Annotated in this window: 102 protein-coding genes and 3 tRNA genes (2 of these 105 cut by a window edge); 56 read left to right on the forward strand and 49 right to left on the reverse strand. The window is 70.7% G+C overall.

From position 1 onward, the window contains the following. From dpdF to BJ981_RS14500, 4 genes are all read right to left on the reverse strand, one after another. Window positions 1–1411: the 5' portion of a protein DpdF gene (gene dpdF / locus BJ981_RS14485; RefSeq protein ID WP_307837849.1), read on the reverse strand. Its footprint begins 1178 nt before the window's first position; only the first 1411 of its 2589 coding nucleotides appear in the window; it begins with the start codon at window positions 1409–1411; its stop codon lies beyond the left edge, outside the window. Continuing rightward, window positions 1408–4851 carry a protein DpdE gene (gene dpdE, locus BJ981_RS14490; protein WP_307837850.1) on the reverse strand — a complete coding sequence of 1148 codons (3444 nt, stop codon included), beginning with the start codon at window positions 4849–4851 and terminating at the stop codon, window positions 1408–1410. Before dpdE ends, dpdF begins: the two co-directional genes overlap by 4 nt. 131 nt (window positions 4852–4982) lie before the next feature. After that, on the reverse strand, window positions 4983–5201 hold the full coding sequence (locus tag BJ981_RS14495; RefSeq protein ID WP_184611678.1) for a hypothetical protein: 219 nt from the start codon (window positions 5199–5201) through the stop codon (window positions 4983–4985). A 787-nt stretch (window positions 5202–5988) separates the two neighbouring features. Continuing rightward, window positions 5989–6061, reverse strand: a tRNA-Arg gene (locus BJ981_RS14500). Window positions 6062–7260: 1199 nt separating this feature from the next. On the opposite strand from BJ981_RS14500, the gene BJ981_RS14505 reads away from it, so the two are divergent. Further along, window positions 7261–8349, forward strand: coding sequence for a D-alanyl-D-alanine carboxypeptidase family protein (locus BJ981_RS14505; protein WP_239139594.1), 1089 nt, complete (start codon window positions 7261–7263; stop codon window positions 8347–8349). 189 nt (window positions 8350–8538) lie between these two features. Here BJ981_RS14505 and BJ981_RS14510 read toward each other — a convergent pair whose 3' ends face one another. From BJ981_RS14510 to BJ981_RS14525, 4 genes are all read right to left on the reverse strand, one after another. Beyond that, window positions 8539–9147 carry an RcpC/CpaB family pilus assembly protein gene (locus BJ981_RS14510; protein ID WP_239139595.1) on the reverse strand — a complete coding sequence of 203 codons (609 nt, stop codon included), beginning with the start codon at window positions 9145–9147 and terminating at the stop codon, window positions 8539–8541. A 621-nt stretch (window positions 9148–9768) separates the two neighbouring features. After that, window positions 9769–10575 carry an S-methyl-5'-thioadenosine phosphorylase gene (locus tag BJ981_RS14515; RefSeq protein ID WP_184611682.1) on the reverse strand — a complete coding sequence of 269 codons (807 nt, stop codon included), beginning with the start codon at window positions 10573–10575 and terminating at the stop codon, window positions 9769–9771. 140 nt (window positions 10576–10715) lie between these two features. Then, window positions 10716–11063 (reverse strand): FmdB family zinc ribbon protein, encoded by a 348-nt coding sequence (locus tag BJ981_RS14520; RefSeq protein ID WP_184611684.1) that lies wholly within the window; start codon window positions 11061–11063, stop codon window positions 10716–10718. Between the two features lie 290 nt (window positions 11064–11353). Then, entirely contained in the window at window positions 11354–12856 is a 1503-nt protein-coding gene (locus tag BJ981_RS14525) for a potassium/proton antiporter (protein WP_184611686.1), read from the reverse strand. Window positions 12857–12985: 129 nt separating this feature from the next. Here BJ981_RS14525 and BJ981_RS14530 point away from each other — a divergent pair, with 129 nt between their 5' ends. Further along, window positions 12986–14071, forward strand: coding sequence for an LCP family protein (locus tag BJ981_RS14530; protein WP_184611688.1), 1086 nt, complete (start codon window positions 12986–12988; stop codon window positions 14069–14071). A gap of 19 nt (window positions 14072–14090) precedes the next feature. Here the strand turns inward: BJ981_RS14530 and BJ981_RS14535 are convergent, their stop codons facing one another. Next, entirely contained in the window at window positions 14091–14660 is a 570-nt protein-coding gene (locus BJ981_RS14535; protein WP_239139596.1) for a 5-formyltetrahydrofolate cyclo-ligase, read from the reverse strand. Window positions 14661–14684: 24 nt separating this feature from the next. On the opposite strand from BJ981_RS14535, the gene galU reads away from it, so the two are divergent. From galU to BJ981_RS14570, 7 genes are all read left to right on the forward strand, one after another. Further along, complete coding sequence (gene galU / locus BJ981_RS14540; protein WP_184611692.1) at window positions 14685–15590, forward strand: UTP--glucose-1-phosphate uridylyltransferase GalU; 906 nt, start codon at window positions 14685–14687, stop codon at window positions 15588–15590. Between the two features lie 19 nt (window positions 15591–15609). Next, the gene (gene glp, locus BJ981_RS14545; RefSeq protein ID WP_184611695.1) at window positions 15610–16809 is read left to right on the forward strand and encodes a molybdotransferase-like divisome protein Glp; all 1200 of its coding nucleotides are present in this window, start codon (window positions 15610–15612) and stop codon (window positions 16807–16809) included. Beyond that, window positions 16806–17276, forward strand: a complete 471-nt coding sequence (gene moaC, locus BJ981_RS14550) for a cyclic pyranopterin monophosphate synthase MoaC (RefSeq protein ID WP_184611697.1) — start codon at window positions 16806–16808, stop codon at window positions 17274–17276. Before glp ends, moaC begins: the two co-directional genes overlap by 4 nt. After that, a complete protein-coding gene (locus BJ981_RS14555; protein ID WP_184611699.1) occupies window positions 17273–17752 on the forward strand; it encodes a MogA/MoaB family molybdenum cofactor biosynthesis protein in 480 nt (159 codons plus the stop codon). Before moaC ends, BJ981_RS14555 begins: the two co-directional genes overlap by 4 nt. A gap of 52 nt (window positions 17753–17804) precedes the next feature. After that, window positions 17805–18428: a GNAT family N-acetyltransferase gene (locus BJ981_RS14560; protein WP_184611701.1), complete on the forward strand. Its 624-nt coding sequence runs from the start codon at window positions 17805–17807 to the stop codon at window positions 18426–18428. Window positions 18429–18612: 184 nt separating this feature from the next. After that, complete coding sequence (gene sepX, locus BJ981_RS14565; protein WP_184611703.1) at window positions 18613–19404, forward strand: divisome protein SepX/GlpR; 792 nt, start codon at window positions 18613–18615, stop codon at window positions 19402–19404. Window positions 19405–19475: 71 nt separating this feature from the next. Next, window positions 19476–19549: transfer RNA gene (locus BJ981_RS14570), tRNA-Ala, on the forward strand. 104 nt (window positions 19550–19653) lie between these two features. Here BJ981_RS14570 and BJ981_RS39640 read toward each other — a convergent pair. After that, entirely contained in the window at window positions 19654–20028 is a 375-nt protein-coding gene (locus BJ981_RS39640) for a tyrosine-type recombinase/integrase (RefSeq protein WP_184611705.1), read from the reverse strand. 1955 nt (window positions 20029–21983) lie between these two features. Between BJ981_RS39640 and BJ981_RS14580 the strand changes: the two genes are divergently transcribed. Continuing rightward, the gene (locus BJ981_RS14580) at window positions 21984–23123 is read left to right on the forward strand and encodes an NAD(P)/FAD-dependent oxidoreductase (RefSeq protein WP_184611707.1); all 1140 of its coding nucleotides are present in this window, start codon (window positions 21984–21986) and stop codon (window positions 23121–23123) included. Window positions 23124–23333: 210 nt separating this feature from the next. On the opposite strand, the gene BJ981_RS14585 is transcribed toward BJ981_RS14580, so the two are convergent. The 7 genes from BJ981_RS14585 to BJ981_RS14610 form a co-directional block, all read right to left on the reverse strand. After that, window positions 23334–24422 carry a phosphotransferase gene (locus BJ981_RS14585; RefSeq protein ID WP_184611709.1) on the reverse strand — a complete coding sequence of 363 codons (1089 nt, stop codon included), beginning with the start codon at window positions 24420–24422 and terminating at the stop codon, window positions 23334–23336. 47 nt (window positions 24423–24469) lie between these two features. After that, window positions 24470–24673 carry a hypothetical protein gene (locus BJ981_RS14590; RefSeq protein ID WP_184611711.1) on the reverse strand — a complete coding sequence of 68 codons (204 nt, stop codon included), beginning with the start codon at window positions 24671–24673 and terminating at the stop codon, window positions 24470–24472. A gap of 113 nt (window positions 24674–24786) precedes the next feature. Then, a complete protein-coding gene (locus BJ981_RS14595) occupies window positions 24787–25254 on the reverse strand; it encodes a hypothetical protein (protein ID WP_184611713.1) in 468 nt (155 codons plus the stop codon). After that, window positions 25238–25699 (reverse strand): Panacea domain-containing protein, encoded by a 462-nt coding sequence (locus BJ981_RS14600; protein WP_184611715.1) that lies wholly within the window; start codon window positions 25697–25699, stop codon window positions 25238–25240. The genes BJ981_RS14595 and BJ981_RS14600 overlap by 17 nt, the downstream gene beginning before the upstream one ends. 144 nt (window positions 25700–25843) lie before the next feature. Then, window positions 25844–26038, reverse strand: a complete 195-nt coding sequence (locus BJ981_RS14605) for a hypothetical protein (protein ID WP_184611718.1) — start codon at window positions 26036–26038, stop codon at window positions 25844–25846. Between the two features lie 37 nt (window positions 26039–26075). Next, a complete protein-coding gene (locus BJ981_RS39765) occupies window positions 26076–26264 on the reverse strand; it encodes a BP74-related protein (RefSeq protein ID WP_443729019.1) in 189 nt (62 codons plus the stop codon). Between the two features lie 65 nt (window positions 26265–26329). Beyond that, window positions 26330–27091 (reverse strand): TetR/AcrR family transcriptional regulator, encoded by a 762-nt coding sequence (locus tag BJ981_RS14610; RefSeq protein WP_184611720.1) that lies wholly within the window; start codon window positions 27089–27091, stop codon window positions 26330–26332. Window positions 27092–27167: 76 nt separating this feature from the next. Between BJ981_RS14610 and BJ981_RS14615 the strand changes: the two genes are divergently transcribed. The 4 genes from BJ981_RS14615 to BJ981_RS14630 all read left to right on the forward strand — a co-directional run bounded on the left by BJ981_RS14615 (window position 27168) and on the right by BJ981_RS14630 (window position 34239). Beyond that, window positions 27168–28709 carry an FAD-dependent monooxygenase gene (locus BJ981_RS14615; RefSeq protein ID WP_184611722.1) on the forward strand — a complete coding sequence of 514 codons (1542 nt, stop codon included), beginning with the start codon at window positions 27168–27170 and terminating at the stop codon, window positions 28707–28709. 206 nt (window positions 28710–28915) lie between these two features. After that, entirely contained in the window at window positions 28916–29749 is an 834-nt protein-coding gene (locus tag BJ981_RS14620; RefSeq protein ID WP_239139597.1) for an NPP1 family protein, read from the forward strand. Between the two features lie 689 nt (window positions 29750–30438). Then, complete coding sequence (locus BJ981_RS14625) at window positions 30439–33171, forward strand: amidohydrolase family protein (RefSeq protein WP_221314705.1); 2733 nt, start codon at window positions 30439–30441, stop codon at window positions 33169–33171. Between the two features lie 156 nt (window positions 33172–33327). After that, the gene (locus BJ981_RS14630) at window positions 33328–34239 is read left to right on the forward strand and encodes a TIGR03619 family F420-dependent LLM class oxidoreductase (protein ID WP_184611726.1); all 912 of its coding nucleotides are present in this window, start codon (window positions 33328–33330) and stop codon (window positions 34237–34239) included. A 515-nt stretch (window positions 34240–34754) separates the two neighbouring features. On the opposite strand, the gene BJ981_RS14635 is transcribed toward BJ981_RS14630, so the two are convergent. The 4 genes from BJ981_RS14635 to BJ981_RS14650 all read right to left on the reverse strand — a co-directional run bounded on the left by BJ981_RS14635 (window position 34755) and on the right by BJ981_RS14650 (window position 38494). Continuing rightward, entirely contained in the window at window positions 34755–35930 is a 1176-nt protein-coding gene (locus BJ981_RS14635) for an endonuclease Q family protein (RefSeq protein ID WP_239139598.1), read from the reverse strand. A 178-nt stretch (window positions 35931–36108) separates the two neighbouring features. Continuing rightward, a complete protein-coding gene (locus BJ981_RS14640; protein WP_184611730.1) occupies window positions 36109–36996 on the reverse strand; it encodes an HTTM domain-containing protein in 888 nt (295 codons plus the stop codon). Next, entirely contained in the window at window positions 36981–37418 is a 438-nt protein-coding gene (locus tag BJ981_RS14645; protein ID WP_184611732.1) for a hypothetical protein, read from the reverse strand. Before BJ981_RS14645 ends, BJ981_RS14640 begins: the two co-directional genes overlap by 16 nt. A gap of 470 nt (window positions 37419–37888) precedes the next feature. Next, window positions 37889–38494, reverse strand: a complete 606-nt coding sequence (locus BJ981_RS14650; RefSeq protein WP_184611733.1) for a hypothetical protein — start codon at window positions 38492–38494, stop codon at window positions 37889–37891. Between the two features lie 417 nt (window positions 38495–38911). Here BJ981_RS14650 and BJ981_RS14655 point away from each other — a divergent pair, with 417 nt between their 5' ends. Beyond that, entirely contained in the window at window positions 38912–39196 is a 285-nt protein-coding gene (locus BJ981_RS14655; protein ID WP_239139599.1) for a hypothetical protein, read from the forward strand. A 56-nt stretch (window positions 39197–39252) separates the two neighbouring features. Here the strand turns inward: BJ981_RS14655 and BJ981_RS14660 are convergent, their stop codons facing one another. Then, entirely contained in the window at window positions 39253–40620 is a 1368-nt protein-coding gene (locus tag BJ981_RS14660) for a hypothetical protein (RefSeq protein WP_184611735.1), read from the reverse strand. A 145-nt stretch (window positions 40621–40765) separates the two neighbouring features. Continuing rightward, complete coding sequence (locus BJ981_RS14665; protein ID WP_184611737.1) at window positions 40766–42373, reverse strand: dolichyl-phosphate-mannose--protein mannosyltransferase; 1608 nt, start codon at window positions 42371–42373, stop codon at window positions 40766–40768. Window positions 42374–42482: 109 nt separating this feature from the next. On the opposite strand from BJ981_RS14665, the gene rsmI reads away from it, so the two are divergent. Both rsmI and BJ981_RS14675 read left to right on the forward strand, forming a co-directional pair. Next, a complete protein-coding gene (gene rsmI, locus BJ981_RS14670; protein ID WP_184611739.1) occupies window positions 42483–43334 on the forward strand; it encodes a 16S rRNA (cytidine(1402)-2'-O)-methyltransferase in 852 nt (283 codons plus the stop codon). A gap of 208 nt (window positions 43335–43542) precedes the next feature. Next, window positions 43543–45081, forward strand: a complete 1539-nt coding sequence (locus tag BJ981_RS14675; protein WP_311745479.1) for a dolichyl-phosphate-mannose--protein mannosyltransferase — start codon at window positions 43543–43545, stop codon at window positions 45079–45081. Here the strand turns inward: BJ981_RS14675 and BJ981_RS14680 are convergent. Next, window positions 45068–46483 carry a hypothetical protein gene (locus BJ981_RS14680; protein ID WP_239139520.1) on the reverse strand — a complete coding sequence of 472 codons (1416 nt, stop codon included), beginning with the start codon at window positions 46481–46483 and terminating at the stop codon, window positions 45068–45070. The genes BJ981_RS14675 and BJ981_RS14680 overlap by 14 nt on opposite strands. 204 nt (window positions 46484–46687) lie before the next feature. Between BJ981_RS14680 and BJ981_RS14685 the strand changes: the two genes are divergently transcribed. From BJ981_RS14685 to BJ981_RS14715, 7 genes are all read left to right on the forward strand, one after another. Beyond that, complete coding sequence (locus tag BJ981_RS14685; protein ID WP_204070496.1) at window positions 46688–47929, forward strand: glycosyltransferase family 2 protein; 1242 nt, start codon at window positions 46688–46690, stop codon at window positions 47927–47929. A gap of 83 nt (window positions 47930–48012) precedes the next feature. After that, the gene (metG, locus tag BJ981_RS14690) at window positions 48013–49803 is read left to right on the forward strand and encodes a methionine--tRNA ligase (protein WP_184611743.1); all 1791 of its coding nucleotides are present in this window, start codon (window positions 48013–48015) and stop codon (window positions 49801–49803) included. A 7-nt stretch (window positions 49804–49810) separates the two neighbouring features. Then, complete coding sequence (locus tag BJ981_RS14695) at window positions 49811–50668, forward strand: TatD family hydrolase (RefSeq protein ID WP_184611745.1); 858 nt, start codon at window positions 49811–49813, stop codon at window positions 50666–50668. 124 nt (window positions 50669–50792) lie between these two features. Continuing rightward, a complete protein-coding gene (locus tag BJ981_RS14700) occupies window positions 50793–51764 on the forward strand; it encodes a resuscitation-promoting factor (RefSeq protein ID WP_184611747.1) in 972 nt (323 codons plus the stop codon). 52 nt (window positions 51765–51816) lie between these two features. Further along, complete coding sequence (gene rsmA / locus BJ981_RS14705; protein WP_184611749.1) at window positions 51817–52680, forward strand: 16S rRNA (adenine(1518)-N(6)/adenine(1519)-N(6))-dimethyltransferase RsmA; 864 nt, start codon at window positions 51817–51819, stop codon at window positions 52678–52680. A 108-nt stretch (window positions 52681–52788) separates the two neighbouring features. Continuing rightward, window positions 52789–53721 (forward strand): 4-(cytidine 5'-diphospho)-2-C-methyl-D-erythritol kinase, encoded by a 933-nt coding sequence (locus tag BJ981_RS14710; protein ID WP_275422323.1) that lies wholly within the window; start codon window positions 52789–52791, stop codon window positions 53719–53721. Window positions 53722–53800: 79 nt separating this feature from the next. Further along, entirely contained in the window at window positions 53801–55600 is a 1800-nt protein-coding gene (locus BJ981_RS14715; RefSeq protein WP_184611752.1) for an ABC-F family ATP-binding cassette domain-containing protein, read from the forward strand. Between the two features lie 22 nt (window positions 55601–55622). On the opposite strand, the gene BJ981_RS14720 is transcribed toward BJ981_RS14715, so the two are convergent. Then, on the reverse strand, window positions 55623–56252 hold the full coding sequence (locus BJ981_RS14720) for a MarR family winged helix-turn-helix transcriptional regulator (protein ID WP_239139519.1): 630 nt from the start codon (window positions 56250–56252) through the stop codon (window positions 55623–55625). A gap of 69 nt (window positions 56253–56321) precedes the next feature. On the opposite strand from BJ981_RS14720, the gene BJ981_RS14725 reads away from it, so the two are divergent. Further along, window positions 56322–57095 carry a trans-aconitate 2-methyltransferase gene (locus BJ981_RS14725; protein ID WP_184611754.1) on the forward strand — a complete coding sequence of 258 codons (774 nt, stop codon included), beginning with the start codon at window positions 56322–56324 and terminating at the stop codon, window positions 57093–57095. A gap of 215 nt (window positions 57096–57310) precedes the next feature. Beyond that, window positions 57311–58789, forward strand: a complete 1479-nt coding sequence (locus BJ981_RS14730; protein WP_184611756.1) for a CYTH and CHAD domain-containing protein — start codon at window positions 57311–57313, stop codon at window positions 58787–58789. Window positions 58790–58802: 13 nt separating this feature from the next. On the opposite strand, the gene BJ981_RS14735 is transcribed toward BJ981_RS14730, so the two are convergent. From BJ981_RS14735 to BJ981_RS14755, 5 genes are all read right to left on the reverse strand, one after another. Then, complete coding sequence (locus BJ981_RS14735; RefSeq protein ID WP_239139518.1) at window positions 58803–59678, reverse strand: NUDIX hydrolase; 876 nt, start codon at window positions 59676–59678, stop codon at window positions 58803–58805. Further along, window positions 59671–61764 carry an RNA degradosome polyphosphate kinase gene (locus BJ981_RS14740; RefSeq protein WP_184611758.1) on the reverse strand — a complete coding sequence of 698 codons (2094 nt, stop codon included), beginning with the start codon at window positions 61762–61764 and terminating at the stop codon, window positions 59671–59673. Before BJ981_RS14740 ends, BJ981_RS14735 begins: the two co-directional genes overlap by 8 nt. Window positions 61765–61851: 87 nt before the next feature. Beyond that, window positions 61852–62922, reverse strand: coding sequence for a TetR/AcrR family transcriptional regulator (locus BJ981_RS14745; protein ID WP_239139517.1), 1071 nt, complete (start codon window positions 62920–62922; stop codon window positions 61852–61854). 130 nt (window positions 62923–63052) lie between these two features. Then, window positions 63053–63994, reverse strand: a complete 942-nt coding sequence (locus tag BJ981_RS14750) for an acyl-CoA desaturase (protein ID WP_184611760.1) — start codon at window positions 63992–63994, stop codon at window positions 63053–63055. A gap of 322 nt (window positions 63995–64316) precedes the next feature. After that, window positions 64317–64958: a DNA alkylation repair protein gene (locus BJ981_RS14755; RefSeq protein ID WP_184616074.1), complete on the reverse strand. Its 642-nt coding sequence runs from the start codon at window positions 64956–64958 to the stop codon at window positions 64317–64319. Between the two features lie 211 nt (window positions 64959–65169). Between BJ981_RS14755 and BJ981_RS14760 the strand changes: the two genes are divergently transcribed. From BJ981_RS14760 to pth, 11 genes are all read left to right on the forward strand, one after another. Then, complete coding sequence (locus BJ981_RS14760; RefSeq protein ID WP_184611762.1) at window positions 65170–65316, forward strand: hypothetical protein; 147 nt, start codon at window positions 65170–65172, stop codon at window positions 65314–65316. A gap of 41 nt (window positions 65317–65357) precedes the next feature. After that, window positions 65358–66047: a DUF998 domain-containing protein gene (locus BJ981_RS14765; protein ID WP_184611764.1), complete on the forward strand. Its 690-nt coding sequence runs from the start codon at window positions 65358–65360 to the stop codon at window positions 66045–66047. Window positions 66048–66211: 164 nt separating this feature from the next. After that, window positions 66212–66284 (forward strand) — tRNA-Gln (locus BJ981_RS14770). A 203-nt stretch (window positions 66285–66487) separates the two neighbouring features. After that, the gene (gene glmU, locus BJ981_RS14775; protein WP_184611765.1) at window positions 66488–68002 is read left to right on the forward strand and encodes a bifunctional UDP-N-acetylglucosamine diphosphorylase/glucosamine-1-phosphate N-acetyltransferase GlmU; all 1515 of its coding nucleotides are present in this window, start codon (window positions 66488–66490) and stop codon (window positions 68000–68002) included. A 79-nt stretch (window positions 68003–68081) separates the two neighbouring features. Next, entirely contained in the window at window positions 68082–69059 is a 978-nt protein-coding gene (locus BJ981_RS14780) for a ribose-phosphate diphosphokinase (RefSeq protein WP_184611768.1), read from the forward strand. A gap of 201 nt (window positions 69060–69260) precedes the next feature. Next, complete coding sequence (locus BJ981_RS14785; protein WP_184611770.1) at window positions 69261–69536, forward strand: Scr1 family TA system antitoxin-like transcriptional regulator; 276 nt, start codon at window positions 69261–69263, stop codon at window positions 69534–69536. A gap of 7 nt (window positions 69537–69543) precedes the next feature. Next, on the forward strand, window positions 69544–69747 hold the full coding sequence (locus BJ981_RS14790; protein ID WP_184611772.1) for a DUF397 domain-containing protein: 204 nt from the start codon (window positions 69544–69546) through the stop codon (window positions 69745–69747). 197 nt (window positions 69748–69944) lie between these two features. Next, a complete protein-coding gene (locus BJ981_RS14795) occupies window positions 69945–70433 on the forward strand; it encodes a hypothetical protein (protein ID WP_184611774.1) in 489 nt (162 codons plus the stop codon). Next, the gene (locus BJ981_RS14800; RefSeq protein WP_184611776.1) at window positions 70411–71244 is read left to right on the forward strand and encodes an alpha/beta fold hydrolase; all 834 of its coding nucleotides are present in this window, start codon (window positions 70411–70413) and stop codon (window positions 71242–71244) included. Before BJ981_RS14795 ends, BJ981_RS14800 begins: the two co-directional genes overlap by 23 nt. Before the next feature lie 244 nt (window positions 71245–71488). Beyond that, entirely contained in the window at window positions 71489–72097 is a 609-nt protein-coding gene (locus BJ981_RS14805) for a 50S ribosomal protein L25/general stress protein Ctc (protein WP_184611778.1), read from the forward strand. 125 nt (window positions 72098–72222) lie between these two features. Further along, window positions 72223–72837: an aminoacyl-tRNA hydrolase gene (pth, locus tag BJ981_RS14810; protein WP_239139515.1), complete on the forward strand. Its 615-nt coding sequence runs from the start codon at window positions 72223–72225 to the stop codon at window positions 72835–72837. Window positions 72838–72931: 94 nt separating this feature from the next. Here the strand turns inward: pth and BJ981_RS39195 are convergent, their stop codons facing one another. After that, the gene (locus BJ981_RS39195; RefSeq protein ID WP_184611779.1) at window positions 72932–74956 is read right to left on the reverse strand and encodes an outer membrane protein assembly factor BamB family protein; all 2025 of its coding nucleotides are present in this window, start codon (window positions 74954–74956) and stop codon (window positions 72932–72934) included. A gap of 409 nt (window positions 74957–75365) precedes the next feature. On the opposite strand from BJ981_RS39195, the gene BJ981_RS14820 reads away from it, so the two are divergent. Both BJ981_RS14820 and BJ981_RS14825 read left to right on the forward strand, forming a co-directional pair. Beyond that, a complete protein-coding gene (locus BJ981_RS14820) occupies window positions 75366–76007 on the forward strand; it encodes a hypothetical protein (protein ID WP_184611781.1) in 642 nt (213 codons plus the stop codon). Window positions 76008–76382: 375 nt separating this feature from the next. Beyond that, window positions 76383–77006 (forward strand): hypothetical protein, encoded by a 624-nt coding sequence (locus BJ981_RS14825; protein ID WP_184611783.1) that lies wholly within the window; start codon window positions 76383–76385, stop codon window positions 77004–77006. 91 nt (window positions 77007–77097) lie between these two features. Here the strand turns inward: BJ981_RS14825 and BJ981_RS14830 are convergent, their stop codons facing one another. Then, window positions 77098–79191: an AfsR/SARP family transcriptional regulator gene (locus BJ981_RS14830; RefSeq protein WP_184611785.1), complete on the reverse strand. Its 2094-nt coding sequence runs from the start codon at window positions 79189–79191 to the stop codon at window positions 77098–77100. A 260-nt stretch (window positions 79192–79451) separates the two neighbouring features. Here BJ981_RS14830 and BJ981_RS14835 point away from each other — a divergent pair, with 260 nt between their 5' ends. The 8 genes from BJ981_RS14835 (at window position 79452) to BJ981_RS14870 (ending at window position 87355) form a co-directional block, all read left to right on the forward strand. Beyond that, window positions 79452–80942, forward strand: a complete 1491-nt coding sequence (locus tag BJ981_RS14835) for a sugar transferase (protein WP_184611787.1) — start codon at window positions 79452–79454, stop codon at window positions 80940–80942. Between the two features lie 86 nt (window positions 80943–81028). Further along, window positions 81029–81817 carry a 3'(2'),5'-bisphosphate nucleotidase CysQ gene (locus BJ981_RS14840; RefSeq protein ID WP_239139524.1) on the forward strand — a complete coding sequence of 263 codons (789 nt, stop codon included), beginning with the start codon at window positions 81029–81031 and terminating at the stop codon, window positions 81815–81817. Window positions 81818–81835: 18 nt separating this feature from the next. After that, window positions 81836–82750 carry a sulfate adenylyltransferase subunit CysD gene (gene cysD, locus BJ981_RS14845; protein ID WP_184611791.1) on the forward strand — a complete coding sequence of 305 codons (915 nt, stop codon included), beginning with the start codon at window positions 81836–81838 and terminating at the stop codon, window positions 82748–82750. Between the two features lie 91 nt (window positions 82751–82841). Further along, window positions 82842–84104 carry a sulfate adenylyltransferase subunit CysN gene (cysN, locus tag BJ981_RS14850; RefSeq protein WP_184611793.1) on the forward strand — a complete coding sequence of 421 codons (1263 nt, stop codon included), beginning with the start codon at window positions 82842–82844 and terminating at the stop codon, window positions 84102–84104. Window positions 84105–84391: 287 nt separating this feature from the next. After that, a complete protein-coding gene (locus BJ981_RS14855) occupies window positions 84392–85063 on the forward strand; it encodes a class I SAM-dependent methyltransferase (protein WP_184611794.1) in 672 nt (223 codons plus the stop codon). A gap of 143 nt (window positions 85064–85206) precedes the next feature. Further along, window positions 85207–85788 (forward strand): RNA polymerase sigma factor, encoded by a 582-nt coding sequence (locus BJ981_RS14860; RefSeq protein WP_184611796.1) that lies wholly within the window; start codon window positions 85207–85209, stop codon window positions 85786–85788. A 2-nt stretch (window positions 85789–85790) separates the two neighbouring features. Beyond that, window positions 85791–86813 (forward strand): LCP family protein, encoded by a 1023-nt coding sequence (locus BJ981_RS14865; RefSeq protein ID WP_184611798.1) that lies wholly within the window; start codon window positions 85791–85793, stop codon window positions 86811–86813. Window positions 86814–86845: 32 nt separating this feature from the next. Beyond that, on the forward strand, window positions 86846–87355 hold the full coding sequence (locus tag BJ981_RS14870) for a hypothetical protein (protein ID WP_184611800.1): 510 nt from the start codon (window positions 86846–86848) through the stop codon (window positions 87353–87355). On the opposite strand, the gene BJ981_RS39200 is transcribed toward BJ981_RS14870, so the two are convergent. After that, window positions 87337–87966 carry a TetR/AcrR family transcriptional regulator gene (locus BJ981_RS39200; protein ID WP_184611802.1) on the reverse strand — a complete coding sequence of 210 codons (630 nt, stop codon included), beginning with the start codon at window positions 87964–87966 and terminating at the stop codon, window positions 87337–87339. The genes BJ981_RS14870 and BJ981_RS39200 overlap by 19 nt on opposite strands. 66 nt (window positions 87967–88032) lie before the next feature. Between BJ981_RS39200 and BJ981_RS14880 the strand changes: the two genes are divergently transcribed. After that, window positions 88033–88557: a DUF1453 family protein gene (locus BJ981_RS14880; protein ID WP_184611804.1), complete on the forward strand. Its 525-nt coding sequence runs from the start codon at window positions 88033–88035 to the stop codon at window positions 88555–88557. A gap of 65 nt (window positions 88558–88622) precedes the next feature. Here the strand turns inward: BJ981_RS14880 and BJ981_RS14885 are convergent, their stop codons facing one another. The 6 genes from BJ981_RS14885 to BJ981_RS14910 all read right to left on the reverse strand — a co-directional run bounded on the left by BJ981_RS14885 (window position 88623) and on the right by BJ981_RS14910 (window position 94059). Then, window positions 88623–89315 (reverse strand): PASTA domain-containing protein, encoded by a 693-nt coding sequence (locus BJ981_RS14885; RefSeq protein WP_184611805.1) that lies wholly within the window; start codon window positions 89313–89315, stop codon window positions 88623–88625. 93 nt (window positions 89316–89408) lie between these two features. Next, on the reverse strand, window positions 89409–90230 hold the full coding sequence (locus tag BJ981_RS38155; protein WP_184611806.1) for an ABC transporter ATP-binding protein: 822 nt from the start codon (window positions 90228–90230) through the stop codon (window positions 89409–89411). Further along, on the reverse strand, window positions 90227–91246 hold the full coding sequence (locus tag BJ981_RS38160) for a FecCD family ABC transporter permease (RefSeq protein WP_184611807.1): 1020 nt from the start codon (window positions 91244–91246) through the stop codon (window positions 90227–90229). Before BJ981_RS38160 ends, BJ981_RS38155 begins: the two co-directional genes overlap by 4 nt. Further along, entirely contained in the window at window positions 91243–92232 is a 990-nt protein-coding gene (locus BJ981_RS14900) for a FecCD family ABC transporter permease (RefSeq protein ID WP_184611808.1), read from the reverse strand. The genes BJ981_RS38160 and BJ981_RS14900 overlap by 4 nt, the downstream gene beginning before the upstream one ends. After that, on the reverse strand, window positions 92222–92974 hold the full coding sequence (locus BJ981_RS14905; protein ID WP_239139514.1) for a siderophore-interacting protein: 753 nt from the start codon (window positions 92972–92974) through the stop codon (window positions 92222–92224). Before BJ981_RS14905 ends, BJ981_RS14900 begins: the two co-directional genes overlap by 11 nt. A 59-nt stretch (window positions 92975–93033) precedes the next feature. Next, window positions 93034–94059 carry an ABC transporter substrate-binding protein gene (locus BJ981_RS14910; protein ID WP_184611812.1) on the reverse strand — a complete coding sequence of 342 codons (1026 nt, stop codon included), beginning with the start codon at window positions 94057–94059 and terminating at the stop codon, window positions 93034–93036. A gap of 142 nt (window positions 94060–94201) precedes the next feature. Here BJ981_RS14910 and BJ981_RS14915 point away from each other — a divergent pair, with 142 nt between their 5' ends. The 6 genes from BJ981_RS14915 (at window position 94202) to BJ981_RS14940 (ending at window position 100716) form a co-directional block, all read left to right on the forward strand. Beyond that, entirely contained in the window at window positions 94202–95008 is an 807-nt protein-coding gene (locus BJ981_RS14915) for a helix-turn-helix transcriptional regulator (RefSeq protein WP_204070494.1), read from the forward strand. Between the two features lie 206 nt (window positions 95009–95214). After that, on the forward strand, window positions 95215–96639 hold the full coding sequence (rox, locus tag BJ981_RS14920) for a rifampin monooxygenase (RefSeq protein ID WP_184611814.1): 1425 nt from the start codon (window positions 95215–95217) through the stop codon (window positions 96637–96639). Window positions 96640–96835: 196 nt separating this feature from the next. Further along, the gene (locus tag BJ981_RS14925) at window positions 96836–97798 is read left to right on the forward strand and encodes a sulfotransferase (protein WP_239139513.1); all 963 of its coding nucleotides are present in this window, start codon (window positions 96836–96838) and stop codon (window positions 97796–97798) included. Beyond that, window positions 97795–98775 carry a glycosyltransferase gene (locus tag BJ981_RS14930; protein ID WP_239139512.1) on the forward strand — a complete coding sequence of 327 codons (981 nt, stop codon included), beginning with the start codon at window positions 97795–97797 and terminating at the stop codon, window positions 98773–98775. The genes BJ981_RS14925 and BJ981_RS14930 overlap by 4 nt, the downstream gene beginning before the upstream one ends. Continuing rightward, window positions 98775–99572 (forward strand): WecB/TagA/CpsF family glycosyltransferase, encoded by a 798-nt coding sequence (locus tag BJ981_RS14935; RefSeq protein ID WP_184611818.1) that lies wholly within the window; start codon window positions 98775–98777, stop codon window positions 99570–99572. Before BJ981_RS14930 ends, BJ981_RS14935 begins: the two co-directional genes overlap by 1 nt. A 517-nt stretch (window positions 99573–100089) precedes the next feature. Next, entirely contained in the window at window positions 100090–100716 is a 627-nt protein-coding gene (locus BJ981_RS14940) for a DUF2306 domain-containing protein (protein ID WP_239139511.1), read from the forward strand. Here the strand turns inward: BJ981_RS14940 and BJ981_RS14945 are convergent. From BJ981_RS14945 to BJ981_RS14955, 3 genes are all read right to left on the reverse strand, one after another. Then, complete coding sequence (locus BJ981_RS14945) at window positions 100689–101345, reverse strand: response regulator (RefSeq protein WP_184611820.1); 657 nt, start codon at window positions 101343–101345, stop codon at window positions 100689–100691. The genes BJ981_RS14940 and BJ981_RS14945 overlap by 28 nt on opposite strands. Beyond that, window positions 101342–102481 carry a sensor histidine kinase gene (locus tag BJ981_RS39205; RefSeq protein ID WP_239139510.1) on the reverse strand — a complete coding sequence of 380 codons (1140 nt, stop codon included), beginning with the start codon at window positions 102479–102481 and terminating at the stop codon, window positions 101342–101344. The genes BJ981_RS14945 and BJ981_RS39205 overlap by 4 nt, the downstream gene beginning before the upstream one ends. 142 nt (window positions 102482–102623) lie before the next feature. Continuing rightward, entirely contained in the window at window positions 102624–103502 is an 879-nt protein-coding gene (locus tag BJ981_RS14955; protein WP_184611822.1) for an alpha/beta fold hydrolase, read from the reverse strand. Window positions 103503–103733: 231 nt separating this feature from the next. Here BJ981_RS14955 and BJ981_RS14960 point away from each other — a divergent pair, with 231 nt between their 5' ends. Then, on the forward strand, window positions 103734–105878 hold the full coding sequence (locus BJ981_RS14960; RefSeq protein ID WP_184611824.1) for an AfsR/SARP family transcriptional regulator: 2145 nt from the start codon (window positions 103734–103736) through the stop codon (window positions 105876–105878). Window positions 105879–105901: 23 nt separating this feature from the next. On the opposite strand, the gene BJ981_RS14965 is transcribed toward BJ981_RS14960, so the two are convergent. Genes BJ981_RS14965 through BJ981_RS14990 form a run of 6 tightly spaced genes read right to left on the reverse strand, consistent with a single transcriptional unit; the run spans window position 105902 to window position 113096 of the window. Then, on the reverse strand, window positions 105902–106849 hold the full coding sequence (locus tag BJ981_RS14965) for a sulfotransferase (RefSeq protein WP_239139509.1): 948 nt from the start codon (window positions 106847–106849) through the stop codon (window positions 105902–105904). Next, window positions 106846–108300, reverse strand: a complete 1455-nt coding sequence (locus BJ981_RS14970) for a lipopolysaccharide biosynthesis protein (RefSeq protein WP_184611826.1) — start codon at window positions 108298–108300, stop codon at window positions 106846–106848. The genes BJ981_RS14965 and BJ981_RS14970 overlap by 4 nt, the downstream gene beginning before the upstream one ends. Before the next feature lie 36 nt (window positions 108301–108336). Then, entirely contained in the window at window positions 108337–109194 is an 858-nt protein-coding gene (locus tag BJ981_RS14975; RefSeq protein ID WP_184611827.1) for a sulfotransferase domain-containing protein, read from the reverse strand. Next, entirely contained in the window at window positions 109191–110324 is a 1134-nt protein-coding gene (locus BJ981_RS14980; RefSeq protein WP_184611829.1) for a hypothetical protein, read from the reverse strand. Before BJ981_RS14980 ends, BJ981_RS14975 begins: the two co-directional genes overlap by 4 nt. Next, entirely contained in the window at window positions 110321–111769 is a 1449-nt protein-coding gene (locus tag BJ981_RS14985; protein WP_239139508.1) for an O-antigen ligase family protein, read from the reverse strand. The genes BJ981_RS14980 and BJ981_RS14985 overlap by 4 nt, the downstream gene beginning before the upstream one ends. A gap of 7 nt (window positions 111770–111776) precedes the next feature. After that, window positions 111777–113096, reverse strand: coding sequence for a YveK family protein (locus BJ981_RS14990; protein WP_184611831.1), 1320 nt, complete (start codon window positions 113094–113096; stop codon window positions 111777–111779). Between the two features lie 328 nt (window positions 113097–113424). Between BJ981_RS14990 and BJ981_RS14995 the strand changes: the two genes are divergently transcribed. Beyond that, on the forward strand, window positions 113425–114492 hold the full coding sequence (locus BJ981_RS14995; RefSeq protein WP_239139507.1) for a glycoside hydrolase family 26 protein: 1068 nt from the start codon (window positions 113425–113427) through the stop codon (window positions 114490–114492). 21 nt (window positions 114493–114513) lie between these two features. Here BJ981_RS14995 and cysC read toward each other — a convergent pair whose 3' ends face one another. Continuing rightward, on the reverse strand, window positions 114514–115343 hold the 3' portion of the coding sequence (gene cysC, locus BJ981_RS15000; RefSeq protein ID WP_239139506.1) for an adenylyl-sulfate kinase. The gene runs 424 nt beyond the window's last position; the window shows 830 of its 1254 coding nt (coding positions 425–1254); the start codon falls outside the window, past its right edge; the stop codon is at window positions 114514–114516.

Raw genomic sequence — 115343 nt, forward strand, 5'->3', positions numbered from 1 at the left:
TCACATCTGCCAGGTCGATCCCCAAGCCAAAGGCGGACGTACCGACGATCACGTCGTAGCGTGTGGGGAGCGGACCGGATGCTCCGTCACCGCTCCATCCCTCCATCCGTTCACGCCGTTCGTCGGCGCTGGAGTCGCCCGTGATGGACGTCGTGCGGAGGAACCCTTCCTTCTTAATCCGCCCCTCCCAGTTGTGGGCATCCTCGACCGTGGACACGTACAAGATCAGCGGTCGCGGCAACTTCGCCACCGCTTCCAGCACAACCTCCGTCCGTTCGTGCTCTGGTAAGGACTCGATGTAGTAACTTGGTTCACTCCTCAACTCGGAGGCCCAGACGACCTGGGTTGTCTCTGATTCACCGTAGAGATCCTTAATCGCGTCGACCTGCTGTGCCGTAAGGGTGGCACTCATCGCGATCGTTCGCGGCTCCCGCCCCTTTGGTGAGCGACGTATCCATGCACGGCGCTGGCCTGCCATCGCCTGGAAGTCCGGACGGAATTCATTGCCCCATTGCTCGATGAGATGCGCCTCGTCGATGACGAAATAGCGCAAGAACCCTGCTTCGGCGGCCTCGTCCAACGCCTTTTGGAGGCCGGTGGTAACTGACTCCGGAGCAGCATAGATGACCGGTTGCCGGCCAGTGCGGATGTCATCGCGAAGTTCACGCTTCAAATCAGCTGGGAGTTCCCCTATGTAGGCGTAACGCCCGCTCGGTGCGGCACGCCTACTCTCACCCAGGAGTTGCTTCGTCCGCCGTTCCATGTCTAGTGCCAGTACGACAGTGGGCACGACGACGACTGATACGCCAACTCCCTCCGCGTTGAGCAGGATTGGGGCAAGTGCGACAGGGGTCTTACCGTGCCCTGTCGGGAGGCACAGGATTGTTGTGCTTCCCGAAGGTGCCATTGCGATTGAGCGGGCGACCTGACGCTGGCCTACTGAGTAGTAAGTGTCGTATCCAAGGGACGCGGCCCAGAACGGGTCAGCCGGTAGACCATCGAGAGTACGCCGTTGCAGCGAATCCTGACCTCGGTAGACTTCGCGAAGGTCGGCTTCGGCCGCCTCTTTCGCCAGGCCGTCAGGAGTGGACGGGTGCCAAGGCGCCGCGCTCACCACCAGCTGCTTCGGGCCTGTCTGCACAGCCTGGCATGCGCTTTCCCACCACTGGTCGAAGGTCGGAAGAAGCGGATCAATCGGCACGGTGAGGGGCGAGCGATTCTCACGCGCGACGGACTCCAGGAGTATTTGACGGGTGAGGGCAGCCACGTCACGACTACCTGCGACTCCGAGGGGCAAGGCTACTAGTGCGTCCGCAAGTCGACGTACAGTTCCACTGGCCCTGTCAGGAACCATGACATTCGGCCATTCGGCATACATTTGTTTAGCCTGAACCCAGCTACTCGAGTTCATCGCATGCCTATCTGCTGGCCGAATCGGACGATGCAGGTCGCTGCAACAACCCTGACCGTTGGGCGCGTAAGGCTGTCGATGAGCGTCTGTGTTACGGTCACGTTCGTGAGCAAACTCTCGGCGTCGCCCACCAGGTGCCCTGCTAGTTGGCGCGTGTGCGCCTGCGCCACGGTGACAGCGACGCGCTGCCTTGCCTCATCTTGAGATCGCGCACACCGCTCGGACAGCTCTTTCGTTTCAATCAAATGGGTTCTTGCGGCCGACTCCGAGGAGGACCCCGAGGCCTGGTAACCCTCCCATCCGTTGAAGATCTCGAGTAAACCCGGTAGGCGTGTCGCGTTGAAGTTCTGGTCCGTCTTCTTGTCGTAGGGTTGGTCCAGCCACGCCCGGGCTCTCCCATCGGTGACTGGCTTACCGGTTCCCGCGTCAACCCAGACCTTGAGCGTGAACGGAGCCAGAAGTCTGTCGGCCTGGCGCCGCAGTGCGCGAATCGCGTCGGAATGATCGCCCACAAGGCTGAGAGCATCCGTGAGATCTGCCTCGACCAGGTAGTCGAAGCCGAAGTACGCACGCGAGTCCCCTCGGTATCCCCTGTCGAGTCGCCGGAACGCTGCTGCCTGGCCACGGTCCTCCCGGTACACGGCCTCGGCCAGAACATCGACAAGAGGGTTACCGATGCGGAGGAGTCGTGTGCCTGGGTTCCTGAGGGCGACGTTGCGGTTGAGTGTTCCTCGCGAAACCTCGGGCGTGAGCCACGGGCGCACGGCACGCCACAGACGTGGCTCAACCTTCGGCGTCGGGCCGGATACGTCAAAGATCATATTCAGGGAACCGCCGACGGTCCTCTCCTCGTAGCGGAGTCCGATTCCGCCAGAGGTGTCGACATAGCCGCATAGGGCCTGGCTGGTGTCGCGCCAACCGGCTTCCATTTCCAACAGGGAAGTGGCGATGTCACGGCCCTCAATTGAGGTCTCGTGGATGGATTCGAGTATGTCCATCTTGTCGATCTCTCGTCGGGCCTCGGCGAGGTTGGCCTTGACCCGTGAGGCCATGGCCGGTAAGCCTTCGAGGCCATGCTCAAGTCCTGAAGCCCAGACGTCGTTCAGTCCTTCAGTGATGGCATCTTGAAGCGTCGAGACGGACACCGAGAACAACTCGTACCCATTCACCAACAGTTCAGCCCATGCCTCGAGGTAGGAGGCACCGGTGCCCTCATCGGCCAATCGGTACTGCGGAGCGGGGGTCCGCTGGTCGGCTGATCCGGGGTACCTGTCCACGCGGCCGAGTCGCTGCTCGAGTTGGTTCGGCGACCAGGGCAACCGTAGATGGATTACCGCGTCCGCCTCCTGGAGGTTGAGCCCTTCCTCTGCGGTGTCGTCTGCGATTAGTACGCGAGTCTGGGGGCGCTCCTTGGCAGACCACTTCACCAACGAGCGCTCTGACGTCTCGGTTCCCACCCTCTCTGAGTGTTCAAGAGCGGCGATGTTTGGGAAGCGTCTGCTGATGCAGTCTGTGATCGCCCCTGCAAGCATCCCTGGTCCGCAGAAGATCACCGTCCGGCGACTCTTCTTCAGCGCCGGCAGCAGATCAGTCACGAGTGCGTTGACAATCTGAGACGGGTCGGTTTCCTGCCCCGCCGCCTGCCAATTGGTAAGCAAGGGGCGTTCCACCTCGAGGACTTCAGGCTCGGCCAGTAGAGCGCGCTCTTGGGCACTCAGCCCTGCCCGAACGGCTGCTTCTTCGTCTTGGTTGACACGCCAGGCAAGCGCGTCGCTCAGGTCGTTGGTCCAACCGCTCGCCCGGGTAGAGAGGACGGCGAGCACCATTGCGTACTTCGCCTTCTGGTCCTCTAGGTCATGATCGAGAAGGTAATCCCAGATCATGGATCGCCAGTTCATGAGCATGGTTTGGGCGGCCTCGAGCGCATTGTTCGTCGTCGGCAAACTGACGGGGGATTGCCGTCCCCGGACCTCGTAGGGGAGGTACATGGCTTCGGGATCATCGACGGTGACGCTTAACCTACGGTGTCTGATAACGCGGCGGTGGAGTCTGTAAGCCTCGCTGATGTGCGCCCGAAGCGCCTCGGTTCGCGCCTTGAGGTCGGCTTCGTCGACGCCTTCGCGGAGTTCGTCCTCCTCATCCAGCAGGGTGAGGACCTCTTGGCTCAGTTCACGGAATCGCTCGTCGGAGTCGGGGATGAGCTTTTCGATGTCTGCGATTGCGTCGGGAAGCAGGTAGGTGAACTCGCTGTCCAGGGCGTGAACGTAGTTCGCGAGTTCGGAGCGCAGTTGGTACTTGTGTTCGAACGCAGCGAGATCGGACCATTTGTAGAGGTTTGGGTCGAGGAGATGTAGCAGCGCAAACTGGGTCAGGTGGTTCGACATGACGGGAGTCGCGGTCATAAGGAGAACACGCGTCGAGGTGTGGACGATGTGCGCGAGTTGCCTATAGGGACTGGCCTCCGCAGTTGTGACCTGGACAAGGCGGTGCGCCTCGTCCACAACGACCAGGTCGCTACCCTCCCAATCGGACCATCGTTCAGGGGATTCGTGAGAGAGGATCTGGATTTTCGCGCAGGGGAAGTCCTCGATGAAGAACTTGTCGACAAGTTCCCGTCGCCACTGGCGTCGTAGGACGTCAGGAGCGATGACGCTGACTTTGGCACGGGGATTATCGATCAAAGTCTGGCGGACCACATAGCCAGCCTCGATCGTCTTACCTAAGCCGACCTCGTCGGCGAGTAGGTAGCGCTGCACGGGGTCGGACAGCACGGTAAGTGCCGCGTGCACCTGATGCGGGAAGAACTCGACGGCTGAAGACAGCAGCGCCGAGGTGCTGGCGGAGGCTGCGCGCTGGGCGACGATGTTCCGGAGGAACGGCAAGCGAGCGTTGTGGAAGTAGCCAGATTCGTTGCCAGCCGAAGTCAGGACCTGGACGGGGTCTGCGACGGGCCGGTCCCACCGTACCCGCAGTTCGTCCTCCCGGACAGGGAAGTCGAAGTCGACGTTCGGAAACCGAACGAAGTACTCGCCGGGATCAGTCTGGTCCTTGACCCTGCCAGCCATCCACACCCCGGTGTCCGGGTTGCGCCGATACACCCGCGTCTCGGGGGCAAGGGCCACGTGCTTGCATTCAGTTTCCGGAACAGTCACGGAGTGAGCTACGGGCTCGGCCACAGATTCGAAGAAGTCGATTTGCACCTGCAAGTTGGAGACGTGGCTAACTCGTCCGACGCCGGGGGAACCGGCGTACTCGACCAGTTGACCGACGACAAATCGTTTCGACAAGTGGGCGAGCCTCCCTTCGCTTGCGCAGAGGACCATCGAGGTGGAACGGTCCCGTGTCTCTACTGGTGCAAAGTTAGCGGGTTGGACTGACAAAATGCCGCAACCAGCCAGGATTTCACGCAAGGACGGACGTCTATCACAATCCGTATGCATTGTATTACGTGCCGTTACCAACGGCAAACTCCTTGTTGATCTCCAGACTCTGTCGCATCTCCTGCTCGTGACAATGGGGTCTGGTCAGCCAAGTTGGCACAACTCGACCTTGACAACGCCGATGTTGCTCATCAGGCACAGGCGAGGACGCGATGGTTGGATAGGTGGGTGAGGACGGCGTAGTTGGCTTGCCGGCCGTCGGGGAAGTTGACGGGCATGTTGAACTGGACGCGTCCCGTGGATGGATGGTTGTCGAGCGACTCGGCAATCCCCGCGCGGGCGACCACGATGCAGGCGTGGCGGTGGCGCGCGTCGTCCGGACGGCGGGCACCCTCGTTCCGGACGACCACCGGTCTCCACAGTTCGAGCCGGTCGCAGTTCAGGAAGTGCTGGCTGCGATGCGGTACCAGTCGGGTGCGGCGGTCTGCATGCTTCCGCCGGGGGCCAGGACCGCACCTGGGAGCAGGCTAGCCTCCCCGGACGGCTGCCTCCACCTCTGAAGCCTCTGTATACGTCCTTGCCGGTGTTATCGACCCAGATGAGCGACTTCTGCTCGGCGGTGAGCCAGCGTTCGAGCCACTCTGCGTCGCTGAGGAGTTCGTTCTGCCCAACGTTGACCGCGTGCCTCGGTGACGGACCATCCGCCTTACTTAGAGGAGGTTGCCGCCCGCGCCGAACGAGCACGACGCTGTGGCGTGGTTCGAGACATCCGACCTTGCCAGCCTGCGTCTCGCCCACGAGCCGTATCTCTCGATGCTCACTACCGTGCTCGTCACCTGACGTCGCTCCGAAACCAGGAGTGCGCGTCCATCGGCAGATCCGGACGCCAGAGAGGTCGCCAAGCGCGCCGGCCACAGCGTCGACGTCCTGCTACGCGTCTACGCGAAGTGCATGGAGGAGGCAGCAGTCTCGCGCCAATAGCAAGATCGGCGAAGCTTTTGGACGAGTGATCCACATTGCGGCGAGTGGACCCCGAGTCATCCCCCTGGGGTCCTTTCATTTACAGGGAGAACTGGGCGATGCCCATCCCGCGTATATCCCGCACTAGCTGACATACGGCTGCACACGGTGGCCTACGGCTGCTCAAGAGGGCTAAGCAAAAGCCCAGATAGGGCCTGGTTAGGGCTGGTGGATAGGTGCCCCCGGCAGGATTCGAACCTGCGGCACCCGCTTTAGGAGAGCGGTGCTCTATCCCCTGAGCTACGGAGGCGGGATCTGGTGTAAGCGTACCGAAAGGTGGGGGGGTTGTGTGACGTGGTGGGGCTTGGGTCTTGGTGGGGGAGGCCATGGGTGGGCTGAGCTGCGGTAAAGGGGGGACATGGGGGGGTTGGTGGTTGCGGGGCGTGACTATGGTCGCGGAGCGTGAGTGTGAGCTGTGTGGGTGGTGCTGGGCGCACGAGGGGTGGGTGTAGCGGTGGTCTTGGGGTGGGGGGCGTCTGCGTGGACGTGATGCGTGGAGGACGTGTTGGGCGAGCAAGCTCCTGGGGGCATGAGCTGGGTTGTGGGTTGCGGCCGGGGCGCTTGCAGGGGCGGAGGGTTCGGCTTGGGGTGTTGATAGGGGCTTTGGTCGTGCCTGTGGTGATCGCGGTGGGGCTTATGGTCGCGGCGCTTAGTGGGTGAGGGGAGTGGTGGCTCGGGCGGGGAGGGGGAGCGGGTGCGGTCGGCGTTGGCGTCGTCGTAAGCGGCGGTGGTCAAGGCCGCCGCTCTCAAGAGCCGGATCGGAGTCTGTGGCACCGCACAAAGCAGCATCACCGCCGGTGGTGACCGCCCGAAGCGGCAGCGCCGCCGGTGGTGACCGCATAAAGCAGCATCACCGCCGGTGGTGACCGCCCCGAAGCGGCAGCACCATCGATGGTGGCAGTATCGCCTGGCGCTGTGCCAATGCCGGCATCGGCTCCATCGCCGATCCTGTCCCTGAGTTCCGTCGCCGATCCCGGCACTGGTTCCGTTGTCGATCCCGTCATTGGTTCCGTTGCCTGTCCCCATCGTCGGCTCCATGGCTGGTGCCCTTGCCGGCGCCGTTACTGGTGACGGCGGTGGCCTCTGCGGTGACGGCTGGACCTTGCGAGGAGAGCTGGCGGGTGTCCTGTGGAACGTCGTGGCAGTCGTGGCTTAGGGGGCGTGGTCGACCGGTTGTGGGAAGGGTGTGGCTGGTCTTGCGTGTGGTTGAGGTGGCGGCGTTGTGTGTGGCGTTGGGCGACTCGGGGGCGCTGGTGGGGGGTTGGGTGGGCTTTGCCGGGGTGGGGTGGGGGATTCGTGAGAGTGCGTCAAGTTTGGGGGGTGGGGGCGGTATAAATGCCATGATCCGTGCATAACGGGTCTTGTGCCTCGGGCCCGGGCACTTGGCTTGCTGTAGTAACGTGCGTGCCGGGCTGAGGTCACAAGTTCGCAACTGGAGGGGTTCCAACCGTGCCATCTCCTCGATCGGCGAGCCTGGTCGCGGTCTTCATGGGGCTGGCTTCCGTGCTCGTGCTCGCGTCGTCGGGGACGGCGCAGGCGAAGCCCGTCGCGCTGGAGGAGGCCGCGCGGGAGCCGGGTCCGGGGAACCTGACGGAGCTGCGGCGGGAGGCCGAGAAGTCGTCGCAGGCGCTGGCGGAGGCGACGAAGGCTCTGGAACAGCGGCAGGCGACGCTGGCGAAGGCGGACACCGAGCTGAAGGCGAAGCTGGAGCAGCTCCGCACGGCCACCGCGCAGATGTCGCGGGTGCGCAAGCCGCTCGCCGACCTCGTCCAGTCGCTCTACCAGACTCCGTCGGGCGGGGACATGTCTCCGTTCCTCTCCGGTGATAGCGACGTCGACCAGTTGCGCGCGCTCAGCGACATGACCTACTTGGTGTCCGGGCGGGACGAGGTGCTGGCCGACGCGGGGCGGCTCTATCAACAGCAGCAGAGGCTGGCGGCCGAGGCGCAGGATCTCCGGGCCACCAAGCTGCTGGTCGAGGCTCAGCTCAGCCTGGAGATCGACACGTTGCGGAAGCGTTCGGCGGCGACCGTCAAGTCCTTGTCGCAGGCGCTGGTGAAGCTCGGGGTGCGCGTCAACCAGGGGGGTCGGTCCGGGGCCGCGTGCGACCCCACGCGGGTGAGCTCGGCCGCGCAGTATCCGAACGGCCTGCTGCCCAAGAGTGTGCTGTGTCCACTCCAGCAGCCGGGGCGCGAGCTGCGCGCGGACGCGGCGATCGCGTTCGTGGCGCTCAACGAGGCGTACAAGCGGCGCTTCGGCAGGTCGATATGTGTGACGGACAGTTACCGCAGCCTCGGGGCGCAGCAGTCGGTCTATTACCGTCGGCCCGGGTTCGCGGCCGTCCCGGGGCGGAGCAACCACGGGCTGGGGCTGGCGGTGGACCTGTGCGGCGGGGTGGAGTCGTTCCGCTCGGCGCAGTTCAACTGGCTTGAGGCGAACGGTAAGCAGTTCGGGTGGATTCATCCTGATTGGGCGTATCGCAGTCCCTTTGAGCCCTGGCACTGGGAGTATGACCCCAAGGTCGGGTCCGGGCTGTAGGAGAGACTTCATAGTTGTCCACGTGCTGTGGATAACTATGTGCGTCGCAGGTGGTCACGTTTCCGACGACACGGACGGTGTGCGTGGGGGCAGATGGCGCGGCTCGCTGTTCGCGGCCTCAAGTTACGGACGGTCACGGGATTCGGGCTTCGTGGCCTTGTCACGGAGAGTGGCTGCTCGGGATCGCACTCATTGCCGGTGGCCGTGGATCGCGATGGACAGGCGTGAGCCCGTGGCGGCCTGGGCGAGGCGGGTGGCCTGATCGGGAGTGGCGGCGAGGACTACCAGGGCGCCGGTGTCGCCCATGGCGTCGGTGGCACGGGTCGCCGTGGGTGGGGCGATGACGGTCACCGCACGGGCCACCGTCGCGGTCGGGGGTGCGACCGCGTCGTCCCACTTCGGCGCGGCGGCGATGACGTCGATGACGTCGCCGGAGCGCAGAAGGTGTGCCGACGACGCGTCCGTGATGCGCACGGGCGCGGCGAGGAGGCCGGGGCCGTAGGCGTCGACGAGGGATGGGCCGAGCAGGCGTACGTCGGTCAGCGGCTCGCCGCGGCGGGCGGGCGAGGTCAGGACACGGCCGTCGACCGGGGCTGCAGGGGGGAGGGCTCCGTCGGGCACAGTGCCCTCGGGAAGCCTGATCACGGTGACGTCCGCAGGGGACAGTGCGCCGCCAGGGAGGTCGCGGGCCGCGGCGAGGACCTCGGTGGCGGCGGCGGGACGCACGGCGAGACCGAGGCACGTCATGGCCATCGCCGCCAGCGCGGCGGCCAAGAGCCGCCGCCGTCGGTTGACCATTCGAGCGGCACGAGACAGCGCCCCAAGAGATGGTGCGCCACGAGATGGTGCGCCAGAAGATGGTGCGGTGCGCATGGTGATCGCTCCTGATGGGCCATGTCGGGCCGTTCGCTGGGCGGCCGAGGGACTCGGGAACTCGACGGAGAGGTGTCACTGGTCGGCTGGGCATGCGGATCGAGGTCGTCGGTCGGCTGGTCATGGGGTCGACGTGATCGGCCGGCTGGTGATGGGGTCGACGTCACCGGTGGCAGGCATGTGGACCGACACCGTTCGGTAGGCATGTGGACCGGCGTGGCCGTCGCTGGTACATGGACCGTTAACCGATCGGGAGGCACGCGGGCCGATATCACCGGTTGGCCGGCACATGGTCCAAGGTGGTCGGCACGTGGACGTGCCCCATGCCGCAGGTGGTTGGTCGGCGGGTATGCACGCGTTGTCGCCGAGGCGAGGCGAACGTAACGGCCCGCCGATCGTCCGGTAACGGCACGCGGACGAAGCGCTTGGCCGGGAGGCTGGTCGGCGGGTGGACCGGACCGCAGAGGGACATGATCACCCGACCTCAGGGGTGTCATCCCCGCGCCGCACGGTGCCGTCGGCCACGGTGATGACGGTCGGGTTTGGTCAGGGGAGGGCGAAGGGGAGTTTGATGCCGTTCAGGGCGGTGGAGCAGGGGCAGGCGCGGTCGAGCGGGAGGGTGGCGGCGACCGTGGCGACGAGGGTGCGCATGCGTTCGCTGTTGGCGGCGAAGAAGGCGAAGACCTCTTCCTGGGTGACGCCCTCGCCGGCCTCGACCCCGGCGTCGTGGTCGGTGACGAGCGCCAGCGTGGTGTAGCAGAGGGCCAGTTCGCGGGCGAGGGCGGCCTCGGGGTAGCCGGTCATGCCGATGATGGACCAGCCGTTGGAGGTGAACCAGCGGGACTCGGCGCGGGAGGAGAAGCGCGGGCCCTCGATGACGACGAGGGTGCCGCCGTCCACGGTCTCCCACCCCTCGGCGCTCGCCGTCGTGTAGGCCAGGGCGCGGCCCACCGGGCAGTACGGGTCGGCGAAGGGGACGTGGACCGCGCCCCCCTCGTCGTAGTAGGTGTGAACGCGGCCGGAGGTGCGGTCGACGAGCTGGTCGGGGATCACGAGCGTGCCGGGGCCGTACTCGACGCGCAGCGACCCCACGGCGCTCGGGGCCAGCACCTGCCGGACGCCCAGCGAACGCAGCGCCCACAGGTTGGCCCGGTAGGGGATGCGGTGGGGAGGGTAGCGGTGGTCGCGGCCGTGACGGGGCACGAACGCGACGGTTCGCGAGCCGATGCGCCCCACGGTGACGGGATCGCTCGGCGGGCCGTACGGCGTGGTGACCTCGACCTCCTCGGCGTCGTCGAGGAGGGAGTAGAAGCCTGAGCCGCCGATGACTCCGATGTCCGCTCTGGTGACCATGGCGACGACACTAGCGCGCCGTGCCGGGCCCGTCGGCGGCGAAACCGCCGCCTGTGGAAAACCGCCTCAGCCGCTCGTACGAGCCGGGGGCGGAGGAGGGTTGTACGGCGTCAGAGGCGGCCGTACAACCCGCGACGGCGTCAGGAGGTGGAGGACGTGGAGGAAGTGGAGGACGTGGACGAGGAGCTCGCGGCGGCGGGTTCCTTCTTGCCCGAGCCCGAGTCGGACTTGGAGGCCGACCCCGAATCCGAGGAGCTGCCGGACTCCGACTTGGCGGACGACGACGAGGTCGTGGAGGTGGAGGAGCCGGACGAACGGTTGTCCGTACGGTAGAAGCCCGACCCCTTGAACACGATGCCCACGGCGGAGAAGACCTTGCGCAGCTTGCCGGAGCAGCTCGGGCACGTCGTCAGCGGATCGTCGGTGAAGCGCTGAGTCACCTCGAGACCTTCACCGCAAGCGGTACAGGCGTACTGGTAGGTGGGCACGCGGTCCTCCTCATATGGCTCACGCAGATTGGCACTCTACCGATGCGACTGCTAATGGTACGCAGCCGATTAGGCTAAACGCCACCCAGCCGGGTTCTAATCCCCGTCGCAAGCTCTCCCCGCCGAGGTCACGGGCCCCTATGCGGATGCCTTGTCCTGGTATGCCGCAGAGGCGGGAGAGGACGGGAGGGGCGGTGGGGAAGGTCGCCACGAGGGGGAACTGTGGCCGCGCGGCCTGAGGTGCTGGGGTCCCGCGCCGGCGTCGTAAGGGCCCCGCAAGGGGCAGATTCTCAGTCGCCACGTTCGCCGTACCATCCCGCCAGCTTGCCGCGCCGGCTGACGGCCCGCAGGCGCCGCTCGACCGTCTGCCTGCAGGCCGCGGTGGTGACGACCAGGAGCTGGTCCTCCGCGCGGAGCCGGGTCGAGCCCTCGGGGACGAACGAGCGTCCCTCCCGGACGACCATGGTGACGGCGGCGTCGGACGGCAGGCGGAGCTCGAAGATCTCCACTCCGTGCAGTCCCGAGCCGGGAGGGATCGTGATCTGGAGCAGGTCGGCGTCGAGCTCTTCCAGGGGCGCGGCCTCGACGCCGAGGTCGCGGGCCTCGCCGGGCGCGCCGATGCCGAGGACGCGCGCCAGGTACGGCAACGTGGGCCCCTGCACCATCGTGAAGACGATCACGATGACGAAGACCTCGTTGAACAGGCCTTTCGCCCCGATGATCCCCGCGGCCCAGGGGATGGTGGCCAGGACGATCGGCACGGCTCCGCGCAGACCCGCCCAGGACAGGAAGAGCTGTTCCCTCCAGGACAGCGCGTCGACGCCGGTGACGCGGACGATCAGGGCGGAGGCCACGATGGACGCGGGCCGCGCGAGCAGCAGCAGCGCGAGCCCGGCGATCAGCCCGGGGACGACGGTCGAGGGCAGCTCGGAGGGGCTGGCCAGGATGCCGAGCATGACGAACAGCCCGATCTGGGCGAGCCAGGCGGCTCCTTCGGCGAAGCCGCGGGTGGCGGGCCGGTGCGGCAGGCGCGTGTTGCCGAGGACGAGCGAGGCGAGGTAGACGGCGAGGAAGCCGCTGCCGTGCAGCAGCGCCGCGCCGCTGTAGGCGACGAACGCGAGGGCGAGCACGGCGATCGGGTACAGACCCGAGGACGGCAGCGCGACGCGCCGCAGCGCGTAGCCGCCGAGCGGTCCGACGGCGAGGCCGACCGCGGCGCCGACGCCGAGTTCGAGGGCGGCCTCGCCCATGACGTGCGCCACGTCGGGCAGCGGCGTGCCGAGCCCGCTGAGCATGACGACGACGATGACCGTGGGCGCGTCGTTGAAGCCGGACTCGGCCTCCAGGATGCCCGCGAGCCGCCGTGGCAGCGGCAGGCGGCGCAGGACGGAGAAGACCGCCGCCGCGTCGGTGGAGGCGAGGATCGCGCCGAGCAGCAGCGCCATGCGCCAGTCCATGCCGAGCAGCCAGTGCACGGACGCGGCGAGCACGACGATGCTGACGCCGACGCCGATGGTGGCGAGGGCGAGCGCGGTCGGCACGCCCTGGCGTACGTGCGCCCACTGGGTGGTCAGGCCGCCTTCGGCGAGGATCACGGCGAGGGCGGCGAGGCCGATCTGCTGGGCCACGCTCGCGTTCTCGAACTGGACGCCCAGCCCGGCCTCGCCGAGCAGCAGGCCGATGCCCAGGTAGATGAGCAGGGTCGGCAGGCCCGTGCGGTGGGCGATCCGGACGGAGGCGATGGCGGCGATCACCACGACGGACGCGAGGAGTAGCCAGATATTCAGATTCATCGGCCCTCCCTGTCGTGATTTTCCGCCCATTGTGGCGTATTAGTATGGTCCTCTACCACGAGGAACTACTTTGAGCTACCGTCACACGCGACACGGATGAGAGATCTACGGATTCATGGGTGAACGGTAGTGACGGACGAGTCTTCCCCGTACCTGAAGAACCCGGCGGTTCTTGACGGTCTGAGGAAGGACGATTCCGCCGGCGACGGCGACGACGTCCAGGAGGCTCCTCCGAAGAAGCGGCGGTTACTGCGCCGCGTCCTGATCGTGGTCGCGCTCGTCCTCGCCGTGGTGCTGGCGGCGGGCTTCGCGCTGGTGATGGAGCGTCAGATCACTCTGAACGGCAACATCCAGCGCATCACCGGGGCGTTTCCCGAAGAGGCGGGGCGGCCCGCGAAGACCGTGGGCGAGGCGCAGAACTGGCTGCTCATCGGGTCGGACAAACGGCCGGGCGAGGCGGGCTCCCAGCGGGCCGACACGATCATGGTCGTACACGTCCCTGCCGCCCGTGATCGGCTCACCCTCATCGGCATCCCCCGCGACTCTTATGTCCGCATCCCCGGGCACGGAAACAACAAGATCAACGCCGCGTACGCCTTCGGTGGGCCGAAGCTGCTGATCAGGACGGTGGAGGACCTCACCAAGATCCGCATCGACCACTTCGCCGCGCTGGACTTCCGCGGTTTCGTCGCGATGACCGAGGTGATCGGCGGCGTCGACGTCTACGTGTCGCGCAAGGTGTACGACCCGATGAACAAGGTCACCTGGCCGCAGGGCATGGTGCACCTGGAGGGCGAGAAGGCCCTGCTGTTCGTCCGGCAGAGGTACAACCTGCCCGGCGGCGACTTCGACCGCATCAAGCGGCAGCAGGCGTTCGTCCGCGCGATGGGCCACAAGATCATCAGCAGGGACCTGCTGACCAGCCCGCTGAAGCTCAACGCCTTCCTGGAGGCGCTCACCCGCGCGGTCAGCGTGGACTCCGGCGTCACGCTCAGCACGCTGCGCGACCTGGCCCTCGAGCTGCGCGACATCCGTCCCGACACGGTCGACTCCACGACGATCCCCACCAGCGGCACCGCCATGATCAAGGGGGCCAGCGTCGTCCGGGTCGACAGGAAGACCGGCGCGCGATTCTTCGCCGCGGTCCGCGACGACAAGCTGCAGGAATACTTCGACGACAATGGCGGTCTGGCGGATCTTCAAATCGTCTCGTGACGAAAATCCGTGACGAAAATCACACCCGTCCGAGCGTGACGATGCCCGAGGGAAGCGCCGCCATCGAAACCGCCATGTCGTGGGGTTCCGCGGGAATTCCCTCGATCAACTCGCCCTCGTGCAGCAGCGCGACCGTCGGCACGTTCGGCCCGACCCGGGCGAGCGCGCGGTCGTACGAGCCGCCCCCGCGCCCCAGCCTGACCCCGCTGGACGGGTCCACGGCGAGCGCGGGCACGATGACCAGGGCCGCGGTGCGGATGGCGTCCACGCCGCGCCGCGTGTCGACCGGCTCCATCAGGCCGCGCGGTCCCGGCTCCACCGATCCGGGACCGTCGTAGACGGCCCAGTCGAGGTCGTCGTCCGGCCGCAGGACCGGAAGGATCACGGTGGCGCCGTGCTTCCAGAGCGCGAAAACCAGGCCGTGCGTCGACGGTTCCGTGCCCAACGACCAATAGCACGCGACCAGCCCGGCCATTTGCACCCAGGGCCGGTCGAGTAGCGTTTCCCTGATCGCGGTCGCCGAGCCGCGCGGATCGGTGAGCCTTGTGCGCGCGGCCACGATCCTCCGGCGCAGCTCCGCTTTGTCCACTCGGCCCTCCATTAAGGTGCATCCATGGCTGACTACGATCCAGTGACGAAAGTCGTCATTCCCGCCGCCGGCCTCGGGACCCGCTTCCTTCCGGCGACCAAGGCGACCCCGAAAGAGATGCTGCCGATCGTCGACAAGCCGGCCATCCAGTATGTCGTCGAAGAGGCGGTGTCCGTCGGGCTCCTCGACCTCCTCATGGTGACAGGCCGGAACAAGCGCTCCATAGAGGACCACTTCGACCGCGCCTACGAACTGGAGGAGGTGCTGGCGGCCAAGGGCGACTCCGAGCGTCTGTCCCAGGTTCTCGAACCCGTCGAGATCGCCACCTTCCACTATGTACGCCAGGGTGAGCCCAAGGGCCTGGGCCATGCCGTCCTGTGCGCCAAGCAGCACGTCGGCAACCACCCGTTCGCCTGCCTGCTCGGCGACGACATGATCGACCACCGTGACCACCTGCTCAAGCGCATGATCGAGGTGCGCGACACCTACGGCGGCAGCGTGGTCGCCCTCATGGAGGTCCCCAGGGAGCAGGTCTCGCTGTACGGCTGCGCCGAGATCCAGCCCACCTCCGAGGACGACGTGGTCCGCGTGACGGGCCTCGTCGAGAAGCCCCCCGCGGACGAGGCGCCGTCCAACTGGGCGGTCATCGGCCGCTACGTCATCGACCCCGCCGTGTTCGAGGTCCTGGAGAACACCCCGCCGGGGCGCGGCGGCGAGATCCAGCTCACCGACGCCCTTCTCGAACTGGCCGGGCGCACCAACGAGGACGGCGGCCCCGTCCACGGCGTGCTGTTCCGCGGGCGCCGCTACGACACCGGCAACAAGCTCGACTACCTGCGCACGGTCGTCCAGTTCGCCGCCGAGCGCCCCGATCTGGCCCCCGACTTCATCCCCTGGCTCCGCGAGTTCCTCGACCGGCATTCCGGGTGATGATCAGATCATGGTCGCGATGAGATCGGTCGACGCACACCTCGCCGAGATCCTCGCCGCCGTGCGCCCGCTCGACCCCGTCGTCCTCGGCCTCGACGCGGCGCTCGGCGCCATCCTGGCCGAGGACGTCGAGGCCCCCGTCGCGCTGCCCCCGTTCGACAACTCCGCCATGGACGGGTACGCCGTGCGGGCCGCCGACGTCGCCGCGGCGAGCGAGGACCAGCCCGTCGTGCTCCCGGTCACGCTCGACGTCGCGGCCGGCGACGGCGCCCGGCGCGCGGTCGCCGCCGGGCACGTCACGCGGATCATGACCGGCGCGCCGGTGCCCGAGGGCGCCGACGCCGTGGTGCCGGTCGAGTGGACCGACGGCGGCGTGTCCGAGGTCGCCATCCGCAGGCCCGCGCCCGCGGGCAACGCGATCCGCAGGTCCGGTGAGGACGTCCGGCCCGGCGACGTCGTCCTGTCCTCCGGCGCCGTGCTCGGCCCCGCTCAGCTCGGCATCGCCGCCGGGGTGGGCAGGAGCGCGGTCCGGGTCCGCCCGCGGCCCCGCGTGCTCGTGCTGTCCACGGGCGCCGAGCTGGCCGAGCCTGGCACTCCTCTCGCCCACGGGCAGATCTGGGAGTCCAACAGCTTCACGCTCGTCGCGGCCGTCCGCCAGGCGGGCGGCGAGGCGGTCCGCAGGCGCGCCGTCGGCGACGACCCCGCCGAGTTCAAGGACACGCTCGACGCGCTGCTCGGCGAGGCGGACGCCGTGATCACCAGCGGCGGCATCTCCATGGGCGCCTACGAGCCGGTCAAGGAGGCCCTGGCGCCGCTCGGGACGGTCCGCTTCGAGAAGGTCGCCATGCAGCCGGGCATGCCGCAGGGGTTCGGGCTGCTCGGCGAGCGGCAGGTCCCGATCTTCACGCTTCCCGGCAACCCCGTCTCGTCGTACGTCTCGTTCGTCCTGTTCGTGAAGCCCGCGCTGGCCGTGATGCGGGGACTGCCCGCCGCGCCCGCGCCCACCGTCACGGCGACGCTCACGTCCGCGGCACGGTCCCCGGCGGGCAAGCGGTCCTTCCTGCGCGGGGTGCTCGGGACGGACGGCGCCGTCGCCCCCGTGCACGGGCAGGGGTCCCATCAGCTCGCCGCGCTGGCCTCGGCCAACGCGCTCATCGTCGTGCCCGAGGACGTGACCGGACTGACGGAGGGGGAGGCCGTGGAGGTGATCCCGCTGTGAGCGAGCTCAGCCACATCGACGAGTCGGGTGCGGCGCGCATGGTGGACGTCTCGGCCAAGGACGTCGGCGCCCGCACGGCCCTCGCCACGGGCAGGGTCCTGCTGTCGCCCGAGGCCGTGGCCGTGCTGCGGTCCGGCGACGTGCCGAAGGGGGACGCGATCGGGGTCGCCCGCATCGCCGGGATCATGGGGGCCAAGCGGACGCCCGACCTCGTCCCGTTGTGCCATCCCATCGCGCTGCACGGCGTCAAGGTCGAGATCGCCGTCGTGGACGCGGGCGTCGAGATCACGGCGCGCGTGAAGACCGCGGACCGTACGGGCGTGGAGATGGAGGCGTTGACGGCCGTCTCGGTCGCGGCCCTGGCCATGGTGGACATGATCAAGGCGGTGGACCCGGCCGCGGTGATCAGCGATGTCCGGGTCGAGGAGAAGACCGGCGGCAAGACCGGCGTCTGGACCCGGCCGTGAGGGCGCTGGTCGTCACGGCGTCCAACCGGGCAGCCGCAGGCATTTATCCCGATAAATCGGGACAACTGCTGGTGCGGCTGCTCGCCGAGGCCGGCTGCGAGCAGGTGGACGGTCCCCGCGTCGTCCCCGACGGCGACCCGGTCGAGGCCGCGCTGCGCGAAGGCGTCCGCGCGGGATACGACGTGATCGTCACCACCGGCGGCACCGGCCTCACCCCCACGGATCTCACGCCCGAGATGACCCGCCGCGTCCTCGACCGCGAGATCCCCGGCATCGCCGAGGCCGTCCGCCAGGCCAACCGCGACAAGGTCCCGGCGTCCGTACTCTCCCGAGGGCTGGCCGGCCAGGCGGGGACGACCCTCATCGTCAACCTGCCCGGATCCTCCGGGGGCGTGCGGGACGGCATGGCCGTCCTCGCCCCCGTGCTGCGGCACGCGGTCGACCAGATCAGAGGCGGAGACCATCCCAATCCCTGAGGTAAGCAGGCCGCAATGGCGAACTCATGCTCCGGGAGGGGATGATTGACCCGTGGATCGACTTCGCGGCTGGCCGGCCACCCTCAAAGAGGGGCCGGTAGGACTCCGGCCGCTGCGGCTGCGCGACGTGGGCGTCTGGCGCGAGACGCGGCTGCGCAACGCCGACTGGCTCCGTCCCTGGGAGCCGAGCAACCCTGAGACCCCCCTGTTCCGCACCGGCCTCGGCCCCTACATCTCGATGGTCGGCACCCTGCGCCGCGAGGCACGGCAAGGGCTCGCGCTCCCCTGGGTCGTCACCTGGCGCGGGGCCTTCGCCGGCCAGCTCACCGTCGGCGCGATCGTCTGGGGCTCGGCGCGCTCCGCCCAGGTCGGCTACTGGATCAGCGGCTCCCTCGCCGGGCGCGGCATCATCCCCACGGCGCTCGCCATGGCCGTCGACCACTGCTTCTTCCGGGTCGGCCTGCACCGCCTGGAGGCCAACATCCGCCCCGAGAACCACGCCAGCCGCCGGGTCGTCGAGAAGCTCGGCTTCCGCGAGGAGGGCATCCGCCGCCGTCAGCTCCACATCGACGGCGCCTGGCGCGACCACATCTGCTACGCCCTCACCCTTGAGGACGTCCCGCGCGGGCTGCTGTCGCAGTGGAGGCAGACCTGGGAGAAGACGGCCCGCGACTGACCGCCGGGTACCGGACGATGGATACGTTTGACGTATCCGTGGGGATAAACAGGTTGACGATCTCGCGACACACCGCACTGAATGCTCGTCAACCAGTGACGCGCGGTCCTACGGTGCGTCACGTGAACACATTTGCGACGGCACCCGGGTCCCGTGCCGTGTTCACGCTGCCCGGAGGTCGGCGATGAGCAGCGCCTTCCTCTACCTCGGCATCGTCCTCATGTGGCTCTGCGTCCTCGTACCCATGTGGCTGCGCCGCGACCGCCACTCGATCGACGTCATCGAGCCCTTCGGCCCCCACGAGGACCGCTCCGACCTCCAAGAGCCGAACGGCGACACCCTCACCGACGTCCCGGTCTCCGACCTCCCCGCCGCCACCCCGTCAGACGACGACGAGATCACCGTAGAACTCGACAACCCCGCCACCCCCCGCGGCCACTCCTCCACGGGACCGGCCCGAGCCCGTCCGTCCTCGTCCCCCGAACCCATCCGGGGAGGGCCGTCCAAGTCCGACGCGGAGCCCGTCCGGGCAGAGCGCTTTTCCCCATCCGAGGATCCGGCGGACGCCACCCCCGTCTCCGAGCTGACCGCCGCCGAGGAGTCCGCACGGGACGAGCGGCGCCGCCGCGCCCGCGTGGTGGCCCGCCGCCGGCGCTGGCTCCTGTGCATCGCCCTGCTCCACATCGCCTCACTCGTCACGGCCGCCGTCGGCGTGGCCCCCTGGTGGAGCGTGGCCCCCTCCGCCGTCCTGCTGGTGGCCTACCTCTCCGTGCTCCGCGTCGCGGTCGCCGTGGACCGCGAACGCCGCCTCGCCGCCGCCGAGGCCTACGCCGAACACGAGCGCTTGCAACGCGAGCGCCACCACGCCCGCGAACTCGCCGCCCAGCGCGCCGAAGCCGAGATCATCCAGTTCCGCAAGCCCACCGAGCCCTTCGACCAGCACGCCGACCGCACCCGCCGCGCCGTCGGCGACTGACCCCCCAGAACGATCACCCACTCCGGATGGCGCGGACGGCCCCCAAAGTTTGCTAATCTGGTCGAGTCCTCGGGGCTGTAGCGCAGTCCGGTAGCGCACTTCGTTCGCATCGAAGGGGTCAGGGGTTCGAATCCCCTCAGCTCCACCCAGGTCAAAGGCCCGTCAGGCATGATTCTGACGGGCCTTTTCGCTGCTCAGGTACTACAAGCGGACCTTGGGATAGCCTGCCCCGGACGCGGGCGGTAGAGCCTACGTGGAGATCTCCTGTCCAGGAGTCAGCGAAAAGTCAGCGAAGACCGCGCGAGCCCGATCGTTCCGGTCCCGGGAAGCGTGCGTGTAGCGGTTGAGCGTGGTCGAGATCCGCTCATGCCCGACGAGGCCGGCGACATCGTTCACTGGGACGCCGTCTGAGACGAGCCAGGTCGCGTAGCAGTGTCGTAGATCGTGGAACCGCAGCGATTCGCCGGCGTGCCTGGCGACGTCCGAGACCGCCTCTTCCTTGGTCGGGAAGGGTGTCCTGCCATCCCCGCCGAGAAGCGATGAGGGTACGGCGGACGGCCGAAGCGGGCGGTGAGGTGTCGGCCCCGTGGGGGCACACCCGGAGGAGTCGAGAGGGAAGGGCAACAGCAGCCCTTGATGCCATCCACGGCCGACATGTCCAAGGACCTGCCCGAGACACCATTGCCAGAGTCCGGGGGCCGCGCCCGCCCACGGGCGGCTGCGGCTCTTCGGCCGGTCCGCCCGCGGTCAGCGCGCCCCCGCGTCGCAGCGCGACGCGGCGGTGATGGCGGCTGCCGGATTGCTCGGTGCCATGGGACCTCTCCAAGGGGGTGAACCCGAGGGAGACAGGCACCGATCCGGGAGTCGAAGCCGGACATCATGACTCGGAGCGCACGGCAGACGTCGAGGCGAGGCAGGAGGGGCGGGTGAAGGTGAGAGAAAGAGCAGATTGGGGCGCTGCCCCAAACCCCGGCCCTCCTCAGAGATGAGGGGACCGTGCAAAGCTGCGGGTCGGTGCGTGGGATGTGGTCATCTCCTCGCCGGCCCCACAAGGGGTGCCAGACCGTCCGCCCGAGGTCAAGTCGTCCCCTGACCGTAGGACAACCAGCGCGCGAGGAACGGCGACCGGTACATGGAACACACAAAGGACGACTTGACCCCGGGCTACCGGCCCGGCATGGCTGACCTGCCCGACGAGGAGATGACCAAAAACCCCGCTTTATGGGACGCCGAGCGGCCAGAGACAGTCCCGCGCGAGTGACAAACCGAACGACAACCACCATGGACAGCCGGGGACGTAGTTGGACGACGAGGAACTATCGTCGCTCCTACCTTGGCGTTCCAGCTTCGCGACTGGACGGTCGCTTACCGCAACGTGAAGGCGTGGCGCGATTGGTGAAGCATCGTCCGATTATTCCCACATCCTGCGAGTGCCTTTCCCCTTGCAAGGTCGGCACTCCACACCATACGCCCAGCTCGGGGAGAAGTCCCGTCCACTTCCGCCACATACCCCGCACGGATACGTCGTTGCCTGTAAGGTTTGTGGGCTAAGAATCGGGGTGCGGTTGCGTTCAAGCGCCCTTCGGCGTGCGGAATCCTCCTCCATAGCTTCCACGATTGAAATTATGATCTGGCCGATCGTGCGCAGGACACGGAGTGCTCTCGAAGCTAATCTGTGCATCTGTCTGTTCCTACACGACAACTGTCGGGCACACTATCTACCGCAAGGCAACAACCTGGCTACTATAAGTCACGCACCGTGCGGTGACTTGCCCCTTCGACCGAGACACCGCTTTTCGGTACGTCCCCTTGTAATCGGGTACTTTGGCTGACCTTCAGCGGAGCTGGTAGCCCAGCTCAAGGCGCGAGCTGAGCACCAGGACGGACCAGATCTACGACACTTCACCGCCGCGGCGGCATCAGCTGGCCCGCTTTGAGGCAGTCAGCGAAAAGCCAGCGAGTTTGCTACTACGGGGCCGCTGGGGAGATCACTAGATGCCAGAGCGAGCGCATGTGACAGCCCCCGTTGGCACTCGCTGATCCTGTCCATCACACCTCACCCGCGTTCGCATCGAAGGGGTCAGGGGTTCGAATCCCCTCAGCTCCACCCAGGGCCGTTCTTGGTTTGCTGAAGAACGCTTTACGAGATCCCGTCCGGTCGCTTGATCGGGCGGGATCTCGTCGTTTCCGAGGTCTTGTGACCACTGGGCGGGCTGATCGTGGCTCGTGTGGTGGTCGCGGCGGAGGGCGTTGGTGGTGTTGGGTTGCTGTGAGCGCGTGCGAGGCGTCCTGCCGGATGCCTTCGGCATAGGACGCCGCCAGTCCTGTCCCGGCACACCAGTTCCCTGGAAGGGAACGACGTGATGAAGGGCGGTGTGCTGACCAAGTCGATGTGTGACCCTGGGCGAGCGCCCGGAGTTCCTTGGTGCAGGCTCCGAGGAGCATGACGCCGGTTCTACAGCCACCTCTCGCGCAGAGGAGCAATCCACGGTTTCGAGTGTGGCGACGGTGTGGAGGTATGGGGCGGGTAGCGTGCAAACCATCGTACGGATGAGGTGTCGCCCTTACCGTCGCAAGATATGCAGACAGTGGATGTACTGGTCGTAGGTGCGGGTCTGGCCGGCCTGTGCACGGCCCGCCTGCTCGCGCGGCGGGGACTGAACGTGATGGTGGTCGACCGTCGTAGGTCGCTGTCGACGGGCATTCGCACGACGGGGATCTTCGTACGCCGCACCCTCGATGACTTCGATGTGCCGGATCACCTGCTCGGGCCAGGTGTCCGGGACGTGCTGCTGTATCCGCCGTCGCGGCGGGCGCCGATCAGGCTCACCAGCGACCGGGACGAGTTCCGCGTGGCCGACATGGCGGCCGTCTACGAGCACGCGCACCGCGCGGCTGAGTCAGCCGGGGCGCGGGTCATCTTGGGCGTACGGTATGTCGGCGCGTCGATGGGCGTTGTGCGGTTCGCGGGTGCGGAACCGGTGAGGGCCCGGTTCATCGTCGGCGCGGACGGCGCCCGCTCCCGAGTGGCCCGTGATCTCGGCCTCGATGTCAACCGGCGCTTCCTCGTCGGCGCCGAGATCGTCCACCCGATCGCGCCGGGCACGGCCAGCCCGGCGTTCCACTGCGTGCTGGATCCCCGGATCGCTCCGGGGTACCTGGGATGGGTCATCGACGACGGCCGGCACGCGCATGTCGGCGTCGCGGGGTATCCGAACGCGATGCGCACCGGCATCCGCCACCTGCTGGACGCCTTCGTCGCGGATGCGCCCGGCAGTACACCGCCGGCCGGGCCGGTCGAGCGCCGAGGTGGCCCGATCCCGGTCGGCGGTGTGCTGCGACGGTTGGTGTGCCCCGCCGGACTGCTCGTCGGAGACGCGGCGGGCGCGGTGTCGCCGCTGACGGCCGGTGGGCTGGATCCCTGTTTGCGCATGTCCGAACTGGCCGCGGCGGTCATCGCCGGGTACCTGCGTACCGGCGACCAGCGCATCCTGAGCCGGTACGACGGGGACGAGTTGCGGGCCCGGTTCCGAGGCCGACTGTTGTTGCGCCGCGTATTCGCCGGCATCCGATCCCCCGCCGCGGCAGAAGCGGCGGTGGCTGTGCTCCGCGGTCGTGCCGGTCGTGCCTTGGCGGCGCGGGTCCTGTTCGGCGACGGCTCGTTTCCCGAAGTCACCCCACGGCTCGCGGACCTGGCAATCGACCACCCTTACCGGTAACTTCCGATCGGTTCCAGCGCGATGCTGCCCGCATGTTGGTGTCGTACGCTGCCCTCGCCGTATTGGCCACCAAGGGAAGGGCGCGACAGGTGCGTGTTATGGCCGGCCGCCGTATGTCGGAGCGACAGCAATAGCAAGGCCGCGATCTTCGATGCTGCTTTTCCGTCCCAGGTCGAACCTACTCGTGGACATTCCTCGTCGTTCCACATATCACTGCGGGCGCGGCGTATAGGGCTCCAGAGCGGTGATGTCGATGTCCGCGTCGGGCCAGCGGTGGCGTAGCGCCTCGGCCAGATGCTGACACAGGCCTGCCAGTTGCGGCAGGGCATGATGCTCCTGAGCGGTGGAAGCGGCGGCCTCCAAGGTGGAGACGAGTTGGGCGCGGCTCGCATCGCCCGCCGCACGCCCATCCAGCACCTGCAGACGCCAGAGGCGGACGAACGCGAAGGCCATGCACGCCGCCGCCAAGGCTCTGCCGTAGAGCCGCTCGTCCTCGGCCTGCGGCACCCCGGCCGCCAGAGCACGCCGGTAGACCTCGCCGACCTGTGGCAGAGGTGCGGAACCAGCAGGGCGCGCTGTCATCGTACTCACCCGCATCCACGCCGGACCCGGAACATGCAGGCAGACGGCGTCGTGCAGGGCATGGGTGAAGCCGGCGAACTCGAAGTCGATCAGACGCGCATCGGGCGGCCCGTCCGAGCGAACCAGGACATTGTTGCTCTCCGGATCACCGTTGCTCAGCGCCAGGAACGGCCCTGGATCGGCCAACTCCGCCAACGCGAGGGCGAACTCGCGCTCTACCGCCCCGGTGACCGGCACCCCTAGCACCCCGGCCTGCGACAGCCCCTCTTGGCGCAGCCGGGCGACGCGCCCAAGCCGATCAGCCTCCGCATCGACCTGTCCCAGGCGTTCCCGCCGCCGGTAGTACCGCTCCGCGTGTCCGGCTGTGATCGCGCCAAGCTCGCCGCGGGCGCGGGCGAAAGCCTCCAGGCGTTCGGCATGCGCGACGACGCCGTCCCCGCGTAACAGTCCATCCAGTGCGACCCGCGGTGCCAGATCCTCAAGTATGACGCGCCCCGCGAGAAGATCCTCGGCCAGCACGCGTGGCGCCAGATCCACTTGGAGATCCTCTGACAGGAACCGCAGTGCGGACACCTCTGTGCGTAATCGCCATGCCTCGGTTTGCCTGCCGTCAACGTGAGGTCCCATCCACTTGACGATCACGAACTCCCCGCGGTCGGTGCGAGCCCGGGCGACCCGCCACGGCTCCAACCTGGTCCACTCCACCACGTCGATCATCTTGATCGCGACGGGCGGCCGGTCCTGAGCCGGCTGGAAAGACGGGGTCAGGAGAGGCCCTTGATGATGCCGGCGGCGAACTCGGAGATCCAGGCGCCGATGGTGCGGCCCCATGTGGTGGTGCCGAAGAACATGCCGAACAGGCAGGCGGTGATGAAGGTGGGCCACTGGCGTCCCTTGAGCATGAACGTGCAGACGGCGATCACACCGAAGATCAGGGTCAGGACAGCCTGCATGGCGGCCGCGGTCATGGGGTGGCTCCTTGAGATGGGGGACGGCCGGGTGCCGGCCTGGAGAGGGGAATGGGCAAGTGCTCGGAGGCTGTCAGCGGTTGATCGGGGCGCGGCCGCATGTGGATCGCAGGTCAGGTGTTTCGCTTGTGGCTTGGCCAGATCTCGTGATCCGGGTCCCACCAGATGATGTGGAAGCAGTTCCCTTGCAAGAAGCCGTAGAGGCGTAGCGTTCCGCCGAGGCGGAGGCGGGAGATCTTGGTCATGTCCGTCAGGTGGAGTTCCGCGAGCCGTTCGCGTGACGTCGGGTTGGGCAGGTCGGCCACGTCGTAGTGTTTGCCGGGCTCTTCTCCGTGGTTGAAGATCTCGTTGACGGTCATGGTCTCGAAGTGCGCCAGCTTGTCCAGCACCTCATGCATGGTCCCGGCGTCCACCTTGTCGAAGCTCCATGGCCCGTCGCGGTCGACGTGGCAGAACCGCCAGGAGAGACGCTTGTCCGAGCCGTCCTCGCCGGGCAGCACCACCGCGGATCGCACGAAGGGCTTCGCGCCCTTGGCCGGCGTGGTGTGCTGCGCGGCGACCTGCTTACGCTTGCCGGCCATCGGCGGCGACGAGAGCGTCGAAGAAGGTGTAGATCTCCTCGTCGTCGATCGACTCGTCACACCGGTCGAGCGGTCCCACCCGGGCGCGTGTGCGCGCGTTGATCCAGGGGGGCTCGCGATGGGTCATGGTCGACAGGTCGTGCGCCGACAGGTCGCCGAGGTTGGACAGGACGATGTCGACCGACTCTCGTTCACCTTCGTCGAGCACGTCCGGGTCTCCGGCGATATCTCCGTCGTCGAGTTCGAACCGGTCGCGGTGTTCGGCGTACAAGACCGGGGACACCGGGCCGTTCGCCCACGCCTCGAATTGTTCGGGGAACAGCCGACGGCCCTCCCAGGCGAGGTGATAGCCGTAGGCGTAGTAGCAGAGCTTTTGCAGCTTCATCGCCGTCATCGGGCCGATCCTGGCCAGGATGTACGCCGCGACGTCGTTGACATGCGCCATGCCGCCTCCCCCTCTCGCCGCTTCCTCGATTATGTGCCCGGCGAAGGGAAAGCGGCACGGCGCCGGACATATGAGGTCCGGCGCCGTGCCAGGGTCATGCGCGCAGGCGGTGCCGCGGCCCGGTGTGCCCCGGATGCCGTCCGCTCACTGGGTGTGGATCACGCCATCGGTGTTCGGTGAGACTCCCGAGCCTTGGATGCCGTCGTACGACTGGGCGGGGGCGGTCAGCCCGTATTCGATGGCCGTCGCCGCGCCCGCGGCGGGCGCGAGGGCAGCGCCGGCGATCACGAGCGTGGCCGCGGTCGCGGCCGACGCGCAAACCAACCGAATGATCTTCATGGGTCTCCCTTCGTGGTTCACGGCGTAGATACTTCGCTCACCGACTCCGAACACCACCGGCGGCAGGTGTGACCCAGAAGAAAGGCGCCGCCGTCCTCGTCCAGACGTTCCTCGACGTAGAGGTGGTGGTATCGCGAACTTCGACGGTGAAGTCGAAGAATTCGACCGTGGCCGGAGAATAGTGGTAGCTCCAACTCGGATTGTACGTCGCAGGAGACGGGACCATCGTGAAATCTCTGGACCACCTGGGCGGCAGGCTTTAAATCGATGGTTGTGAACGCGAAACCATATTCAGTCAATCTGTTCGCGCGGAGCGTCAGTCGCCGGCCGGGGGAGGTGCAGTTTTTGGGCCGCGCCGGTCAGGAGGGTGGTGAGGCCGTGGTGGAAGCGGGCTTCGGGGTTGTGGGCGGGGAACACCTGGTGGGGGTCCTTGTCGCCGAAGAGGGCTTGCATGTGGGGGAAGTGGCCGCTGGAGTACTGGGTTTCGGCGAAGCGTAGGGCGGCTTGGGCTGTTTCGTCGTCCGGAGGGGGCGTGGCTGCCGAGTGCGTCTCGGCGGAGCGCAGCACGTTGCCGTGGACGTAGTCGTCGACCATGGAGAGCAGGGCGAACTTCTCGGGCGGGTCCAGGTCGGTGCCGGCGAGGGCGGCCAGGGATTGTTCGAAGTGGCGCATGGCGTTGGGGCCGACCGGCGCCTGCCGCAGGGAGTGCAGCGCCCAGGGGTGGCGCATCAGCACGGTCCAGGTGCGGGTGGCGATCACGGTGAGGGCGTCGTACCAGTGGGCCGGGAACTCGTCGTCCGGGATCAGCACCTTGCCCATGATCGCGTCGTCCATCAGCGCGACCAGCTCGTCCTTGGTGCGGACGTAGTGGTACAGCGTCATGGTGCCCGCGCCCAGGTCGGCGGCGATTCGGCGCATCGACACCGCGGCGAACCCCTCGGCGTCGGCGATCGCCAGCGCGGTCGACGCGATCTGGTCACGGGTGAACCTCGGGCGGCGGCTGCCGGGCTCCGGCCGGGTCCAGATCAGCGCTGAATCCTCACCACTTGCCACTCGTACACTGTACCGCTAGCGTAATTCGTACGCCGTACTAGAACTTGGTACGACGTACGGATAAGGGGAGGGTGACATGACGGACGTCGATGTGCTGGTCGTGGGGGCCGGGCCGACCGGGTTGACGCTGGCCTGTGAGCTCGCCGTGCGGGGGGTTCGGTCGCGGCTCGTCGATCGGGCGGACCGGTTCTTCGGCGGGTCCCGTGCCGACGGCATCCAGCCGCGGACCCTGGAGGTCTTCGCCGACCTCGGAATACTCGGCCCGATCCTGGCCGCCGGCGACCTCGGCATGGTGATGCGTGCCTACCAGGGCGACACGGTGGTCTGGGAAGGGCGGATGGGCGACCCGGCCGAGCCGACGCCGTCCGTGCCGTACCCGAACATCTGGTTCGTGCCCCAGTTCCGCACCGAGGAGATCCTCCGCGAACGGCTCGCCGCGCTGGGCGGGCGGGTGGAGTCGTCCACCGAGTTGGTCGGCCTCACCCAGGACGCGGACGGCGTGACGGGGGTCCTGAACCGTGGCGGGAAGCCCGAGACCGTTCGCGCCAGGTACCTGGTCGGCGCGGACGGCGGGCGCAGCGCCGTGCGCAAACGGCTCGGCGTCCCCTTTCCCGGCGAGACCGACGAGAACACCACGATGCTGTTCGCGGACGCCCGGGTGGACGGGATCGGCCGCGACCACGGCCGGATCTGGCAGACCGGCGACGGCCTCGTCTCCGTGACGCCCTTGGCCGGAACCGACCTGTTCGTGGTGGTCGCGCCGCCACCGGGGGACGAGGGCGAGCCGGTCGGCGACCATCTCCAGCGGCAGGTCACCGAGGCGTCCGGGCGGCGCGACATCGTGGTGCGTGAGGTGACCTGGCACACCACGTGGCGGGCGAACACGCGGATGGCCGAGCGCTTCCGGGAGGGCCGCGTGTTCCTGGCCGGCGACGCCGGGCACGTGCATCCGCCCACCGGCGGACAGGGCATGAACACCGGCATCCAGGACGGCTACAACCTCGGGTGGAAACTCGCCGCCACGCTGGCCGGCGCCCCGGATCTCCTCCTGGACAGCTACGAGCCCGAGCGGATGGCGGCGGCGCGCGCCGCGCTGGACATCAGCACGAGGTTGCTGGAGAAGCACAAGAGGGGGGACGACGACGCGCACGTGCGCGGGGCCGAGGTGCACGGGCTGACGTTGAACTATCGCGGCGGCCCCCTCTCCCGCGGCGATCACGCCGGGACGGTCGCCGCCGGGGACCGGGCGCCTGACGCGCCCGCGACCATGGCCGACCACCGTCCGATCCGGTTGTTCGAGCTGTTCCGCGGCCCGCACTGGACGCTGCTCGCTTTCGGCGCGGCGCACGCGAGCACGGTGTCCGTCCTGAACGACCGCTACGGCCCCGCCCTGCGCGCCCATGCGGTGGTCCGTCCCGGCGAGCCGACCGGCGAGCACGCCGTGGTGGACGGCGACGGGCACGTGCGGGCCGGGTACGGCGTGGCCGACGGGGCCCTGGTGCTGGTCCGCCCCGACGGCTATATCGGCTTCATGGCGTCCCCCGGAACCATCGGTCAGGTGGCCGAATACTGGACGGCGCTGCACGCCGCGACCGGCATCGTCCCCGTCCGGGGATGACCGGCCATGCCGCCGGGCGCCGTTGCGACATAAAGGGCATCACGGGCAAAAGAATTTCCGTGCGTCCGGCGGCGCCGATATGTGGCCGGCCCTTTTCGTGATGACCGCCGGATTCCCAATCCGTCTATTGTTGATCGCCTTTTCGCGTGCCAACCTCTGGAGGGGACATTCGTCCCCGGCATGGCGAGTCGAAAAGGGGCGCCTGAATGGCCGATTATCTGATGACCGGTCGGCTCGACGGATCGAAGGCCCGGGGACGTGTGAAACGGTGGGGTACGGCGCTCGGGGGTCTGCTCGGCGCCTTCGCGCTCGTCCTCGCCGCGGTGGCTCCGGCGCTGGGCGATGTCATTCCGAAGCTTCCGCAGAACGCCGACGGCCTGGAGCAGACGTTCTCTCCGGCGTACGACTACGACCGGGACGGCTGTTACGCCACCGCGGCCATCACCTCCTCCGGGTACGTCAACCCCGGCCTGCACCTGGGCGGCGCCGTGAACGGGCACTGCCGCGACCTCGCGCAGTTACAGGAGTCCAACACCTACGCGCGCGCGAAGTGCAACAACGGCTGGTGCGCGATCATGTACGCCAGCTACTTCGAGAAGGACCAGACGGTGGACGGCTGCAGCACCGAGCCGGGCTGCGGGCACCGTCACGACTTCGAGCACGTCGTCGTATGGGTGCAGAACAACCAGGTGCAGTACGTCTCGCATTCGCGGCACGACTGGTGGGAGACCTACGCCCGTTCCAGCGTGCGTTTCGACCCGAGCGGCACGCACCCGAAAATCGTGTACCACAAGGACGGCGGCCTGACGCACTGCTTCCGCATCGCCAACAGCGGTGACGAGGCGGTGGAGAATCACACGGGCGGCTGGTTCTATCCGCGTCTGGTCGGCTGGAACGGCTATCCCAGCGTGGCCTTCAGGAACCAGTTCATCTACCACACCGATTTCGGCCACGCCTCGATCAAACTCGGCACCGAGGTGATGAAGGGGCAGCTCGCGGCGGCCAAGCCGGCGGGCATCCCGTTCGATCCCTACGCCTGACGGCCCGCCCGCCGCGTCCCTCGAGGAACGTGAGCGAGCGCCCGCACCGAGAAGCGCCGAGAACCTCGGCGGCCCCGGGGCGCGACGTGATGATCTACCGTTCGGCGCGCCCAGTGGGCCGCTCGGCGCGCGGGTCTACCGTTCATCCCGTTCCAAACGACCACCTTCTTGGCGCTGTGAGGGCCCTCGCTTACGTTGCGGGGAAACTTGTCCAGCGAGCGTCACGTTTGAGGAGTTCGTTACCCGGAGTCACGTTGGAGGGAATCGTCTCTCTCTCGCGGGCCGCTCCGGAGCGGCTTCCACGGCGAGGGCTCGCTGGCATGGCCAGCCGTTCAGGAGGGACAGGCATGGGTCGAAGAAGCCGGGGACGGTTCACCGCGGCGTCGGTCGCGAGCGTGGCGGCGTTGCTCACCGTCACCACCGCGACACCCGCGAGTGGCGCGAATCCGTCGGCCGACAGATCACATGGCAGCAAGACGATCAACGTAACGGTGACCGAGGGCACCAGCATGGCGGTCACCGCCACCTCCGGCGGAGAAACCATCGTGATGGACCTCCAGGGCAGACTCCACACCCTCGCGGGTTCCGGAGGAACGGCCAAGGCCTTGGGGGATCCTTTCCTTGATCCATTCTGGCCGCGTTTGTCGCCGGACGGGCGTAATGTCGCCATCCAGTCGTTCGCGGATGGCATGTTCCACATTTGGACGGTCTCCCTGAAGACCGGCGCCGCCAAGCAGATCACGACCGGCGAGTACGACGACCTGCAGCCCGCGTGGTCGCCGGACGGCAGCAAGATCGCGTTCTCGTCGGACCGGCAGGGCGGCGCCGACATCTGGACCGTGGACGTCGCCACGGGCGGGGTCAAGCGGGTCACCACGGCGGCCGCCCAGGAGTCCCAGCCGACCTGGTCGCCCGACGGGAAGAGCATCGCCTACGTCCGCGACAACCTCATCGAGAGCGTGGACCTGGCCACCGGCGCGCTCACCACGCTCGTCCCGAACAGGACCGGCGCCCTGGCCGCCCCCTCCTGGTCCCCGGACGGCGGCAGGATCGCGTTCCTGCGCACCGAGTCCGGAGCACGCAGGCTGAAGGTCGCCACCACCTCCGGCCAGGAGACGGCCGTCGGCGACCTCACCGACGTCTTCCCCTTCCCACCCTCCTGGATCTCCGCCGACGAGCTGCTCTACGCGGGCAACGGCAAGATCGTCGTCTCCAAGGCGGCCACCGGCGAGACCCGCCGGGTGCCGTTCTCCGCGACGTTCACCCTGAACCGCCCGGTCTACGACCGCAAGGACTACGACTTCGACTCCAGCCGCCGCCGCCCGGTCCGCGGCATCGTCGGGCCGGCCCTGTCACCCGACGGCCGTACCGTGCTCTACAAGGCGCTCAACGACCTGTGGCTGCAGCCGGTGACCAGCGGTCACGCCACGAAGCTCACCGACGACTCCTTCTACGAGATCGACCCCGTGTGGTCGCGCGACGGGAAGAAGATCGCCTACGCCTCCGACAAGGCCGGCACGATGGACATCTGGGTGCGCGACGTCGCCGGCGGCCAGGAGCGCAGGGTCACCTCGCTCGCGGGCGCCGAGATCGCACCCGCGTGGTCGCCGGACGGCAAGCGCCTCGCCTTCCAGGACCAGGGCGGCAAGACGTACGTCGTCGCGGCGGACGGCGGCGCCCCGGCCGAGGTCCTCGGCACGCGCAGCGCCCCCGGACGGCCGAGCTGGTCGGCCGACGGACGCACGCTCGCCCTCGCCGTCACCGCCGCGTCGCGCAACCAGATCGAGCTGGTGAACGTCGACGGGCGGACCAGCAAGGTCGTCGAGCCCGCGGCGTGGCGCTCCATCTCGGTGCGCGGCGACGACGGCCCGGCCTGGTCGCCGGACGGCAAGTGGTTCGCCTTCATCATGGAGACCACCCTGTGGGTGCTGCCGGTCAACCCCGACGGCACGCCCGCGGGCCCGGCGAAGCAGCTCACCCGCAAGCCGAGCGACGCGCCCTCGTGGAGCGGCGACTCCAAGACCCTGCTCTACCTGGAGAACGGCGAGCTGCGCACGATCTCCAGGGACGGCGGCTCCGCGCGGGCGATCCAGACCGGCGTGAGCTACTCGCCGGAGGAGCCCAAGGAGCGGGTCGTCATCCACGCGGGCAACCTGTGGGACGGCAAGAGCGACAGCCTGCGCCGCGACGTGGACGTCACCGTCGTCGGCAACCGGATCGTGGACGTCAGCCCGCACCGTGGCCGGCACCCGCGCGGCTGGAAGGTGATCGACGCCTCCAACCAGACGGTCATGCCCGGCCTCATCGACATCCACTACCACCAGCAGCTCCAGTCCAAGTTCTACGGCGACCGCCAGGGCAGGCTCCTGTTGTCCTACGGCATCACCACCACCCGGTCCACGGGCGACCAGGCGTACCGGGCCGTCGAGGACCGCGAGGCGGCGCAGGCGGGCGCGCGGATCGGCCCGCGGCACTTCCTCACCGGCGAGATGCTCGAAGGCACGCGCTTCTCGTGGGAGTTCTCCCGTCCCGTGATGAACGAGCAGCAGCTCGACCTGGAGTTCTCCCGCGCCAAGGCGCTGGACTACGACCTGATGAAGACGTACATGCGCTTCCCGCACCGGCTGCAGGCCGAGGTCGCCGAGCGCGGGCACAAGCTCGGGATCCCGACGACCTCGCACTACCTCAACCCGGGCATCGCGTTCGGCGTCGACATGCAGGAGCACCTGTCCGGGCCGACCCGCTGGGGCTTCTCGTTCTCGCGCAACGCCTCCCAGGGCGTCATGTACGACGACGTGGTGAAGCTCCTCGGCCAGGGCGGGTTCCCGCTCTCGACGACGATCTTCGCCTCCAGCGCCCTGCTGGCGGACGACCCGGCCATGGTCGAGGACCCGCGCATCAAGGCCCTCTACACCGGCTGGGAGCAGGACAACATCGTCGCCGAGCTGAAGTGCGCCCAGGGCACCGGCCCGTGCGGCTTCCTCGCGGGCAGCGCCGCGGGGGCCAAGCTCTCGGTGGAGCAGCTCAAGAAGGTGCTGGCGGCGGGCGGAACCGTGCTCGCCGGCACGGACGGACCGATCGACAATCCGGCGGTCAGCCTGCACCTGAACCTCCGTTCCATGGTCAAGTACGGCATCTCGCCCTTGCAGACCCTGCAGAGCGCCACCCTGCTCAACGCCAGGGCCCTCGGGATCGAGCGTGATCTCGGCAGCGTCGAGCGCGGCAAGCTCGCCGACCTCATGTTCATCGACGGCGACCCGCTGGCGGACATCTCCACCCTCGCCAACGTGCGCGGCGTCATGACCAACGGCACCGTGCACTACGTGACGGACCTGCTGAAGCCGTTCTCCGGCATGCCGGCGCCGGCCTCCCCGAGCAAGCTCGCCGCGCCCGAGCCCTCGGAGGAACACCACACCCACTGACACGCTGATCCGAGGGGGCGGAGGCCGACGCGGCCTCCGCCCCCTCGGCCTTTCTCGGCGCGGGACGTAGAGAGTTCGGCCGCGGCTCCGACTCCTTCGGGACGGCACGCCTCACCGGGCGGGCCGTCGCCCGATCACTACTAGTGAAGGAGACGAATGAGTCTTCCGCGCATCGGCGTCAGCCTGCCGCACTTCGGGCCCAACGCCGGTCCCGAGGCCGTCGTCGCGGTGGCCCAGGCGACGGAACGGCTCGGCTTCCACGCCGTGTCCGCCACCGATCGGCTGCTCATCCCCGCCGGACCGCACTGGAACAACGACGCGGGCCTGCCCCAGTCGCACGTGTGGGACCCGCTGGAGATGCTGACCTGGGCCGCCGCGCACACCCGGCGGATCCGCGTGTGCACCGGCATCCTGAACACGATCTTCCAGTCGCCCGTCGTCCTGGCCCGCAAGCTCGCCACGCTCGACCGGCTGTCCCTCGGCCGGCTCGACGCCGGCATCGGCCAGGGCGGCGGCACGCGGCTGCCGCCGTTCTACATCCCCGAGGAGTTCGTCGCGGCCGGGGTCCCCGCCGAGCGCAGGGGCGCCGGGTTCATCGAGCACATCGCCGCGATGCGGGCCTGCTGGGGTCCCGACCCCGTCGAGTTCCACGGCGAGTGGTACGAGGTCCCGCTGTCCATGGTCGGGCCCAAGCCGCACGGCGACGGCATCCCGCTGTTCCTCGGCGCGATCACCCGGCACACCGTCGAACGGGCGGCCCACATCGGGGACGGCTTCATCACCGTCGCCGTCAACTGGGACGACACCCGTACCCAGATCCGCTGGTATCGGGACGCCGGCGGCACGGGGACCGTCGTGGTGGCCGTCATCCCGGCACCCTTGGAGGGCGAGATCTCCGCCACCGTCTTCACCGACGCGGCCCTGCGTGACCTGGACCGCGCCGCCGCGGCCGGCGTCGACGAGGTGCACATCGCCCTCAACCTCCTCCCCACGACGTGGGACCGCCAGATAGAACTCCTGGAGGCCCTCGCCACCAGGCTCTCCCTGCCGGCCCCCACGGCCGTGTAGGACGCCGCGCCCTCCGCCGGGACCACCCGGGCCTGAGGAGCGGGGAGCCCTCCCAAGACCCGCCCCTCAGGCCGCCCGGCGGCTCATGACGAGCCCCGCGAACACGCGCCGGCGGACACGAGGTCGTTCACCGCCAGGGCCGATCGCCGCGATCCTCGGTGAATGGTCGTCGCGTATATATTGCCGGGATTTCCAGTTGCTTTATCTCGGCGTATTTTCTGGAGATGAGGCGAACCCTGGAGGGGAGGGGGACGTCTGACATACGGGGGTCGCGGGACGCGGATGGAGGGGCGTCTCTGGTCGGGGTGGGGGTAGTGGGGATTCTGGCTCATGGGGAGGGCGATATGGGTGGCCGTAATCATTCCCGAATGCGGGTGATATTTGCGGTTATATGGCTTGTCACCGGTATTGTTGCGGCGTGTAGTGATAACGGGAATGCCGCGCATGAGGCGGCCGGGCCGCCGCCGGGGACCGCGGTCGCGGCGGTCCCGGACTAGAGGGCGCGGCAGGGCGGGTCAGAAGAGAGTGGGGGACGGGGCGGGGGCGGGGTCCTTCGGCTCGGAGGGGCCGAAGAGGCGGATGGCTCCGTACTCGCCGTCGTAGCCGGGGTCCTTGGTGACCTGGCCGCGGCGCAGGCGGTCCACGGCCTCCCCGAGCCGGGGGGAGTGGACGGCGATGGTCTCCACGGGGAGCTCCTCCAGGATGGCCAGCTCGGGGCCGAGGGCGGCGGTGAGCCGGTCGATCTCGGTGCGCACCTTCTTGGTCTTCGGGCCCACGCCGAGGATCTCGCCGACGACCTCCGGCAGCGGCACGAGGTTCCGGAACCCCGCGGCTCCGCCGGGGCGCACGCCGGCCGGGCGGTCGGCCAGGTCGTCGACGCGGCTCAGCACGCCGACCGTGAGCTTCTTGCCGCAGACGGGGCACCGGCCGCCGTGCCGCCGGGTCTCCTCAGGTTCCATGCGGACGCCGCACTTGCGGTGGCCGTCCACGTGGTACTTGCCCTCCTCCGGGAAGAACTCGACCGTCCCGGTGAGGCCGTCGCCCGTGCGCAGCGCGTCCTGGATGGCGAAGTAGTCCAGCGCGGTCTCGAACACCGTGGTCTCGCGGCCGACGATGGGCGGCGAGTGCGCGTCGGAGTAGCTGACCAGCCGGTAGCGGTCGAGGCCGGAGACCCGCCAGTTCATGGCGGGGTCGCTGGACAGACCCGTCTCCAGCGCGAAGATGTGGCCGGTCAGGTCGCCGTAGCACTCCTCCAGCGTGTCGAAGCCGGACTTGGAGCCGAACACGCCGAACCACGGGGTCCACACGTGGGCGGGGACGAGATAGGCGCCCTCGCCGCAGGCGAGCGTCGTCTCCAGCAGGTCGCGGGAGCTCATGCCGACCGTCGGACGGCCGTCGGATCCGAGGTCGGCGACCCGGCCCAGGCGCCGGTTGAACTCCTCGGCGGCGGCGAGATCGGGCAGGTACACCAGGTGGTGGATCTTGCGGGCGCGCCCGTCCTGGGGATAGACCGTGGAGATCTCGACGGAGAGCATGAACCGCACGGGGGCGGACGCGAGGCGGCCGGGCAGCGTCGCGCCGATCTCGCGGTCGGCCTCCTCGCGCAGCCGGAACAGGCCGGGCTCGGCCGGGACGAGGTTCTCGCGCAGCTCGTCGAACCACTTCGGATGCGTGAAGTCGCCCGTGCCCAATAACGTGACGCCTTTTCGCCGCGCCCACCAGGTCAAATGCCTCAGGTCACTGTCCTTGCTGCAGGCCCGGGCGTACTTGGAATGCATATGGAGGTCGGCATGAAAACGCATCGCGACATTGTGTCACAGCCGAATACAGGCGGTGTCGGGCGCGCGAAGCGCCCGGGTGCCGTGCGAGCTATCGAATGGGTTCGATCCGTGTTTCCAGCGCCGGTTCCACGAGGGGTGGCGCGGCCGTTTCCCGGTCCGGATCCGCCGTGACGGGGGCGCCGCCCTTTCCGCGCAGGTTCTCCAGAGGCAGGAACGCGGCCAGGCAGATGACGTGCGGCAGGAAGTGGATGGTGATGGACATCCAGGTCACCAGATGGAAACCCGCGAAGAACATGACGCCCGCGATCAGCCGCCGTCCGCGCAGGAAGAGCAGGACGGGGGAGAACGCCTCGGCCAGCAGCACGATCCATTGCGAGGCGTGCAGCAGGCCGGGGATCCCCGCGGCGAACTCGCCGACGAAGGTGCCGCGGCGGCTGACCGCCCACTGGAAGGTGGCGCCGTTCGGCCATCCCCATCCGCCCCACCGGATCTTGGCGTAGGCGGAGAGGAAGTAGGTGGCGACGACGGCGATCTGGACGCAGCGGATCGCCCAGCCCGCGCGTTCGGACGGCCCGCCGCCGCGGCCGGCGGAAGGGAGGACGAACAGCGCGACGAGGAGCGCCAGATGGTCGTGGTCCACCTTGCCGTAGGACATGGCCAGGACGGCCCAGTACCCGAATCCGAGGGCGACGGCGTATCCGGCGGTCCGCGGTAATCGGCCGGCCGCCGCGATGAGGCAGGCGACGGCGACGAACGCGAAGAGCGCGGGCACGAGGACCGGATTCGCGGCGGGCAGGTGGAGAAGGCGGGCGACGAGCACCGGCCGGTAGGCGTCCGCGGAATAGGCGTGGGCGAAGGTGCTGCCGGTGAACAGCACCATGTCGAGCGGCACGAACAGGTACACGACCGTCCGGAGGATCGCGACCCTGCGCGCCGGGATCTCGGGGAAAAGCCAGCGGGTCAGCCGGTCCGCCATGACACCTCTTCCACGTATCGGGTCGCCGCGGGGCGCCGGTCCTTGAGTTCGATCACCTTGGTGACCAGGGAGAGCCTGGTGAGGCGGGGGGCCGTGGGGCGCAGGCGCGCGTGCGAGTCGGCCAGCTTCCCGAGCAGGGACGGCTCCCGCCGGTACCGGGTGAGCTGGCCCTCGATCTCCGCGCGGCGCACCCCGACGTAGCCGGGCTCGATGGGGATCTGGATCCGGGTGCCCGCCACCGTGTCGGCCTGGAGTTCGAGGGAACGGATCTCGCCGTCGGGCGGCACGCTGAAGGCGTACTGCACCATCGGGCCGAGGGGGAACAGGTCGTCGGTCCCGGCGATGGTGCCGTACGCGAGGACGGCGCCCGCCGCTCCCGTGGCGACGAGGCGCCACCTTTTCCCCCACCTGCTCATGGGCATCGTGTTCACGCTTCCGCCGGGACGACCGCGTGCGTCGTCGATGGATGGGCGCTGTTCACGCGCACCGGAGGAGAGGAACCAGGTTGTGTGCTGATAAGTCGGCTCACACCGACATTTGTCGCACTGAAGGCCCCGTCTGGTTCACTGTCCCAGCAGACTAGTGCGAAATTGAGGGTCTCGGAGGAAGGTTCCGGAATACCGTTATCCGGCGGTGTAAGTGGTATGGAGGGCCGTCATTCATCCGTCACGGCGGTGTCGCTCACGGTGTCGGAGACCCTGCCATTGCGCCGGACATGCCGACGGGGCCCCGCGCCCCTCCCTGGATGCAGAGCCCCGTCATATCGGACATTTGGGACCACGACCGGGGGTGTGGGTGTCCGATATCGCTAAGACGCTTCACTGTTGTCATCGGATGACCTGATCCGGCGGGTGATCGCGCCGTTTCGGCGGCACCGAAATGCGCGCCCGGCTCAGGGGTCGCAGGAGGACGTGTCCTCCGCGGATGCGCACGGGCACTCCTCCTCGGCGGGAGCCGCCTTCTTCTTGGTCCTCTTCTTGGCCGCCTCGGGAGGGGCCATGGTGACGTTCAGGGTGATGTTGCAGACGCGGGCGTGCTTGCACAGGGCGTTCAGGATGCTGGTCGCGCCGCTGATGGTGCTGGCCGAGGTGTGCTGCATGCCCTTGTTCGACGTGGGGCTCTTCAGGGACAACATGTTGTTGTTCCTCTTGCCGTTGCCGACGTCCTGGGTCGAACTGCCGCCCAGGTTCTTCTCGGTGTCGTTCCCGGTGTCGTTCCCGGACCCGGTGTCGTTCCCGGACCCGTGCCCGGACTTCGGCCCGGCGTCCGGTTTCGGGTCGCGCCTGCCGTCCCGCTCGACGCGGACGACCACGTGCTTGTGGAGGTGCCGGTCGGCGCGGTGCCCCTGGGCGTGCCGCTCGGACCGGGGGCGGCCGGCGGCGTCGGCCGGAGTGGCGGCGACGGCGCAGAGAACGGCGGCGGCCGGGAACGCGCAGGCCAGCAGGGCGACCGTGAGCGGCTTTCCCTGTGCCGTCCACCCGCTACGGTGACTTTTCATTTTTCGCCACCTTTGCCGTGCGTGCTGGGTTTGCCGTACCGAACGAGCGCAACCATGGCGTCCCCCTGTCAGATCCCCGTATCGACAGGGTAGCCGCGTTGATCATGTTTTCCGATGATCTCGACGCAGGGTGTTGCGCCATGCATGCTGACCAGCCCACTTGCCCGTGATCCGCCCGCCGTGAACACGCCCTGTCCTGGCTCCGTGACGCGTTCTTTCCGCGTTGACGGCGCGGAACAGTTCAATTCTTTTCCGTTATATGGCCTGCGACGTGTTATCTATCCCCAAAGCCCGCCTTGTACTCCGAAAGCAGCACCTTTCCCCCTCAATGTGGCTTATCTGTACGAGTCCCGAGGAAGGAAAGTAGCGTCGGGGAACCGCTTCCAAGGGGGCCAAATGATCAGGACGCTTCACAGAATGGGTATCCGCTCCGGCATGATGTACGGGGCCGGCGTCATGTCCGTCGGCGCGTCGTTCCTCTCCTGGCTCATGTCCAAGGAGTACGAGGGCGACATCGCCCGGGCGGACCGCTGGGGCCTGTTCGTCGGCGAGTGGGCGCCGACCTTCTTCGCGCTGGGCGTCGCCCTGAGGATCGAGGAGACGCGGGAGGAGGTCCTCGGCGGCGGGCGCGAGATCGACGAGCGCCGCGAGCAGGAGCGGCTGAGCCGCCGGTACGGAGGTCAGGTCCCCGCCGGCATCTGAGCCGGGCCGCGGGCCGGTCGTGCACCCTGAGGGACGCGCGACCGGCCGGCGAAGGCTCAGGCGGGGGTGCCCCGGCTGAGGCTGACGTACTGGCGGGGGCGCAGGGCCTGGGCGCGCAGGGCCGTGAGGGCGGCGGCGCGCCCGGCGGGGGTCAGCGCGGCCGGGGGCTGGCCGGCGCACTCGGCCGGTTCCGGAGAAGCGGCGACGTGCGCGGCGGACCGCCGGGCGGGCGCCGTGACGCACAGGTGGAAGGCCTCCAGGCGGCGGCGCAGCTCGACCAGCGGCCTCGCGACCTCGTCCGGGGTGGCCGTACGCCAGCCCTCGCCCACGACGACCTCGGCGACCCGCTCGGCCAGCTCCCCGCACGGCAGGGCCGTGCCCTCGCTGAGGAGCATCAGCCCGACCTCGCGGACCGAGACCTCCATGTCGCGCTGGCCGGACACGGGGGTCAGCAGGGCGGCGGTCGCGGCCTGCCACATGGCGGCGGGGTCGGTGAGGAGCCACCTGCCCGCCGAGGTGATCACGAGGCTGCCGCCGTCGCGGCGCACGGCCCGCATCTCGTGCTCGGCGATGCGGAGCAGGGTGCCTAACGCGCTCAGGCCGTCCTCGGCGCCCGCGGGCTCCCAGCCGAACCGCTCGGCGGCCTCGGTGGCGAGCGGGCGCGCGACGCCGTCGCCGGGGGTGAGGGGCACGCCGCCCGGGCGCCGGGCCGCCTCCAGGAGCCACCGCAGCGCCTGCAGGTGGGGCCCGTCGGGGGCGGGGATCGGGGCGTGGAGGCGTACCTCGAAGGGCTGGGCCAGCTCGCGGCGGGCGGCGCCACGGCCGAGCACCCACCGGTTGAGCCGCTCGCCGTGCACGCGGTTCAGCCAGTTGTCGCCGCCCAGCTCGGCACGGGGCTCGGTGAGCCAGCGGCGGGTCAGCGCCTCGGCGTCGGCCTTGCCGGTGCCGGAGGAGGGGTCCAGGCGGCCGCAGACGATGGCCAGTTCGAGCGCGGCGGAGCAGGCCAGGTGCGCGCCCAGCTCCTCGGGCCCCATGAGGGAGCTCCAGCGCAGCTCCGCGATGTCGGGCGGCAGCACGCCCGTGGCGTTCAGGGCGCGCTGGTAGGCGGCCGTGCCGGCGTCGTCCCCCTCGCGCGCGTAGGCGCGCAGGATCTGCGCGGTGGTAGGGGAGACGCACAGCGCGGCGTAGCGGTCCATGCCGCCGAGGTCGAGCAGGCGCCCCAGGGCACGGGCGATGGCGCCGCGGTCCCCGGTGACCTCCAGGGGCAGCGTGTACCAGAGGAACTCGCAGACGCTCAACTGGGTGAGGGTCTCCAGAGGATCCCCGCCCGTCAGCCACTCGACGGCGACGCGGGCGTCGTCGGCGAGTTCCGGGTCCGAGCGCTCCAGCTCTGTGAGCAGTGCGGCGACGTCGGGTGCAGGCATGCTTCGCAGTCTGCCGTATATGCCCGGACCCTGACGACGACCACCGCCGTGGGCGATTTCCACGTCACCTACCTGTAAGACCGGAACGAGCGGAAGGGCGGACTTCGGTGGCCGATGGCCAAGTCATGTCAGATCACATCCCTGGTCATATCCAGCGGTCGAACAGCATGCGCCGGTGCCAATCGTCGTAGGGGATGATCTCGGCGGAGATAATGGGGTAGAGCCACCAGAAGTTAATCAGGGCGACGAGCACGAACGCACCCGAAAGCGCGGCTCCGAGGAGCCTCCGGTTCTGCCGCGCCCCGGCGGGCCCGATGAGCAGGCCGGCGGCCAGGGCGAGGGCGATCGCCATGAACGGGAGCATGGGGGCCGTGTAGAAAAGGAACATGGTCCGGTTGTCGGCGATGGCGTAGTAGAACCAGGGCAGCCAGCCGACGCCGTAGGCGAGCAGCACGGCTCCGGCGCGCCAGTCGCGGGTGGCCACGTACCAGGCGATCAGCCCGATGAGGGCGATCAGTGAGCCGTACCAGATGACCGGCGTGCCCACCCCGAGCACCGCCTGCGCGCACTTGCCCGTGTTACAGGCCGGGCCCTCGTAGAAGAACGCGACCGGGCGCAGCAGCAGCGGCCACTCCCACGGCTCGGACTGGTACGGATGGCTGGAGTCCAGGCCGGTGTGGAAGCCGAGGACCATCGACTGGTAGTTCCACCAGGAACGCATCGAGTCGAGGACGAAGTACACCGGCCCGCTGCTGGTGGCTTGGGCCCAGTTGCGGCCGTACCCGTACGGCGTGGCGAACCACCCCGCCCAACTGGCCACGTACACCACCACCGGCACCAGACCCAACCCCGCCAGCGCCGTGGGCACATCCCGCCGGAGCGCCCCCGAGAACGGATGACGCAACCCCACCGCACGCCGCGCCCCCGCATCCCACAACAACGACATCACCGCGAAAGCCACCAAGAAGAACACCCCGCTCCACTTGGTCGCCACCGCCGCCCCCAGACACACCCCCGCCCCGATCCGCCACGGCCGCACCCCAAGCCACGGACCCGCCCCCGCGAGCGAAGACCCCTCATACCACCGCGCCAGACGCTCCCGCGACCGATCCCGATCCACCACCAGGCACCCGAAACCCGCAAGCACCCAGAACATCAGGAACACATCCAGCAACGCCGTACGGGACAACACGAAATGCAACCCGTCCAACGCCAAAAGCAACCCCGCCAGACACCCCAGCAACGTCGACCGCGTCATCCGCCGCGCCACCCGCGCCACCAGCAGAATCGACAACGACCCCAGCACCGCCGCCGCGAACCGCCACCCGAAAGGATCAGCCCCCCACAACCACTCCCCCACACCGATCAACCACTTACCGAGCGGAGGGTGGACGACGTAGGAGGCGCACTTGTCCAGTTCGGTGGCGGCGCAGCTCTGCCAGACGTTGTGGTCGCCGCCGAGCAGCAGCTTGTCGGCGTCCTTGACCGTGGTGCGCTCGACGCCGAACGTGATCAGCGAGAGGGCGTCCTTGGCGTAGTACGTCTCGTCGAACACGACCGCCTTGGGGACGGCGAGGCGGTCGAAGCGCAGGAACGCGCCGAAGGCGGTCACCAGCAACGGGCCGAGCCACCCCCACAGGGGGCTTCCCAGGAACGGCGGGACGAGCCGGTCGCGCAGGGAACCCGGGTTCTCGGGCTCTTCGCGCGGCTCCGGCCGGTCGAAGTCCTGGTTGGTGGAGTCCGTCAGGGCCATCCGGACATCGTACGGGGCGGCTATTACGTACAACCTAAGAAACACCCTCTGTGTACCTAATTGGGAAGGTCTGCCCAGAAGCTGCGGGGGTGCGGGCGATCCCCCGCGCATGAGAGAGGATGGACGGGTGAACGACGGCACGCTGATCCTGGCCGGTGCTCCCATCGGGCGTGCCGAGGACGCCTCTCCCCGGCTGCGCGAGGCCCTCGCGCGCGCCGACGTCATCGCCGCCGAGGACACCCGCCGGCTGCGCAGGCTCGCCGCCGACCTCGGGGTCACGCTCGCGGGGCGCGTGGTGTCCTACTACGACGGCAACGAGGCGGCGCGGGCGGGGGAACTCGTCGAGGCCCTGCGCGACGGCGACACCGTCCTGGTGATCACCGACGCCGGCATGCCCGGGGTGTCCGACCCCGGGTACCGCCTCACCCACCTCGCGGTCGAGGCGGGCATCCCGGTGACGGCGCTGCCCGGGCCGTCCGCGGTCACCACCGCGCTCGCGATCTCCGGCCTGCCGAGCGACCGGTTCTGCTTCGAGGGGTTCCCGCCGCGCAAGCCCGGCGAGCGGGCCCGGCGGCTCGCCGCCCTGGCGGGCGAGGAGCGGACCATGGTCTTCTTCGAGGCGCCGCACCGCCTGCACGCCGCCCTCGCCGCGATGGCCGAGGCCTTCGGCGCGGACCGCCCCGCCGCCCTGTGCCGCGAGCTGACCAAGACCTACGAGGAGGTCGTGCGGGGCACGCTCGGCGATCTGGTCGCGTGGGCGCGGGGCGAGGTGCGCGGTGAGATCACCCTGGTCGTCGCCGGGCACGCGCCCGGCGCCGCGGAGACCGACATCGGCGCGCTGGTCGCGGAGGTCGCCCGGCAGGAGACGGCCGGCGTGCCCCGCAAGCAGGCGATCGTGGACGTGGCCAAGGCGGCGGGCATCCCCAAGCGGGAGCTGTACGACGCCGTCCACCGTTCGTGAGGGCGATCCGGCGGCGGGTTCCGGATCGCCACGGAGCGTGTATGGGTCCTTGATCCTCTGGATCAGGAGCGCTTCCGCCCCATAAGGTGCCTGCGTGGCTGAGCGTGCCTTCCCTCTGAAATTATTCAGAAAATCATCATTATTCGGACGGACGCCGGTTCCTTCGGCGGAGCGGCCGGACGGGGGATCCTCGATCCGCGACCGCCTGGTGCCCCCGTTCGCGGACACCTCCATCTGGGCCTGGCTGGGCCCGGTGCTGGTCGCGACGTTCGGGGCTCTGCTCCGCTTCGACCGCCTCGCCCTCCCCAAGGCGGTCGTGTTCGACGAGACGTACTACGCCAAGGACGCCCTGTCCCTGCTCACCTACGGCGTCGAACGCACCTTCCTCGGCACGTCGGATAACCCGATCGCCGACCAGAGGCTCCTCGCCGGCCGCGACGACCTGTGGGTGACCTGCACGCCCGACAGCCTCGACCCGTGCGCCTCCTACGTGGCCCACCCTCCGCTCGGTAAGTGGTTGATCGGTGTGGGGGAGTGGTTGTGGGGGGCTGATCCGTTCGGGTGGCGGTTCGCGGCGGCGGTGCTGGGGTCGTTGTCGATTCTGCTGGTGGCGCGGGTGGCGCGGCGGATGACGCGGTCGACGTTGCTGGGGTGTCTGGCGGGGTTGCTTTTGGCGTTGGACGGGTTGCATTTCGTGTTGTCCCGTACGGCGTTGCTGGATGTGTTCCTGATGTTCTGGGTGCTTGCGGGTTTCGGGTGCCTGGTGGTGGATCGGGATCGGTCGCGGGAGCGTCTGGCGCGGTGGTATGAGGGGTCTTCGCTCGCGGGGGCGGGTCCGTGGCTTGGGGTGCGGCCGTGGCGGATCGGGGCGGGGGTGTGTCTGGGGGCGGCGGTGGCGACCAAGTGGAGCGGGGTGTTCTTCTTGGTGGCTTTCGCGGTGATGTCGTTGTTGTGGGATGCGGGGGCGCGGCGTGCGGTGGGGTTGCGTCATCCGTTCTCGGGGGCGCTCCGGCGGGATGTGCCCACGGCGCTGGCGGGGTTGGGTCTGGTGCCGGTGGTGGTGTACGTGGCCAGTTGGGCGGGGTGGTTCGCCACGCCGTACGGGTACGGCCGCAACTGGGCCCAAGCCACCAGCAGCGGCTGGAGCTACTGGGTGTTCAGCTCGATCCGCTCGTGGATCGACTACCAGTCCCAGGTGCTGGGCTACCACACCGGTCTCGACCAGTCCCATCCCTACCAGTCCTGGCCCTGGCAGTGGCCGCTGCTCATCCGCCCGGTCGCCTTCCACTACACCGGCGGCGCCGGCACCTGCGGCGCCCCGTCGTGCGCGCAGGCGGTGCTCGGGGTGGGCACGCCGGTCATCTGGTACGGCTCGCTGATCGCCCTCATCGGGCTGATCGCCTGGTACGTGGCCACCCGCGACTGGCGCGCCGGAGCCGTGCTGCTGACCTACGGCGTCGGCTGGCTGCCCTGGTTCTACTACGCCATCGCCGACAAGCGGACCATGTTCCTGTTCTACATGGCCCCCATGCTCCCGTTCATGGCGATCGCCCTGGCCCTGGGCGCGGGATTGCTGATCGGACGGGCGGGCCCCCAGTCGTCCCGCAGGGCGATCGGCGCGGCCGTCGTCGGAGCCTTCACCCTGCTGGCGTTGATCAACTTCTGGTGGTTGTACCCGGTCATCTCCGCCGAGGACATCCCCTACGACGACTGGCACCGGCGCATGCTTTTCCCTAGCTGGATCTAGCGGGGGCCGGCCCGCGCCGCCACGGCGGGCGCACTCCCTCATGGAGGGCGATGGCGGCGGACAGGAACGCCAGGGGCAGCGCGGGCAACAGGTACCGGTAGTCGAACTCCGCCGTGGCGGCGGGCGCCACGACCAGGGCGGCCGACGCCACCCACGGCAGCAGCCCCGGCCCGCCGAGCTTGCGCCACCGCGCGATCACCCCGGCCGCGCCGACCAGCAGCGCCAGGCCGAGCACGAGGCCCGGCATGTAGACCACCCGCTGGTAGCGCTCCATGATCGTGGCCCACGGCCAGTACGCGTGGGTGCTCGCGCGGCCCTGCTCGTAGGCCACCAGGTCGCGGTCCACCGTGCCCTGGTAGCTCTTCCAGGTCGGCGGCGACTTCTGCAGCCGGTCCGGATCCTTGGCGGTGACGCCCTTGCTGTCGAACTCGTACTGCATGTACGTGAGCGCGTCGGGGAACACCGGGCGGTCCCAGCGGAAGCTGCGCAGCAGGTCGCCCCAGACGGCGGCCAGGTAGTCGCCGGGCTGGGCGAGGATGGCCCGCTTGGCGAACGTGCCCGCCGCGTCGTTGACGTGCCGGTCGAACTTGTCGGTGCCCCAGCGGTGCAGCACCTCGCCGCGGCCGGTGTACCACAGGTACCACTGGGAGAACTGGCTGCGCGCGAAGGCCGGGTTGACGCACAGCGGGATCAGCTCCTGCTCGCGCTGCAGGTCCGGCTTGATCTTCTTGCAGTCCGCGAACTTCGCCGTGCGCATGTAGAGGATCAGCCCGTCGCTCTGCGTCAGCGCGAACTGCCCCTGCGCCGCGGCGAACCACCCCATGTACGCCACCACCGGCACCGCGCACGCCGTCACCACCGCCAGGATGGGCTTCCATCCGGTGCGCTTGATGAGCAGGAAGACCACGACCACGGCCAGGATGGGCAGGCCGATGCTGCGCGTCAGCGCGGTGAGCGCGAGCAGCAGCCCGACCGCCACGCCGGAGCGCCACGACAGGCGGCGATGCCACAGCACCAGCGTCACCAGGCCCACGATGAGCAGGGTGAACATGGTGTCGGACATGATCAGCTGTTCGAGCTGGATCTGGTAGGCGTCGAACAGCACCGGCACGGCGGCCAGCGTCGCGCCCCAGTCGGGCAGGCCGAACCTGCGCCTCAGCAGCGCGTAGATGAGCACCGCCGTCGCCAGGCCCATGAGGTGCTGGGTGAGGACCACCAGCCCGAAACTGTGGAACGGCTTGAGCGCCAGGAGCCAGAAACCGTAGCCGTCCGGGCGGATCGGGTGCGGGCGGGGGTGCAGGGCTACGGAGACGTACTCGTAGGAGTCGTTGAACCACATCGCCGGCCGGTAGCCGAGCATGGCGATCACGCGCAGCGCCGCGCCCAGCGTGAAAGCGATCACGAAAAGACGGCGACGCCGGAGAAACCCCAGGACACGCGCGCGTTTGCTCCGCGCCGGCGCGTCCGCCTGCGCCGGATCGGCTACGGTCACCATGGTTTACAGGATGCCAGCCGTTTCGCGGACTTGACCCGAGCACCTGAGGGCAGAGGGCATCATGGTTGGACTACGCACCTGATGATCGAAGCGCGAACGAGGGGTTTCGACGTGGAACTGACTGTGGTCATGCCGTGCCTGAACGAGGCGGAGACCGTCGAAACGTGCGTGCGCAAGGCGTTGGGCTTCATGGCCGAGCAGGGCATCGAGGGCGAGGTGGTGATCGCCGACAACGGCAGCACCGACGGCTCCCAGCAGCTCGCCAGGGACGCCGGCGCCCGCGTCGTCCACGTCGACCAGAAGGGGTACGGCAACGCCCTCATGGGCGGCATCCGCGCCGCGCGCGGCCGCTACGTGATCATGGGAGACGCCGACGACTCCTACGACTTCACCGCGCTGATGCCCTTCGTCGAAGAGCTGCGCGGCGGCGCCGACCTGGTCATGGGCAACCGCTTCCGCGGCGGCATCGCCCCCGGCGCCATGCCCCCCCTGCACCGCTACCTCGGCAACCCGGTGCTGTCGTTCATCGGCCGGCTGTTCTTCCCGAGCGCGATCCGCGACTTCCACTGCGGCCTGCGCGGGTTCCGCCGCGACTCGATCCTGAACCTCGGCCTGCAGACCGGCGGCATGGAGTTCGCCAGCGAGATGGTCGTGAAGTCCACGATCCAGGGCCTGGACGTCCGCGAGGTGCCCACCACCCTCAGCCCCGACGGCCGGTCCCGCCCGCCGCACCTGCGCTCCTGGCGGGACGGCTGGCGCCACCTGCGCTTCCTGCTGCTCTACAGCCCCCGCTGGCTGTTCTTCATCCCCGGCCTGGTTCTGATGGCGCTCGGTCTCACCGTCGGCACCGCGCTCACCTTCGGCCCGGTCTACATCGGCAAGCTGGCCTTCGACGTCGACACGCTGGTCGGGGCGTCGGCGGCCGTCGTCATCGGCTTCCAGGCGGTGCTGTTCGCGCTGTTCACCAAGGTATACGCCGCCGAAGAGGGGTTCCTGCCCGAGGACAGGCGCATCAGGCGCCTGGTCGACGTGGTCACCCTGGAACGCGGCCTGATCGCGGGCGGCCTGCTGGCCCTCGCGGGCCTGGCGGGCATGGTCGCCTCGCTGGCGCACTGGCAGGTGCGCAACTTCGGCGAGCTGATCCCCGCCGAGTCGCTGCGCCTGGTCGTGCCCTCCGCGACCGCCCTCGTCATCAGCTTCCAGACCATCTTCGCGGCCCTGTTCATCAGCATCCTCGGCATCCGCAGGACCAAGGAGACCCCCGCCGACGTCGCCGCCTCCGCCGCCGAGGAGGCCGCCGAGGCTGTGCGCATGGCGCGTCCCGCGGCCGCGCAGCACGAGGACGCTCTCTAGCCGGCGCGGGTTTCCCGACGAGAACGAAGTGAGAGGCGCATAAGGGTTCGAGGCTGACGGCGGGGACCTCTAGGCTTGATGGCATGTCCCAGCAGTCCCAGCACATCTTGACCGCCGTCGCCTGGCCCTACGCCAACGGTCCCCGTCACATCGGGCACGTCTCCGGGTTCGGCGTGCCGTCCGACGTCTTCAGCCGCTACCAGCGGATGGCGGGCAACAAGGTGCTGATGGTCAGCGGCACCGACGAGCACGGCACGCCCATCCAGGTGCAGGCCGACCGCGAGGGCGTCACCGCCCGCGAGCTCGCCGACCGCTACAACCGGGTGATCGCCGAGGACCTCACCGCCCTGGGCCTCTCGTACGACCTGTTCACGCGCACCACGACGGCCAACCACTACGCCATCGCGCAAGAGATCTTCAAGGGCCTGTACGAGAACGGCTACGTCTTCCCGAAGACGACCATGGGCGCGGTCTCGCCGTCCACCGGGCGCACCCTTCCCGACCGCTACATCGAGGGCACCTGCCCCATCTGCGGGTACGACGGCGCGCGCGGCGACCAGTGCGACAACTGCGGCAACCAGCTCGACCCGATCGACCTGATCAACCCCAAGAGCCGCATCAACGGCGAGACGCCCAAGTTCATCGAGACCGAGCACTTCATGCTCGACCTGCCGGCGTTCGCCGAGGTGCTGGGCTCCTGGCTGCAGTCCAAGCAGGGCGAGTGGCGGCCCAACGTCCTGAAGTTCTCGCTCAACCTCCTCGGCGACCTGCAGCCCCGCGCCATCAGCCGCGACCTCGACTGGGGCGTGCCCATCCCCCTGGACGGCTGGCGCGACCGCGAGGACAAGCGGCTGTACGTCTGGTTCGACGCGGTCATCGGCTACCTCAGCGCCTCGATCGAGTGGGCGCGCCGCTCGGGCGACCCGGACGCCTGGCGGCAGTGGTGGCAGAACCCCGACGCCCGCGGCTACTACTTCATGGGCAAGGACAACATCGTCTTCCACTCCGAGATCTGGCCCGCCATGCTGCTCGGCTACAACGGCGAGGGGGCGCGCGGCGGCACGCCGGGCTCGCTCGGCAAGCTGGCCCTGCCGTCGGAGGTCGTCTCCAGCGAGTTCCTCACCATGGAGGGCCGCAAGTTCTCCTCCAGCCGCCAGGTCGTGATCTACGTGCGCGACTTCCTGTCGCGCTACGACGCCGACGCCCTGCGCTACTACATCGCGGTCGCCGGCCCGGAGAACCAGGACACCGACTTCACCTGGTCGGAGTTCGTCAACAGGAACAACGGCGAGCTGGTCGCCGCGTGGGGCAACCTCGTCAACCGGTCGATCTCGATGGCCGCCAAGAACTTCGGCGCGGTGCCGGAGGCGGGCGAGCTGACCGACGCCGACCGCGCGCTGCTGGCGCGCAGCGGCGGGGCCTTCTCCGCCGTCGGCGCCGAGCTCGGCAGGTCGCGCTTCAAGAACGCCGTCACCGAGGCGTTCGACGTCGTCCGCGACGCCAACCGCTACCTCGCCGAACAGGAGCCCTGGAAGCTCAAGGACGACCCCGAGCGCGTCAAGTCGATCCTCCACGTCGCCCTCCAGGTCGTGGACGACGCCAAGACCATGCTCACTCCCTTCCTGCCGGCGTCCTCCAACAAGGTCCACGCCATGCTCGGCGGCGAGGGCGTCTGGTCGGGCATGCCCCGGATCGAGGAGGTCGACGAGGACGGCCGCCCGCCGTACCCGGTGATCACCGGCGAGTACGAGGGCCGGGCCCGCTGGGAGTCGGTTCCGCTCCGGCCCGGCACGCCGCTGGCGCCGCCCACCCCGCTGTTCGCCAAGCTCGATCCCAAGGTGGTCGACGAAGAGCTCGCCCGCCTCGGAGAGTGACGCCGCGATGAGCCAGGCGGTTCCGCCCGCGCCCGAGCCGCTCGGCGCGGAGGTCTTCGACAGCCACTGCCACCTCGACATCATGGTCGGCGAGCGCAAGGCGTCCTCGGGGGACGCCGTCGCGCTCGCCGCGCAGGCGTCGGGCACGGGAGTGGGCAAGATCCTCGCCGAGGCCCGCGAGGTGGGCGTCACCCGCCTCGTGACCATCGGCTACGACCTGCGCTCCTCCCGGTGGGGCGCGCAGGTCGCCCGCGAGCGCGACGACGTGTACGCCGGGGTGGCCATCCACCCCAACGAGGCGCACGCCGCCACTCCCGAGGTCCTGGACGAGATCGAGAAGCTGGCCCGCGAGCCGCAGGTCCGGGCCGTCGGCGAGACCGGGCTCGACTTCTTCCGCGACTGGGCGTCCCGCGAGGACCAGGAGGCGTCGTTCCGCGCCCACATCGAGATCGCCAAGCGGACGGGCAAGGCGCTGGTCATCCACGACCGCGACGCCCACGACGACGTCCTGCGCGTCCTCGCCGACGCGGGCGCGCCCGAGGTGGTCGTCTTCCACAGCTACTCCGGCGACGCCGCCATGGCCCGGCGGTGCGTCGAGGCCGGGTACTTCATGTCCTTCTCCGGCCCGGTCACCTACAAGAACGCCGGCTACCTTCGCGAGGCCGCCGAGCTGGCCCCGCCCGAGCTCATGCTCGTCGAGACCGACGCCCCCTACCTGCCGCCCACCCCGCACCGCGGCAAGCCCAACGCGCCCTACCTCATCCCGCTCACGCTGCGCTGCCTGGCCGAGGTCAAGGGCATGGACGCCGACGCCCTGGCCCGCGCCGTCGACGCCAACGGCGAGCGCGTCTTCGGGGCCTGGTGAACTCCCGGCGTCGCCGTCGTCAACTCCAAGTGACCACAATCTCACGGACCGCTTTCGGCCATCTGGTTGAGTGCCCGTGGAGGCGGCGCTAGCGTCGGCAGCCGGTCTACTCGAAGGACGCGCCGTGCCTCCATCCTCGGCGCCGGCCGCCCGGCGTCCCGGGTCGCGCCGTGCCCCGCGCCGCCCCTCGCGCCTGCGCGCCATCGCACGCTCGCCGGGGGCGGCGGTGCTCTGCGCGGTCGTGGCGGGCGTGACCTCCGCCCTGCTCGTCGCCGACGTGCTGGCCAACGAGGTGCGGCTGATCGTGGACGGCGGCGAGGCCACCGTCCTCAGCTTCGGCGGCACCGTCGGCGAGGTCCTCGCGCACGCGAAGGTCCCGGTCGGCCCGGGGGACCACGTCGATCCGGCGCCCGGCCGCCTGGTGGGCGACGGCGCGGCGGTCGTCGTGCGGCACGCCCGGCGGCTGGTGCTCACGCTGGACGGCCGCAGGACCACCCACACGGTCACGGCGCTCAACGTGGGGGAGGCCCTCCAGCAGCTCGATCTCACCCGGCGCCCGGCCACGCTGTCGGCCTCCACGATGCGGCAGATCCCGGTGTCCGGGTTCGCGCTGAGCGTCCGCACGCAGCGCCGGGTCACGGTCGTGCGGGGCGGCGTGCGGCTGGAGCTCCTGACGTACGGCCGCACGGTGCGCTCCGTCCTCGAGCAGCACGACATCACCCTGGCCCGGGGCGACCGGGTGAGCCCGCCGCTGCGCTCCTTTCCCGAGGACGACCAGGTCATCCGCATCACCCCCGCCCCGCCGCCCCCGCCGGTCCACGTCGTTCCGGTCAACGCGTGGGTGGCCTCCCTCAACTGGGGGGCGCTCGCCCGCTGCCAGAGCGGCGGCGACCCCAGGTCGTTCGACCCGCGGGGGCCGTACTACGGCATGTACCAGTTCAGCCTGCCCGTGTGGCGGGCCGTGGGCGGCGCCAGGACCCCGCTGGACTGGCCCGCGGACGAGCAGACCTACCGCGCCCAGCTCCTCTACCAGAGGGTCGCGGGCCGCTGGCACGGCCAGTGGCCGGACTGCGGCGCGCGCCTGTTCACCCGGTGAGCGTCACGGGCGCGCGCCGACGCGGGTGCCGCGGGTGCGGGACACTGGGGGGATGGGGAGTTCGATCGTGAACCTGCTCGGCCCGGCAGAGATACGTGTTCTGGCTGACAAGCTCGACCTGAGGCCGACCAAGCGGCTCGGGCAGAACTTCGTCATCGACGGAGGCACGGTGCGCCGCATCGCCCGGGTGGCCGAGGTGTCGCCCGACGACGTGGTGATCGAGGTCGGGCCCGGCCTCGGCTCGCTCACGCTCGCGCTGCTCCCCGAGGCGTCGCGGCTGGTGGCGGTGGAGATCGACCCGGTGCTCGCCGGGCAGCTCCCGCTGACCGTCGCCGAGCGCGCCCCCGGGCTGGCGGGCCGTCTCACCGTCGTCCTGGCCGACGCGATGCGCGTGCTGCCCGCGCAGCTCGGCGGGGCGGAGCCCACGGCGCTGGTCGCCAACCTGCCGTACAACGTGGCGGTGCCGGTCGTCCTGCACCTGCTGGAGGTCCTGCCCTCGCTGCGCAAGGGCCTGGTGATGGTGCAGTCCGAGGTGGCCGACCGCATGGCCGCCGGGCCCGGCTCGAAGGTGTACGGCGTGCCGTCCGTCAAGGCGGCCTGGTACGCCGACGTGCGGCGGGCCGGGCCGGTGGGGCGCACGGTGTTCTGGCCGGTGCCGAACGTCGATTCCGGGCTGGTGGCGCTGACGCGCAGGGACCCGCCGCCGACCACCGCCTCCCGTGAGGAGGTCTTCGCCGTCGTGGACGCCGCCTTCGCCCAGCGCCGCAAGACGCTCAGGGCCGCCCTGGCGTCCTGGGCGGGCACGCCCGCCGCCGCCGAGACGGCCCTGCGCGCGGCCGGCGTCGACCCGTCGCTGCGCGGCGAACAGCTCCGTGTCGAGGAGTTCGCCAGAATCGCGGAGAACCGCCGAAGATGACGTGAATGACGTTCGATGTCGCTTTTGGTGGGACAGAGAGGGCGGTGGCGTCGGGCGCGCAGAGGCGGTTGTTTGTCATGTGGCGACGGAGCGTTACGATCTGTTGCCGTGACTTCTGTGACGGTCCGGGTGCCCGCCAAGGTCAATCTCCAGCTCTCCGTGGGGCCGAGGCGGGACGACGGCTACCACGACCTGGTCAACGTCTTCCACGCCGTGTCCCTCTTCGACGAGGTGACGGCCTCCGACGAGCCCGCGCCGCGTGAGGCGTCCGGGGGTCCGCCCGTGGCCGTGACCGTCGAGGGCGAGTCCTCCGGCCAGGTTCCCCTGGACGGCAGCAACCTCGCCGTGCGGGCCGCGCTGGCGCTGGCCGTGCGGGCGGGCCGGCCCCCGGACGTGCGGCTGCGCATCCGCAAGGCGATCCCCGTCGCCGGGGGCATGGCCGGGGGCAGCGCGGACGCCGCCGCCACGCTGGTGGCCTGCGACGCGCTGTGGGGCCTCGGCGCCGCGCAGGACGACCTCATGGAGCTGGCCGCCGACCTCGGCAGCGACGTGCCCTTCGCCCTGGTCGGCGGCACCGCCGTCGGCACCGGCCGGGGAGAGAAACTGTCCCCGGCGCCCGTCGCCGGCCGCTTCCACTGGGTCTTCGCGCTCGCCGAGGGCGGGCTGTCCACGGCCGACGTCTACGCCGAGTGCGACCGGCTGCGCGAGGCGACCGGCGAGCAGGTCGGGTGGCCCCGGGTGGCGGACGGCCTCATGGAGGCCCTCGCGCGCGGCGACGCCAAGGCCCTCGGCCAGATGCTCGACAACGACCTCCAGGCCGCGGCCCTGCTGCTGTGCCGCCCTCTGGCCCGCACGCTCGCCGCCGGCCGTGAACACGGCGCCCTCGGCGCGCTGGTGTCCGGCTCCGGCCCCACCTGCGCCTTCCTCGCCGACTCCGAGGACCACGCCACCTCCCTCGCCGCGTCCCTCGAAGCCGCCGGCGTCTGCCGCCGCGCCCTCACCGCCCACGGCCCCGTCCAAGGCGCCGAGGTCGTGCCCTGACACGTGCCGGCTCAAAGGCGCCCTCACGCGCGACGCCGGAGGCGGCGCAATGGGCGCAACCCTATAGGCTTTGGGGGCGATGAATCTGGTCAATCTCGAATCTGTCTTCCATGCCTATGGGCCCAAGCCTCTGCTGGACGCGGTCTCGCTCGGTATCGAGGCGGGTGACCGTGTCGGCGTGGTCGGGCGTAACGGGGACGGCAAGACCACGCTCATCTCGGTGATCGCCGGAACGCTGAAGCCCGACGGTGGCCGGGTGACGCACAACCGCGGGCTTCGCGTCGGCTTCCTGTCCCAGCGCGACGATCTCGACCCCGCGCTGGAGGTGCGGCAGGTCGTCCTCGGCGACCGGGCCGAGCACGAGTGGGCCGCCGACCAGGCGGTCAGGGAGATCCTCGCCAACCTTCTCGGCGACATCGAGCTCACCGCCAAGGTGGGCGAGCTCTCCGGCGGCGAGCGGCGGCGCACGGCGCTGGCGCGCCTGCTGATCGACGAGCACGACCTGCTTATCCTGGACGAGCCGACCAACCACCTCGACATCGAGGCCATCGCCTGGCTGGCCGCCCACCTGTCGGCGCGCAGGTCCGCGCTGCTGGTGGTGACGCACGACCGCTGGTTCCTGGACGCGGTGTCCACCCGCACCTGGGAGGTGGTGGACGGCACCGTCCAGCGGTACGAGGGCGGGTACGCCGCGTACGTGCTGGCCAAGGCCGAGCGGGCGCGCATCGCGCAGGCGGCCGAGGAGCGCCGCCAGAACCTGATGCGCAAAGAGATCGCCTGGCTGCGCCGCGGCCCGCCCGCGCGCACGTCCAAGCCCAAGTTCCGCATCGAGGCCGCGCAGGCGCTGATCGCCGACGAGCCTCCGCCGCGCAACACGGTCGAGCTGGTGAAATTCGCCGCGGCGCGGCTCGGCAGGACCGTGTACGACCTTGAGGACGTCACCCTGCACGCCGGTGGCCCGGGCGAGGGCCCGCTCGTACTGGAGCGGTGTACCTGGCAGTTCGGCCCGGGCGACCGGGTCGGGCTGATCGGCGTGAACGGGTCGGGCAAGTCGTCGCTGCTGCGGCTGCTCGCCGACTCGGTACGCCCCGACTCCGGGCGGGTCGTGCGGGGCAAGACGGTGCGGCTGGCGTACCTCTCGCAGGAGATCACCGAGCTGGATCCGGCGCGCCGCGTGCTGGAGACGGTCGAAGAGGTGCGCAAGTTCATCCAGGTCGGCAAGCGCGAGTGGACGGCCTCCCAGTTGCTGGAGCGCCTGGGGTTCCGGGGCGAGGCCCAGTGGAAGGTGGTCGGCGACCTGTCGGGCGGCGAGCGGCGGCGGCTGCAGCTGCTGCGCCTGCTCATGGACGACCCGAACGTCCTGCTGCTGGACGAACCCACCAACGACCTGGACATCGAGACGCTGAACGAGCTCGAGGACCTGCTGGACGGCTGGCCGGGCACGCTCGTGCTGGTGAGCCACGACCGCTACTTCCTGGAGCGGGTGACCGACCGTTCGGTGGCCCTGCTGGGCGACGGGCGGCTGTCGCTGCTGCCCGGCGGCGTGGACGAGTACCTCCAGCGCCGGTCCTCGGGGGCGGCCGTCACCGCCAGGGCGGGGACGCGGGCGCCGGAGGCGGCGGTCGCGGAGCCGTCCGAGCCGGCGCCGCCGGGGCTGTCGGCCAAGGAGGAGCGCGAGCTGCGCAAGGAGCTGTCCCGCCTGGAGCGCCAGCTCGACCGGCTCGGCGAGCAGGAGGCCGCGCTGCACGCCGCCATGGCCGAGGCCGCCTCGGACTACGGCCGGCTGGCCTCGCTGGACGCCGAGCTGAAGGACGTCCGGTCGCGCAAGGAGGCCGTCGAGGTCGAATGGCTGGAGGCCGCCGACCGGCTCGGCGACTGATCGAGGCGCGCGAGGGCCCGGGTCAGGTGGCGTTCTCGGCGGTGTCGAACGGGATGAGCAGGGTGCGCAGCAGGCCGGCGAGGGTGCGCTGCGCGTCGCCGTCGAGGCTCTTGAGCAGCTCGCGTTCGCGGCGGAGCAGGTCGGCGAAGGCCGCGTCCACGCGCTCGCGCCCGAGGTCGGTCAGGGAGACCAGGACGCCGCGCCGGTCCTCGGGGTCGGGGCGCCTGCGGACGAGCCGGGCGGCGGCGAGGCGGTCGATGCGGTTGGTCATCGTGCCGGAGGTGACGAGCGTGGCGCGCAGCAGCGCGCCGGGGCTGAGCTCGTAGGGCTCGCCGGACCGGCGCAGGGTGGTGAGGACGTCGAACTCCCAGGGTTCGAGGTCGTGCTCGGCGAAGGACGCGCGGCGGGCGCGGTCGAGGTGGCGGGCCAGGCGGGAGACGCGGCTGAGCACCTGGAGGGGCGCGACGTCGAGGTCGGGGCGCTCCTGGCGCCAGCACGCGACGAGCTGGTCGACCTCGTCGCGCGTGGGGGCCGGATGGCCGGTCTCCGGTGCGGCGACGCGCTCGGACCCGGCTTCTGGCTCGGTGGTCGGCTGGGGGTCGAGCGGGTCGGCGGACATGCCGGCGACCCCGTCGGTGTGGCGCGTCGTCATGCCGCCGAGTCTATCTCTCTTGACATCGAGACATCTCGCCCGATATGAACTAGCTCGATGTCAAGAGATATGTGGGACCCCGCAGTGTACGGCCGGTACGCCGGCGAGCGTGCCCGCCCGTTCTTCGAGCTCTTGGCCCGCGTGCGCGCCGAGAACCCGCGGTTCGTCGTCGACCTGGGCTGCGGCCCTGGCGAGCTGACCGCCGAGCTGAGGCGCCGCTGGCCCGAGGCGTACGTCCACGGCATCGACTCCTCACCCGCGATGATCGCCAAAGCGCCGCCCGGCCCCACGTTCAGCGTGGGGGACGTCCGCGACTGGCGTCCGGACCATCCTATCGATGTGATCATCTCCAACGCCCTGCTGCAATGGATTCCCGAGCACCGCGACCTGCTGCCGCGCTGGCTCGGGCACCTCGCGCCGGGCGGGTGGCTGGCGTTCCAGGTGCCGGGCAACTTCGACGCCCCGAGCCACGCGGCCGTCCGGCGGCTGTGCGCGTCCCCCGCCTGGGCCGGCCGCCTCGGCGACCTCTCCCGGTACGACCCCGTGGACGGGCCCGAGGGCTACCTGGACCTGCTCGCCGGGCTCGGCTGCGAGGTGGACGCCTGGGAGACCACCTACGTCCACGTGCTGCCGGGCGAGGACGCCGTGCTCGCCTGGATCTCCGGCACGGCGCTGCGGCCGATGCTGGATCGCCTCTCCGGCGACGACGCGGCCCGCGAGGCGTTCCTGGCCGACTGCGCCCGCGTGCTCGCCGAGGCGTACCCGCGCCGCCCGTACGGCACGCCCTTCCCGTTCCGCCGCGTGTTCGTGGTCGCGCGCGGGCCGGGGCGGGAGGGCTCGTGATCCCCGCGTTCTGACGATCTTCTTCCTGGGTTCCGCCGCTGTTATGTCGACGATCCTGTGGAGGATCGCATTGAATTGCCGGAAAGGGCGGGGCCCGTTGAAGAGCGCGTTCGAGCCTTTTAGTTCCACGATGGAAGCGCTGGTCGCCGACTGATCGCCGATTGTTAACCTGAAGGTGGCATTATGGCCGAAATTCGGCTACCTAGGGGTGGGTAATGGCGATCGAGATCGAGGACAAGTTCGACGTGCCGGCGGACTTCGCGGTGCCGGAATTCGGGGGCCTCCAGGGGTGCGAGGAGGCCGTGGACCTGGTCAGCCACCGGCTGGTCGCCCTCTACTTCGACACGCCGGACCTCCGCCTGGCCGCGCGCGGCATCACGTTGCGCAGGCGGCGTGGCGGCGACGACGCGGGCTGGACCCTCAAGCTGCCGAAGGCCAAGGGGGCGCGCACCGAGATCACCAGCCCGCTCACCCGCAGCGCCAAGATCGTCCCGCCGGAGCTGGCCGAGCTGGTGCTGGCCCAGACCCGGGGCGAACGGCTCGTGCAGGTCGCGGAGCTGGAGACGCTGCGCAAGGTCACGAGCCTGCGCGGCGCCGACGGGCGGCGGCTGGTGGAGATCGCCGACGACCACGTGAAGGGCACGGTGTTCGGCGAGGACCAGCACGTCGAGCGCTGGCGCGAGGTCGAGGCCGAGCTGATCGACGGCGACGAGGCCGTGCTGAAGAAGGTCGGCAAGCGGCTGCGCAAGGCCGGGGCGACCCCGTCGGACAGCGGGAACAAGCTGGCCCGCCTCCTCGGCGACCGCGTCCCGGCGACGACGCCCACCGCCCTGGACCCGGACTCGGCGGGCGGCGTGGTCGTCGCCTACCTGGCCTCGCAGGTCGCCGCGCTGACGGCCCAGGACCCCCAGGTGCGCAGGGCCGAGGAGGACGCCGTCCACCAGATGCGGGTGGCGAGCCGCCGCCTGCGCAGCGCGCTGAAGTCCTTCTCCAGCGTGATCACCGAGACCGAGGGCGTCCAGGACGAGCTGCGGTGGATCGCGGGCGTGCTCGGCGAGGCGCGCGACCTGGAGGTGATCCGCGAGCGCTTCGCCGGCCACCTGGACGGCCTGGAGCCTGAGGTGGTCGTCGGGCCGGTCCGCACGCGGCTCGGCGACGACCTGGCCGCGCGCGAGCGCGAGGCGATGGTCACCATCGGCGCGGCGATGAGCGGCGAGCGCTACTTCGCCCTGCTCGACCGCCTGGACGCCATGATCGTGAACCCGCCGCTCACCCCACTCGCCGCCGGGAAGGCGGACGCCGTGCTCGGCAAGATCGCCGGCAGGACGTGGAAGCGCGTGGTCAAGCGGTACGACGCGGCGCAGGCCATCGAGGACGCCGAGCAGCGCGAGATCGCCATGCACGACGTGCGCAAGGCGGCCAAGCGCGCCCGCTACACCGCCGAGGCCCTGCGCCCCCTGCTCGGCGACACGGCCGACGACCTCGCCAAGCGCGCCAAGTCCGTCCAGACGGTGCTCGGACTGCACCAGGACGGCGTGGTCGCCCAGCAGATCCTGCTGGAGGAGGCCGCCCGCGCCCGCGAGGCCGGCGAGGACACCTTCACCTACGGCCTGCTCGCCGGCATCGAGCGCGCCGCGGCCGAACGGTCGCACGCCGAGTTCCCCGCCGTGTGGGCCGAGGTCACGGAGTCCTGACCGCCCCGCGGCCTCAGGTGTCGTAGCGCTCGGCGGCCACCACCCGCCCGCCGGCGTGGTGCAGCACGGCGACGCCGCCCTTGCCGAGGTGGGTGTCGCCCGGGCTGCCGCCGCGCCGCTCGTGGACGTCCGCCAGGAGCCCGGGCAGCACCTTGCCGTGGCTGCACACCAGGGCCGGCTCCCCGGAGTCCAGCAGGGCGAGCGTGCGCGCGAGCGTCGCCGGCGGGTCGTAGCCGGTCTCGGTGAGCAGCCGGTCGGTGCCGACGCTCAGCCGCTCCCTGGCCGCGTACGGCAGCACGGTCTGCACGCAGCGCCTGCTCGGCGAGCTGAGCAGCGTGGCGGGACGGTAGCCGTACAGCAGCTCCGCCAGGGTGCGGGACTGTCCTTCGCCCTGCTTGTCCAGCGGCCTGAGGTCGTCGTCGCCGGGCCACTCGTCGCGCTCGCCGGCGGTGGCGTGCCGGACCAGCAGGAGCGGGGTGGTCTCCAGGGGAGCCTCCGCCAGGGCGTCCAGCGTCCTGGCGTCGTCCTCGTAGGTCAGCCTGGCCCTGGCCCGGTCGAGCGGCAGCCACTCCATGGCGTCCACCTCGTCGGACGGCAGCTCGGCCACCTGCGCGACGGCGCGCGCCGTCCAGTAGTCGACCCGCTTCGGCCGTCCGTCCTTGAGGTAGTGGACGGCGCGCAGGCGGCGGCCGAGCACGATGCTCAGCCCGGTCTCCTCGGCCACCTCGCGCAGCGCCGCCGCGATCACGTGCTCGCCGGACAGCAGCTTGCCCTTGGGCAGGGACCAGTCGTCGCGCCGGGGCCGGTGGACGACGGCGACCTCGGGGGCGCCCGGCGCGCCCCGCCAGACCACCGCGCCTGCGGCCCTGATCAGCGAGTGCTCACTCATCGACGCTCCTCCAGCGCCTGCTGGCGACCAGGCGGGACTGCAGGTCCAGCAGGGGCTCGCCGTTGTCTCTGGTGTGGTGGCGGACCCAGGCGCCGTCCTGGTCGAGCCACCAGCTGCTGGTGGTGTCGGCCATGGCCAGGTCCATCAGCTCGGACAGGTACGTGCGCTGGCGGGCGCTCGCGACCTTCACCAGGGCCTCCACCCGGCGCTCGAAGTTGCGGCGCATCGCGTCGGCGCTGCCGATCCACACCTCGGGCCGCCGTCCGAGGCCGAACTCGTAGATGCGGGAGTGCTCCAGGAACCTGCCGAGGATGCTGCGGACCCGGATGTTCTCGGACAGGCCCGGCACGCCCGGGCGCAGCGTGCAGACGCCGCGCACGACCAGGTCCACCGGGACGCCCGCCTGGGAGGCCGCGTACAGCGCGTCGATCAGCGGCTCGTCCACCAGCGAGTTGGTCTTGATCCGGATGCGGGCGGGCCGCCCGGCGCGGTGGTGGGCGATCTCGCGCTCGATGCGGGTCAGCAGGCCGTCGCGCAGGGCGTGCGGGGCGACCAGCAGGCGCCGGTAGGCCGAGTGCATCGAGTAGCCGGTGAGGTGGATGAACAGGTCGGTCAGGTCCTCGCCGAGGAGGGGGTCGGCGGTGAGCAGGCCGAAGTCCTCGTACTGGCGCGCGGTCTTGGGGTTGTAGTTGCCGGTGCCGATGTGGCAGTACTGGCGCAGCTCGCCGGAGGGCTCCTGCCGCACGACCAGGGCCAGCTTGGCGTGGGTCTTGAGGCCGAGCACGCCGTAGACGACGTGGCAGCCGGCCTTCTCCAGCTTGCGGGCCCAGGTGATGTTGGCGTGCTCGTCGAACCTCGCCTTGATCTCCACCACGACGACGACCTGCTTGCCCGCCTCGGCCGCGTCGATCAGCGCGTCCACGATCGGCGAGTCGCCGCTGGTGCGGTAGAGGGTCTGCTTGATGGCGAGCACGTTGGGGTCGGCCGCGGCCTCCTCGATGAACCGCTGCACGCTGGTCGCGAACGAGTCGTACGGGTGGTGCAGCAGGATGTCGCGCTCGCGCAGCGTGGCGAACAGGTCGTCCTCGGCGTGCAGGGCCTCGGCGGGCACGAAGGGCGGGAAGCTCAGCTCGCCGCGCTCCAGGTCGGCGATCGCGTGCAGCCCGGACAGGTCGAGCGGGCCGGGGAGCCGGTAGATCTCGTGGTCGGAGACGTCCAGCTCGTCGACGAGCAGGTCCAGCACCTCGGGGGTGATCGTGTCCTCGACCTCCAGGCGGACGGGCAGGCCGAAGCGGCGCTTGAGCAGCTCCTTCTCCAGCGCCTTCATGAGGTTCTCCGTGACGTCCTCGTCGACCTCCAGGTCCTCGTTGCGGGTGACGCGGAAGACGTGGTGCTCGACGATCTCCATGCCCTTGAAGAGCTGGCCGAGGTGGGCCGCGATCACGTCCTCCATCGGGACGAAGCGGTCCTTGGCGACGGCGACGAAGCGGGGGAGCTGGGAGGGCACCTTGACGCGGGCGAACACGGTGTTGCCCGTGCCCGGGTTGCGCACGGTGACGGCCAGGTTCAGCGAGAGGCCGGATATATAGGGGAAAGGGTGGGCGGGATCGACGGCCAGCGGGGTCAGCACGGGCCGGATCCGCTCCCGGAACAGCTTGCGCATCGCGGTGCGCTCGTCCCTGCTGAGGTCGTCCCAGCGGACGATGTCGACGCCCACGCCGGTGAGCTGCGGGCAGATCTGCTTGTGGTAGGCGGCCGCGTGGCGCCGCGCGAGGTCCTCGGCGATCTTGGCGATCTTGGCCAGCTCCTCGCGGGGCTTCATCCCGCTCTTGGTGCGCAGCAGGAGGCCCGTCTCCATCCGCCGTTTGAGCCCCGCGACCCGCACCCGGAAGAACTCGTCCAGGTTGCTGGCGAATATGGCGAGGAAACGTACGCGTTCCAGCAGCGGAACGGAAGGGTCTTCGGCCAGCTCCAGTACCCGTTCGTTGAAGTGGAGCCAGCTTTCCTCGCGATTGAGGAAGCGATCCGGGGGGAGGTGGGGCAGGTCGTGACCTTCAGGGGTGGGCGGCACGATCTCGACGGACATATGTCCAAAATGCCCTATATAATTGAACGGCACGTTAACTTTTCCGCAACGACGGTTTTACTTGACGCCACCCTGCCGCCGTCACTGCTAGGCGTCGCCGGACTCCTGCCCGGGACCGAGTTCCCTAGGCCCGGAGACGGGCGCCGGACGCACGATCTCGATTCTTTCCACCAGCTCCACGCGCTCGGCCTGGACGACCTGCCTCGGCTGCCGGGCGGCGTCGCGGGCCTCCTGCGCGCGCAGCTTCTCACGTTCCTTCAGCAGCTTCTCGCGCTCGCGCTGCTCGCGGGCCCGCAGCCGCTCCTGCTCGCGGCGCTCGCGCGCCCGCTGCTTCTCCTGCTCGCGCTGGAGCTTCTCCTGTTCCCGCTGCTCGCGGGCGCGGATCTTCTCCTGCTCCTTGGCCTCGCGCTCGCGGGCCTTCTCGATCTCCTTGAGGTCCTTCTCCCAGGCCTTCTCGATCTCCTTGCGTTCCTTGTCGGTGGGCGCGGGACGCAGTTCGAGGGGCGCGGCCGGGGCGGCCGGGCGCGTGGAGGCCGCGGTCAGCTTGGGGCGGGGCTCCAGCCCGGTGAGACCGTTCCAGGCCAGGTTCACCAGATGCGCCGCGACCTCCTCGCGGTCGGGCCTGCGGGCGTCCAGCCACCATTGGCCGGTGAGCGCCACCATGCCGACCAGCATCTGGGCGTACATCGGGGCGAGCGTGGGAAGGTAGCCGCGGTCGGCGAACTGGTCGGCCAGGACGTCCTCGACCTGGCTCGCGATGTCGTTGATGAGGCTCGCGAACGTGCCGGTGCCGGAGGCCGCGTGGGAGTCGCGCACGAGGATGCGGAAGCCCTCGCTGGACTCCTCGACGTACTGCAGCAGCGCCAGCGCGGCGCGCTCCAGCCGGATCTTCGGGTGGCCGGCGTTGAGCGCGACGGCCACGAGGCTCAGGAGCCGCTGCATCTCACGGTCGACGACGACGGCGTAGATGCCTTCCTTGCCCCCGAAGTGCTCGTAGACGACCGGCTTGGACACCTTCGCGCTGGCCGCGATCTCTTCGATCGACGTGCCGTCGAAGCCCTTCTCGGCGAAGAGCGCCCGGCTGACCCGGATCAGTTGCTCCCTGCGCTCCTTACCCGTCATGCGGACGCGTCCGCGGGGTGGGGAGGACTCGGTCATGGGTCTAATAATGCTTGGCCCGCTCGGCGCGGCAAACGCAATAGTGGTGCTTTGGGGGGCTATAGCAAGATTTGACGTGTTGCTGGTGGGGGTGCGGGCCGCCGGAGGGCGGCCCGACGGAAGGGACGTGTCAGACACGCCGTTTGGCCGCCAGACGCTCGGTGGTCGGCCAGCGGACGTCGGTCGCCCAGCCGGCCTGTTCGAACCAGCGGATCACGCGGGCGCTGGGGTCGATCTGCCCCTTCAGAGCGCCGTGGCGGGCCGAGGTCGGCTCGCTGTGGTGAAGGTTGTGCCAGGACTCGCCGAAGGACGGGATGGCCAGCCACCAGACGTTGCGGGACTTGTCGCGCACCTCGAAGTCCTCCTCGCCGAACACGTGGCAGACCGAGTTGATCGACCAGGTGACGTGGTGGAGCAGCGCGATGCGCACCAGGCTCGCCCAGAAGAAGGCGGTCAGCGCGCCCGCGATCGACCAGGTCACCAGGCCGCCGATCACCGCGGGCAGGATCAGCGAGGTGGCCACCAGCCACGGGAACGCCTTGTGGATGCGGTGGACGTCCTTGTCGTTGATGAGGTCCTTGGCGAAGCGCTCGCGGTTGGTGCGCTCGGAGCTGAACATCCAGCCCATGTGGGCGAAGAACAGGCCCTTGGTCAGCGCCTTCCAGTCGTTGCCGAAGCGCCACGGCGAGTGCGGGTCGCCCTCCTTGTCGGAGTACTTGTGGTGGCGGCGGTGCGTGGCCACCCAGTCGATCACGCCCATCTCCAGCGAGAGACTGCCGGCGATGGCGAGCACGATCTTGAGAGGGCGGTTGGCCTTGAAGGACCCGTGGGTGAAGTAGCGGTGGTAGCCGACGGTGACACCGAGGCCGCTGATCATGTAAAAGACGGCGGTGATCGCGACGTCGCTCCAGCCGAGGAAGCGGCCCCAGGCCATCGGGATCGCCGCGAGCAGGGCCGCGAACGGCACGGCGACGAAGATGACCAGCAGCACGCGCTCGAAGTTCGACTTGGGTTCCGGCTCCAGATCGGGGCGCGGCGGTGGCGGCGTGGCGCGGTCTTCGACAACGGTCATGGGCTACCTCACGTGTTCTGAAGTGCGGACGATCTGGAGCTACGTAACCGTAACCTACGGCATCGTAAGTTAGGAATCCCTAAGCCTGGAATGTGGGGAAGATGAAGGTTCGCGCGCCATCCGGTGGCGGTTCCACGTCTTGCGCATACATGCCCATACCTGGTAAAGAGACCCGGCCGCATATGCCAACGGCGCGGCCAAGCTTCCCGATCGGTGCGCCCGGCGCGGCGACGGCCGCCGTCACGTCCTCCTCCTCCGGCTCCTCTTCCGGGCCCACTGCCCCGGAACGGGGCGGCGATGCGTCACCGACCGGCAGGACGGATCAGAGCGCCTGCCGGCGGACCATCTCGCTGATCCAGACGGGGGCGAACGGAGACGTGCAGCCGGGAGAGGTCGGGTAGTCCTTGAGGACCTCCAGGCGCTCGCCGATGGCCATCGCGCGGGGGCGGTGCTCGGCGTGCTCGATCCCGATCTGGGCCAGGCAGGTGTTCATCTCCCACTGCAGGCGGCCGGGGGCGTCCTTCATCTCCGCCTCGATGACGTCGAGCAGTCCCGGGAGGTCGAGACCCTCGGGCCTCCTCGTCACGCGTTCGGCGGTCAGCGCCCATCCGGCGCTCGCGACCACCGGGTCCGGGTCGGCGGACCAGGCCAGGCGCAGCTCTTCGGCGTGCGGGTTCTTCTTCACCACGTAGTTGACGAGCCAGTCGTGCACCTTGGGGGTGCGCGCCTCGCGCACCATGACGTCCAGCTCCGCACGCGTGAACGCCTTCGGGCGGCAGATCAGGAGCGCCAGCAGTCGCGCTGCGCCGTCCCCCGTCGCCCAGAGCCCGCACGCCAGTTCCTGCTGGATCTTCAACCGCTTGGCGAGCGCGCGCAGCTTGCCGAGGTTCACCCCGTGATCGTCACCGTGTCGCTCGTTCACCTCACGGATCCTCGGGTCCGCGAGGGTGGTCAGCTCGGCCATCACCTCGGCCACCGTCGTCTCGGCCACCTCGGCCTCCTGTTCGTCACGGGTGAGATTCAGCCTACGGACATCAGGGGACTCGGCTTCGATCGCGGGACTCGGCTTCGTCACCCCTGGCGCAACCCCGCGTGGCAGCTAGATTAAGTGTTGACTTATATAAGTGGCAACTGGGATTCTGTGTGCCGTCGACTCGGCGCCAGGGGAGGCCGACATGTGGCTGGAGCACTTCCGCCGGTTCTGGAGTGAGCGCCTGAACGCGCTGGGCGCCGAGATCACCCGCGGCCGGCGCGAACCCCCGTACCGGCACGACGAACCCGCCGGCGGGCGACCGTCTACGAACAGTGAGGAAGACACGTGATCAATGACCGACGAGGCCGTCCCGCGCCGCAGGGAAGACCGATGATCAAGGTCGTCACCTCGGCGGCGGGCGGAACCCGCGGCGCGGTCACCCGGTCCGCCGGCACGCTGATGGCCTGTGGCGTCGTCGCCGGCCCGCTCTACATCGTCGTGGTGCTGCTCCAGATGCTGACCAGGGACGGATTCGACATCAGCCGGCACTCGGCCAGCATGCTCAGCAACGGTGACCTCGGATGGATCCAGATGACCACGTTCGTGGTGAGCGGGCTGCTGTTCGTGGCGTACGCGATCGGGCTCGCCCGCCTGCCGCGACCGGCGGCGGGCCGGAACCGCCCCTGGGGGCCGCGGCTGGTCGGCGTCTTCGGCGCCGGCATGGTCGCCGCGGCGGTGTTCGTGGCCGACCCCGCCGACGGCTTTCCACCGGGGACGCCGGCCGGCGCGCCCACGAGCATGAGCTGGCACGGGATGCTGCACCTCCTCGTCGCCCAGGTCGCCTTCCTCTCACTGATCGCCGCCTGCTTCGCGTTCGCCCGGCGGTTCGCCGCGGCCGGCAGTCGCGGCTGGGCGATCTACAGCAGGGTGACCGGCGGGTACTTCCTGGCGAGCTTGATCTCGCTCGTCGCGCTCCAGGGCGCCCGCGCGGCCAATGTCGCCTTCGCCCTCGGAATCGGGCTCACCCTGGCCTGGACGTCGCTGCTGGGCGTGCGGCTGACCCGGCGCGCCGCACGGTAGGAACCGGCGGCACACGGTGGCGGGGGAGGAGCCGTCGGGGCCCTGGAGGAGTCGCGGAGGGGCCGCCGGGAACGGCGCATCCGGTAAGGCCCCGCCGGAGGGCAGCGCCGAGGGGGGATCGGTGGGTATCCTTGTCACCGCGGTTTGGGAAGCTCGCGAATCGGTCCGGCGTAGGGTAATTGGCAGCCCACCTGCCTTTGGAGCAGGGTTGTCCTGGTTCGAGTCCAGGCGCCGGAACTTTTTCTTCTCATCCCGTCGCGAGCGGCGCGCCGGCGTCGTCCCACACGGGCCGGTCCCACACGGCAGGGGTCCGAGCCTCGCCGGGAAGGCGGCGGGTAAGCTCGCGGTGTCAGGTGGGTGGCGATGCGGTGCCCGGAAGGTTACCGCGCGTCGTCCCGCTCTGTCATGTCTCAGCCGCGACGCCGAGGGAGCCTCAGTCCGTGAGTGTGCCGCGCCCGGCAGCCGTCATCGTCCTCGCCGCCGGCGAGGGCACCCGCATGAAGTCCTCCACGCCCAAGGTCCTGCACGAGCTGTGCGGACGTCCCCTGGTCGACCATGTCCTGGCCGGCGCGCGGGGCCTTTCCCCCGAGCGCCTCATCGTCGTCATCGGCCATGCCCGCGAGCAGGTCGAAGCCCATCTCGCCGCCACGGGCCCCGACGCCCGCGCCGTCGTCCAGGCCGAGCAGAAGGGCACGGGACACGCCGTGCGCACGGTCCTGGAGTCGGTCGGCACCATCGGCGGAACGGTCCTCGTGACGTACGGCGACACCCCGCTGCTGCGCACCGAGACCCTCGCCGAGCTCCTGAGCAGCCACGCCGCCGAGGGCAACGCGGTGACCGTCCTGACCGCCGAGGTGCCCGACCCGACCGGTTACGGCCGCATCATCCGCGACGCCTCCGGCGCGGTCCTGCAGATCGTCGAGGAGCGCGACGCCACCGCCGAGCAGCGGGCCGTCAAGGAGATGAACTCCGGCGTCTACGCCTTCGACGGGCTCCTGCTCGCCGACGCCGTCAAGCGCGTGTCCACCGCCAACGCCCAGGGCGAGGAGTACCTCACCGACGTGCTGTCGATCCTCCGCGAGGACGGTCACCGCGTCGGCGCCCACATCGCGCCCGACCACGTCGAGGTCGAGGGCGTCAACGACCGCGCGCAGCTCGCCTTCGCGCGCGCGGTGCTCAACTCCCGCATCCTGGACGCCCACATGCGCGCCGGGGTCACGATCATCGACCCCGCCACCACCTGGGTGGACGTCGAGGTCACGATGGAGCCCGACGTGGTCGTCCACCCGGGCACCCAGCTCCACGGCCGCACCTCCGTCGCCTCCGGCGCCGAGATCGGGCCCGCGACCACCCTCACCGACACGGCCGTCGGCGCGGGCGCCGTCGTGCGCAACAGCGTCTGCGACGGCGCCGAGATCGGTCCCGGCGCGTCGGTGGGCCCGTACGCCTACCTGCGGCCGGGCACCGTCCTCGGCCGGCAGGCCAAGGCCGGCACCTACGTCGAGATGAAGAACGCCCGTCTCGGCGACGGGTCCAAGGTGCCGCACCTGACCTACGTCGGCGACGCGACGATCGGCGAGGGCTCCAACATCGGGGCCTCCAGCGTGTTCGTCAACTACGACGGGGTGCGCAAGCACCACACCACGGTCGGCGACCACGTCCGGGTCGGCAGCGACAACATGCTCGTCGCGCCGGTCACCATCGGCGACGGCGCCTACACCGCGGCGGGCTCGGTCATCACCAGCGACGTCCCTCCGGGGGCGATGGCGGTAGGCCGGGCGCGCCAGCGCACCATCGAAGGGTGGGTCGCGCGCAGGCGCGCGGGCACCGCCTCCGACGAGGCGGCGCGGCGCGCGCTGGAAGGCCGGGGGTCCGTGAGCGCCGACGGGCGGGAGACGCCCGTGGGCGGTCAGGACGGACCGTCCGGGGAACAACATCGGGAGAACAGCAAATGATTCAGCGCGGCGAGCGAGCCGGGTATCGCGGCGACGCGTCGTGGCCGTGTCCTGTGTGCCGCCTGGAGAGGAGGGCAGCATGAGCGGCAAGAAGATGACCGGTGAGAAGCACTTGATGTTCATCTCCGGCAGGGCGTATCCGGAGCTCGCGGAGGAAGTGGCGCAGAACCTCGGTATCGACGTCACACCGACCAAGATCCACGACTTCGCCAACGGCGAGATCTACGCCCGCTACCTGGAATCCGTACGGGGTAGCGACGCCTTCGTGATCCAGAGCCACACCCAGCCGATCAACAAGTGGATCATGGAGCAGCTGATCATGGTGGACGCGCTCAAGCGCGCGTCGGCCAAGCGCATCACCGTGGTCCTGCCCTTCTTCGGCTACTCACGGCAGGACAAGAAGGGGCGCGGACGCGAGCCGATCACGGCCCGCCTCATGGCCGACCTCTTCAAGACCGCCGGCGCCGACCGCCTCATGTCGGTCGACCTGCACACCCCGCAGATCCAGGGCTTCTTCGACGGCCCCGTCGACCACCTGTTCGCGCTGCCCGTCCTGCACCGCTACCTCAGCGGCAAGCTCGACCCGGCGTCCACGACCATCGTCTCGCCCGACACCGGCCGCGTCCGCCTCGCCGAGCGCTGGGCCGACCAGCTCGGCACGGGCGTCGCCTTCATCCACAAGCGGCGTGATCTCGACGTCGCCAACGAGGTGAAGGTGCACGAGGTCGTCGGCGAGGTCGAGGGCCGCACCTGTGTGCTGATCGACGACATGATCGACACCGGCGGCTCGATCACCAAGGCGGCCGACGCCCTGTACGAGCAGGGCGCGACCAACATCATCGTCGCCGCCACCCACGCGATCTTCTCGTCCCCGGCCGTGGACCGCCTGAAGAACTCCCGCATCTCCGAGGTCGTCGTCACCAACACCCTCCCCATCCCGGAGGAAAAGCGTTTCGACAAACTCACGGTGCTCTCCATCGCCCCCCTGATCGCCCGCGCCATCAGCGAGGTCTTCAACGACGGCTCGGTAACCAGCCTCTTCGAAGGCGACGCCTGAGAAACCACCAGAAGCGGCGGCCCACCTACAAGGGGGCCGCCGCTTCCGCATTCCGCAGAGCCTCTATTGATGTGCTGGCCTCCGGCTTGAGATGGGCCTCGCCTCCGGCTTCGGGCTGCGTTTCCCAGGGAGGGCCTCCGGCCCCCCTTCGACCCCCCACGCGAAGGGCTCCGCCCCTCGCGCTCCCCGAACCTTATAGAGGTGGCAGCCCGGCCGGCGATCACGATCCAAGTAGTTCCTAACAGCGCTGGAGCACATCCCGCCCTCACCGGAGGGGCGTTCGTCATTCTCGATTTTCCGTCGCCTGATCCGAGTCTCGTGTACCTGGCCACCGCGACAGACAGTCTTTGGCTGGAGAAGCCGGAGGAATATCAACGTTATACGCTGATCTACAGCCAGGTGCAGGCGTCATCGGCGCTGTCGCCGGACGACTCGGTGCGGTACTCGGCGACTATAGTTGATCAACTGAAGAGGTAGGCGAGACATGGACCGTACCCAGTCCTCCGGGCTCACCTGGCGAAAGAGTCGGTATAGCGGAACCGACGACAATTGCGTTGAGGTGGCTTCCCTGACCGCCTCCAGCGTGGCCGTCCGAGATTCCAAGGACCCGGCTGGCCCCACTCTCCGCGTCGCGCACCACGAATGGGCGGCTTTCATCGGCGGCCTCAAGGGCAACGAACTCATCTGATCGTCAATGTCAACTGGCCCCGAGCGAATCTTGGGGGCCAGTTGCGTTGAGGCCGATACGGCAGACGCTGGCTGACCTGGGTCTGTAGGCGTGTACGAGGCGGAAAGCAACGAGGAGCATCGCGTAGACCCGGATCGTCAGGTGTGGGCTCATGTCTACTTGACGGAGATGAGCAAGTACTTGCTATTGTGTGTCAAGTGGGTAGTACGGGTGAGCATGTCGCGCTGGTGCGGGAGTTGGTCGGGCTGGTGGAGCGGCGGGTCGTTGATCCGTTGGAGATCCTGTTCGGCGCTGACGAAGGGGTGCGGGCGGTCCGGGAGCGGTTGCGGATCGAGGCCGAGGTGTGGGCCGCGCAGTTGCTGGGGCCCGATGAACGGCTCGCCGTTCGTGTGGCGGCGCGGCTGATCGCGGCGGTGTTTCCCGGGGACGGGCCGTTCGATCCGCCCGATGAGTGGTGGGGGACGGCGTTCGGCAGGGCGGTGGCCGGTCGGGCGGGGCATCCGGGGAAGGTCGCGGTGCCGTTCTCCACTGCGGGGGCGATGCTCGGCATCACGCGGCAGGGCGTTCACGACCTGGTCAAGCGCGGCAAGCTCGACCGGCATCCCGACGGCGGGGTGACCACGGAATCGATACGCGAACGGCTCAACCAACCTCAGGAGCGTCATGCCGCACGACGTCATCATTAGCGACCATGAGATTCCTCTCGCCGTGCGGGACTTCGGCGGGGACGGCGAACCTGTGCTCCTTCTCCACGGGCTTGGGGGCACCCTCGAAGCCTGGGACCGGCTGGAACTCCAAGGCCGCCGGGCCGTCGCCATGGACCTGCGCGGCCACGGGCTGTCCGGGGACGGGCCGTGGGAGTGGGAGAGGGTGCTGGACGACGTCGAGGCCGTGGTGAAGCACTTCGGGCTCGATGCCCCGGCGGTCGTCGGGCAGTCGTTGGGCGGCATGCTGGCCGTCCTGTGGGCCCGCCGTCACCCCGAATGCCCGGCCATCGTCAACCTCGACGGGCTGCGGTCCGCCGAGAACGACCCGGGCAACTATCCGGGGATGGACCCGGCCGCCAGGGACGAGGAACTGGCCAGGCTCAAGGCCGTGTTCGACGCGCAGGCCGCGGCCATGGGCGGGCCGCTCCCCGCCGAGGCTCGGGGGATGTTCCCGGCCAGGGCCCTCGTCGAGAGGGACGGGGAGACGTACGCCAGGCCCGGCCCGGAGCTGCTCGAAGCGGTGCGTTATGCGCCGGAGTTCCGCGACACGATCCCGCTGCTGCGCCAGGTCGGCTGCGCCGCGCTGGTGGTGATCCCGACCCGGGATCCCGCGGGGTTCTCCGGCGGGGAGCTGATGGCCGCGTTCCGCAGAGGGATACGGCGCGACCTGGCCGACGTGCCGTCCAACATCCGGGTCGAGGAGCTGGACGCGAGCCACAACATGCTCGCCGAGCGCCCGGACGCGATCGCCGCGCTCGTCACGGAGTTCCTGGCCGGGAACGCGTCATGACCGCACAGTGAGGGGCATGGCCGGTAATGCGTGATGAGCGTCTCACGAGGGGGCGGCGCGTGCCTGGCGAGGCGTCTGTGATGAGGGCTCCTGAGGGGCGGTGCCTGGTCACGGCGTCCGGGAGGGATGGCGGGGCGGGGGAGTCCGGTAGGGTTGAGGGGTTGTACGCGCTCGTAACGCCTTCCGCTAGGGCGGGTGAGGGTGAGCGCCTTCCGAATCCACGAGCACTCCCTAGGAGATAACCGTGTCCGAAGTACGCATCGCCGCCGAGCCGCGCTCGGAGTTCGGCAAGGGCGCCGCGCGTAAGATCCGCCGCGCCGACAAGGTCCCCGCCGTCCTGTACGGACACGGCATCGAGCCCAAGCACTTCACCCTCCCGGGCCACGACCTCATGATCGCCCTGCGCACGCCGAACGTGCTCATCCGCATCGAGGGCGAGGGCGTCAACGAGATCGCGCTGCCGAAGGGCGTCCAGCGCGACCCGCTCAAGGGCTTCATCGAGCACATCGACCTGCTGCTCGTGAAGCGCGGCGAGAAGGTCACCGTCGAGATCCCGGTCACCACCACCGGCGACATCGCCCCGGGCGGCCTGCTCGACCAGCAGCTCGTCACCGTCGCGGTCGAGGCCGAGGCCACCCACATCCCGACCGGTGTCGAGGTCGACATCGAGGGCCTGGAGGTCGGCGCGGTCGTCACCGCCGGCGACCTGAACCTCCCGCGGGGCGCCAGCCTGGTCGCCGACGCCGAGACGGTCGTCCTGCAGGTCAGCACGCCGCCGACCGTGGCCGAGCCCGAGGAGGCCGCCGAGGGCGAGGCGGCCGCGGAGGCGCCCGCCGAGGCCGCCGCGGAGTAATTCTCCCGTATCGTCATCAGGGCAGCCAGGCGCCGGTCTCCGGCCGCCGGGCTGCCCTGTGCCATGTCCGACCCGATGGGCGGCTCAGAAGTCCGATCCGATGTCCGACGTCCCGGGGACGCCGAGTGAACGGAGACAATCTCGTGGACCGCTGGCTGATCGTGGGCCTGGGCAACCCCGGCCCGGAGTACGCCGGTAACCGGCACAACGCCGGGTTCATGGTGCTGGACGAGCTCGCCGGGCGGGCCGGCGGCCGGTTCAAGACCCACAAGGCCCATGCCGAGGTCGTCGAGGGCCGCCTGGCCGGCGCGCCGGTCGTGCTGGCCAAGCCCAGGTCGTACATGAACCTTTCCGGCGGCCCGGTGAAGGCCCTGGCCGACTTCTACAAGGTCGTCCCCGAGCGCGTGATCGTCGTGCACGACGAGCTGGACATCCCGTACGGCGCGCTGCGGGTCAAGCTCGGCGGCGGCGACAACGGGCACAACGGCCTGCGTTCGATCACCAAGTCGCTGGCGACCCGCGACTACCTGCGCGTGCGCTTCGGCGTCGGCCGCCCGCCCGGGCGCATGGACGCCGCCGACTTCGTCCTGCGCGACTTCGGCACCGCCGAGCGCAAGGACCTCCCCTTCCTGGTGGACCGCGCCGCCGACGTCGTGGAATCCCTGATCACCAATGGCCTGGAGGCCACCCAGAACACCGTCCACGCCGCCGACCTCAACCCGGCCAAGCCGCCCCGCTGAACCGGGCCAGAGGCACCGTGACGAGCACCCGGACGGCCACGTCCTCTGGGCCGCGCACATCCACGTGGGCGTCCCACCACCGCGCACGGGGCCGCTACCTCGCCGTCTTCAGGGCGTACAGCTTGTTGTCGTCGCTGCCGACGTAGACGACGCCGTCGGACACCGCCGGGCTGGAGTAGACGCTGTTGCCGGTGCTGTGCACCCAGAGCACGTGGCCGTTGGCGGCGTCGAAGGCGTACAGGTAGGCGTCGTTGCTGCCGACGTAGACGACGCCGTTGCTCACCACGGGGTCGGAGACGACGGCGTTGCCGGTCAGCGCGGTCCAGATCGGCCGGCCGGTCGCGGCGTCGAAGGCGTACACGTTGTGGTCCCGGCTGCCGACGTAGACGACGCCGTCGGCGACCACCGGCCGGGAGTCGACGATGTCCTTGGTCGGCGCGCGCCATTTGATGGAACCGTCCGCGATGTCCAGGGCGAGCAGATCGTAGTTCTTGTCCCCGATGTACAGCACGCCGTTCGCGAGCGCCGGGCTGTAGAGGGCGTTTCCCTTTCCGTCGTTCGCGATCCTTCTGAAAGGAACGTACGTCGACCATTTCGCCTGGTGTGTCCGTGTGTCCACGGCGTACACGTGGCCGTCCCAGCTCCCGAAATAGACGACGTCGTCGGCCACCACCGGTGTCGAGGTGATCCAGCCGTCGGTGTGGTACTTCCAGCGGGTATGACCGTCGGCGGCGTCCAGCGCGTAAAGATCGCCGTCGCCGGCGCCGAAGTAGACGGTGTCGCCCGCCACGACCGCGGACTCGTCGATGTAGCCGGGAATCCGTCTGGTCCACACCTCGCCGCCCCGGGAGGTGTCGCGTGCCGACACCTCGCTGTAGAACCCCCTGTTACTGATCACATAGAGGGTTCTGGTGCCGTCCGCGATCGCCGGCCGTGCCGTGATGTCTCCGTGGAGTCGCTGGGACCCGGTCCAGACGCTTTTCCCGGTGTCGACGTCGAGCGCGTGCAGTTCGCCGTCGTTGCCGCCGAAATAGACGGTGCCCCGCCAGACGGTGATGGCCGAGGCGATGTTGGCGCTGCTGGTGAACGGCTCTTCCCACGCGGGGACGGCCCGGGGGTAGAAGGCCGGGTTGACCGGGACGGGAGCCGGCGTTCCGGGGGTGGCCGTTCCGGACGCCGAGGGCCGCCCTCTGTCGGGCGGAGGGAGATACACGATCATGACGGTCATGGTCAGGAGGACGGCCGAGCAGCACCCGCCGATGAGCAGCGGCAGGGCGCGCCTTCGCCGGCGGCCGGGCCCGGAGACGGCCGCACGGGCGCGGGCGTCGACGTGCTCGCGGATGGTGGCGGCGCTCTCGGCGAGCTCGTCGTGCAACCGGTCCCGCACGGCGGCGTTCTCCTGGAGAACCTCATCGACGCGGCGCAGGATCTTCGCCGCCGCGTCCTGGTCGCCCTCGCCCAGCAGATCGGCGGGTTCGATGGCGATCACCTGGAGGGCGGCCGCGGAGGAAACGGCCGGGGCGACCGGCGCCCGGGGCGTCATGAGCAGGCGTTGGGCCTTGGCGGCCTGAGCCCGCGTCCGGTCCCGCAGTTCGCCGGTCTCGTCCTGGCCGCGCCGGGCTTCCGCCAGCCTCTGCTCCACTTCGCCGCGCAGGCGCTCGGCCTCGCGCAGGCGCTGCCGGGTGTCGGCCAGTTCCTGGCGCAGCCCGCCGATCTCCTTCTGCAGGCGTGCCCGCTCGGCGGCGCTCACGGTGGCCGCGCCGTGCGGCCGGCGCGCGGCCAGGTCACGGTCGAGCGCCCGCTTGCGGTCGTCCAGCCGGGCGATGGCGTGGTCGAGCACGTCGCGCATCTCGACGAGGCCGCTCGTGAGCCGGTTCAGCCGATCGGTCGAGTACTGGACCCGCTCCATCGTGGTGGTGAGGGCCAGCATCAACGCGTCCATCTCGGCCGTCCTGCCGAGGAGCGGCCCGTCGGGGAAGCGGCGGGACCATGCCCACGCGACCAGGCCGACGACCAGCGGCAGCAGCGCGGACCCGATCCCGATGACGTCGGAGACGGCGTTCAGGCCCTGCCAGCGCAGCGCGGACCACAGCAGGACCAGTGTCGCGACGAGCGTCACCGCGGCCGTCAGCCTTCGATCGACCTTCCGCCCCTGCCCGCCGTTTCGCCGGCGTTCGACTTTCCGCCACGGTGCGCTCACATCTTCCATTCTTGTGATGAATGCGACGCCCGCCAGGCCGGTGACCGAATCTCCATGAGAATGATTCTTCACCTGCGGCCGATACGCGTATTCGCATCGGTCCTTTATTGGATTACGGCCACCTGGCTGTCCTTAACGAGTACGGGAGTAGGCGGTGCTTCGGAGGGATGCTTTGCCTGCCGCGATATGTAGGGATTTTTCATGGCAATACCGCCACAACGCCGCCACAAGGTCGGCGGGGTAAACCGGTGGCACTCCGGTTCGACACCGGACGGCCGCCGACCGGCGTGTGCGGAACCGCGCACCCGGTACCCCCCAAGGAGGACCAGTGAAACGCAGCCGATGGACGGCCTGTCTGCTCGCCCTGCTCACAGCGGTGTTACTAGGACAGATCGTGGCGAGCACCCCGGCCTCGGCCACAAGGGACTTCTACTGCATCCCAATCTGGAAGAACGGAAGGCTGGGATGGGACTGCGTCTCGATTCCCGTGGTGCTGGATGGGGGGTGCTTCAATTGCCCGCCCCCGCCCTGCGACGCCTGCGCGCGCGAGTTCGCGATCGACTTCCATGAGTCCGTGATCCTGCCCGCCGACCTGAGTAACCAGTACCGTCTAGCCCTGACCAGGGGACTGGGGGCGCTCGACCAGGCGGCCCGGACCAGCGACCGCACGGCCCAGGGGCAGTGGCGCGCGGAGGCGATGGCGTCGTTCCGGCTCGCCACGCGGACACTGGGCCCCAGCAGGCTGACCGTGGCGCAGACCGGGGTTTACGACCGGGCCCGCGGCGTCATCGGACCCCAGACCGTTCCGTGGCTGGCGGCCATCGGCGCCGACATCGCGAGCGGCATCACCTTCATGCAGGAGGTCGGTGGCGGCGGTGCGCCGACGCCCGGGCGGGGGGAGTCGGCGGCGATGGAGAAGTTCGAGGAGGCACGATTGGAAATCGCCCAGCAGATGGCCTTCCATAACTGACACCTGCGCGGTGGGCTCCGATCCCGCGCGCCGGCGTCGGCCTCCTCTCCGGGGACGGCGCGGGCGAGCCGCTCCGCCGCGTAGGCCCGTACCGTCTCCAGGAGGCGGTAGCGCGAGCAGGCGCCGTACTGCTCGGTCATGACGACCAGCAGCACCTCGCGGTCGCGAAGAGCGAGGGCGAGCATGCGTACGGGATCGGATCGGGGCACGTCTCGCAGCCGAGCGACGCGATGACCGCGGCGGCGACCATGCAATGCCGCCACAACGCCGCCACAAGGTCGGCGCGGTAGACCGGTGGTACTCCGGTTCGACACCGGACGGCCGCCGCCCGGCGTGCGTGAGGACGGCGCACCCGGCACCCCCCAAGGAGGATCAGTGAAACGCAGCCGATGGGCAGCCTGCCTGCTCGCTCTTCTCGTGTCGGTGCTGGTAGGACAGGGAGTGCTCAGCACACCGGCCCAGGCCGACGGGAACGCGAACTGCATCCCGATCTATTCGAACGGAAGGATCGTCTTCTGCGAACCGATTCTGGTCGAGGTGGCGGGGTGGTGCCCGGGTTGCCCGAGACCGTGCCTGAGCTGCCTGCCCGAGTACGCGCTCGATTTCCGTGAGTACCTGACACAGCCCGCCTACCTGAGGTACCAGTCCGTCCTGGAACTGGCCAGAGGGCTGGGGTTGCTCGAACAGGCGGCGCGGTCCCAGAACTCCCAGTTACGCCGGGACGCGCTGGTCTCGTTCATTTCCGTGGTGCGGCCGCTGGGGAAGAACGGCAGCGTGAGGCTGGAGCAGGCCGGGTACATCGATCGGGCCGCCGGTGTCGTCAGGCCCGCCGGCCTTTCGTGGCTGACGTCGGCCGGCAACCACATCACCGAGGGGTTGGCCATCGTGCAGCAGTACTACAACAGCCCTCCCAACGTCCCTTCCCCGATCGACCCGGAGCGGGGGCTGGACAAGATCGACCTGGCACGTCAGGAACTCGCGAACCGAATCCCCCTCTGATTCGGATGGTGGGCTCCGGCCACGGCGATGCCACTACGGCGGCGGGCATCGCGACGGCGGGGCCCACCGTCGGGGAGGTCCGCGCGGTCGCTCAGGCGCCGCGCGCCCGGTGATGGCCACGCCGGTCGAGGTACTCCCGCAGAGCGACGCCGGACCTCGGGCCGGCGCCCCCGGGCGGCTGCGCGGACAGCCAGGACATCGCCGCACGTAGGTTGTCGTGTTCGCCGGCGAGCAGGTCGGTCCCGTCCCGATGCCGGTCCGCCTCCGCCAGGTGGAGGAAGTAGTCGGCGTGGGCTCCGCGGGCCTCGGCCTCCTCGCCCGGCACGGCACGGGCGAGCCGCTCGGCGGCGTAGGCCCGTGCCGTCTCCAGGAGGCGGTAGCGGGAGCAGACGCCGTGCTGTTCCGTCATGACCACCGACTTGTCCACCAGGGCGCCGAGCATCGCGAGCGTCTCCTCCGGCCACAGCGCCTGGGCGGCGTCGAGGGTGAAGCCTCCGGCGAAGACGGCCAGGCGACGGAACAGCGCCTGTTCGGAATCACTGAGCAGCTCATGGCTCCAATCCAGCGTCGCCCGCAGACTGCGATGCCGGGGAGTGGCGGCGTCGTCGCGGAACACGCGCAGGCGGTCGCCCAGCCGGTCGGCGATCTCCGGCACGGTCAGCATGGGCTTGCGCGCCGCGGCGAGCTCCAGCGCGAGGGGCAGGCCGTCCAGCCCGGCGCAGACGCGCGCCAGCGCGGGGGCGTCCGCTTCGGTGATCCGTGCTCCGGTCCGTTCCCACACGCGGGCCTGGAACAGCCGCGCGGACGCGAAGGTCATCACCTGGGCCAGGGTGTCGTGCCGGGACGGGTCGGGGACCGGCAGCGGCGGGATGTGCCGGACGAGCTCGCCGGGAACGTCGAGCCGGATGCGCGTGGTGGCGAGCACGCGGACCTTCGCACACGCGCTGAGCAGCCGTATCACCAGGGAGCGGCATCCTTCCCTCACGTGTTCGCAGTTGTCCAGGACCAGCAGCAGCTCGCGGTCGCGAAGACCGAGGGCGAGCGTCCGCCCGGGATCGGATCCGGGCGGCTCCGGCAGGCCGAGCGAAGCGACGACCGCGGCGGCGGCCATGTGCGGGTCCTTGACGGGCGCGAGGTCGACGAAGCAGGCGCCGTCGGCGAAGTCTCCGGCCATCTGGGAGGCCACGGCGATGCCGAGGCGGGTCTTTCCGCATCCGCCCGCCCCGGTCAGGGTGATGAGCCGGTGCGAACCGAGGACGGTGATGGCCTCGCCCAGCTCCGACTCCCTGCCGATCAGCTCGGTGAGCGGAACGGGCAGGCCGGACGCCGGGCGGCGCGGGACGTCCCCTGCGGTGCTGGGCCCCGCCTGTCTGGCGTTGTCGGCGAGGATCACGGCGTGCAGGCGGCGCATCGCCGCGCCCGGTTCGACCCCGAGCTCGCCCGCGAGCACGGCTCGCGCCCGGTGGTAGACGGCGAGCGCCTCGCCGTGCCGTCCGGCCAGGTGCAGCGCCTCGACCAGCAGCTCCCACAGCCGTTCCCGCAGGGGATGGGCGCCGACCAGACGCTCCAGCTCGCCGATCGCCTCCACCGGGCCCGCCGAACGCAGGCCCGCCGCCCAGCGATCCTCGGTCGCCGAGATGCGCAGCTCGCGCAGCCGTGCGGCCTCCCCGTCGCCCCATCCCCACACCTGACAGTCCACGAGCACTTCGGCACGCCACAGGGCCAGCCCTCTGCTCAGCTCCTCGGCCGCGCGCGCGGGTTCGGCGCGGGCCGACGCGCGCCGCGCCGCGCCGACGTGCCACTCGAAACGCCAGGCGTCCACGGCTCCCGGGGCGAGGTCGAGCGAATATCCCCGGCCCCTGGTGGCGAGCACTTCCGGCAGGCCGGCGTCGGCGAGCGCCCGCCGCACCCGGGCGACATGGCTGCGGAGGCTGGCCAGCGCCGTCAGGGGCGGATCTTCTCCCCACAGGCCGTCCACCAGCCGTTCGTAGGTGACGATCTCGCCGATCCGCAGCGCCAGCAGCGCGATCAGCGTGCGCTGCCGCATGCCGACCAGGGGGACCCGGCCCGCGGGGCCGAGCACCTCCAGCGGGCCGAGCAGGCGCACGGCGGCCTTCGCCCGGCTGGGAGCGGACGGTCGCCGGAGTCTCCTCGCGCGCGTGGAGTCGGACGTAGAGTCGGCCATCTGCTGACCTCCACCGGTCAATGACGCGATTTCTTGACACAGTGATATGTAGGCCGATTTGACAGCCCCTTACGGAGTGCTTGCAAGCGGGAAGGATCACGCGCCGGTCATCCGATCGAAGGGCTGGTCCGGGGCGACGGGGAAACCGGCGGGTCCTCGACATCCACGGTTGGCGGAGTTTCCAAGAATCGGTCAAGATTGTCCCAGCGTCCCGCTAACATCCTCACGGTCGGTATCCGGATGGTCGCGGGGAGGAACGGGTGGGCGTCGCCGAGAGGCCGGAGGTCTCGCCGCGAAAGGCGGCACGCGCACACGGGCTCGCCGCGCTTCCCGGGGGCGGGGCGGGCGCGCCCGGGCCGTGGCCGCCGCGCTGGGCCAGGCGCTACCGCGCGAACGCCGTGGCGATCGATCTCGCGTGCGGGTTCCTCGCCGGCGCCGCCGCCGTAGACGTCCGGTTCGGGCAGGTCACGCCGTACGTCGCGCCCTACCTTCTGCTGAGTTCGGTGCTGCCGGTCCTGTGGGTGTGCCTGCTCGGCCTCAACCGGGCCTACGAGTCGCGGCTGGTCGGGGTCGGGTCGGAGGAGTTCCGGCGCATCTCGCAGTGCGGGTTCCTGCTCACCGCCGGTGTCGCCATCGCCGCGTACGTCACCAAGACCGACCTGGCCCGCGGGTACGTCGTGCTGGCGCTGCCGCTCATGACCTTCCTCACCCTCTGCTGCCGGTACGGCCTGCGCCGCAGGCTGCACGCCATGCGGGCCCGGGGGTGGTGCATGCGCCGGGTGGTCGCCGCCGGGCACCGCGAGGCGCTCGCCGACCTGATCCGCCGCTTCCGCGCGGAGCCCTACCACGGCATGGACGTCGTCGGCGTGTGCCTGCCGCGCGAGGACGGCCCCGGCGAGGTGGAGGGCGCGCCGGTGCTCGGCGACTTCACCGACGTCCCGCTCGCGGTGTGCCAGGCGGAGGCCGACACCGTCGCCGTCCTCGCCTGCCCGGAACTGGACGGCACGGCCCTGCGCCGCCTGGCCTGGCGGCTGGAGAAGACCCGCACCGACCTCGTCGTCGCCCCCGCGCTCATGGAGGTCGCCGGGCCGCGCACGACGATCAGGCCGGTCGCCGGGCTGCCGCTGCTGCACGTCGAGCATCCCGAGCTCGCGGGCGCCCGCCGCCTCGTCAAGAACCTCTTCGACCGCACGGTGGCCGCGCTCGCCCTGACCGTGCTCGCCCCGCTGCTCGCCGCCCTCGCCGTCGCCGTGCGCGCCACGAGCCCCGGCCCCGCCCTGTTCCGGCAGACCCGGGTCGGCAGGGACGGCGTGGAGTTCACGATCCTCAAGCTGCGCACGATGGGCGCCGACGCCGAACACCGAAAAATCGGGCTCGTCAGCGACGCCGACGGTCTGCTCTTCAAGATCAGGGACGATCCGCGGGTCACCCCGCTCGGCGGCTGGCTGCGGCGGCACTCGCTGGACGAGCTTCCGCAGCTGTTCAACGTGCTGGCCGGCCACATGTCGCTGGTCGGCCCCCGGCCTCCCCTCCCGGAGGAGGTCGCGGGGTACGGTGACGACGTGCGGCGGCGGCTGGTCGTCCGGCCGGGCATGACCGGCCTGTGGCAGGTGAACGGCCGATCCGATCTGTCATGGGAGGAATCGGTACGGTTGGACCTGCGTTATGTCGAGAACTGGTCTCTGACGCTGGATCTCCAGATCCTGTGGAAGACGTGGTCCGCCGTGGCGCGCGGCTCGGGTGCGTACTAGCCCGAGGCCAGGCAGACGGCCCGGGGGCACACCCGCCCTCCGGCCTGGAACTCGGGGCGAGAGCATCTAGAAGGGCCAGGAACGGCATCGTGACGATACGCGACGACCACGCGCTCGCCGGCGATCTCGCCGCCGAGGCCGGCGAGAGGCTTCTGGCGCTGCGCGCCGACCAGGGCTTCGGTGACCCCACGGCGCTGCGTCAGGCGGGCGACCGCCAGTCCCACCTCCACCTCACCGAGTCCCTGGCACGGCTGCGGCCGACCGACTACGTCCTGTCGGAGGAGGGCACCCGCGAGGAGCGCCTGCATCCGCGCCGCCGCGTCGCGGACCGCGTGTGGATCATCGACCCGCTCGACGGCACCCGCGAGTTCGGCGAGGAGGGCCGCGCCGACTGGGCCGTGCACGTCGCCCTGTGGCGGCGCGGCGACGCCACGGGCGGCGAGCTCGCGGCCGGGGCGATCGCGCTGCCCGCCCAGGGAGTGACGTTCACCACCGCCGCGCCGCCCGCGCTGCCCGCCCCGCGTCAGGGCAGGGTCCGCATCGCGGTCAGCCGCACCCGGCCGCCGGAGTTCGTCAAGAAGCTGGCCTACCTCGTCGGCGCCGACATGGTGCCCATGGGCTCGGCCGGGGCCAAGATCGCCGCCGTGCTCACCGGCGAGGTGGACGCCTACGTCCACTCGGGGGGCCAGTACGAGTGGGACTCCGCCGCTCCCGTGGCGGTCGCCCTGGCGGCCGGGGCCCATGCCAGCCGTATCGACGGATCTCCCCTGGTCTACAACCAAGAGAACCCCTCACTCCCGGATATTCTGGTTTCCCTACCGGATCTGGCGCCGACCTTGCTCGCCGGGATCCGGGACGCGCACCGTCAGGGCTAGCTCCTCGGAGGAGAGCAGATGCTTGCAAGCGACTACACGACGTCGCAGCTCGACGTCCTCGAGGCCGAGGCGATCCACATCATGCGTGAGGTCGCGGCCGAGTTCGAGCGTCCGGGTCTCCTCTTCTCCGGCGGGAAGGACTCGATCGTCATGGTCCGGATCGCCGAGAAGGCGTTCTGGCCCGCGCCGATCCCGTTCCCGCTCATGCACGTCGACACCGGGCACAACTTCCCCGAGGTGATCGACTTCCGGGACCGGCGGGTCGCCGAGCTGGGCGCCCGGCTGGTCGTCGCGTCCGTCCAGGACTCCATCGACGCGGGGCGCGTCGTGGAGGAGACCGGCCGCCGCGCCAGCCGTAACCGCCTGCAGACCACCACCCTGCTCGACGCGATCGAGGAGAACGAGTTCGACGCCGTGTTCGGCGGGGCACGCCGCGACGAGGAGAAGGCCCGCGCCAAGGAGCGGGTCTTCTCGTTCCGCGACGACTTCGGGCAGTGGGACCCGAAGAACCAGCGGCCCGAGCTGTGGAACCTCTACAACGCGCGCATCCGCAAGGGCGAGCACATCCGGGTGTTCCCGCTGTCCAACTGGACAGAGCTTGACATCTGGGACTACATCCGGCGCGAGGAGATCGAGATCCCGTCGATCTACTACGCCCACACGCGCACGGTCTTCGAGCGCGACGGCATGCTGCTCGCCGACTCCGAGGTGGTCAGCCGGGGCGAGGACGAGCCGACCTTCGAGACGGTCGTCCGCTACCGCACGGTCGGCGACATGACCTGCACCGGCGCCGTCCAGTCCAACGCCACGACCGTCGAGCAGATCATCGCCGAGATCGCGGCCACCCGCATCACCGAGCGCGGCGCCACCCGCGCCGACGACCGCGCCTCCGAGGCCGCCATGGAAGACCGTAAGAAGGAGGGCTACTTCTGATGCCCCCCGCTCCCATGGCGCGCCCCGCGTGCCCTCGTCGCGCGTTGCGCGCCCTCGCCAGCCCCGCCGCTACCCCTGGAGACCGGCTCTGATGGACATCTTGCGTTTCGCCACGGCGGGCTCCGTCGACGACGGCAAGTCCACGCTGATCGGGCGCCTGCTCTTCGACTCCAAGGCCATCTTCGAGGACCAGCTGGAGGCCGTCGAGCGCACCAGCCGCGACCGGGGCACCGAGTACACCGACCTGTCCCTGCTCACCGACGGCCTGCGCGCCGAGCGCGAGCAGGGCATCACCATCGACGTGGCCTACCGCTACTTCGCCACGCCGAAGCGGAAGTTCATCATCGCCGACACCCCCGGGCACATCCAGTACACCCGCAACATGGTGACCGGCGCCTCCACGGCCGACCTCGCGATCGTGCTCATCGACGCGCGCAAGGGCGTCGTCGAGCAGTCCCGGCGGCACGCCTTCCTCACCACGCTGCTGCGCGTGCCGCACCTGGTGCTCGCCGTCAACAAGATGGACCTCGTCGACTACTCGCAGGAGCGGTTCGAGGAGATCCGCGAGGAGTTCACCTCGTTCGCGGCCAAGCTCAACGTCGCCGACCTCACCTTCATCCCGATCTCGGCGCTGCACGGCGACAACGTGGTCTCCCGGTCGGAGAACATGCCCTGGTACCAGGGCACCTCCCTGCTCCACCACCTGGAGAACCTGCACATCGCCTCCGACCGCAACCTGGTCGACGTGCGCTTCCCGGTGCAGTACGTCATCCGCCCCCAGCGGGCCACCGACCCCGCCTTCCACGACTACCGCGGCTACGCCGGGCAGGTCGCGGGCGGCGTGCTCAAGCCCGGCGACGAGGTCATGCACCTGCCGTCCGGCCTCGCCACGCGCGTGGCCGCGATCGACACCTTCGACGGGCCCGTGGACGAGGCGTTCCCGCCCATGTCGGTCACCCTCCGCCTGGAGGACGACATCGACATCTCACGCGGCGACATGATCTGCCGTCCCAACAACAAGCCGCAGGTCGCCCAGGACATCCAGGCCATGGTCTGCTGGATGACCGACGCGGTGAAGCTCGCGCCGCGCTCCAAGCTGGTCATCAAGCACACCACCCGCACGGCCCGCGCGATGGTGCGCGACCTGCACTACCGCCTGGACGTCAACACGCTGCACCGTGACGAGGCGGCGGCGTCCCTCGGCCTCAACGAGATCGGCCGCGTCTCGCTGCGCGTCACGCAGCCGCTCTTCGTCGACGACTACGCCAGGAACCGCCTCACCGGCGGTTTCATCCTGATCGACGAATCGACCAACGGCACCGTGGGCGCCGGCATGATCGTCGACGCCAGGTAGGCGCACCCCGGCCGTGAGCAGGAGGCGGCACGCGTCGTTGATCAGCGGCGACGCGACCGCCTCCTCACTCCAGGCCCACGGCAACATGCTCCACATGCCGGCGTCGTGCCCGGCGCGCACCTCAAGATCGTTCATTTACGGTCGACCACTTTCCGCGTCCACGACAGTCCGCTGCTCATCGGCACTCCCGGTCGCACGCTCGAAGATTCAAACTGGAGTTCGACCGTAGCGAGACCCACCGACATTTCCGCCGCCCGCGTCCCCAGGCCGTGTGGTAGGGAACGGGCATGAACGCGAATCATGGATCCGGGCCCGGCGAGATCACGCCGGACGGCTGCTCCGTCGAGTTCTACGACCTCCTCCCGGTGATGGGCGAGCCGTCCATCGTGCACGCCGCCGTTCCCGAGGGCGCGTCGATCCTGGAACTCGGGTGCGGCGCCGGCCGTATCCTGCGAGGCCTCGCCGAACTGGGACATCCCGTCGTGGGCGTCGACGAGTCGCCCGGGATGCTCGCGCGCGTCCCGGACCTGCCGACCGTACGCGGGCGGATGGAAACGCTGGAGCTGGGCCGCGTCTTCGACGCCGTCCTGCTCGCCAGCACCATGATCAATACGGACGCGGAGCAGCGACGCGCGTTCCTTGAGACCTGCCGGCGGCACGTCGCCCCCGGCGGCGTCGTCATCGTCCAGCAGACCCCGCCGAGCTGGTTCGAGACCGTGGAGCCGTCCGAGCACACCCACGACGGCATCCGGCGCGTGGTCAGAGAGGTCGACCGGGACGGGCGGCTGGTCACCGTCGTCGTCGACTACCACGTCGGCGACCGCAGCTGGACGCACACCTTCACCCGCCACCCCATCGCCGAGGACGAACTCGCCGCGGACCTGGCCTTCGCGAAGCTGCGCTTCGACCGATGGCTCACCCCCGAAGACCGCGCGTGGTTCACCGCGCGCCCCGTGTGACGACCCGGGACACCGGCGCGGCCCGCGGCCATCGCGGGCGCTAGCGTCCTTCGCCCGAGCGTGAACTCGATCCGGCCCTCACGGAGAGACATGACCGACATGTCGTCTACGGGAGGGCCGGCCTTCATGCCATGGTGCTCACGATGACCGCACCACCCGCCACCGCGGCCGCCGACTCGGACCTGATCGCCGAGTCGCGGACCACCCCGGAGGCGTTCGCCGCGCTGTTCGACCGCTACGCGCCGATGCTCTACCGGTACGTGTCCCGCCGCCTCGGCCCCGAGGTCGCCGAGGACCTGGTCGGCGAGACCTTCCTGGCCGCCTTCCGGCGCCGCGACCGGTACGACCTCAGCCGTCCCGACGCCCGTCCCTGGCTGTTCGGGATCGTCAGCAAGCTGATCTCCCGCCACCACAGGAGCGAGGCCGCCCGCTACCGGGCGCTGACCCGCGCGCCGATCGACGACGTCACCGACGGCCCCGCCGATCGCGTGGCCGAAGGAGTGACCGCCACGGCGTCCCGCCCCCTGCTCGCCGCCGCGCTGGCGAGGCTCTCCCAGGGAGACCGCGACGTCCTGCTGCTGATCGCCTGGGGCGACCTCAGCTACGACGAGGTGTCGCAGGCCCTCGGCATACCGGTCGGGACCGTGCGTTCCCGCCTGAACCGGGCGCGGCGCAAGGTGCGCGAGGCGCTCGGCCACACCAACCCGATGCGGGACGAGGAGTAGCGATGGACGATCTGACGACGCTTCGCGACCTCGGCCGCGACCTGGAGCACGAGCCGCCCGCGACGCTGGCGCGGCAGCGCAACCGCCTGCTGGACGCCGCCGCGGGGGTTCGCGGGCGCCGCCGCGTGCCGGGCTGGACGGTGCTCGGCCTGGCCGCGGTGCTGACCGCGGTCGTCCTGGCCGTCCCCAGCCTGCTCCTGCGCGCGGGCGCGCCGATCAACAGGCTCGACACGTACGAGGGCCTGGCCTCGAATCCGGCCGTGCGGGAGGCGATCACCGTGCTGCTGGTGGGCACCGACGGCGGGAAGGGCGCGGACGGCGCGTCGGCCGTGTCCCTCACCCTCGCGCGGGTGACCGCCGACCGCAAGGACGTGACGGTCGCCGACCTGCCGGCGGACCTGGTCGTGGGGATCCCCCGATGCCGGACCTCCACGGGCGAGACCGCCGCGCGCACCGGCGTGATCGGCGGCGCCTTCGCGACGGCGGGGATGCCGTGCCTGTGGAAGACGGTGGAGACGATCACCCGCGTCCGCGTCGACCACACCGTGGAGGTCTCCTCGGCCGCGTTCACGAAGCTGGTGGACGAGCTGGGAGGCGTCGAGCTGACCCTGCCCCGCGCCGTCCACGACCCGAAGTCCGGCCTGCGGCTGCCCGCCGGACGCTCGCTCCTCGACGGTGAGCGGGCGCTGGCGTACATCCGAAGCGGGTCCGCGCCCGGCGGCGACTCGGCCCGGGCACGCGCGCAGCGCCGTCAGCAGGTCATCGGGGCCTCGCTGAAGAAGGCGGCCGACCGCCTCACCGAGCCGGCCCGCCTGCTGTCCTTCCTGCGGAAGGCGAGCGGCCTGGTCACGACCGACGCCGGCCTCACCCCGCGGATGATGTCCGACATCGCCCTCGAGACCCTCCAGGCACAGCCCCCCGCCGTCCACTCCCTCACCATCCCCGTCCGCTCCGGCCCCACCGGCCGTCTAGAACTCAGCCGCCCCGCCGCCGACCGCGTCTTCCGCAGGTTCGCGGACCACTAGCGCCCTCGGGAATGCGGGAGGAAAACCCGATCATGAGGCTCGAACGGTTTCCGGCCGCTGACGCCAGCTGGCTCCTGGGGGTGGGGCTCGGCCTGCTCTTCGCCGCGGTTCTCACGGGGTGCGAGGCGATCGCGCCGACGCTCACCGGCCGCTTCTCCGAGCAGCTCTGCCTCGACCGGGCCGCCGAAGAGAACGCCTTGTACCGGTCCGCGATAGAAGAGGCGCTCCCTGCCAGGCGGCGGGTCAAGGTCACCGAGTGGAACGGCTGCGACTCCTCGGACAACGGCGCCGAACTCCACGTCCGCCCCGACCCGGCGCTCGACCACGAGGCGCTCACGACGAGGTTCGAGAAGGCCGGCTGGTCCCGGGCTCTCGCGGCCGAGGTGACCGAGACGTGCGAGTTGTGCCCGAGGGCGGACCTCGTGAAGGACATCGGGCTGCGCACCGTCGGAGTGCGGCTCGGCTTCGGGGCCTCGGCGACGGTCACGGTCTTCGCGGCCGACGGTTGCTGGGACGACGAGGGCTACGAGTGCCCGGCTTGAAGCGTGGTCAAGTGGGCCTTCAGTACGGCGAGCATGGTGGCGGGGTCCAGCCGGCCGGGATGGAAGACGGCCTCCAGGGAGAGGCCGTCGATCAGGGCGCAGAGGCGGCGGGCTTCCAGGGGGATGTCGGCGTTCGGGTGGAGGCGGCCGGCGCGGTGGGCGCCTTCCAGGACTCGGGTGGTGAGCGAGACCAGGCCGTCGTACAGCTCGTCGGCGTGCGGGCGTAGCTCGGGGCGGGTGCGGGCGGCGGCGGCGAAGGACAGCCAGACGACGACCTCGGCGTGGCGCTCGTCGTCCAGCGGCAGCAGCTCGGCGAGCATGCGGACGACGGTCTCGCGACGTTCGTCGGGGGAGAGCGGCGCGGACGGGTCCAGCAGGCGGTCCGCGTGGACGGTCAGCCGGGCGATGATCCGCGCGGACATCTCGCGCATCGCGAACAGCATCAGCTCGGTGTGCCCGGCGAAGTAGTGCCGCACCGAGCCGATGGCCAGCCCGGCCTCGGCGGCGACGTTGCGCAGCGAGGTCTGCTCCAGGCCCTCCCGGCGGACCACCCGGAACACGGCCTCGGCGACCACCCGCCGCCGCTCCTCCGGATCCACGATTTTCGGCACCTCCCCTTTATAGCACGGCCGTGCTATCTTCTATTTGGCACGAGCGTGCTACAAACGGGAGGTGTCATGAGCGGGATCCTGCTCACTCTGGTGGTGGCCGGGCTGATCGTCGCCGTGGTGGTCCGCCGGTTCCTGGGGGAGCCGCTGAACGCGCGCAACCTGTTCGTCCCCCCGGCCGTGCTCGCCGGCATCGGCGTACACGGCCTGGTCAACGACGTACGCCCCAGCGGCGTCCACCTCGTCTGGGTGGTGTCCATCACCGTCGTGGGCCTGCTGCTGGGCGCGTTACGCGGCGCGACGCCCCGCCTGTTCGTCCGCGACGGCCACCTCTGGCAGCGCTACACGCCCTGGACCGTGCTCGTGTGGGTCCTCTCGGCCGGGACGAACTTCGGCCTCGGCGCCCTGGCCACGCTCGCGGGCGTCCCGGAGCAGGTCCGCCCGATGACCCTGTCCATCGGCGTCAGCCTCCTGGGCGAGGCCATCGCCCTCGGCCTGCGCGCCCGCGCCATCGGAGCCCCCTACGCCCCAGAGGCCGACGACTCACTCCTCCACCACCTCACCCGCCGCGCCCCGGCGGACCGCGACAGGTGAGCGGACCCGGCGCTCCAGGTGGCGGCCGTCCCCGGTCAGGTGAGGTTCAGTCCCGGTGCGGACGTTCAGCACCACCAGCGCTTGCTGCAGAACCTGCTCTCGCCCTTGTTGCGATCGACATCGACGTCAAGGTCCACACCTCCGTCTCCGCCTCCCGAGGTGGTGGAGCCGTAGTTGTACCCGATGACCAGCTTGATCTTCTGCCCGATCCGTAGCCGCGTCCCAGGCTTCGGCGCCTGCGCGATCACCCGGTTCTGTCCCACCGGCACCTTGGCCGACTCCCGGTTCGACGATACGACGGTCGCGTCGATCGGTTCGAAGAGGTCGTCCGCCCGATCCTCCGACCAGCCGACCACGTTCGGCATGGTCCGGTGTCTCTTGTAGAACGTCCATTCCTCAACGGTCACGAACCGGACCGCGACCTCGCCGCCGGGCTGGACGACCGTGCCGGCCTTCGGCGCCATTCGGTACACGAAGCAGTCGGACCGGTCGGTGCAGTAGCTGTAATCGGCGATGCCGTTCGTCGACAACCTCAACCCACGCGCCTCGACCTCGTTCTGCGCGTCAACGAGGGTCTTCTTCAGCAGGTCGGGTAACGGCATCGGACTGGGTGCCGGGGTGACCAACACCTCGGCGGCCTTCACGGTCTTGTCGTCCCCATCGCCGAAGACCGAACTGACTAGATTCATGCAGCCGCCGACCATGATGAAGACGCCGACGATCGGCCAGAACAAGTTGATGGATTTCCTGCGCGCCATCACGAATCCCCTGAGGCTTCTCGGCTAACGATTGAGCCCCCGAGTACCTCTGGGACGCACGAGGCGGACGGCAGGTTCACCGACCGGTTCCGCCTACATCGAGGTCGGTTCCGCGTTGGTGACACGCGTGTGAAAGCCCTCGGCGGTCGGTACGACCATGGGGGTGCCGGTTACCGGGTCGGGGACGACGATGCTCGGCAGGTCGAAGACCTGTTGTACGAGCGTCGCGTCGACGATGTCGGCGGGGGCGCCTTCCGCGATGACGGCGCCGTCCTTCATCGCCACGAGGTGGTCGGCGAAGCGGCATGCCTGGTTGATGTCGTGAAGGACGGCGATCACGGTGCGGCCCTCGTCGCGCAGACGGGAGAACAGGGCGAGCAACTGGTACTGGTGGGTGATGTCGAGGAACGTCGTGGGCTCGTCGAGGAGCAGGTACGGCGTCTCCTGGGCCAGCACCATCGCGACCCACACCCGTTGGCGCTGGCCGCCGGACAGTTCGGCGACCGGCCGGTCGGCGAGGTCCACGACGCCGGCCGCCGCCATGGCCTCGGCCACGGCGCGTTCGTCCTCCTGCGACCAGGTGGACAGCAACGTCTGGTGCGGGTAACGGCCGCGGGCGACCAGCCGCTTCACCACGACGTTCTCCGGAGTGACGAGCCCCTGGGGCAGGAAGCCGATCTCCCGGGCGATCGCCTTCGGCCGGAAGCCGGTCACATCCCGGCCGTCGAAGGACACCGCCCCGGCCGAGGGTTTGAGCAGCCGGACGAACGCCCGCAGCAGCGTCGACTTCCCGCACCCGTTGGCGCCGACGATGGCGGTGAACGCGCCGTCCGGGACGTCGAGGTTCACGCGCGTCGCCACCACCCGGTCGCCGTAGGCGAGGGTGATGTCCCTGGCGGTCAGGCGCGCTGTCACGGTCGCCTCACTTCCTTGACGAGCAGCCAGATGAGATAGCAGCCGCCGATCGCGGTCGTCACCACACCGACCGGCAACGCGACCGGGGCCAGCAGGAGTTGCGCGATGAGGTCGGCGGCCAGCAGCAGCACCGCGCCGGTCAGCGCGGCGGACGCCGGCGGCACACCGCCCGCGCGGGCCAGCCTGCGTCCGATCTGGGGCGCGGCGAGCGCGATGAAGACGATCGGCCCCGCGACCGCCGTCACGGTGGCGGTGCAGCCGACGCCGGCCAGCACGAGCAGCAGCCGGAGGCGGTCCAGGGCGACGCCGGAGGTGACGGCGAGTTCGTCGCCGAGGGCCGACTGGTGCATCGCATGCGACAGCGTGACCAGCAGGAGCGTGAGCACGCCGATGACGAGGAACGGCAGGCGTACGCCGGCCCACTCGACGCCGTTCAGCGATCCCGAGCTCCACCCGGTCGCCGCCATGGCGATCTCCAGCTCGGCGCGCAGCACGATCCATGAGTTGACCGCGGTGAGGATGGCGTTCATGGCGATCCCGATGACGATCAGCCGCAGGCCGCTGAGCCCGGAGCCGAGCGACAGGAAGTAGACGGCGGCCGCGGTCAGCAGTCCGCCCAGGATCGAGCCCACCGCGAGCTGCACCGCCGTACCGCCGAGCACGGTGATCGAGATCAGCGCGCCGGTGTACGCGCCCGCGTCGAGCCCGATGACGTCGGGGCTGCCGAGCGGGTTGCGGGTGATGTTCTGGAAGATCGCCCCTGCCAGGCCGAGCGAGGCGCCGAAGACCAGCGCGGCGGCGACCCGGGGCGCCCGCCATTCCCGGACCACGAACGCCGAGTCGCCGTGCCCGGCGAGCGCGGACAACGCGTCCGACGGCGTGGTCCAGGAGGCGCCGTAGCAGAGGCCGAACACCGCGAGGAGCAGCGCGACGGCGACCAGTACCAGCGACACCACGGTCGTGCGCCGTTCGATCCTGACCGAGAACCGCCCGGCCCGCAGCACCAGGTCGTTCACAGGGCCGCCGCCCCGTGACGCCGTACCGCCCAGATGAGCACCGGGCCGCCGAGGAACGCGGTGACGACGGCCACCGGCACCTCGCCGGTCGTCAGCAGCACGCGCGCCCCGATGTCGGAGACCAGCAGCAGGATGGGCCCCAGCAGCATCGTGTACGCCATCAGCCACGGAACCGATCCGCCGGCCGGCCTGCGGGCCAGATGCGGGACCATGAGCCCGACGAAGGCGATCGGCCCGGCCACGGCGGTGGCGACCGCGGCGAGCAGGGTGACGAGTACCAGCACGGCGGCCCTGGTCCGCGCCACGCGGCCACCGAGCACGTGAGCGACCTGCTCGCCCAGGACCAGGGCGTTCAACGGCCGGGTCACGGCCATGGCGCCGATCAGCGCGAGCACGATCAGCGACAGGGGGACGGCGAGGGACGTCTGCTCGCGCCCGGCCAGCGACCCGATGGACCAGAACCGGAACCCGTCGAAGACGTCGGGGAGCATCAGGCGTATGCCGAGCGAGACGCCCGCCAGCACCGAGCTGAGCGCGACGCCGGCGAGGACCAGCCGCAGCGGAGAGGTCCGGCCGACGGAGTACACCAGGAGGGCGGCGAGCACGGCGCCGGCGAACGCGAGCGCGAGCTGCGCGGACTGCGCGTCCGCGAGGTGCAGCGCGCCGCCCACGGTGATGGCGAAACCGGCTCCGGCGGTCACCCCGAGGATGCCGGGTTCGGCCAGCGGATTGCGGGTCAGCGTCTGGATCAGCGTGCCGGAGGCGCCGAGTGCGGCGCCCACGCAGATGCCGAGGACCGTACGCGGGACACGGATGTCCCGGATGATCACGTGATCGTCGGCGCCGGTGTGGTCGGCGAAGGCACGCCAGATCTCGGCCGGTGCGATGGTGTGCGCCCCGACGCTCACGCTGGCGCCCGCGGCGACCACGAGCAGCGCGACGCACACCAGCAGGTACGCGGCCTTCCTGGGCAGATCAGTCCTCAAGCCCGGCGACTCCGCGCTTCCAGTACCCGGTGATCAGCGAGTCGAGCCGTCCCGCGCTCCACCGGCGCAGCGGCTTGATGTCCTCCGCCTCGCCGGCCGCGAACAGGAAGGTCCCCTCATCCGGCAGAGGCAGCGACCGTACCGTCTCCGCGAGGCGGGATCCGGTGTCGTCGCGGACGAGCCGGATCGCCTCCACCCCGTCACGTGCCGCGAGCGGGTAGGCGTGTTCGGAGACGTCATCTGTCTCGATCACGACATGGGCGGACACATCGGCCGGAGACTCCGCCAGCCAGCGTTCCACCGCCGGCAGGCCGGTGGAGTCGACCGCGAACACGTAATGCCGGTAGTTGTGGGGGAACGCCTTGGCCCCGGGCGGACCGGCGATCGCGACCCGCTCGCCCACCGCGGCGGTGGTGGCCCAGCTCGAGGCGACCCCGCCGTCGTGCAGGAAGAAGTCCAGGTCCAGCTCGCCGGCGTCGGCGTCGAACCGTCGCACGGTGTACTTCCGGCCCGTGGGCGGCGGCTTGGGCCAGTCGAGCGTCAGTTCCTCGTTGGCGACCGGGATGCGACGGGTTCCGTCGGGATCGGGAAAGACGATCATGACGTGGTCGTCGGCCTGGTAGGTGTGGAACCCCTCCAGCTCCGGGCCGCCGAGGGTGAGCCGCAGCATCCGCGGCGTCACGTGCTCACGCGCGAGCACCGAGACGGTGCGGATCCCGATCGGATAACCGATGCGGGTCATGCCACTGCCGGTGCTGTGATGCCGGGCGACGCGCTCCCGTGGATTCCGCCGGTCCATGCTCATCGGTCCAGCAGCGGCGCGAGCGCCTGGTCGATCGCGTCCAGCGTCGTGAGCGCCGAGCCGTACGTCGCCGCTTCGGTGTAACGCAGCGGGAAGACCTTGCCGGCCTTGACCGCGGGCAGGTTCTTCCACAGCTTGGAGTCCAGCACGTACCGCACGGCCTCGCTCACCGAGCCGTCGGCGTCCAGCGTGTACGTGATGGCATCGGCCTCGCCGAGGCTTTCCGGCAGCTCCTCGATCGAGGGGTACTCGGTGACGTCGCCCGCGCCGCCCTCCTTCTTCTTCACCTCGCCGTAGTAGTTCACGCCGACGTCCTGGGCGATGTTGGTGCCCCAGGAACCGGCGAACTCGCGGTGGAACGTTCCCTCGGCGACATCGCCGTAGGCGCCCACGTGGCCGAACTTCACGCCGTCCAGTGCGGACTCGTACGTGCCGGCGAGCTCCGCCGCCTTCTTCTCGTAGGCCGACTTGGCGGCCTCGAAGTGGTCGAGGCGGCCCGCGGCGTCGGCCTGGAGCCGGGACCGCTCGCGCCACGCGGCGGGCAGGGTCGGGCCGATCGCGACGACGGGGGCGATGGACTTCAGCCGGTCCATGTTGATGTCGGCGATCACCGGCTTCGGCACGCCGATGATGATCAGATCCGGCTTGGCGGCGGCGATGGCCTCGTAGTTGGTCTCGGCCGCCGTCTCTCCCGCGATCTTGGTGAGGCCGTCGTAGGTGGCGCGTTGCTGGGCGGTCATCAGCGGCAGGCCGCGTTGCCAGGTGGAGATGCCGGCCAAGGGAGCGCCGGCCTCGATGAGCACGGGCACCGCGTAGCCGGTCGCGACGACCCGCTTGGGGGCGGCCGGGATCGTGACATCGCCGTTGTCGGCGCTGAACACCCGGGTCCGCGCCGCGCCGGACTCCGCGCCACCGGAACCGCTGGAGCCGCCGGAGCCCGTGGAGCCGGCGGAACCGCAGCCCGCCACCAAGGTGAGCGAGAGAGCAAGAGCGCCAGCCAGGCGCCAGGGCCGTCGAGAAGACATGAACGTGGTCCTTCAATGACATGCATGGACAAATGAGACAGGAGGGTCCTAACCCATACAGCAATGGTTAGTTAGGATAGCCTTGCCAAACATGGTTCCAGTGTCGACGAGAGGTCAGTCGATGTCGGCGGGAGGTCACTCGGTGACGGTCGTGCCCCCTACCGGGACGGATCCGATGTCGTGCGAGGAGTACGGCTACGGCCTCGGCCGGCCCGACGGCATCCTGGTGCTCAAGTACCGCTCGGCGGCCGTGCTCGAATTCGGGCGGAGCCGGGAGGACTTCCTGCACCAGCTCTACTGGTCGCCCGACGGCATGCTCTCCACCCGGTACGGCGCGGACGCGCAGTTCGTCGGGCCACGGGAGGCGTTCTGGGCCCACCGTGCCGTGAGCCATGAGGTACAGGCCGCGGACTGGCGGACCGTGTACAGGATCTGCCTGCGAGAGGTGCCGCCGGCGCTCGCCGGGCTCCGGGCCGGAGCGGTCTCCATCGACGACGAGGCGGCCCGGCTCGTCCAGGCGATCGCCCGTACCGGTCAGGACGAGGAGCGGGCGCTCGTGGCCCGCCGCCGCATCCTGGCCGGACTCGGCGCGTCGACGCGCGAGTTCGTCGGCCACCACGCCACCGGCACCGGTTTCGCGATGCAGGTCGCCCGCGCGCTGTCGCACGACCCCGGCGACCCGCTCCGCCTGGACGAGTGGGCCGAACGGCTGCACATCAGCGTCAAGACCCTGCAACGCGACTTCGAGCGCGAGTTCGGCATGTCGTACTCGCGATGGCGCACCAGGCTGCGCCTGCGCGCCGCACGGACCCTGCTGGAGTCCCACCCGGTGGCCGAGGTCGCCCGGCGCGTCGGATACGCCACCCCGTCGGCCTTCATCGCCGCCTTCACCAAGGAGCACGGCTGCACCCCGGGCCGTTACGCCCTCCGCCGGCCCGGCCTGGGGTAGGCGCGGAGACCGCCTCCGATGGAGATCGCAGCCCCCGCCACTTTCAACCTATAGCGCACCGGGGGGCTTGCGGCAAGGCCCGGGGCGTGCCGCAGAATGTCCGGCCGAGGGGCGAGCGCGCACAGATCAGGGATTCGCGACGTCCATGTGCTCGCCGGCGGATCGGGCGGCCGTCCCGGAACCGGATCTCATCGCACGGGGGGTTCATGTTCGACGTCATCATCGCCGGCGCCGGGCCGACGGGCTTGATGCTGGCCAGTGAGCTGCGGCTGCACGACGTGCACGTGCTCGTGCTGGAGAAGGACGCGGAGCCGGCCGGAATCGTCCGCGCGCTCGGCCTGCACGTGCGCAGCATCGAGGTGATGGACCAGCGCGGCCTGCTGGAGCGGTTCCTCGCCCACGGCCGGAAGACCAGGCTCGGCGGCTACTTCGCCGGTGTCGACAAGCCATGGCCCGACAGGCTGGACACCGCGCACGCGTACATCCTCGGCATTCCCCAGACCGTCACCGATCGCCTGCTGGCCGAGCGCGCCACCGAGCTCGGCGCCGAGATCCGGCGCGGCTCCGCGCTGGCCGGGCTGAGCCAGGACGACGAGGGGGTGACCGCCGAGCTGGCCGACGGCACGCGGCTGCGCTCGCGCTACCTCGTCGGGTGCGACGGCGGTCGCAGCACGGTGCGCAGGCTGCTCGGTGTCGGCTTCCCCGGTGAGCCCGCCAGGACCGAGTGGCTGCTGGGCGAGATGGAGGTGACCGAGGATCCGGCGACGGTCGCCGCCATCGTCGCCGAAGTCCGCAAGACCCATCGCGGATTCGGCGCCGGGCCTCTCGGCGACGCGCTGTACCGCGTCGTCGTGCCCGCCGAGGGGGTGGCCGAGGACCGTACGGTCCCGCCGAGCCTCGAGGAGTTCAAGCGGCGGCTGCGGGTGTTCGCGGGCACGGACTTCGGCGTGCGCTCGCCGCGCTGGCTGTCCCGGTTCGGCGACGGCACCCGGCAGGCCGACCGCTACCGGGTCGGCCGTGTGCTGCTGGCCGGCGACGCGGCGCACGTCCACCCGCCGCTGGGCGGGCAGGGGCTCAACCTCGGCATCCAGGACGCGTTCAACCTCGGCTGGAAACTGGCCGCCGAGGTCGGCGGATGGGCGCCGGAGGGGCTGCTGGACAGCTACCACGCCGAACGGCACCCGGTGGCCGCCGACGTGCTGAACAACACCCGCGCGCAGTCCGAGCTGATGTCCCTCGAACCAGGCCCTCGGGCGGTGCGCCGGCTGCTGGCGGAACTGATGGAGTTCGAGGAGGTGCGCCGGCACCTGATCGAGAAGATCACCGCGATCGGGGTGCGCTACGACTTCGGCGAGGGGCGCGAACCGCTCGGCCGGAGGATGCGGGACGTGACGCTGAAGCGGGGGCGCCTCTACGAGCTGATGCGCGACGGCCGTGGACTGCTGCTCGACCAGACCGGCCGGCTCTCGGTGGCGGGGTGGGCCGATCGGGTCGACCACGTCCTCGACGTCAGCGAGGAACTGGACGCGCCCGCCGTGCTGCTACGCCCGGACGGCCACGTGGCGTGGGCCGGCGACGATCAGCGGGATCTGCTCGGCCATCTGCCTCGATGGTTCGGCGCCGCCGGCTGATTCTCCGCCTCAGCGGTGTCGGGGACGAACGGGAAGCCCGCGGGCGGTGAGCACTTCATCGGGTGTCCGCCGAGGAGGTGAGCCGGTTCCTATGTAGATCCTTTACCATTTCGACAGCAAGCGATTACTCTCCGCGCTAGCGTCGGCACGTTCCGTGTTGGGCGTTTCTCGGGGGTCCGGGCCGGTGGGTGTTCGAGTGATCTTCATAGGCGGGCTGGGGCGTAGCGGTACGACGCTGCTCGAGCGGTTGCTGGGCGAGGTCCCTGGCGTCGCGCCGCTCGGTGAGGTGATCCATCTATGGGAACGCGGGATCATCGCCAGGGAGCCGTGCGGGTGCGGGGAGCCGTTCGGGGCGTGTGAGTTCTGGCGGCGGGTCGGCATCCGCGCGTTCGGCGGGTGGTCGTCCGGCCTGGCCGACCGCGTCCTGACGTTGCGACGCCGGGTCGACCGCACCCGGCGCATCCCCGCGCTGGCCTCCCAGCGCCTCCAGGTGGGCCTCAGCGGGTACACCCGGGCGTACTCCCGGGTGTACGAGGCGGCGGCCAAGATCTCCGGCCGCCCGGTCGTGGTCGACTCCAGCAAGCACGCCTCCCTCGCCTTCTGCCTGCGCACCTCGCCCGTGATCGACCTCAGCGTCGTCCACGTCGTCCGCGATCCGCGCGCGGTCGCCTACTCGTGGCACAGACAGGTCACCAGGCCCGAGAACGGCGGCGCCATGACCCGCTGGCCCCCCGTGCGGACGGCCGTCCACTGGCTCGTGCAGAACCTCGCCTACGAGCTGCTCGCCCGGCGCCGCGGCACCGTCATCCGCGTCCGGTACGAAGACCTGCTCGCCGACCCCCCGGCCGTCCTCGCGGCGCTGCTCGGCCGCCTCGGGCTCGGCGGGGTCGCCCTCGGCTTCCTGCGGCCGGGGATGGCCGAGCTGTCCGCCGCCCACACCTGCGCGGGCAACCCCATGCGCTTCACGGTCGGCGCCCTCGAACTCACCAGGGACGACACCTGGCGCGAACGCCAGCCGCGCCTGCACCGCTGGCTGGTCACCGCGCTGACCTGGCCGCTCATGCTCCAGTACGGCTACCGCCCACGCCGCCGCCCCGCCCGGGAAGAGACCCGCGTCCCCCGCATCCCCGCCGGAGTCGCCGCCCAGGAGTGCCGATGAAGCCGATCGAACCCATGGAGCCGATGGCGCAGGGGAAGCCGATGGATCGCGAGAAGTCCCCGGAGCCGGCGGGTTCCGTGGGCGTCGTGATCCCCACGCGCGGCGACCGCCCGCACCACCTGTGCGCCGCCCTCGCGGCGGTCCTGGCCCAGGAGGCGCCCGGCGGGGTGGACGTCGTCGTGGTCGTGGACCGCGGGGACGTGACCGCCGTGACCCGCCAGGTGGACGCCGTCTCCGCGCGATGGCCCGGCCGGGTGCGGGTGATGGCGAACCACCTCACCCCCGGCCTGCCCGGGGCGCGGAACACCGGCATCGCCGCGCTCGGCACCCCGCTGGTGGCGTTCTGCGACGACGACGACCTGTGGTTGCCCGGCAAGCTGCGCGCGCAGCTCGCAGCGCTCGACGCCGACCCCGCGGCCGAGTTCGCCGGGTGCGCCGTCGAGGTCGAGTACGGCACCCACCGCGTCACCCGCCTCGCCGGCACCGACCGCGTCACCACCCGCCACCTCACGCGCTCGCGCATGATGATGGTCCACTCCTCGACGTTCCTGTTCCGCCGCGGCGCCGTCTGGCCCGACGAGAGCGCGCCCGGCGGGCACAACGAAGACTGGGATCTCGCGCTGCGCGCCGCCGGGCGGCATCCGATCGTCTACGTCGACCGCCCCCTGGTCCGCGTCCGCTGGGGCGGCTCGGCGTACGTCACCCGCTGGGCCGACCGCATCGCGGGCCTGGAATGGATGCTCGCCCGCCATCCCGGCCTCGCCGCCGACCGGCGCGGCGCCGCCCGCGTCTACGGCCAGCTCGCCTTCCACAACGCCGCGCTCGGACGCCGCCGCGCGGCCGGGCGCTGGGCGTTACGCGCGTTCGCCGCCCGATGGGGCGAGCCGCGGGCGCCCATCGCGCTGGCGGTCGCGCTCGGCCTGGTCTCCGCCCGCTCGGTGCTGAGCGTGCTGCACACCCGCGGGCACGGCATCTGATGGCGCCGCGCACGACGACCGGCGCCCCGCGGCTGACGATCGGCGGCCTTCCGGTGGACGCCCTCACCGAGGAGGAGGTGGTCGGCCACGTCGTCGCCGCCCTCCGGCGGGGGGAGGGCGGCCACGTGGTCACCCCGAACGTGGACATCTGCCGTGCCTGCGCCCGTGACCCCGAGGTGCGGGCCATCATCGCGGGCGCCGACCTCTTCGTCCCCGACGGCATGCCGCTGGTGTGGGCGTCCCGGCTGCTCGGCACGCCTGTGCCCGCCCGCGTCACCGGCGCCGACCTGATCTGGTCGCTGTCGGAGGCGGCGGCGGCCGGCGGCCGGTCGATCTACCTGCTCGGCGGGCCGCCGGGGGTGCCCTGTAAGGCGGCGCAGGTGCTACGGGCGCGCTTCCCCGGCCTGCGGGTGGCCGGGGGGTCCGCGCCGCCGTACGGGTTCGAGAAGACGGCCGAGGGGTTCGCGGCCGTGCGCGAGTCCCTGGTGGCGGCCGATCCCGACATCGTCTTCGTCGGGCTGGGGTTCCCCAAGCAGGATCGGCTGATCAGCATGGTCCGCCGGGATCTGCCGGGCGCCTGGTTCGTCGGCTGCGGGTCCGCCATCTCCTTCGCCGCGGGGACGGCGCGCAGGGCGCCCGAATGGATGCAGCGGTCCGGCCTGGAATGGCTGTTCCGCCTGGCCTCCGAGCCGGGCCGCCTCGCCCGCCGCTACCTGGTCGACGATCTGCCGTTCGCGCTCCGCCTGCTCGTGGTGTGCCTGGTCAAACGGCTCCTTCGCGGGCGCGGCCCGTCGTGAGCGTAGGCGGCATGTGATCGGAGGTCCTTGCCGCGTCGCAGGGGCGGGACGGTGAGGGTGTTCGCCGGCCGAAAGTACGCCTGGTTCATGGGCTATCGGCTGATTCAGGTCTGACCGTTCCATCGATGAAGCGCGGACGCCTCGCCGTCACGATCGAAGCATGACGAACGAGAGCACCGGGGTCACCACCACGGCAGGGCAGGAGACCTCACGCGGCACGGGAATCAGAGCGCGAAACTCCGGCATGCGCCGCAGCGCTGGGACGAGCGCCTCCTCGTCCCAGAAGGCGGGAGAGGGTAAGCCGGCGGCGCGGGAGACAGGAGAGGACTGGCCGGCGGGCGGGGGCGACGCGACGCGGGCGGGCGCGTTGCCATTGGCGGACGGGGGCGAGGCGGCGCGGACGGGTGCGTTGCCGTCGGCGGGTGGGGGTAACGCGGGGCGGACGGGTGCGTCGCCGTCGGCGGGTGGGGGGAACGGAGCGCGGGCGGGGGCGGCGCGGGAGCGTGGGCAGTGGCGGGTGCCTGCGGGGCTGATCCTGCTGTCCGCCGTTCCCGTCATCATGGGTGCGGTGCGGCTCGACGGGCTGATGGGCGGCGCGGCGGTGACGCCGGAGAACGCCCGGTTCTTCGCGGTGCCCCTGCCCGTGGTGTTGCACATCGTCGGCGCCACGCTCTACAGCGTTCTCGGCGCCTTCCAGTTCGCCCGCGGGTTCCGCCGCCGCAGGCCGGCCTGGCACCGTGCGGCCGGTCGGCTCCTGGTCCCGTGCGGGCTCGTCGCGGCGATCACGGGGCTGTGGATGACCCTGTTCTACCCGTGGCCCCCTGGCGACGGCGAACTCCTCGCCGGTTTCCGGCTCGTGTTCGGCTCGGCCATGGTCGTGTCCATCCTGCTAGGCGTCGCCGCGATCCTGCGGCGGGACATCGCCGGGCACCGTGCCTGGATGACCCGCGCCTACGCGATCGGGCTGGCCGCGGGCACACAGGTCCTGACGCACCTCCCCTGGTTCATCCTCTTCGGCACACCCGGCGAGCTGCCGAGAGCCCTGCTCGTGGCCGCGGGATGGGTGATCAACCTGGTGGTGGCCGAGTGGTTCCTCCGCCGGGACCGCCGTCCGGCTCAGCTCCGCACGCGGTCGGTCTCGTAGGCCCATATGGCGATCTCGACGCGGTTGCGGGCGCCCAGCTTGGCCATCAGGCTCGCGATGTGCGACTTCACCGTGCTGAGAGAGATGTGCAGCTCGTGGGCGATCTCGCTGTTGGTACGGCCCCGTGCCACGGCGGCGAGGATCTGCTCCTCCCGGATCGTGAGCGCCTCGATGGGCTGCACGGGCGGCGAGGCGGGTCCCGTCCGGGCGAAGGCGCCGAGCAGCCGGGCCGTGATGCTCGGCGCGATGAGCGCGTCGCCGTCGGCGGCGGCGTGCACGGCCTGGGAGAGCAGGGCGGCGCCCGCGTTCTTGAGCAGGAAGCCCCGGGCGCCGGCCCGCAGGGCGGCGTAGACGTACTCGTCGAGGTCGAAGGTCGTGATGACGACGACGGCGAGGGGGTCCTCGACGCCGGGGCCCGCGAGGGCGCGCGTGGCCGCGATGCCGTCCAGGATGGGCATGCGGATGTCGAACAGGCACACGTCGGGGCGCAGGCGCCGGGCCAGCTCGACCGCGCGCCGTCCGTCCTCGGCCTGGCCCACGACCTCGATGTCCGGCTGGGCGTCCAGGATCATCGCGAGCCCGGTGCGGACGATCTCCTGGTCGTCCGCGACGACCACCCGGACCGTCATGAGGCCACCCCGGAGCGGGGCAGGACGGCGGTCACGGTCCACCCCTGGGCGTTGCCGGGCGAGGCGACGCAGGTGCCGCCGAGCAGCCGAGCGCGTTCCGTCATCCCGATGAGGCCGTACCCCGGCGACGCGGACGGGCGTACGTGGCCGGAGTCGCCGTCGTCGCTCACCCGCAGGCGCACCGAGGTGTCGTCGGCGGCGACGTGGACCTCGATGCGGGTGGCCCGCCGGGCATGCCGTCGGGCGTTCGTGACCGACTCCTGGGCGATGCGGTAGATCGCGGCCCCGACCGCCGGGGAGACGCCGTCGACCTCGCCGGAGATCTCCACCTCGACGGACGGGCCGACACGGGGGCGGTCGGCCAGCTCTTTCACGTCGGCGATGCGCCGGCCGGGGGTCAGCTCCGCCGGGTGGGTCCGGCGGAGCACGCGGACCATGGCGTTCATCTCCGACAGGGCGCGCGCCGCCTCGGATTCGATCAGCTGGAGCGCCTCGGTCGCGGCGTCGGGGCGGGACGCCGACGCCGCCAGGCCCGCCTGGGCGCGGATCGCCATCGCCGAGATGTGGTGCGCCACCGTGTCGTGCAGGTCGCGCGCCAGTTGTTCGCGTTCGAGCAGCTTGACCTGGTCCAGCTCGCGCATCCTGGCCCGGGCCCGGTAGCGGAACGTCCCGCCGAGTGCCATGGCCGAGATGACGACGGCGAGCCCGCCGAACGCGTCGGAGAGGACGAGGCGACCGGTGAGGACCGCGGCGGCCAGCGCGGCCGTCATCAGCGCGAACCCGAGCACGGCCTCGCGCCCGGAACCCCAGCGGAACAACGCGTACATCACGATCACCAGGAAGGCCATGGTGTTCGTCTCCGCCGACTCGCCGCCCGTGAGCAGCGAGGCCAGGGTGGTGCCGGCGAAGATGATCGTGACCATCAGCAGGGGCCTGGTCCGGCGCCACAACAACGTGGGCACCAGCCCGATGGTGAGGATCACCGAGAGGGCCGGCCGCGGGAGATCCGTGCGTACCACGCCTTCGATCACCGCGACCGGCACGAGCACGGCCACGAGAACCCAGTCACGCCATACGCGGGAGGGAGGATTCGGGGAACGGGGCTCGTGCCAGACAGACCTGAAGAAACCCCTCACGCCACCATGGTACGAGTCACGCCGCCGCCGGACCATGAGAAGTGATCGCCGTCCTGTGCCGCGGGGCTGGGGAGGGTGTTCCGTTCCGCCGGCGCGGACGGCCGTGGTCGAGTTCGGCGCGCGGGGGCGGACGCGGTCGCGTTCAGCGGGTCATGAGGGCGCGGAGCTTCGCCGTGACCACCTCGGGGGCCTCTTCGGCCATGAAGTGGCCGCAGGTCACGGTCGCGTGGGCCAGGTCGGGGGCCCAGGCGCGCCAGAGGGCTTCCGCGTCGTAGCCCAGGGCGGCGCCCCAGTCCTGTTGCAGGACGGCCACCGGCATGCGCAACCGGGTGCCCGCCGCCCGGTCGGCGCGGTCGTGCTCGACGTCGACGGTCGCCGAGGCGCGGTAGTCCGCCACGATCGACGGCACCGCGTCGCGGCAGGCGTCCAGGTACGCGGCCCGGATCTCGGCGGGAACGGCCTCGGGGTCCTGCGCCCAGATGTCGAGGAAGTGGGCGAAGAAGACGTCCGGGGCGGCGGCGATCATCCGTTCCGGCAGGTCCGGCGGCTGGGCCATGAGGTAGAGGTGGAAACCCACGGCGGCGGTCGTGCCCTGCATCACGTCCCACATGTCCAGGGTCGGCAGCACGTCCAGGCAGGCCAGATGGGTGACGGCGTGCGGGTGGTCCAGCCCGGCGCGGAAGGCGACCAGCGCGCCCCGGTCGTGCCCGGCCAGCGCGAACCGCTCGTGCCCGAGCGCGCGGGCCAGCGCCACGACGTCGGCCGCCATGGCGCGCTTGCCGTACGTTCCGCCGCCGTCGTCCACGGGCTTGTCGCTGGCGCCGTAGCCGCGCAGGTCGGGGCAGATCACCGTGTGATCGGTGGCGAGGTCCGCGGCGACGTGCCGCCACATGAGGTGCGTCTGCGGGAAGCCGTGCAGCAGCACGATCGCCGGGCCTGAGCCGCCGACGGCGACGCTGAGCGCCACGTCGTCGGCGACCTGAACGCGCCGGTAGTCGAAGCCGGGAATGGTCGGTGCCATGGTGAACCGCTTTCGTTCGCTCGCGGAGGAGACCGCCACCTCAGGCGGCCACCCCCACCCTGACCCCCGCCAATCAGCATCCACTCAGCATCCACTCAGCACATACCGTGGTGACCGGGGGAGGGGAAGCGCCTGCGTTCGGCGCGCCGGTGCCGGTGGTGTCCAGAGGCGCGGGGGAGACGGCGGTCGTGTTCTGCGTGCTGGGGGCGGGGGCCGAGGGGTGGGGGTGTGATGGAGAAGGTGACGTTCGGGGTGCTCGGGCCGGTGGTGGCCGAGCGGGGTGGCGGGGTGCTCGGTCTGAAGGGGCCGCGGCATCGGGCGGTGCTGGCGCGGCTGATCGTGGCCCGCCGTCGCGTGGTCCCGGTGTCCCGCCTGGTGGACGACCTGTGGGACGAGCCGAGGCCGGGGGCCGTCGGCGCCGTGCAGACCTTCGTGGGCGCGTTGCGCCGCGTCCTGGAACCCGGCCGCCCGCCCCGGACCCCCGCCCGGCTGCTGGTCACGGACGGACCCGGGTACGCGCTGCGGGCCGCGCCGGACGACGTGGACGCCTGGCGCTTCGAGACCGGTGTCGACGCCGCCGCCACCCTGCCGCCCGCGCGGGCGCTCGAACGGCTGGAACAGGCCCTGGACCTGTGGCGTGGCCCGGCGTACGCCGAGTTCGCCGACGAGGAGTGGACGCTGGCCGAACGCTCCCGCCTCGGCGAGCTGCGCCTCCAGGCGGTGGAACGGCTCGCGGAGGCGCGGCTGGCCGTCGGGCTCGCCGCCGAGGCCGTACGCGACCTGGAGGCGCACCTGGCCGGGCACCCCTTGCGGGAGAACGCCTGGCGCCTGCTCGCCCTGGCCCTGTACCGCACGGGCCGCCAGGGCGACGCGCTCGCCGTGCTGCGCCGGGCCCGGACGGCGCTGGCCGACGAGCTGGGCGTGGACCTCGGTCCGGAGCTGCGCCGGTTGCAGGCCGGCATCCTCGCCCACGATCCCCGCCTGGAGCAGCCGTCCAGCGCGGTCACCGGGGCACGGCTGTGGGCCCAGACGGCCGAGGCGTACGACCGTGCGGTGGGCGCCGGCGCCCGTGCCCGGCTGGAGTCGACCGTGAGCCTGCTGCGCAACCTCGCGGTGACCGGAGGCAGCGGCCTGCAGGCGGCCCAGGAGCACCGGCCGGCGACCATCGGCGCGGCCGAGGAGTTCGGCGACCCGGAGCTGACCGCCCGCGTCATCGGCGCCTACGACGTCCCCACCATCTGGACCCGCAGCGACGACCCCGAACAGTCCCGCCGGATAGCCGCCACCGCCGAACACGTCCTGGCCGTCCTCCCGGACGGTGCCATCGACGAGGAGGCGACGGTGCCGGGCGGCGACACGCGCTTCCCCGGCGATGACGTGCGGCCACGCGGTGGTGACGGCGAGGGGGTGGCGGCCTACGCAGGGGTGCGGGCGCGGCTGCTGGTGACGATCGCGGTGGAGACGCGCGGGGTGCGGTCGCCGCGTGGCCCGGAGGCGGCGCGGGAGGGGGTGGAGATCGCCCGCCGGTTGGGGGATCCCGCGCTGCTGGCGTTCGCGTTGAACGGGGCGTACGTGCAGTCGTGCACGCGGGCCGGGCTCGCGGCGCGGCGGGACGCGATCGGCGCGGAGTTGGTCGCGTTGGCGGCCCGGCACGGCCTGGCGACCTACCGGATCCTCGGCCACCTGGTCCGCGTGCAGGCCCGCGCCGCCCTGGGCGACCTGCCCGGCGCCGACGAGCACGCCGCCGCCGTCGACCTGCTGGCCGAGCGTCACGAACGTCCGCTGGCGACCGTCTTCACGCAGTGGTACCGCGCGCTGCGGCTCGCCGCCCAGGGGCGGATCGCCGAGGCCGAGCCCGCCTACCGTGCCGCCGCCGCCCGGCTCGACGGCGCCGGCATGCCCGGCGTGGAGGGCGGACTGTCGGCGCTCACCCACCTCAGCCTGCTCCTGGCGAACGGTACGACGCCCGCCACGGAGGCCGCAGGGTCCACCGGAGAGGATGTGCCGTTCGCCAGGGACGCCGTGCCGTCCGCTACGGAGGTCGCCGGACGTCTTGACCCCGACGCGGACTGGGGGCCCTATCGTCCCTGGGCCGAGCCGTTCCTCTTGCTCGGTGAAGGACGGCACGCCGAGGCGCGGACGGTGTTGCGCGCGATGCCGGAGCCGCCTCCGGACCTGCTCTATGAAGCCCTGTGCTGTCTGGAGGCCGCGGTCGCGCTGGAGTTGGGGGACCGGCCCGTGCTGGAACGGGTCCACGCCCGGCTGCTCCCGGCCGCGGGTGAACTCGCGGGCGCGGGCAGCGGCCTCATCACCCTCGGGCCCGTGGACCGCTGGCTCGCCCGCATCGCCACCGCTCTCACCCGTCTCCCGTCGTGACCGACCCCGGCGACGCGTCGTGGTCACGGGCGGGTCAGGGCGAGGATGCGGGCGATCTCGTCGGTGGTGAGCTGGTCGCGGTGGCCGGCGAGGGCCCGCTGGGGGTCCATGGGGCGGTAGGCGGTGCGTGACAGGCCGTGCCACCGGAAAGCCCCGGCGGTGGCGCGCGCGCGTGACGATCGCGGTTCTCGTGCCTGCCGGGAGGCCCGGGTGATCGTTCGCTCGGCTGTGGGGGACCAGGTGAGGCCGCACCAGGCGTACAGGTCGCGGTAGCCGTTGAGGGGATCGGTGACCAGATCCTCGTAGCGGACGACGCGGATGCCGGGGTGCCGTGCGGACAGCGTCTCGGCGACCGTTCTGGCGGCGCGCCACAGCGCGGCGGTCGTCGTCAGGCCGTCCCCCGAACCGGCCAGAGCGGACAGGTCGCGCACACACGGGTGATCGCGGACCAGCAGGGGCTGCCGGAGCAGTTCGCGGACGTCCACCGTCCAGCCGAGCCGCCGCCAGCTCGCCACGAGGGACACCGGGTCGCGCACCAGCAGGACCACCCGGCAGTCGAGCCGCTCGGCGAACCATCCCGCCGAGAACAGCGCGAACGGGTCGTCCAGCAGCGCACGGCGTCCGAGCAGCCTGCCGGCCGTGAACGAGGACGCGTTCCTGACCAGCCGGGCGAGGTCGCCGGGGCGGCGGTTGCGGCGCAGCTCGGCCGCGTACCCGTAGCGGAGGGCCACGGTTCCGGAGAAGGCGCGCAGCCACGGCTCCTCGCCGTCGGGGCAGATGTACTGGAACCGGTGGCGCACGGTGGCGTCGAGCACGCCGGGGGAGCGGCCGGGCGGGCGGCCCGGGTTGAGCGGCTCGTTCACGTACACCGCCTCGCCGCTCGCCGCGAGCATCTTCCCCGCCCAGCTCGTCCCGCTCCGGGGCAGCCCGGTCACCAGGATGGGCGGGCCGCCCGCACGCCGGCCGATCACGGCGTCACGCGTCCGGCGCTCGGGCCGCCCATGGGCGCGGGCTCTTCCTGCCGGTCACGGGTTCGTGGCCGGAGGGAGGGGAGGCTGTGGCGGCCGAAGGGGCGCAGGCCGTAGCGGCGGGAGACGCGCACCAGGGGGAGTGCGTTCTTGACGAGGACGCCGGCCGACCAGCCGAGGGCGGCGCCGAGCGTTCCGTGCGCGGGGACCAGGGCCACGTCCAGGGCGACGGTCACCACGATCGCGCCGAGCATGTTGAGCGTGCTGGACACGGTGTGCCCGGCGGCGATCAGCACCACGTCCACCATGCCGCAGGCCGTCGCGGCCATCATCGTGACCGCCAGCACCGCGGCGACCGCGGCCCCGCCCTCGTACCCCTCGCCGAACACCCGCAGCAGCCACGGCGCGAGCAGCGCGTACCCCAGCCAGATCGGCCAGGTGAGGACGACCAGCCACATCGTGGTCGCCTGGTAGAGCACGCGGGCCAAGGGCAGGTCGCCGTCCGCCAGCGCGCGGACGAGGCGGGGCTGCACCGCCTGGGTGAGGCCCTGGTTCGCGAGCTGGCCGACCACCTTGAAACGGGTGGCGGCGGTGTAGACGGCGGCCTCGGCGGGCCCGGCGAGCGCGGCCACGATGACGACGTCCAGCCGCTGGAACACGGCCTGCGTCGCGGCCCCGAAGGCACGCGGCGCCGTGTGCCGCCAGAAGCGCGGTGTCACGTCCGGCGTCCCGCCGCGCGCGGGGACGCGGCGGCGTAACCAGAGGGCGGCGAGGAGGACGACGGGGAGGTACGGGGCCGCCCAGGCGGCGGGGATCGCCCACGCCGGGCCCGTCCCGGCCGCCAGCAGGGCGCCGACGAGGACGAGCTGTCCGCCGGGCTGGAGCACGCCGCCGAGCAGGATCGTCGGGCGCATCGCGCCGAAGCCGCGCGTCGCCGCGAGCAGGATGTCGGCACAGACGACGAAGGGGAGGGCCAGGGCCAGCACGCGCACCACCGTCGCCGTCGCGTCGGCCGTCACCAGCGAGGCCGCGACGGCGACCGTCCCTCCTGTGGGGGAGGATGCGCTCGTTGGAGGAGACCCGCTCCCGGATGCGTCGTTCAGGGCCCCGATGGTGTCCGCGCCGAGGTACGCGAGGGCCGCCGCGGCGATGGAGAGGATGAGGACGGGGAGCAGCGCCGATCGGACGAGTCTGGAAATATCGGGATGTGCCCCGTCGCGGTGGCGGGCGATGAAATAGATCAGCCCATTACCGGTGTCCAGGCGGAGGATGCCCGCGGCCATCAGGCACAGCGACGTGGCGGTGAGCACCGTCCCCGCCGAGGCCGCGTCCAGCCCGCGGGTCAGCGCGACCACGATCAGCACCTGTGCCCCGGCGCCGGCCACCGCTCCGGCCAGCCCCGCGGCGCCGCCTCGGACCAGGGAGGCCACCGCGCGTCCATCGGAGGACGGCATGACCGTGAGGTGAGTCAAGGACGGAGGGCCGGGAGGTCAGCGGCGCCAGGAGGGGACATCGCCGAGCCAGTCGCACAGCTTGAGGTCCCAGGGGACGAAGTGCTCGGAGAGCTCCTCGCGCAGCGACCGCGGCATCTCGGCCGGGCGGGGACGGGCGTTGTGCCGCTCGAACACCGGGTCGCCGAGGCGCGGCAGGCCGAGGAACTCCAGCACCTGGTCGTACACGGGCTCGGGGGTCGCGAAGAACCGCCCGCTGTCGATCACGAGGATGCGGCGGCGCGCGACCACGGACTCCAGGCGCGCGAGCTGCTCGGCGTACTGCCCGCGGGCGACGTAGGCGTGGTGCCGGTGCGCGTGGCTGTGGCCGTACGGCTCCTCGCACAGCCGCTCGATCTCTCCGGCCAGCCGCGAGGGCTCCAGCTCGACGGCGCGGGCGAACGACCGCTCGGTCTCGAACCCGCGCGCGACCTCGTGGGCATGGGCGGAGTACGCCCGCTCGACCGGGTCGCGCACCAGCACGATCATCTTGGCGCCGGGCAGGTCACGGGCCAGGCGGTACGGCGACAACGGGTGGAACATGTAGTAGGGCGAGGACTCGAAGGCCAGCGGGCGCGTGCCGTACCGGCGGTGCAGGCGGGCCGCCCTGGCCCGCAGCGGGAAGTGGGCGCGGTACCACGACAGCCCCTTGTCGTAGGCCGTGTCGAAGTAGTGGACGCCCTTGCGCAGGACGGGCTTGAGCACGAGAGGGTGCTGGGCCAGGGCGCGGTACAACGAGGTCGTGCCGCAGCGTTGCGCGCCGACGATCAGGAAGGACGGCAGCAGGCGCCCGCCGACGGTGAGCCGCCCCGCCGTGTGCGACACGGCGTGGGCGGATCGTTTGACGGTGGGGTTCACGTGATGACCTCCTGATGGTCGACGAGGGGCGCGAGCCACCGCTCGGGCGGGCCGAGCGGCTGGAGGCCGTCCCGCTCGTGACGGTCGGCCAGGGCGATCAGGTACCGGACGGCGGTCTGGCGGGCCTGCCCCGCCGACAGGCCGAAGGGGGCGAGCGTGGGCAGCGCCTGGGCCAGGCAGGCGGCGGCGGCCACCTCGGGGGACATGCGCTTCAGCGCGCGCTGGAAGAAGTGGTGAAGCGCGTCGAACCCCAGGGGGACACCGGTCTCGAACCGCTCCCAGTCCCACACCAGCAGCCGCCCGCCGGGCCCGGGCGCCACGTTCCACGGCGCGAAGTCCCCGTGCCAGGCGTGCCCGCCGGCGAGATCGATCCAGGGCCCGTGCCCGGCGGCCCGGGGTTCGTGGTGTGCCGGCGTTCCGTGGTGCCGCGGAGCGGGGTGCGGGAGAGAGGAGCCCAGGGTGGCGATCTCGGCGATGGCGCGTTCGAGGAGAGAGGCGGGGACGCGGCGGCGGCTGGTGGGGAGCGGGGAGAGCGCGAGGACCTCCAGGCCGTTCCAGGTGCCGTGGTGGAGGACGGTGGGCGCGACCACCGTGCTCAGCGGGGCCGCGGCCAGCATGCGGAGGGTGGCGCTCTCGTGCCGGACCAGCGCGCGCGAGCGGTCGGTGTCGCCGACCTTGACGAACGCCAGCGGCTCGCCCGAGGGCGTGCGGACCTCCAGGATGGGCTTGCGGTTGGCGCGCCGGGCCGGGCGGACGTGCAGCAGGACGGTGACCGGGCGGCCGAGGACGTCGGCGAGGTGGCCCTCGATCGTGCCGGGGCCGCTCGGCAGCCGGCGGCGTCCCGGCAGCCACAGCGACCGCGGCACGAGCCGCCGCGGCAGGAACCGGCTCGGCACGAGCGCGTAGGGGGTGTCCCGGCGAACCGGGCCCCGCCCGGCCGCCGGCTCGGCCGCGGCATGACCGTTCACGGGTTCGGTGATGGGGCGGGCCGGTCTATCGGGGGTGCGAAGGGTGGGGCGGGGCCTGGTGCGGGTGTCCGGGCGGGTGTCTTCGCGGGTGAGGTCTTCGGGCGGGTAGAGCAAGAGGATCACCTCGTCGAGATAGCGCAGCCGCGCGCGAAAGTCCCTCATGAAGGGCGCTCCACGTCTGTCATGGGGCCTGTCATGGGGGTCGTCACGGGAGCGGACATCGGAGCCGTCGGCCGGGTGCTGTCCCCGTTCGACTGCCCCGCGAAGCGGGGGTGAATCGGGGAGGTAGGGAGAAGACCGTCGGCGCCGTTCCTCCACAGCAGGGCGAACGAGATCATGTACAGGGTGAGCGCGGTGATCAGCCCGTCGTAGACGAACATGTAGAGCAGCGCGAGGATCATGACCAGCGTGCCCGCCCGGCCGACGGGGGTGCGGTCGCGCCAGTGACGGCGGACGGCCCCGGCGAAGAACGCGACGTACAGCGCGGCCCCGGTGAAGCCCTGAGTGATGAGCAGGAGCCAGAGCTGCCCGTCGCTGCCGAGCGGCGGATGCCCGCACTCGGCGCACCAGTCCGTCTTGCCGGTGGTGATCGTCTGGTAGTTGCCGTAGGCGTTGCGGGTGTTGCCGTACCCGATGATCGGGGAGTGGGCGGCGGCCTCCAGGGTGGCGGCGACGGTGAAGGCCCGGATGCGGTTGCTGTGCGGGCTGTCCAGACGCTGGGCCACGATGCCGGCGAGCGGCCCGGCGGCGAGCAGGAGCCCCGCGACGGCGACGGCGGCGCCGATCACCAGCCCGGTGCGGGGCCGCGCGCGGGCCAGCGTGTACGCCAGCGAGACGGCGAGGCCGATCCACAGGCCGCGGTTGAGCGAGTAGACGATGGGGATCGCCGCCACGGCGACCGCCGCCGCGCACAGCGCCCGCCGCACCGGCCCGCCGTACACCCACCAGCCGACGACGAACCAGACCAGCAGCACCGACAGGTTGCCGCCCCAGGCGTTGGCCCACTCGAAGGGCGCCTCGGGACGCGGCGAGGCGTGCCCGAGGACGTGCTGGATCTGCGCCGCCGTGGGGTGGATCAGGTTGCGGACGTAGGAGTTCCCGCTGACCCAGGACGGCAGGAGCGTCTCGACCGGCGAGGTGAACGTGAACCGCGGCGCGACGACGCCGAGCAGCCCCCCGGCCACGGTGGTGAGGAACAGCGCGCCGAGCATGCCCACGAGCGCGCGCCGCGGCAGCTCGCGCTCGGTGAGGTTGACCAGGTAGAGCACCATGACGACCAGCGCCACGTACAGCGTGAGACGCATGGCGTACCCGAGGACGCGGCCGGTGCCGAGCTCGCCGTACGTGCCGGGGGGCGACTCGCCGAGCATGACCGCGCTGACGAGGTACCCGGCGACGAGCAGGGCCCACAGGCCCATGCCCTTCGGCACGCGGACGGGCCTGCGCCGCCACAGCACGACCGCCATGGGGACGGCGGCCACGATGATCGAGAGGCCGCCGAAGCCGAGCGCCCACCAGACCGGGTAGCCGACGAGGTAGCCGGCGATCGGCCAGGCCGCGGGCGCGGGCAGGCGCACGCGGGACGGCCAGGGGGGAGGGAGGCTCATGGCGGGCTCACGAGGCCCGGGCGCCGGGGTCGGCGGGTGGGCGGCCGATCGCGGGGCGGCGGCCGGCCGCGGCCGAGGACGTCAGCAGGATCACGCCGAGCGGCGAGATCTCGGTGCGCCGGAGCTGGCGTACGGCCTGGGCGAGCTGCTTGGACCTGGCCACGCGGCTCTCGACGACGAGCAGGGCGGCGTCGGCGCGGGCCTCATGGTCGGTGCGGACCCAGATGGGGGCGAGGCCGGTGAGGGCGAGGCGGAGATCGTCGGCGATGGGCTCGGGGTCGACGCCGGGGGTGACGCCGCGCACGAGCAGTTCGCCGCCGTCGCGCAGGTGGCGGGCCACGGCCATGGCGAGCTCGCGCAGCTCGCGGGCGTTGCCGCCCTTGCACAGGACGGGCAGGCCGGTGAGGCGCTCGATGTCGGCGGCGGTCCTGAGCCGGGTGTCGAGGCGGTCGCGCAGCATGGCGGCGCCGGTGCCGGCGAGCAGGCCGAGGAACAGCCCGCTGCCCAGGTACAGCGGCGGTCGCGGCCGGGTGGGGGAGTCGGGCGGCCGGGCGTCGCTGATCACGCTGCCGGGGGTGACCGCGACGGTCTTGAGCGCGTCGTGCTTGAGGGTGAGCGCGTAGACCTGCCGGGTGAGGACGTTCTGCCGCTGGACGGCGATGGTGCGGGCGGCCGAGCCTCGCGGGGCGCGGGGAAGGGCGGCGACGACGGCGGCGAGGGCGGAGTCGACCTGGCGCAGCTTGCCGGACAGGGCCTTGAGCTGGGCGTCGATGGCGTGCCGCGCCGCCGACTCGCGCTGGGCGAGGTAGCCCTTGGCGAACGCCTGCGCCCCGGCGGCGGCGCCCGCGGGGTCGTCGGCGGCGTAGGACACGGCCAGGACGGCGGAGTTGGGCGGCACGTTGACGGTGACGCGCTCGCGCAGCGCCTCGGGATCCTGGACCTTGAGGATGCGGGCCGCGCGGGCGGCGACGACGGCGGAGTGGGCGATCTGGGCCTCGGTGTCGAGGTTGAGCGGCTCACGCTGGCGCTGGGTGGTCTGGTTGGTCTGGTCCTGGACGCCGGTCGGCGCGACGAGGACCTCGGCCGTGGCGGTGTAGGAGGCCGGGGACAGGCCGAGCGCGAGGCCCCCGAGCGCGAGGCCCCCGAGCAGGAACCAGGTGAGCGTGACGCGCCGCCGCAGCAGCATCGCGCCGAACCTGGCGAACTCCGCGGGCTCCGCGGGCTCCGCGGGCTCGCGCCGGGCGACCAGGCCGCGCGGGCCGTAGCCGTTGTCCGGGCCGCCGGGGCCGCCGGGGCCGCCGGGGAGTGAGGACGCCGGGTGGCTCATGGCAGCGGCAGGCCTCTCGGTGCGGGGGTCGTCCATCGGGGTTCGGTGCTGATCGGCGCCGTTCGAGCGGGACGCGAAAAGGGCGGGCCGCCGGGAACGGGTCCTGAGAACTATAGGCACAACCCAAGATTTCTCGATCGCATACGAGCGTTTTCGTGGACGGCGAACGGCCCGGCTGGACCGGGATATCGGGATATTTCATTCTCCATGACATCGCAGCTCAGCGCGGAGGGGCGAGTTTCCGGCCGTTCGGTGCGCTTTAGTGGGAAGGTGAATACCGGCCTTCTGAGGGAAACGACTAAAGGGAGGTTTGGTCGCCTTGCGTAGAGTGGCGGGAATATGGTTTTTCGGCATCGGGCTCGCCGCCGGATGCGGGCTGATCGTCTACGCCGTCGCGTCGGTGAAACCGCCGGAGCGCGCCGTCGCCACCGACCGCTCGCCGGGCGCCGACCTGCCCGTCCCGAGCGGGGCGCCCGGCTGCGTGGCCACGGCCAAGCTGATCCCGAGCTGCGGCGCCTGGTGGGGCATGGCCCCGGACGTCTTCGGCGGCAGGCCGCCGTCCCGGGCCATCGCCTTCGCCGAGCAGCGCATGGGCCGCAGGGCCGACATCGTCCACGTGTACCACCGCGGCTGGGAGCCGTTCCCCACGCCCGAGGAGCTCCACCTCGCCAAGAAGCGGCTGCTGCTGATCAACTGGAAGCCCTCGATCCGCCGCACCTGGGCCGATATCGCCGCCGGGGCCCTCGACGACCGCATCGACCGCGTCGCCGCGACGATCCGGCACCGGCTCCCGCGCCGCTTCTTCCTCACCATCCACCACGAGCCGGAGAACGACGTGCGCGAGAAGCCCGGCTCGGGCATGACCGCCGAGGACTACGCCGCGATGTACCGGCACGTCGTGCTGCGCCTGCGCGACCAGGGGGTGCGCAACGCCGTCACGGTCATGACGTACATGGGCGCGCCGAACTGGGCGGCGAAGCCGTGGTTCGAGCGGCTCTACCCCGGCGACGACGTGGTGGACTGGATCGGCCTGGACCCCTACGCCGACCACCGGGTGAACGACTTCGCCGGCCTGGTCGACAAGCGGCGCGCCGACCAGGGCGACTGGCCCGGCTTCTACCGCTGGACCCAGCAGCGCTTCCCCGGCAAGCCGATCATGATCGCCGAGTGGGGGGCGTTCGAGCGGCACGACGACCCCGCGTTCAAGGTGTCGTTCTTCAACTCGGTCCGCCGGCAGATCCGGGGCTACCCGCAGATCAAGGCGCTGGTCTACTTCGACTCGCCCATCGCGCCCCGCGGCGACACCCGCTTCGACTCCAGCGTCCCCGCCGGGCGCGCGTTCGCCGAGCTGGCCCGCGCGCCCTACTTCAGCTCCACGCCCGTCCCCGACCACTGACAGGGCCGGGGACGCGGGGCCTCAGCGCACCCAGCCGCCCGAGGTGAGCAGGCCCAGCACCGTGCCGACGGCCCGGTCCACCGGCATGCCGGTGGTGTCCAGCGTCAGGTCGGCGTCCTCCGGCTCCTCGTAGGGGTCGGAGATGCCGGTGAACGCCGGGATCACGCCCGCGCGGGCCTTGGCGTACAGGCCCTTGCGGTCGCGCCGCTCGCACTCGGCGAGCGGAGTGGCGACGTGGACGAGCAGGAAGTCGGCGCCGACGGCCTCCACCATGTGCCGCACCTCCTCGCGGGTCGCCGCGTACGGGGCGATCGGCGCGCAGATCGCGAGCCCGCCGTGCCGGGCGACCTCGGCGGCGACGAAGCCGATCCTGCGGATGTTGAGGTCGCGGTCCTGCTTGGAGAAGGTGAGGCCCGCCGACAGCAGCCGCCGCACCACGTCGCCGTCCAGGAACGTCACCGTGCGGCCGCCGCGTTCGAGCAGGGCGTCGTGCAGGCCGCGGGCGATCGTGGACTTGCCGGAGCCCGACAGGCCCGTGAAGAACACCACCAGGCCGCGCCGGTGCGGCGGGCCGGGCAGCGTGACCGGCTCGGGCGCGGCGAGATGCTCCTCGGCGCCGAACGCGGACGCGATGTGCTCGCGCAGCTCGAGGTCGATCTCGGGCTCGCGCGGCGCCAGCGGCACCACGGCCACCTCCGTGCCCTTGGGCAGGGCGTCGCGGGCCTTGAGCGCGGCGCGCACCACGGCGGGGCCGCCCTCCCCGTAGGCCAGCGGGAGCAGCAGGACCGCCGCGTCCAGTTCGCGGGCGGTGGCGGTGACCTCGTCCAGCGAGTCCAGCGGGCCGCGCATGG

Source organism: Sphaerisporangium krabiense (genome assembly GCF_014200435.1).
GTDB classification, from domain to species: Bacteria; Actinomycetota; Actinomycetes; order Streptosporangiales; family Streptosporangiaceae; genus Sphaerisporangium; species Sphaerisporangium krabiense.

What these genes read in the sequence shown, in the direction of transcription:
- dpdE (WP_307837850.1), bottom strand. Translation starts at nt 4,851, where the DNA reads ATGCATACGGATTGTGATAGACGTCCGTCCTTGCGTGAAATCCTGGCT.
- BJ981_RS14510 (WP_239139595.1), bottom strand. Translation starts at nt 9,147, where the DNA reads ATGGTCAACCGACGGCGGCGGCTCTTGGCCGCCGCGCTGGCGGCGATG.
- BJ981_RS14515 (WP_184611682.1), bottom strand. Translation starts at nt 10,575, where the DNA reads ATGGTCACCAGAGCGGACATCGGAGTCATCGGCGGCTCAGGCTTCTAC.
- BJ981_RS14525 (WP_184611686.1), bottom strand. Translation starts at nt 12,856, where the DNA reads ATGAATCTGAATATCTGGCTACTCCTCGCGTCCGTCGTGGTGATCGCC.
- galU (WP_184611692.1), top strand. Translation starts at nt 14,685, where the DNA reads ATGGCTGACTACGATCCAGTGACGAAAGTCGTCATTCCCGCCGCCGGC.
- glp (WP_184611695.1), top strand. Translation starts at nt 15,610, where the DNA reads ATGAGATCGGTCGACGCACACCTCGCCGAGATCCTCGCCGCCGTGCGC.
- sepX (WP_184611703.1), top strand. Translation starts at nt 18,613, where the DNA reads ATGAGCAGCGCCTTCCTCTACCTCGGCATCGTCCTCATGTGGCTCTGC.
- BJ981_RS14580 (WP_184611707.1), top strand. Translation starts at nt 21,984, where the DNA reads ATGCAGACAGTGGATGTACTGGTCGTAGGTGCGGGTCTGGCCGGCCTG.
- BJ981_RS14585 (WP_184611709.1), bottom strand. Translation starts at nt 24,422, where the DNA reads ATGATCGACGTGGTGGAGTGGACCAGGTTGGAGCCGTGGCGGGTCGCC.
- BJ981_RS14590 (WP_184611711.1), bottom strand. Translation starts at nt 24,673, where the DNA reads ATGACCGCGGCCGCCATGCAGGCTGTCCTGACCCTGATCTTCGGTGTG.
- BJ981_RS14595 (WP_184611713.1), bottom strand. Translation starts at nt 25,254, where the DNA reads ATGGCCGGCAAGCGTAAGCAGGTCGCCGCGCAGCACACCACGCCGGCC.
- BJ981_RS14600 (WP_184611715.1), bottom strand. Translation starts at nt 25,699, where the DNA reads ATGGCGCATGTCAACGACGTCGCGGCGTACATCCTGGCCAGGATCGGC.
- BJ981_RS14605 (WP_184611718.1), bottom strand. Translation starts at nt 26,038, where the DNA reads ATGAAGATCATTCGGTTGGTTTGCGCGTCGGCCGCGACCGCGGCCACG.
- BJ981_RS39765 (WP_443729019.1), bottom strand. Translation starts at nt 26,264, where the DNA reads ATGGTCCCGTCTCCTGCGACGTACAATCCGAGTTGGAGCTACCACTAT.
- BJ981_RS14615 (WP_184611722.1), top strand. Translation starts at nt 27,168, where the DNA reads ATGACGGACGTCGATGTGCTGGTCGTGGGGGCCGGGCCGACCGGGTTG.
- BJ981_RS14620 (WP_239139597.1), top strand. Translation starts at nt 28,916, where the DNA reads ATGGCCGATTATCTGATGACCGGTCGGCTCGACGGATCGAAGGCCCGG.
- BJ981_RS14625 (WP_221314705.1), top strand. Translation starts at nt 30,439, where the DNA reads ATGTTCCACATTTGGACGGTCTCCCTGAAGACCGGCGCCGCCAAGCAG.
- BJ981_RS14630 (WP_184611726.1), top strand. Translation starts at nt 33,328, where the DNA reads ATGAGTCTTCCGCGCATCGGCGTCAGCCTGCCGCACTTCGGGCCCAAC.
- BJ981_RS14640 (WP_184611730.1), bottom strand. Translation starts at nt 36,996, where the DNA reads ATGGCGGACCGGCTGACCCGCTGGCTTTTCCCCGAGATCCCGGCGCGC.
- BJ981_RS14645 (WP_184611732.1), bottom strand. Translation starts at nt 37,418, where the DNA reads ATGCCCATGAGCAGGTGGGGGAAAAGGTGGCGCCTCGTCGCCACGGGA.
- BJ981_RS14650 (WP_184611733.1), bottom strand. Translation starts at nt 38,494, where the DNA reads ATGAAAAGTCACCGTAGCGGGTGGACGGCACAGGGAAAGCCGCTCACG.
- BJ981_RS14655 (WP_239139599.1), top strand. Translation starts at nt 38,912, where the DNA reads ATGGGTATCCGCTCCGGCATGATGTACGGGGCCGGCGTCATGTCCGTC.
- BJ981_RS14660 (WP_184611735.1), bottom strand. Translation starts at nt 40,620, where the DNA reads ATGCCTGCACCCGACGTCGCCGCACTGCTCACAGAGCTGGAGCGCTCG.
- BJ981_RS14665 (WP_184611737.1), bottom strand. Translation starts at nt 42,373, where the DNA reads ATGGCCCTGACGGACTCCACCAACCAGGACTTCGACCGGCCGGAGCCG.
- rsmI (WP_184611739.1), top strand. Translation starts at nt 42,483, where the DNA reads ATGAGAGAGGATGGACGGGTGAACGACGGCACGCTGATCCTGGCCGGT.
- metG (WP_184611743.1), top strand. Translation starts at nt 48,013, where the DNA reads ATGTCCCAGCAGTCCCAGCACATCTTGACCGCCGTCGCCTGGCCCTAC.
- BJ981_RS14695 (WP_184611745.1), top strand. Translation starts at nt 49,811, where the DNA reads ATGAGCCAGGCGGTTCCGCCCGCGCCCGAGCCGCTCGGCGCGGAGGTC.
- rsmA (WP_184611749.1), top strand. Translation starts at nt 51,817, where the DNA reads ATGGGGAGTTCGATCGTGAACCTGCTCGGCCCGGCAGAGATACGTGTT.
- BJ981_RS14715 (WP_184611752.1), top strand. Translation starts at nt 53,801, where the DNA reads ATGAATCTGGTCAATCTCGAATCTGTCTTCCATGCCTATGGGCCCAAG.
- BJ981_RS14720 (WP_239139519.1), bottom strand. Translation starts at nt 56,252, where the DNA reads ATGACGACGCGCCACACCGACGGGGTCGCCGGCATGTCCGCCGACCCG.
- BJ981_RS14725 (WP_184611754.1), top strand. Translation starts at nt 56,322, where the DNA reads ATGTGGGACCCCGCAGTGTACGGCCGGTACGCCGGCGAGCGTGCCCGC.
- BJ981_RS14730 (WP_184611756.1), top strand. Translation starts at nt 57,311, where the DNA reads ATGGCGATCGAGATCGAGGACAAGTTCGACGTGCCGGCGGACTTCGCG.
- BJ981_RS14735 (WP_239139518.1), bottom strand. Translation starts at nt 59,678, where the DNA reads ATGAGTGAGCACTCGCTGATCAGGGCCGCAGGCGCGGTGGTCTGGCGG.
- BJ981_RS14740 (WP_184611758.1), bottom strand. Translation starts at nt 61,764, where the DNA reads ATGTCCGTCGAGATCGTGCCGCCCACCCCTGAAGGTCACGACCTGCCC.
- BJ981_RS14745 (WP_239139517.1), bottom strand. Translation starts at nt 62,922, where the DNA reads ATGACCGAGTCCTCCCCACCCCGCGGACGCGTCCGCATGACGGGTAAG.
- BJ981_RS14750 (WP_184611760.1), bottom strand. Translation starts at nt 63,994, where the DNA reads ATGACCGTTGTCGAAGACCGCGCCACGCCGCCACCGCCGCGCCCCGAT.
- BJ981_RS14755 (WP_184616074.1), bottom strand. Translation starts at nt 64,958, where the DNA reads ATGGCCGAGCTGACCACCCTCGCGGACCCGAGGATCCGTGAGGTGAAC.
- BJ981_RS14760 (WP_184611762.1), top strand. Translation starts at nt 65,170, where the DNA reads ATGTGGCTGGAGCACTTCCGCCGGTTCTGGAGTGAGCGCCTGAACGCG.
- BJ981_RS14765 (WP_184611764.1), top strand. Translation starts at nt 65,358, where the DNA reads ATGATCAAGGTCGTCACCTCGGCGGCGGGCGGAACCCGCGGCGCGGTC.
- BJ981_RS14780 (WP_184611768.1), top strand. Translation starts at nt 68,082, where the DNA reads ATGAGCGGCAAGAAGATGACCGGTGAGAAGCACTTGATGTTCATCTCC.
- BJ981_RS14790 (WP_184611772.1), top strand. Translation starts at nt 69,544, where the DNA reads ATGGACCGTACCCAGTCCTCCGGGCTCACCTGGCGAAAGAGTCGGTAT.
- BJ981_RS14800 (WP_184611776.1), top strand. Translation starts at nt 70,411, where the DNA reads ATGCCGCACGACGTCATCATTAGCGACCATGAGATTCCTCTCGCCGTG.
- BJ981_RS14830 (WP_184611785.1), bottom strand. Translation starts at nt 79,191, where the DNA reads ATGGCCGACTCTACGTCCGACTCCACGCGCGCGAGGAGACTCCGGCGA.
- cysD (WP_184611791.1), top strand. Translation starts at nt 81,836, where the DNA reads ATGCTTGCAAGCGACTACACGACGTCGCAGCTCGACGTCCTCGAGGCC.
- cysN (WP_184611793.1), top strand. Translation starts at nt 82,842, where the DNA reads ATGGACATCTTGCGTTTCGCCACGGCGGGCTCCGTCGACGACGGCAAG.
- BJ981_RS14855 (WP_184611794.1), top strand. Translation starts at nt 84,392, where the DNA reads ATGAACGCGAATCATGGATCCGGGCCCGGCGAGATCACGCCGGACGGC.
- BJ981_RS14860 (WP_184611796.1), top strand. Translation starts at nt 85,207, where the DNA reads ATGACCGCACCACCCGCCACCGCGGCCGCCGACTCGGACCTGATCGCC.
- BJ981_RS14865 (WP_184611798.1), top strand. Translation starts at nt 85,791, where the DNA reads ATGGACGATCTGACGACGCTTCGCGACCTCGGCCGCGACCTGGAGCAC.
- BJ981_RS14870 (WP_184611800.1), top strand. Translation starts at nt 86,846, where the DNA reads ATGAGGCTCGAACGGTTTCCGGCCGCTGACGCCAGCTGGCTCCTGGGG.
- BJ981_RS14880 (WP_184611804.1), top strand. Translation starts at nt 88,033, where the DNA reads ATGAGCGGGATCCTGCTCACTCTGGTGGTGGCCGGGCTGATCGTCGCC.
- BJ981_RS14885 (WP_184611805.1), bottom strand. Translation starts at nt 89,315, where the DNA reads ATGGCGCGCAGGAAATCCATCAACTTGTTCTGGCCGATCGTCGGCGTC.
- BJ981_RS14905 (WP_239139514.1), bottom strand. Translation starts at nt 92,974, where the DNA reads ATGACCCGCATCGGTTATCCGATCGGGATCCGCACCGTCTCGGTGCTC.
- BJ981_RS14910 (WP_184611812.1), bottom strand. Translation starts at nt 94,059, where the DNA reads ATGTCTTCTCGACGGCCCTGGCGCCTGGCTGGCGCTCTTGCTCTCTCG.
- rox (WP_184611814.1), top strand. Translation starts at nt 95,215, where the DNA reads ATGTTCGACGTCATCATCGCCGGCGCCGGGCCGACGGGCTTGATGCTG.
- BJ981_RS14930 (WP_239139512.1), top strand. Translation starts at nt 97,795, where the DNA reads ATGAAGCCGATCGAACCCATGGAGCCGATGGCGCAGGGGAAGCCGATG.
- BJ981_RS14935 (WP_184611818.1), top strand. Translation starts at nt 98,775, where the DNA reads ATGGCGCCGCGCACGACGACCGGCGCCCCGCGGCTGACGATCGGCGGC.
- BJ981_RS14945 (WP_184611820.1), bottom strand. Translation starts at nt 101,345, where the DNA reads ATGACGGTCCGGGTGGTCGTCGCGGACGACCAGGAGATCGTCCGCACC.
- BJ981_RS14955 (WP_184611822.1), bottom strand. Translation starts at nt 103,502, where the DNA reads ATGGCACCGACCATTCCCGGCTTCGACTACCGGCGCGTTCAGGTCGCC.
- BJ981_RS14960 (WP_184611824.1), top strand. Translation starts at nt 103,734, where the DNA reads ATGGAGAAGGTGACGTTCGGGGTGCTCGGGCCGGTGGTGGCCGAGCGG.
- BJ981_RS14970 (WP_184611826.1), bottom strand. Translation starts at nt 108,300, where the DNA reads ATGCCGTCCTCCGATGGACGCGCGGTGGCCTCCCTGGTCCGAGGCGGC.
- BJ981_RS14980 (WP_184611829.1), bottom strand. Translation starts at nt 110,324, where the DNA reads ATGAGGGACTTTCGCGCGCGGCTGCGCTATCTCGACGAGGTGATCCTC.
- BJ981_RS14985 (WP_239139508.1), bottom strand. Translation starts at nt 111,769, where the DNA reads ATGAGCCTCCCTCCCCCCTGGCCGTCCCGCGTGCGCCTGCCCGCGCCC.
- BJ981_RS14990 (WP_184611831.1), bottom strand. Translation starts at nt 113,096, where the DNA reads ATGAGCCACCCGGCGTCCTCACTCCCCGGCGGCCCCGGCGGCCCCGGC.